Source organism: Actinomyces sp. oral taxon 175 str. F0384 (assembly GCF_000223355.1).
Classification (GTDB): Bacteria; Actinomycetota; Actinomycetes; order Actinomycetales; family Actinomycetaceae; genus Actinomyces; species Actinomyces oris.
The window spans coordinates 1-115343 of record NZ_AFUR01000006.1 but is presented as its reverse complement, the minus strand read 5'-3'; the positions used below and the strand labels follow the sequence as shown (position 1 = coordinate 115343).

Genomic DNA, 115343 nt, shown 5'->3' with positions numbered 1-115343 from the left:
GTACCGCGGCGGCGCGCTGGGCAGTGCGACTTCCGGGGCGCCGGTCGGCCTTCAGAGCACCAGTGCGGCGATCCACCCGGCGATGAGCAGGGGGATGTTGAAGTGCAGGAAGGTCGGGATGACCGAGTCGCGCATGTGGTCGTGCTGCCCGTCGGCGTTGAGCCCGGCCGTGGGCCCCAGCGTGGAGTCCGACGCCGGTGAGCCGGCGTCCCCCAGGGCCCCGGCGGTCCCGATGAGGGAGACCGTGGCGACCGGCGAGAAGCCCAGGGAGACGCACAACGGCACGTAGATCGCGGAGATGATCGGCAGGGTGGAGAAGGACGAGCCGATGCCCATGGTCACGATGAGGCCCACGAGCAGCATGACGAAGGCGGCGGCGGGCTTGGAGCCCGCGAACAAGGAGGTCGCCGACTTCACCAGCGGCTCGATCTGCTTGGTCTCCTTGAGGACCTTGGCGAAGCCCTGCGCCGTGATCATGATGAGCCCGATGAGGGCCATCATCCGCATGCCTCCGGTGAAGACGTCGTCGGCCTCGGCGATGGTGACGACCCGGGTGGCCATGAACAGCAGCAGACCCGTGAGCGCCCCGACCAGGAGCGGGTCGGCCTCGGACTTCGTCCAGGTCAGGAAGGCCTGGACCGCGAAGCAGGCGACGACGGCGACCAACGCGACCCGGATCTTGTGGCGGTCCACCTCGACCGGGCCGGAGACCTCCTCGCCCGAGCCCACGCCGCTGCCGGCGTCGACCTGGTAGACGCGGGGCTTGCGGTAAGTGACGAACACGGCGATGAGCAGCCCCGCGACCATGCCCAGCGCCGGGATCCCCATGGCCTGGGTGGCAGAGACCTGTGAGACGTCCAGACCCGCTTCCTTGATGTTGCGGTAGAGGGTGTTGTAAAGGAAGACCCGCCCGAAGCCCAGGGGCAGGAACATGTAGGTCGTGACCAGCCCGAAGGTGATGGCGCAGGCCACGGCGCGGCGGTCCAGCTGCAGGCGGCTCATGACGATGAGCAGCGGTGGGACCACGAGAGGGATGAAGGCGATGTGAACCGGGATGAGGCTCTCGCTCATGATCGCCATGGTGGTCAGGCCTCCCAGCACCAGCATGGTGGTGGTGCGCACGGCTTTCCGAGAAGCGGACTCGTCGTCGTTCTCGATGCGGCCGATAAGCCAGTTCGCCAGCAGCTGGGGCAGCCCTGAGTGCGCCACCGCCATGGCGAAGGCCCCCAGCAGCGCGTAGGACAGGGCTATCTGGGCGCCGTCGGCCAGCCCATTCTGGAAGGCGACCATGGTGCGGCTGACGCCCAGGCCGGCGCTCAACCCGCCTGCGAGCGCGCCGACGAACAGGGACAGGACCACATGGACGCGCAGCATCGCCAGGATAAGCATGACCAGGACGGCGAGGATGATGGCGTTCATAGGGGGCCTTCCGATGTGGGGCCGAGTGTGCTGGGCTTCGCGAGCGGGCCAGGGTGAACCCGTGCGAATCGAGGCCGATTGTGCCAGGCGAGCGTGACGGGGACGTATCGTGGACCGATGAGCGAGAACCGCAAGAACGTCACTGCCGACTCCGCCCCGGCCCGCAGAGCCCTCGTCACCGGGGCCTCCACCGGTATCGGAGCCGCCACCGTCCGCCTCCTGCGCTCCCACGGGTGGGAGGTCGTCGCCACCGCGCGTCGGGTGGAGCGCCTGGAGGCGCTGGCCGCCGAGACCGGCTGCACGTGGGTGGCCGCCGACCTCCAGGAGCCCGGCGACGTCGAGCGCCTGGCCGGTGAGGTGCTGGCCGGCGGAGCTGTCGACGCCGTCGTCAACAATGCCGGTGGCGCGCTGGGGGTCGACCCGGTCGCCGAGGGCAGCGCCCAGGAGTGGGCCACCATGTATGAGCGCAATGCGCTCGCGGCCCTGCGCGTGAGCCAGGCCTTCCTGCCCGGGCTTCGGGAGCGGGGCGGGGACCTGGTCTTCCTCACCTCCACGGCGGCCCACGACACCTACCCCGGTGGGGGCGGATACGTGGCGGCCAAGCACGCCGAGCGGATCATCGCCAACACGCTGCGCCTGGAGCTGGTGGGGGAACCGGTGCGCGTCATTGAGATCGCCCCCGGCATGGTGGCCACCGAGGAGTTCTCCCTCAACCGTCTCCACGGGGACGCCGAGGCCGCCGCGAAGGTCTATGCCGGTGTCGCCGAGCCGCTCAGCGCCGACGACGTCGCCGCCTGCATCGTCTGGACACTGGAGCTGCCCGCCCACGTCAACATCGACTCCATGGTGGTGCGGCCGCGGGCCCAGGCCTCCAACACCCTGGTGGCCAGGGATCAGTAGGGGAGCGGCGTCGTCGCACATAGGTGGCCCACAGGCTCGACCTGCCCCGGGCACAGCGCGGGTTCCTAACGTCTCTTCCAGCCCCGGCCGGGCCGGGAACCAGACTGAAAGGACACCCATGACCAAGCACGTCTCCTCCGGTGGCGAGGCCACTTCCTCCTCGCGTGACGCGGCCACGGAGAGCCTTCCCATCAGGGAATCCGCCGACGCCACCGATGCCGCTGCGCAGCACCTGCCGCAGGGCGCCGCAGGCGCCCCCGGCAGTGCCGGCAATACGGACGGCCGCACGGACGTCAGCACGGACGTCAAGGACCTCAAGGTGGCTGCGGGTAGCGCTGGCTCAGAGGCGGTGAGGACCGAGGCTCTTGCCAAGGACGTAGCGTCGGACTCCGCCAAGGGCTCTGGTGCGGCTCACTCGGCTGCTGGCAGCAGCACTGCCGACACCCGGCTGGGCGGGGCGTGGGCGTCCCCGGATGCTCAGAACGCCGCGACCATCGGCGTCGTGCCCTCCACGTCCGCGGCGGCCAAGAAGGCCCGGACCAAGGCGCGTGGGCCCTGGTACCGCCGTCGCGCCGTCGTGGGTGCTGCCGGGGTGGCGCTGCTGGCGGGCTCCTTCGGGGCTGGGTGGGGGACCAACGAGCTCCTCAGCTCCCACTCCCAGCACGGTCAGGCCCAGCAGCAGGGGGCCGGCAACGGTCAGGGCATGCCCGGAGGGGGCCAGGGAGGTCCCGGCGGGGGAGGCCCCGGTGGTCAGGGCGGGCCCGGTGGGCAGATACCCGGAGGCGGCCCCGGCGGACAGGGAGGCCAGAACGGCCAGGGCGGTCCGGGAGGAGGCTCCGGTGGAGCCGGCCGGACCACCCCCAACGGGGACGCCTCCAGTGGCTCGGGCTCGAGTGGTGGCCAGCAGTCGGGCTCCGGCTCGGGTGATGGCAAGCAGAAGGGCGGCTCAGGCTCCTCGGGCGTCTTCCAGCAGCAGGACGCCTCTCCGAGCACGCAGGGCTGAGCCCGCCGGCACGGCCGCCGCCCACAGATCACCATTTTCTTCACAGGCGACGCGTATTCGTGTCGCCTTTGAAGTTCTTGTCGGTGTTTGCAGATTCGGTTACGGTCGCTGGCACGCCTCGCAGCGCTCACCCTGATGACACGGAGGAGAGGAACCCGATGACTGACGCACACCCCCGCATGGCGTTGGGCACCATGCACTTCGGAACCCGTCTGTCCGCCACCCAGTCCCGTGAAATCCTCGACGCCTACCTGGAGATGGGCGGCCAGTGGATCGACACCGCGAACTGCTACGCCTTCTGGGGAGCCGAGTCCGGCCTCGGGGGCCAGAGCGAGACCGTCATCGGCCAGTGGCTCGCTGATCGCGGCGTGCGCGACCAGGTGAGGATCAGCACCAAGGTCGGTGCGGAGCCGACCCGCCCCCACGGCTTCCCGGCCGCCGTGGAAGGTCTGGGGAGGGGCACCGTCAACCAGGCCATTCGGGACAGTCTGCAGCGCCTGCAGACGGAGCGCGTCGACATGTGCTGGGCCCATATGGAGGACCGGGAGCAGTCGGTCGCGGATGTCGCAGAGACCTTCGGCGCCCTGGTTGACCAAGGGCTGACCGCACGGATCGGGCTGTCCAACCACCCGGCCTGGTACGCCGCCGCAGCCAACGTGCACGCCCAGCAACGGGGCTCAGCCGGCTTCAGCGCCCTGCAGCTGCGGGAGTCGTACCTCCACCCGAGGCCGGATACCCCGGTTGAGGGCGAGGACCACCCCCACGGGATGATGACCATCGAGAGCAAGGATCTCGCCGAGCGCTGCGGCCTGGACCTGTGGGCCTACACACCTCTGCTGACCGGCGCCTACGAGCACCCAGAACGCCCGCTGCCTGAGGCATACAGGCACCCGGGGACTGACAAGCGGCTGACAGCGCTGGGCACGTGGTCGGAGCGTCTTGCCATGAAGCCGAGCCAGGTCGTCCTGGCCCTTCTCAACGCCCAGCAGCCGACGATCACCCCGATCGTGGGCGTCAGCAGTGTCGCCCAGCTCACTGACGCCATCGAGGCCACGCGCTTCAGCCTCCCTCAGGAGGCCGTCGAGGAGCTCAACGCAGTCGGCTAGAGGTACGGCTAGACCGAGCGGCTCTGAGCCGTCGACCAGCAGGACCACCGCCCACAGATCGACCTTTTCTTCAAAGACGACGCGTATTCGTGTCGCCTTTGAAGTTCTTGTCGGTGTGTGCAGATTCGGTTGCTGGCGCTGGGGTCGGGTCTGGGCTAGGGAAGGTGGTGCCCGCGGCTATTCCACCGCCGGGTGTGGGGAGGATGACGCCGCCAAGCCGCGGCGTGAACTGGCCCCGGCGGCACGCCCCCCACTACACTCCCCGGAGCGAAGGCAGTGACCCGGCCATCACCGGCGAGCCTCCGGAAGAACCGGACCCCGGCGCATCAGCGCCGTCGGCCCTCAGTAGAACCGGACGGGACAGCCCGTCACAGCTGGAAACGAAGCGGTCGTGCACACCGTCCCTCTCGGGGGCGCGCAGCACGGCAAGCGAGGTGGTACCGCGGTGCGGCACCAGCCGGGCACCAGGCCCGGTCGGGAGCCGACGTCGTCCTCGTCAGGCCCCGGGCACCCGCCCGAGGCGGCAGGAACGAGTGAGACGAGAGCACACCGCGATGGCTGAGAAGATGGCTGACAGCACCACCGCCGACGGCAGCGAGCCGACCGGCGCCGCCTTCTACCCCCTGCACCGCCCGGGGGAGCAGATCGACCCCTCGCCCTCCTTCCCCGCCATTGAGGAGGACGTCCTGGCCTACTGGAAGGCCGACGGCACCTTCCAGGCCTCCATCGACAACCGCGGCGAGCCCTGCGACGAGTTCGTCTTCTACGACGGCCCGCCCTTCGCCAACGGCCTGCCCCACTACGGCCACCTGCTGACCGGCTACGTCAAGGACGCCGTCGGGCGCTACCAGACCCAGCGCGGCAAGCGCGTCGAGCGCCGCTTCGGCTGGGACACCCACGGCCTGCCCGCCGAGCTCGAGGCCCAGCGCCTGCTCGGCATCGACGACGTCACCGAGATCACCCGCCCCGGCGGCATCGGCATCGAGAAGTTCAACGAGGAGTGCCGCAGCTCCGTCCTGCGCTACACCAAGGAGTGGGAGGACTACGTCACCCGCCAGGCCCGTTGGGTCGACTTCGACAACGACTACAAGACCCTCGACCCCGACTACATGGAGTCGGTGCTGTGGGCCTTCAAGCAGCTGTGGGACAAGGGACTGGCCTACCAGGGCTACCGCGTCCTGCCCTACTGCTGGCACGACCGCACCCCCTTGAGCAACCACGAGCTCAAGATGGACGACGACGTCTACCAGGACCGCCAGGACAACACGGTCACGGTGGGCCTGCGCCTGGAGGAGCCGCTGCGCCAGGGCGCCGAGCGCCCCGAGCTGGTCCTCATCTGGACCACCACCCCCTGGACACTGCCCTCCAACGTGGCCATCGCCGTGGGGCCCGACGTCGAGTACGTGACCGTCCACGTCGACGAGGACCTCGACTCGCCGGTGGCCGGTCAGGACGTCGTCATCGCGAAGGACCTCCTGGGCTCCTACGCCCGCGAGCTCGGCGAGGACCCGCAGGTGCTGGCCACCTGCACCGGGGCCGACCTGGTGGGGCGGCGCTACCACCCGATCTTCGACTACTTCGACGACGCCGCCCACCGGGCCGAGGGCGCCGCCCCGGGGCCGAATGCCTGGACGATCATCGCCGCCGACTTCGTGACCACCTCCGACGGAACCGGCCTGGTGCACATGGCCTCGGCCTTCGGTGAGGACGACATGATCGCCTGCACCGAGGCCGGCATCGAGACGGTCGTGCCTGTCGACGACGGCGGCTGCCTGACCGAGGAGATCCGCGACTACGCCGGGCTGCAGGTCTTCGAGGCCAACAAGCCCATCGTTGCCGACCTGCGCGACGGCACCGGCCCCCTGGCCCGCCGCGACGAGAGCCGGCGCGCCGTCCTGGTGCGCCAGGCCTCCTACGTGCACTCCTACCCGCACTGCTGGCGCTGCCGCAAGCCGCTCATCTACAAGGCCGTTTCCTCCTGGTTCGTGCGCGTCTCGGCGATCCGCGACCGCATGGCCGAGCTCAACCAGGACATCGACTGGTACCCCGGCCACATCAAGGACGGCATCTTCGGCAAGTGGCTGGCGAACGCGCGCGACTGGTCGATCTCCCGCAACCGTTTCTGGGGCGCGCCCATCCCGGTGTGGGTCAGCGACAACCCCGACTATCCGCGCACCGACGTCTACGGCTCCTACGCCGAGCTGGAGCGCGACTTCGGTGTCAAGGTCACCGACCTGCACCGCCCCTTCATCGACACCCTCGTGCGGCCCAACCCCGATGACCCCACGGGTAAGTCCATGATGCGCCGCATCCCCGACGTCCTGGACTGCTGGTTCGAGTCCGGCTCGATGCCCTTCGCCCAGGTGCACTACCCCTTCGAGAACGTCGAGTGGTTCGAGTCGCACTACCCGGGCGACTTCATCGTGGAGTACATCGGCCAGACCCGCGGCTGGTTCTACACCCTGCACGTACTGGCCACCGCCCTGTTCGACCGGCCCGCCTTCACCTCCTGCGTCTCCCACGGCATCCTCCTGGGTAACGACGGGGCCAAGATGAGCAAGTCGCTGCGCAACTACCCGGACGTCTCCATGGTCTTCGACCGCGACGGGGCCGACGCCATGCGCTGGTTCCTGCTCTCGGCGCCGGTCATGCGCGGAGGCAACCTCGTGGTCACCGACAAGGCCATCCGCGACACCGTGCGCCAGGTGGTGCTGCCGCTGTGGAACACCTGGTACTTCTTCTCCCTCTACGCGGGCCAGGTGGGTCAATCCGGCTACGTCACGAGCGGCGTCGACCTGGACGACGCGAGCCTGTTCGCCAAGCACGGCGGCCTGCACGTCATGGACCGCTACGTCCTGGCCCGCACCAAGGACCTGACCGAGACGGTGGCCGCCCAGATGGACGGCTACGACATCACCGGGGCCTGCGCCACGATCCGCGACTTCCTCGACGTGCTCACCAACTGGTACCTGCGCACCTCGCGCCAGCGCTTCACCGACGGCGAGACGGCCGCCTTCGACACCCTGGCCACCGTGCTGCGGGTGCTCACCGAGGTCATGGCGCCGCTGGCGCCGCTGGTGAGCGAGGAGATCTGGCGGGGCCTGACCGGTGGGCGCTCCGTGCACCTGACCGACTGGCCCGAGCTGCCCGGCCACGTCGCCAATGCCGAGCTCGTGGCGGCCATGGATGAGGCCCGAGCCGCGGTCTCGGCAGCCCTGAGCCTGCGCAAGGCCGAGAAGCTGCGCGTGCGCCAGCCGCTTCGCAGCCTGACCGTCGCCACCGCCGACCCGGCCGGGCTGGCCCCCTTCCGCGAGCTCGTGGCCGAGGAGGTCAACGTCAAGGAGGTACGGGTCCTGGACGCCGAGTCCGCCGGCTACGAGGCCCGAACGGACCTGGCCCTCAACCCGCGGGCCTTCAGCCCCGAGGTCCGCAAGCTCACCTCCAAGCTCTTCGCCGCCGTCAAGGCGGGCCAGTGGGAGCTCACCGAGGACGGGGACGTGCGTTTCGATGACGTCCTGCTCGATGGCGCCCCCGTGGTCCTGGAGGCGGAGGACTCCGCCTTCACCCTGACCACCCGCATCGAGGTCGACGACGACTCCCTGGCCGCCACCATGCTGCCCTCGGGGGCCTTCGTGGTCCTGGAGACTGCCCTCGACGACGCCCTGGAGGCCGAGGGCTGGGCCCGCGACCTGGTGCGTCTGGTCCAGGACGAGCGCAAGGCCGTCGGCCTGCACGTGGGGGACCGGATCCGCCTGGAGCTGCGGGTCCCGCAGGACAAGGACGCCTGGACCGGTGCCCACCTGGACCTCATCAAGCGGGAGGTCGGCTGCGTGGACGCCTCCGTCGTGGCTGACCCGGCTGCCAAGGAGCCCACCGCCACGGTTGAGAAGGTCGCCGAGGCGAGGGAGAGCTGACCTAGCCGCCGAACGGGCCGCGTCGCGGGGCCGGCCAGACCGATGAGCTCGGTCTGGCCGGCCCCACTCCTGCATCCAGGTCCGAGAGACGAGTTGAGGTTCTCCCGCCCCAGCCCAGTGATGTCATCGTGGCGATGAGCTGCCGGGAGGGGCGCTGCGCACGGCGATGCGGAGCCGATCCGACACGCCGGTAGGTTAACTTTCCAATTACCTGAGGTGTGAGGCAGAATAATCCCGTTGCTCGGCCACCAGGACCTGGTTGAGCGACGGTGCTCCTCCTCCCGCGGTTCGCCTCTCCCATCTCCCGGTCAGCATGCCTTCTACCGCCATGATGGCGGTAGGGGAAGCGTTGTGCGCAGTCTTCTCCCTGGAGCAGGCTCGCTGGTGGCCTTGGTTGTGAGAGGTGCGGACGATGAGTATCAAGGGTGCTGCAGAAGCAGTTCTTCCCCCGCCGGCTCAGGGATGGTTGAAGCAGGCGATCTACCACCGCAACTGTCACCTGTCGCCGCCCCAGTACCGTGCGGCCCTCAAACACTGGTACTGGCTCTTCAAGGGGCGCCCCTGCCACCTGGAGGCGCCGCGCACCATGACTGAGAAGATCCACTGGCTCAAGCTCTATGACTCCACACCCCTCAAAGGGCGTCTGGCGGACAAGTTCCTGGTACGCGAGTGGGTCGCCGACACGGTGGGGGAGGAGTACCTCGTACCTCTGCTGGGTGTGTGGGACTCGCCTGATGAGATCGACTTCGCCTCCCTGCCGACCAGCTTCGTCCTCAAGGCCACGCACGGCTCGGGGTGGAACATCCTCGTACCGAACAAGAGCGCTCTTGATGAGGAGTGGGCCCGTGGACGCCTCAGGGAGTGGCTCGGCCTGCGCCAGGCCATGAAGGGCGGCTTCGAGCTGCACTACGAGTACTGCGAGCCGCGCATCGTGTGCGAGCGCTTCCTGCGTGACGGCACAGGGGGCCTGAGGGACTACAAGTTCATGGTGTTCGACGGCGTCGTCCAGTTCGCCTTCACCGTGGACAGGCGTGCGGGGCTCGCGATGCGGGGGACCTACCTGCCGGACTGGACCCGAGCCCCCTTCGAGTACACCTGCGAGGCTGTTCGCGCCCCTGACGTCCCCCCGCCGAGCGGCCTGGAGACCATGCTCCGGCTCGCCAGCAGGCTCGGGAAGGGGTTCGCCTGCGCGCGCGTTGACTTCTACCAGGTGCGGGGACGTGTCTACTTCGGTGAGATCACCTTCACCGACGCCGATGGGTTGTCTGAATTTGCTCCCGCTCGCTACAACCGTATATTCGGTGATCGAATCGTCCTTCCCGAGAAGAAGTCGTTCAAGGGCATCATCCTGTGATGGTTTAATGCTCAGGGAATGGTGTCTGTAGATTTTCTACGAAGATCGTCGTGCTCGGTGAGTGAGACCTCTCAAGTCTCTCGATGTGCGTGAGGGCTTTCTCATTAAGTCCGTCGGTCACTTGCCCTGTTCGGGTTCTCGCGTGTTACTGTCTGTGTCATTAATTCTGGCGCTCCTTCGTGGGGTATCGTGACTGTCGCTTCATGCTGGTGAGTGCTGTGTCCTATCAGTCCTGAATAATGACAGGTGGTATGCGGATGACGCTCGAGGACCTTCTTCATCTAACTCGTCGACGCTTCGGATCTCTCGCGCTGGCGATCGTGATCTGCGTACTTTTGTCAGTAGCGTTCGCTTTCGTGACGCCGAGTTCCTATACGGCGACGGCTCAGGCCTACCTGCACGTGGAGGTGGGCGGAGACCCGGGGCTGAACACGCAGTCCCACTACAACGCCGCACAGCTCGCCGACTTGAAGGCCGACGCCGCCGTTCCGGTCTTCACCTCAGAGGCAGTCGCCCAGCGCGTGATCGAGTCCCTCAAGCTGGATGTCACCCCGGAAGAGCTCGCCTCCTCGGTGTCGGCGACGCGGACGCCTGAGACCGTGTCGGTGCAGGTCTCCGTGGAGGCCTCCACCTCGCGTCAGGCTCAGGTTCTGGCCGATGAGGTCGTCCGCCAGACGGCCGAAGAGGTGACTGAGCTGGAGGGCAGTGACTCTCCGGTGAAGATCTCCCTGCTGTCCTCCGCCGAACTGGTGAGTCCTACTCGGTCCCCCGCCCTGGTCACCTGTGTGGGTGTGGGGCTGCTGGCCGGGCTGGTTCTGGGATACGTGTGGATTCTCGTCCAGGAGCTGCTCGACAAGAGCCTCAAGGGACCCGAGGATGTGCGCAAGGCCCTGTCGGCGCCCGTGCTCGGCGTGCTGCCGAAGGATCCGTCGCCTCTGCGACTGGGGCGTGGTGCGCAGACGGAGGTCGAGGAGCGGCTTCGGGCCGCTCGCACCAACGTGCTCCATGCCCTGTCTCACGGGGCTCGGCAGGTCGTGGTCGTCACCTCTGCTGGTCCGCGGGAGGGGGCCTCGACGACGGCCGCCGGTCTGGCGCGAGTCCTGGCTCTGTCCGGTCATCGGGTCGTCCTGGTCGGGGGAGACCTGCGCTCGCCAAGTGCGGTCGGCGCCCCGGGTGCCCCAGGGCTCGCGGAGGTCCTGGTGGGGACGGCTCGTCTCAGTCAGGTTCTGGTCGAAGGCGAGGTGCCGGGCCTGGAGCTCCTGCCTGCCGGCGACATGCCCGGGAACCCCTCTGAGCTGCTCGGGGGCCGCAACATGAGTGACCTCCTGCATCATCTGGCCGCAGACCGCATCGTGATTATCGATGCGCCTCCGGTGTGCCGCTTCACCGACGCTGTGGTGCTGGCCGAGTATGCCGGTGGCGTCCTCCTCGTGGCGCGAGCCGGGCGCACGTCTGCCGAAGAGCTTCGCGAGGCCGCGCTGGCCGTGGGGCAGGGAGGCGGGCACATGCTCGGCGTGGTGCTCACCAACGTGTCCGATCTCGGGCGCGGTAGTCGGAGTGCCCAGGCTGCCGTCACTCATGCGGAGAGTGCCACCGTCTGACCCTTCCTTCACTGAATGCGGCACGTGTGCAGAGAGCCGAGACGTGACGTCAAGGATGTTTATCCAAATGTTACTTTGCAGTCGCACTGACGTTAGTCGTTGGGGTGTGTGCTCCGGGGTTCCGCTGGAATGAATCTTGACGCTTCAGGCTCTCGGGCCCAGTCGCCTGTGGATTTATACCATTGTGCCGAAGTGGATCTGTTGGTAAACGACGATCGAGGAGTGGCCTCCTCAAAATCTTCCAATCGGTGACTCTCGGTGTTAGATTAATGCTGAGCATTAAATACGGAATCTAATAGTGATGATTCAATGGGTTCCGTATGCCCTTTTCTGTGCCGTTTCCTCCTGTTGAGCAGTAGGAGCCGCGTCCCCAAGTCCGTCCCGCGAAGCAGTGAAACCTGCTCGCCCATATGCAGATTGAAACCCTGATGACATTTGAAATCTGTCGCTCCTGCCAGCGTCAAACGCTTGATCGGAGTTCCTCACTCTCATGCGGTGTGTCCCATGCTCCTCAGCAGACTCAATGGAGCGTGACGACTCATGGCTGAAGCACATCAGGACTCCCATGGCACCGCCGGCCGTGATGAGCGCAGTACCGAGGTTGGTCGCCCTGGCGCACCTCAACCCGCACGATCCCTCGCAGCGCCCGGGGGTGCCACCGCGGGCGCCCCTTCAGCACCGGGCTCAGCGCCCGTGAGACCGTCGGACTGCGGCGCGCAGCGGGGAGGCTTCACCCTGTGCCGGCTCGAGCCGGTCGCCTTGATCGTCATCGACTTCCTGGCCACGTATATGGCGCTGTACTCCGCGGCCTGGGGGACCACGAAATGGGCGACCGCCACGGGGGCGACCGGCGGCCTCCTGGCCGTCGGGGTGCTCGGTATCGTCAACGTGGGCGTCTTCGCCACCTTCAAGATGTACAACAGCCTGTGGCGCTACGCCTCGATGGCGGAGGCGCTGAGGATTCTGTACGCGACCGTCGTCGGCTCGATCTGCGGCGACCTGCTCTTCTCCCTGGCCTTCGATGGTGGGCTGTCGGTGCGTTCCTACGTCATGGCTTGGGCGCTGCTCGTCATCATGACCGCGGGGACTCGCCTCGCCGCCCGGGCGCTGTGGCACAGCCGCGCCCACCGCAGTGCTCGCGCAGGTGAGCCGGGCTCCCGCCCCCGTACCCTCATCGTCGGAGCCGGGCAGACCGGTTCTCTGACCATCAAGCGCATGCACCTGGGGGACGAGGACATGTGCGGAGAACCGGTGGCCCTGGTCGATGACGACATCACCAAGCACGGTCGCCACGTCCACGGCGTCAAGGTCTTCGGTGCGTGTGACGATATCCCCCGCATCGCCCAGGAGTGCCGGGCCGAGCAGATCGTCCTGGCCTGCCCCTCGGCGCTGGCCTCCGAGCGCCAGCGCATCCTGTCCATCTGCCTGACAACGGGCCTGAGGATCCTCACCCTCCCGAACGTACGTGACCTGGCTCAGCAGGATGACGGGCGGATCGCACTGCGGGAGGTCGAGATCTCCGAGCTGCTCTCCCGTGACGAGGTCGCCTTCGACTCCACGGGGATGGGGTACGTGCGCGACCAGGTCGTCCTGGTCACCGGCGGTGGTGGCTCCATCGGCTCTGAGCTGGTCCGTCAGCTCATCGAGGCCCGGCCCAGCCAGATCATCATCTTCGACGTCTATGAGAACACGGCCTACGAGCTGCTCCACGAGATGCAGCCCAAGGCCACCGAGCTGGGGGTGATGCTCTCGGTCGTCATCGGCTCGGTGACCAACGAGCGCATCGTCCGCGACTGCTTCCAGCGGTACCGGCCCAAGGTCGTCTTCCACGCGGCGGCCCACAAGCACGTGCCGCTCATGGAGGACAACGCCCGTGAGGCCGTGGAGAACAACGTGCTGGGCACCTGGGTCGTCTGCCGTCTGGCGGAGGAGCTCGGCTGCAGCCACTGCATCCTGGTCTCCACCGACAAGGCGGTCAACCCCACCAACGTCATGGGGGCCACCAAGCGGCTGTGCGAGCTGGAGATCCAGGCCCTGGCCCAGACCAGCCGCTCCACCGTCTTCGCCGCCGTGCGCTTCGGCAACGTGCTCGGCAGCCACGGCTCGGTCATCCCGCTGTTCAGGCGCCAGCTCAGATCAGGCGGGCCGCTGACCGTCACCCACCCCGACATCACCCGCTACTTCATGACGATCCCCGAAGCGGCCCAGCTGGTCATCACCGCCGGCTCCATGGCCCAGGCCGGAGAGATCTTCATCCTGGAGATGGGCAAGCCCGTGCGGATCTACGACCTGGCCGTCAACCTCATCAAGCTCTCGGGCCTGCGGGTGGGGCGTGACATCGAGGTCGTCTTCACCGGGCTGCGTCCTGGCGAGAAGCTCTACGAGGAGCTGCAGATGCACGATGAGGATCTGCACCCCACGCAGAACCCCTCGATCCTCGTCTCCACGGCACCGCCTCCCACCAGGCTGGAGGTGGAGGACAAGATCGCTCGTCTCATGGCCTGTCTGCCCCAGGGCGGCGAGCAGATCAAGCGGGAGCTTGCTCGCGCGGTGCCCACCTATCACCCACGTTTTGACAACAGTACGAATCCGTCGCCAACAGTGAGGACAGCTGACTGATGCGTGTTGATTTCTCGCCTCCAGACATCACCGACGCCGAGTGCCAGGAAGTGGTGGATGCACTGCGCTCTGGCTGGATCACCACCGGACCGCGCACCAAGACCCTGGAGAAGCAGGTGGCGCAGCGCTGCGGAACCACCCGGGCTGCCTGCCTGAACTCCGCGACCGCCTCGCTGGAGCTGACCCTCCGGGTCCTGGGCATCGGTCCCGGAGATGAGGTCATCGTCCCGGCCTACACCTACACGGCCTCGGCCTCCCCGATCGTTCATGTGGGCGCCACCCCCGTGATCGTCGATGCCGGCCAGGCCGACGGCGGCTACGGGCTGGACCCCGGCGCCCTGGAGGCCGCCATCACCCCGCGGACCAAGGCCGTCATCCCGGTCGACATCGGTGGTCGCATGTGCGAATACCCGGCGCTGCGCGCGGTCGTCGACAGCCACAGCCACCTGTTCACACCGGCGGGGGCAGTCCAGGAGGCGCTGGGACGTGTCGCCCTCGTCGCCGACGGCGCCCACAGCTTCGGCGCCCGGCGCGACGGCACGCCCTCGGGCAGCGCCGCCGACTTCACCACCTTCAGCTTCCACGCCGTGAAGAACCTGACCACCGCGGAGGGCGGCGCCGTCACGTGGAGGCCGGAGCTGGGCCTGGACGAGGAGCTCTACCGCCAGTACATGCTGCTGTCCTTGCACGGGCAGAGCAAGGACGCCCTGTCCAAGACCCGCCTGGGGGCCTGGGAGTACGACGTCGTCAGCCCCGCCTACAAGTGCAACATGACCGACGTGTGCGCCGCGATCGGCCTGGCGCAGATGACCCGCTACGACTCGATGCTCGAGCGTCGGCGCCAGATCATCACCCGCTACGACCAGGCCCTGGCGCCGGCGGGCGTGACATCGCTGCGGCACTACGAGGACGGGAGCGTCTCATCCGGGCACCTCTACCTGGCGAACCTGCCGGGCCTGGGGGAGGAGGCGCGCAACGAGTTCATCGAGCGCATGGCGGGCGCGGACGTGGCCTGCAACGTCCACTACAAGCCGCTGCCCCTGCTGAGCGCCTACCGCGACCTCGGCTTCTCCATTGAGGACTTCCCGCAGGCCTACGCCCTCTACGCCAGTGAGGTGAGTCTGCCTCTGCACACCTCATTGACCGACGAGCAGGTCGACTACGTCATCAGCTGCGCGCTCGAGACGCTCGCGGCGATGGGTCGCTCATGACGATGCCGCCCTGGGAGGAGCTGCCGGCCTCCCTGCGTACCGAGGAGGTCCGCCCCTACTACGAGGCACTGGCCCGGCGCGGAGTCCAGTTGCGACTCAAGCGCCTGCTCGACGTCGTCGGAGCGACGATCCTGATGGTGCTGCTCGGGTGGCTGTTCATCATCCTGGCGGCCCTCATCAAGCTGGACTCGCCCGGACCGGTGTTCTTCCGCCAACGGCGGGTCACCCAGTTCGGGCGCGAGTTCCGGATCGTCAAGTTCCGCACCATGACGCACCGGCCGGCAGATCCCGGTGACCAGATCACCCGGGGCAACGACACCCGGGTCACCAAGGTCGGAGCGGTGCTGCGCCGCTACCGGCTCGATGAGATCAGTCAGCTCATCGACATCCTGCGCGGCACGATGAGCTTCGTGGGGACCAGGCCGGAGGTGCCCGAGTACGTCCAGCAGTACACCCCGCAGATGCGGGCCACCTTGCTGCTGCCCGCCGGAGTCACCTCCACGGCCTCCATCGAGTTCAAGGACGAGGCCGAGATCCTGGCGGCCGCCCCGCCGGGCCAGGACGCCTACCTCACTCAGGTCCTGCCGGCCAAGATGCGCCTCAACCTACGTGACGTCCAGAACTTCAGCATCGGACGAGATCTGTCGATCGCGCTGAGGACCGTCCTGGCGGTGGCCAGGTGAGGCGCGCAACGACGACACCTAAGGAGCAAGCATGACAGCAGGCACTGAGCACGATCGCGAACTGGACTCCGACCTGGTCTCCATCATCATGCCGACGTACAACTGCGGGGCCTTCATCGCCGAGACCATCGCCACCGTCCAGGCCCAGACCCACCCCCGCTGGGAGCTGATCGTCGTCGACGACTGCTCCACCGACGACACCACTGAGGTGGTCGGGGCTCTGGCCAAGGACGACCCGCGGATCCGGTACGTACGGCTGGAGACCAACAGCGGTGCCGCCATGGCCCGTAACCGGGCGATGGAGCTGGCCCAGGGGCGCTACATGGCCTTCCTGGACTCCGACGACCTGTGGCACCCCGACAAGCTCAGGCGCCAGATCGACTTCATGACCTCGCGTGACGTGGCCATGTCCTGCACCGCCTACGCCCAGATCGACGAGCAGGGCGTGCCCACCGGCAGGATCGTGCGCAGCCCGGCCAGGATCAGCTACAACCGCCTGCTCCTGGACTGCCCGGTGGGCAACTCCACCGTCATGTACGACGTGGCGCGCCTGGGCAAGTTCGAGGTTCCCAACATCCGCAAGCGCAACGACGACGCCCTGTGGCTGCGCATGCTCCGCACCGAGCCCTACATCTGGGGGATGCCGGTGGTGCTCATGAGGTACCGGCTCCGCTCGGGATCGGTGTCGGCCAACAAACGGAGCCTGGTCAAGTACCACTGGACGCTCTACCGCGACATCGAGCATCTCAGCGTCCCCCGCTCCGTCTTCCACATCGGCGTGTGGGTCCTCATCAAGACCCTCAAGGTGAAATGAGGACCGGCGTCAGCAGGACGAGCAGTTCCCCGGAGCGGTCCGGGGCCGACGGAGGCAGACAGGCAATGAGCCAGGAACAGTCATCGACCACGCGGGACCTTGGGGGCGGCCCCCTGCGGGTCCTGCAGATCAACTCATCAATCTCCCGGCGCTCCGGAGTCATGAGCGTGCTCATGAACTACCTCAGGCACATGGATCGCTCGCAGGTGGTGTTCGACTTCTTCTGCTACGCCACGCCCGATGAGACCCACCGTGAGGAGATCGAGGCACTGGGCGGGCGCTGCTACGTCATCGATGCCGGGAACCATATCGGACGCATCCGATCATCCCTGGGGCAGGTGCTGGAGCAGCATGCAGGGCAGTACCCCGTGGCGCACCTGCACGACCCCATCCTGTCGCGCTTCCTCTACCCGGTGGCCCATCGCCACGCGGTGCGGTCCTTCGCCGTCCACTCCCATGCGACGGCGTACTCCGACTCCCGGCTGCGGAGCCTGCGCAACTGGCTCGTCTGCCGCAATATCGGGGCCTACTCCGACGCGCGCCTGGCCTGCTCCCGGGCGGCCGGTGACTTCCTGTTCGGCTCAGGCCGCTTCGAGGTGGTTCCCAACGCGATCGACGTGGAGACCTACCGTTTCAATGAGTCGGTCCGTGCCGAGGTGCGCTCCCGGCTGGGGCTGGGGGAGGCACCCGTCGTCGGCCATGTGGGACGGTTCAGTGAGCAGAAGAACCACCGGTTCCTCATCGATGTGTGCACCGAGCTGTTCCGTGCGCGCCCCGAGGCCCGTCTCATGCTCATCGGCGACGGCTCGCTACGGCCGGGCATCGAGGCCGTGGTGGCCGAGCGCGGCCTGAGTGACCGCGTTCTGTTCCTGGGGGACCGCAAGGACGTCCCTGACCTCTACCAGGCCATGGACATGTTCCTTCTGCCCTCCCTCTACGAGGGGCTGCCGATGGTGGGGGTGGAGGCGCAGTGCGCGGGGCTCCCGCTGGTGTGCTCCGACGAGGTGACCGATGAGGTCACGATCGGGGAGGTCTCCTTCCTGCCGCTGGACATGCCGGCGCCTCAGTGGGCGCACCATGTCAGCCAGGCCCTCGACCACGGGCGGGACCCGCGGCGCAGGGCGGAGGCAGAGCGGACCACGCGCAACGCGGGTTTCGACATCACTCACGAAGCCGAGCGGCTCGCGCACCGTTACCGTGCGCTGGCGGAATGGTGATGCCGGAGCATGTGGATTCACTTCGCGCTCTTCGCCGCCCTTCTCCTGCCAGCAGCTCTCCTGGGGCTGCGGGGCAATGCCGGTCGGCGGGGCTCCCGGGTCATTCTGGTCGTGGCCTTCGTGGCCTTCGTGGCCTTCTCCTCCATGCGAGCCGTCAGCGTTGGCAATGACACGGTTGAGTACCACCGGGTCTTCGAGGAGATCAAGGCGACGACCTCCCTCCAGGAGGCCTTCACCGTCAGCCGCTTCGAGTACGGCTATGTCGTACTCAACTACCTGGTCAGCCGCATCACGGGCAGCTTCAACATCCTGCTGCTCATCATCTCGGTGTTCGTCTACGGATCAGCGGTGCTGTTCATCAAGCGCTACGCCGCCAACTACTCCCTGGCGGTCCTCCTCGCCTTCGGCATATCCGCCTTCTACGACTTCACACTCTTTACCCGACAGAGCGTTGCGGTGGCGATCTTCCTGCTGGCCGTCCCCGCGCTCATGGAGCGCAAGCTGTTGCGCTACGCCCTGCTCATCGCGCTCGCCTCCCAGTTCCATCTCAGCGCCCTGCTCCTGCTCGTCATCTACCTCGTCTCCGCCATGCGGCTGAGTACCTTCGGTGACTGGATCAAATGGGGCGCCCTCATCGGGACCAGCATGCTCTCGCTGAGCTGGGTGATGAACTCCCTTGCGGCGTCCTCCGCCTACTACGGTCACTACCTCAACAGCGACTACGCCGACGGCGGGGTGCGCTCGGCCACCGTTCTGCTGATCGTAGTGCGCATCTTCCTCATACTTCTGGCCTCCACCTGCGGATGGGAGGCCGCCGTGGAGGAGGATCCCTCCGGGCGTACCCGCAGTCTCCTGGCGCTGGCCGTTGCCGATATCGCCATGGTGACGGTGTCCCTGGGCTTCAACCTCGTCGATCGTCTCGAGATGTACCTGACCATGCCCTTCGTCGTCGGTCTGGTGAACCTCACCGTGCGGGGCCGCAGGCCCGAGCGCTCCTACATCGGCGCCCTCCTGGTCATCATCGCCCTCGCAGCCTCCACGATCTTCTTCCTGTACCGGCCCGAGTGGTACCACCTGTTCCCCTACCGAACCTTCTTCGAGAAAGGGATCCCGTGATGGAATCTGTCCGTTCCGCGAGTTCGTGGAGAACCGGTGTCGGTGATCTGAATGGCGGCTGCCTGCGGGAGAGACGCGACGCCAGCCCGACGTGGGAGGTGCACTTCGATGCCGGCGAGTTATAAGAACCGCATCGCATTCCTGCTGGGTAACACCCTGGTCTTCGCTCTGGGGGGCCTGGCGATCAAGGCCGTCTCACTGGTCCTCATGCCGTTGTACACGACTGCGCTGACGGCTGGTGAGTACGGGACGGCCGAGCTGCTCAACAGCGCGATCGAGATCGTGCTGCCGCTACTGTCGGCGGGCGTGGTGGAGGCCCTCTACCGGTTCTCCATTGACGATGACGTTCCCAAGGATGAGCTCTTCGCCGACTCCCTGGTGGTCCTGGGTGGAGGTGTCGTGTGCGCTGGGGCGGCGTGCGCCCTGGGGCACGTCTTGTGGAACATGGAGCACGCGGGTTCCTTCTTCGTCCTGTTCTGCTCGGTGTGCGTCTTCAAGGCCACGACTCAGCTCGCCCGTGGGTTGGGGCACGTGCGCCGCTTCGTGGCCTATGGGCTCATCAATGCGCTCGCCATGGTGGTGTCCACCTATCTGCTCCTGGTCCGCGCGCACCTGGGCGTGGAGGGGTACCTGTGGTCCTTCACCATCGGCTACCTGGTGGGTGGTCTTGTCGCCTTCCTGGGGTCGGCCGAGTACCGGCTCCTGGCTCCATTCAGGTTTGATCGCGACCTGCTGCGCCGGATGCTCGTCTACAGCCTGCCGCTCGTGCCCAATCTGCTGTCGTGGTGGCTGGTCAGTGTCTCCGGACGGTACGTGGTCCTGTGGGGCAGCGGAGTCGTGGCCGCGGGGCTCTTCACGGCGGCGAGCAAGATGCCTGCGCTGGTCAACATCGTGGCCTCCGTCTTCCAGCAGGCCTGGCAGTACTCCACCGCCCGCGAGATTAACTCGCCCGACCGCGGCGCCTTCTTCGGCGTCGTGATGAGGGGGTACTCGCTGGCGACTCTCACGGTCGCCGGGCTGGTCATCGCACTGAACCGGCCGATCTCCAGGGTGATGCTCCAGGCCGAGTTCGCCGAAGGGTGGCGCTACGTCCCCCTGCTCATGCTGGTCGCCTCCTTCGGGGTCATCAGCATCTTCTTCGAGAGCTTCTACCAGGCCTTGAAGAACAGCGGCGTTCTCATGGCCTCGACCGCTCTGGGCGCAGGGGTCAACGTGGTCCTCGGCGTGGCTCTCGTGCCGTTCATGGGACCGTGGGGCGCCGGCCTGGCCGGAGCGGTGGCCTACATGCTCGTCCTGGTGGTGCGGGCGCGAGACCTCAGGCGCCGCATCAACCTGCCGATAGACCGCCTTCGTCTCACCTACCAGCTCGCGCTGCTCATCAGTATCACCGCATGTATGTCCTTCGACGGCGGCTCATGGCTGAGCGCGGCAGTCTGGGTCTGCCTGATCCTCCTGGCGACCAGCGACATCACGGTTCTCACCAACAGTGCTCGAGCCGTGGCGGAGTCCCTGAGGCACAGGAGCGGGGGGCTGATGCGCCAGCTCTGACACGGGGTGTCGGCGCAGGATGTGCGCGGTATAACGGCCCTGTGTGAGAAGCGACGATTTACTGCCCTGCTTGTGAAAATGCTTTTGTGTCAACCAGTGCGTTTTGTCTTAACTGCACAGTGTGATGATCCCTGTTGTCTTTTCGTGACGTCTATGGGAGAGCGGGTCCGCCGACACGACGTATTCTTGCCGGGCCGATCTGACTGGTTGAGCTGAAGTATCTTGCTGATGCAAGAAGGGAAGATTATGAAGCGTATTCTGCTTTTGGATACATCTGTTGGATCCCTCAATATGGGGGATGAGATCATTGGGCGATCCATTGAGATGAACTGGCGTGAGCTGTTCTCATCGAACTATGTCATGCGCCTGGCCACTCACACCCCGATGTACACGCCGGCGCAGTATCTGCTGTCCAAGCGTCGACTCAGCATCTTCAAAGGAGCCGACATCAAGCTCCTGTGCGGAACCAACGCCCTCTACACGAATATGCTGCGGCCCTTGCCGACATGGAACATCAACTACCTCAACTGCGGGATGGCCACAGGCACGGTATGTCTCGGGGTGGGCGCGGGGGCCAACTCCTCATCGGTCAACCTCTACACGCGAGCCCTCTACCGCAAGGTGCTGTCCCATGACCTGGTGCACTCGGTGCGTGACGAGCGCACCAAGCATCTCCTGCAGCGGGTGGGTCTGCGGGCCTGGAACACCGGCTGCCCCACCCTGTGGGGACTGACCCCTGAGCACTGCGAGACCATTGCCCGCACCAAGGGCGACGAGGTGGTCTTCACGCTCACCTCCTACCACCCGAACCCGCGCAAGGACCGGGCAATGGTCGACGTGCTGCGCAGGAGCTATTCGCGACTGCACTTCTGGCCCCAGTCCATCGATGACCTGGACTACCTGCAGTCGCTGGGAGCGGCCGACGGCGTCGAGATCGTCACGCCGAGCCTGGCAGGTTTCCGGGAGGTGCTCGACCGGGGTGTCGACTACGTGGGGAACCGCCTGCACGGGGGCATCTTCGCCCTGCAGCGCAAGCGGCGCGCCATCATCGTGGCCATTGACTACCGCGCGCGGGAGATGGCCAAGGACTACTCCTTGCCGCTGGTGGAGCGCGACTCCATCGAGACCGATCTGGCCGACCTGATCGAGTCCTCCTGGCCGACCGCGATCCATGGCCTGGACTTCGACCGCATCGAGAAGTGGAAGGCTCAGTTCGATGTCGGCTAGCCATAAGGGGCGCATGAGACTCCTGCTGGGCAACACCCTGGTCTTCGCGCTGGGGGGCCTGGCGGTCAAGGCGGTCTCCCTGGTCCTTATGCCCCTGTACACAACCGCCCTGACCGCCGGTGAGTACGGGACGGCCGAGCTGCTCAACAGCGCGATCGAGATTGTGCTGCCGCTGCTCTCACTTGGTGTCGTGGAGGCCCTCTACCGGTTCTCCATTGACGACGACGTTCCCAAGGATGAGCTCTTCGCCGGCTCCCTGGTGGTCCTGGGCGGCGGCCTCGTCTGCACCGGGGTGGCGTGCGCCCTGGGCAGCGTCTTGTGGAACATGGAGCACGCGGCAGCGTTCTTCGCCCTGTTCTGCTCGGTGTGCGTCTTCAAGGCCACGACCCAGCTCGCCCGTGGGCTGGGGCACGTGCGCCGCTTCGTGCTCTACGGGCTCATCAATGCGCTCGCCATGGTGGTGTCCACCTACCTGCTCCTGGTCCGCGCGCATACAGGTATCGAGGGCTACCTGTGGTCGTACACCATCGGCTACCTGGTGGGTGGTCTTGTCGCCTTCCTGGGGTCGGCCGAGTACCGGCTCCTGGCCCCATTCAGGGTCGATCGCGACCTGCTGCGCCGGATGCTCGTCTACAGCCTGCCGCTCGTGCCCAACCTGCTGTCGTGGTGGCTGGTCAGTGTCTCCGGCCGGTACGTGGTCCTGTGGGGCAGCGGCCTGGCGGCTGCCGGGCTCTTCACCGCGGCGAGCAAGATGCCCTCACTGATCAACATCGTGGCCTCCGTCTTCCAGCAGGCCTGGCAGTACTCCACCGCCCGCGAGATCGACTCACCCGACCGAGGCGCCTTCTTCGGCTCCGTCCTGCGGGGCTACTCGCTGGCCACTCTGTCGACCGCCGGGCTGGTCATCGCCTTGAACCGGCCGATCTCCAGGGTGATGCTCCAGGCCGAGTTCGCCGAGGGGTGGCGCTACGTCCCCCTGCTCATGCTGGCGGCGACCTTCGGGGTCATGACCATCTTCTTCGGCACCTTCTACCAGGCGCTCATGAACAGTCGCATGCTCATGGTCTCCACCATGATGGGGGCGTTGGTCAACGTGGTCCTCGGCGTGGCTCTCGTGCCGTTCATGGGGCCGTGGGGCGCCGGCCTGGCCGGAGCGGTGGCCTACGCCCTCGTCCTGGTGGTGCGAGCCCGGGACCTCAGGCGCCGCATCAACCTGCCCATGGACCGCTCGCGCCTGACCTACCAGCTCGCGCTGCTCAGCGTCATGGCCGTGTGCACGTCCTTCGACGGCGGCTCATGGCTGAACGGGGCGGTCTGGGGCTGCCTGATCCTCCTGGCGACCAGTGACATGTCAGTGCTGGGTGGCGGCGCTCGAGCGGTGGCCGCAGCGTTCGCCGGCAGGCTTGGGCGGCGCTGAGGAGCCCGCGCCGCCCAAGCCGCTCACCGCCGGCCGATGCCGCGGTAGCTCCAACCGGCCGCCTTCCAGGCCTGCGCATCCAGGCAGTTGCGTCCGTCAATGACGTAGCGGTTACGTGCCAGACCGGCCGCCTGGGCGGGGTCAAGATCCTGGTACTCGCGCCACTCCGTGCCGATGATGACCAGGTCGGTTCCCTCCAGGGCGGACTGCGCTGAGGCGGCGACCTCGTAGGGGCGGTTCGTCCTCTGAGCGAGGATCGGGCCGGCGGCCGGGTCGTGCACGACGACTCGCTCGACCATGCCCGACAGCTCCACGGCGAGATCCAGGGCGGGGGAGTTGCGCATGTCGTCGCTGTCCGGTTTGAAGGCGGCCCCGAGGACCGTCACCGTGGCCGCCGACGTGTGCTCGCCGAGGAGCTCAGCGACTGTGCGGATGACGCCGGCACGCATGGTGTCGTTGACGCGATCGACCTCCGCGAGGAAGGCCAGGGCGTCGCCGACGCCGAGCTCGCCGGCGCGGGCCTGGAAGGCACGGATGTCCTTGGGCAGACAGCCTCCGCCGAAGCCGATACCGGCGCGCAGGAACCGGCGCCCGATACGGTCATCCATGCCGATCGCTTCAGCGAGGGCCGTCACATTGGCCCCCGCGGCGTCGCAGACCTGGGACATGGCGTTGATGAAGGAGATCTTCGTGGCCAGGAAGGCGTTCGCACTGATCTTGACCAGCTCGGCGGTGGCGTAGTCCATGACCAGACGCGGGGTGCCGGCGGCCAGGATCTGCGCGTAGACCGCGTCCATCGTCTCCTGGGCGCGGCCGGCGGCGTCGGGATTCTCCGGCAGGCCGTAGACCATCCGGTCCGGACGCAGCGTGTCCTGAACGGCGAAGCCCTCCCGCAGGAACTCCGGGTTCCACAGCAGCAGCGCCCCGGTCGGTTCGATCAGCTGGGACAGGCGGGCGGCGGTGCCAACGGGAACCGTGGACTTGCCGGCGACCACCTCAGGGCCGCTGGTGCAGTGCCCCAGGTGGGGGAGCATGGCGGTCACGGCTGCGTCGACGTACGTCATGTCCGCCGCCCCCGACTCGGACTGTGGTGTGCCCACGCCGATGAAATGGACCTGGGCTCCCTTAATGGCGGAGAAGTCCTGAGTGAAGGTCAGGCGTCCGGCCTCCACGTTACGGGCCAGAAGCCCTTCAAGCTCGGGCTCGAAGAACGGCGCCCTGCCGTTACTCAGAAGATTTACCTTGTGGGCGTCGACGTCCACGCCCACCACATCATGCCCGAGCTCCGCCATTGACGCAGCGTGAACAGCACCGAGATATCCGCAACCAATCACTGACAAACGCATGGAGGAAGCCTAGGCAGGCATGTGGGGGGTATGTCTACCCCTATACCCATAGGGTTCCCTGGTGAATTCCTCAAATATTTCACCGAGAATTAGGATGTATTCATCGAGTTTTTGTACAACAATCATGGTAGTCGTATTGTCGATGGCGTCCGAATGGGCTTGTGCCCCGAAAAAGATTTAAGAAGAAATCGTTTTTCGGGTGCGGACCTTGCTGTGAGAGATTGCGCTCACGTGATTCCCCTGCCGATCAGTCGTGACTATGCAGTGGCCGGGAGGCTTCGGGCCTCGGCTAGATTAGGGCTGGGAGGGGGTGCTTGAGAGAGCCTCCGCCCAACCCGTCACGTCGAGCAAAGGATGGCACAGTGCCCGTAGACGACGACTCCAAGCAGGTCAGGCCCGGTGCCGCCTTCGGCATCCCCGAGGGGGCCACGGGGGAGGAAGTCGTCGACGCCGTCTTCGGTGAAGCCGGTATCGACCCCGAGCTCCTGCCCTACCTGGAGGCCGCAGGCGCCCCCGACCTGGCCGAGGGCGAGGGGCTGGCCGTCTCCGAGCTTCAGGAGGCCGGTGCTCAGCGACAGGCCGACGCCGAGTCCCAGGACCGCGAGGACCTCGAGGCTCTGCGCGAGCTCGTCGCCGCCAACATGATTCCGGGTGGTGACACTGATCGCCTCGAGGAGCTCCTGGCCGAGGTGGACGCCGACGACTGGGACTCCTGGGAGCCCCAGCTCGCCGACGACTCCGAGGGTGAGCACCTGCGCGATCTGCAAGCCGCTGCCCGCGGCGTCGAGGTCTCCGCCCGCATGCGCCAGGTCGAGGCCGAGATCCTCGCGCGCGCCCCCGAGCACCAGGTTCAGCCCTCCCTGGAGCGAGTCGAGGCCGTCCTCGACCTCCTGGGCAACCCCGAGCGCACCTACCGCACCGTTCACATCACCGGCACCAACGGCAAGACCTCCACCGCCCGTATGACCGAGCGACTGCTGGCCGCCGGCGGCATGCGCACCGGCCGCTTCACCTCCCCGCACCTGGCCACCATCCGCGAGCGCATCAGCCTCGATGGTGAACCGATCAGCGAGGAGGGCTTCATCGCCGCCTGGGAGGACGTGGCCCCATATGTCGCCATGGTCGACGAGCGCTCCCAGGCCGCCGGCGGGCCCCGCCTGTCCTTCTTCGAGGTCCTGGCGGTCATGGCGCTGGCCGCCTTCGCCGACTACCCCGTCGACGTCGCCGTCATCGAGGTGGGCCTGGGCGGGCGGTGGGACGCCACGAACGTCATCGGCTCCGACGTCGCCGTCATCACCCCGATCGGGCGTGACCACGAGCGCTGGCTGGGCTCGTCGATCACCGAGATCGCCCATGAGAAGGCCGGCATCATCAAGGACGGCTCCACCGTCATCGTCGCCCATCAGGTCCCCGAGGCCGCTGCCGAGATCGAGCAGGCCGCGGTCTCTCACCGGGCCGTCGTGCGTCGGGAGCGGGACCCTCAGGAGGATCCCGCCTCGCCGGAGGCCGGCGTCCTGCAGGTCCTCGACCGCCAGCTCGCCGTCGGCGGACAGATGGTCACCTTCGCCACGGCGGCGGCCGTCTACGAGGACGTCTTCGTTCCGTTGCACGGGGAGTATCAAGCCCACAACGCCCTGCTGGCTCTGGCTGCCGCCGAGGCGGTCCATGGCGGGCGCCGGCTGCCGGCGCGCATCGTCGAGGACGGCTTCGCCTCCGTCACCAGCCCGGGCCGTCTGGAGGTGCTGCGCTCCTCGCCCACGGTCCTGGTTGACGCCGGACACAACCCGCACGGCATCGAGGCCCTCACCGGAGCCATCGAGGAGGCCTTCGGCTTCCAGCACCTCGTCGCGGTCCTGGGCGTCATGGCCGATAAGGACGCCGAGGGCATCCTGGCGGGCCTGGAACCGGTGACCGACGCCGTCGTGTGCGTCCCCATCGACTCACCTCGGGCCATGGACGTCGAGGACCTCGGCGAGATCGCCCGGGAGGTCTACGGCGCCGACCGCGTCGTGGTGAGCCAGCAGCTCGGCGAGGGAGTGGAGCGGGCGGTCGCCCTGTCCGAGGGGTATGACGCCCCGCTGACCGCCTCAGGAATCCTCATCGTCGGCTCCGTCGTTCTGGCCGCCGAGGCCCGCGCCCTGTTCGGCCGGCCCTGACAGCAGCGGTCCGCTCCTTCGACGGCGCTTCTTGAGTCTCCGTTCCAACTGCGCAGACATGTGCGTTTGGGCTGGTCGCAGGCCCTGCGGCCGTCTCAGCGCGCGAGGTGGCCAGGTGCGTGAGAGGATGGAAACGCGAGTGGGCGGTGAGCACCTCGTCGACCTGCTCCGGCGCGTCCCACGGATGTTCCCGGGATGCGCAGGGACCCATCGGGGCCGTGCGGGGCCCGATCACAGCCGCATGGTCGTCCTTCACCCTCGGGTGCGTGGCGGTCAGGCCTGGAACCAACACCTGCTAAGACCCGAGAAGGAAGCAGTATGTCCTTAGACGCCGCCTGGGCCCTTGACTGGACCCGTCGAGCCGCCGAGCTGATCGCAGAGAACCGCGCGGAGCTGACCGAGCTGGACCGAGCCATCGGAGACGCCGACCACGGGGACAACCTGGAGCGTGGCATGAAGGCGGTGGTCGCCAAGCTCGATGCCGCTCAGCAGGCCGGAGGTATCCCGGCAAGTCCCGGAGGGGTCCTCAAGCTCGTCGCCACCACGCTCATGGCCACCGTCGGTGGTGCCGGTGGGCCGCTGCTGGGAACAGCCTTCCTCAAGGCCTCCCGCTCCTGTGAGGCCGCTGCCTGGGGGCCTGGGGACTTGGCCCGCGCCCTGGAGGAGGCCACCTCGGGGCTGGAGGCCCGGGGGCACGCCGTCAGTGGGGACAAGACCATGGCCGACGCCTGGCGCCCTGCGGCGGTGGCCGCCAGGGAAGCCGCCGAGATCGGGCAGGACGAGGTCGGTGTCCTCGCCGCAGCCGCTCAGGCCGCATCCAAGGGGGCTCAGGAGACCGAGCCCCTCCAGGCCCGCCGTGGTCGGGCCTCCTTCCTGGGGGAGCGCTCCTGCGGCCACCGCGATCCCGGGGCCCAGTCCTCCGCACTCATTCTCCAGGCCGCCCTCGATGCCGCCCGCGACCGCGCCGCCGACCCGATCCTGGTTGTCGAACAGGCCTGACTCCACCGGCTCCGCCATGGCGGGCAGGCGCCCGAACCCGTTATGGTCCACTCGGTCCCTCGAATGCCAACCCACCAAGGAGCCCCCATGGCAAGCACCTCCCACGCCGGCCGCATCCTCGTCCTCATCAAGCCCGACGCCGTCGAGCGTCGCCTCACCGGTGAGATCCTGCGTCGTATCGAGGCCAAGGGGTACACCCTGACGGCCCTGAAGGTCCTCACTCCCACCGAGCAGATCCTCGCCCAGCACTACGCCGAGCACGTGGACAAGCCCTTCTACCCCGGCGTCGTGGAGTACATGACCTCCGGCAACGTGGTGGCCGCGGTCGCCGAGGGGCAGCGCGTCGTCGAGGGCGTGCGCAGCCTCATGGGCCCCACCGACCCCACCACGGCCGCACCCGGCACCATCCGCGGAGACCTGGGACGCGACTGGGGCACCCCCGCCATCCTCAACCTCGTCCACGGCTCGGACAGCGACGAGTCCGCAGCCCGAGAGATCGCCATCTGGTTCCCCGAGCTGGCCGACTGACCCGCAGCCCCTCCCGCAGGGCGCCTGACGCGCGACACGAGACGACGGTGGTGCGCCTCCTGAGAAGGAAGGCGCACCACCGTCGTCTCATGTGGCCGGCGCGAGCCGATGAGGCCCCGCTCAGGCCTGCTCGGCCCTCCTGAGGACCTCCTTGAGGGGGACTCGGGCACCGGTGCGGGTCACGGCCCTGGTGTAGATCGCCGCCGCCACACGCACCAGCAGCGGCAGGAAGACCAGCGCGAGCCCCAGGGCGATCAGCTGCTCGGTCCACGAGGAGACCCCCAGCACCAGGCGCGCCGGCATCATGAAGGGGGCGAAGGGCGGCACGTAGGACAGGACCCGGAAGGTCATGCTGTTGGTGTCCCCGGTGGCCATCAAGAAGCTCAGGACGTAAGGGACCATCGAGAGCATGACCAGGGGCATGCTCACCGAGCTGACGTCCTCCTGGCGGCTCACGAGAGAGGCAGCGGCCCCGAAGGCGACCGCGAAGATCGCATAGCCCACGATCATCCACACGATCATCGCGACGAGCACACCGTCCAGGTTGAGACTGATGTCCGGCATGACTCCCGTGGCCTTCGCGGCGACGACCCCGGCCACGGCGACGGCCCCCGTGGTCAGGACCGAGGCAATACCGATCCCCAGGATCTTGCCGGCCAGCAGCGAGCTGGGCCGCACGCAGGCCAGAAGGATCTCCACGATCCGGCTCGACTTCTCCTCCACCACCCCCTGGGCGATGAACTGGCCACCGCCCATGATGGCGAACAGCAGCAGGACGTCAATCGTCATGAGGATCGCGTAACGCGAGCCGAACTCTGCCGAATCGCGCTGAGGAGCATGGAGCGCCGTGACCTGCGGCTTGGCGGTACTGAGCTGAGAGGCCACCTGGGCGGGGTCGCCTCCCAAGGACGCGATCTGCTGGCCCAGAGCCGCCTGCTGAAGGTAGGCCGTGACCCCCGAGACGACCGCGTCGTCGGCCGACTTCTCCACCGTGATGGTGGGGGTCGAGCCGGAGACGTCCAGGACCATGTCCACGTGCGGCGTGCCCTCGGGGGCGTCGTCGGCCAGGACGTCCTTGGCCTGGTGAGCCGAGACGTCAACGAGCTTGATCGTCTCCCCGTTGGAGGCGGCAACCTTGTCCAGCCCGGTGGCCTGGGTGAGAGTCACGCCCTTGAGCCCGACTCGATAGGTCTGGTCCTGGCCGGCGGTGTAGAGCTTCACTCCGACGATGCCACCGACGGCGGCAATGAGCAGCACCAGGGTCAGGATGATGGTCGACTTCTTCAGCAGGTGCGCCCGCAGCTCCCGGCCGGTGACCAGGGCGATCTCCTGACGGCGAGTGATGGGGGTGGTCCGGTCGCTCATCAGCGTGCCTCCTTCGTCTCGTTGGCGTCTGCGGTTCCCTCGTCGGAGCTGGTGGTCAGAACCTCTCGGAAGATCTCGGTGAGCCGGTGGCGCACCGGGCCGAGCTCGCGCACCGTCCCCAGGCGCTGGGCAGTGCTCAGCAGCGCCTGCTCATCGGCTCCCGCCGCGGTGATGACCAGGCGGCCGGCATCATCGAGCTCGACCGCTGGGGCGGGCAGGTTCAGGGAGGCCGCCTGCACCGGTGGACTCCCCGCGGTCCGCTCGACGACGGCTCGCCATCGGGGCGTCTCGGTGGCCTGCAGCTCGGGAATCGTGCCGTCAGCCACGAGCCGGCCTGAGCGGATGATGACCACTCGGTCGCACAGGCGCTCGACGACGTCGAGCTGGTGGGAGGAGAAGAGGGTGGGCACGCCTGCGGCCGCCCGCTCCAGGAGGACCTGGCTCATGACGTCCACGGCCACCGGGTCCAGGCCGGAGAAGGGCTCATCAAGAATGAGCAGCTCGGGGTCGCTCACCAGTGCGGCGGCCAGCTGGACGCGCTGCTGGTTGCCCAGCGACAGGCTCTGCACCTCGTCGCCGCGGCGCCCCTCCAGGCCCAGACGCTCGGTCCACCGGTCTGCAGCCGCCTTGGCGGCGGAGGCGGACAGTCCGTGGAGACGGGCCAGGTAGACGAGCTGCTCGGCCACCTTCATCCGGGGGTAGAGGCCGCGCTCCTCAGGCATGTAGCCGATGGTGCGTCGGATGGCGGCGTCCACCGGGGCGCCCATCCAGGTCACGGCGCCGGAGTCGGCGGTGAGCACCCCCATGACGATGCGCATCGTGGTGGACTTGCCCGCCCCGTTCGAACCGACGAAGCCGACGATCTCGCCGCGCTCCAGGGACAGGGAGAGATCATCCAGGGCCTGAAGGCTCCCGAAGCGTTTGGACAGGCCGGACAGTTTGAGCATCGTGGCTCCTTCGGGTTCGGGGGTGGGGCGGGGGCGGTCAAGCAGGCGCACGCTGCATGCCGGCCACTTGATATGGAAAGTCTGCTTGTCCAACGTGGTGATGTCAAGTCCCTTTGTCGTGCCTGCCCCCGTCTCAACCGCCCGCGCTGTTAGGGTGGCACCCGTGCACCTCAAGACGTTGACGATCAAGGGATTCAAGTCCTTCGCCTCGTCAACCACCCTCCGCCTGGAGCCCGGCATCACCGCGGTGGTCGGCCCCAACGGCTCCGGCAAGTCCAATGTCGTCGACGCCCTGACCTGGGTTATGGGGGAGCAGGGCGCCAAGAACCTGCGCGGTGGCTCCATGGCCGACGTCATCTTCGCCGGTGCCGGCTCCCGCCCGGCCCTCGGGCGCGCCGAGGTCTCACTGACCATTGACAACACCGACGGCGCCCTGCCGATCGACTACACCGAGGTCACCATCTCGCGCACCCTGTTCCGCGGTGGCGGGTCGGAGTACCGCATCAACGGCAGCCCCTGCCGCCTCCTCGACGTCCAGGAGCTCCTCAGTGACACGGGCCTGGGACGTCAGATGCACGTCATCGTCGGGCAGGGGCAGCTCGATACGGTCCTGAGTGCCACGCCGGAGGACCGCCGCGGCTTCATCGAGGAGGCCGCCGGCGTCCTCAAGCACCGCAAGCGCAAGGAGCGCGCCCTTCGCAAGCTCGAGTCCATGGCCGCCGACCTCGCCCGCGTCGCCGACCTCACCCAGGAGCTGCGCCGTCAGCTCGGCCCCCTGGCCCGGCAGGCCGCCATCGCCCGGCGCGCCCGGAGCATCCAGGTCGAGGTTCGTGACGCCACTGCCCGGCTCCTGGCCGACGACGTCGTCCAGGCCCAGTCCCTCCTGGAGGCCGGTGACGAGGACAAGGAGGCTTTGGCCCGGCGCCGCAGCGCCGTCGAGGAGGCCGAGCGCGTCGCCAGGGCGCGCCTGAGCGAGCTGGCCGCCATCGAGACCACCTCCGCCCAGCGCCTCGCCCGGGCCGGCAACATCTGGGAGGAGCTCACCGGCGCGGCCCAGTCCCTCGGGGCGCTCGCGGACGTGGCCGGCGAGCGGATCCGGCTCCTGGCCTCCGCCCCGGCCCCGAGCCACGGCACCGATCCCGAGGAGCTCGAGCGGCGGGCCGAGGCCGCGGGCCGGGAGGAGGCCGAGCTCGCCGACACCCTCGAGGCAGCCCGCACCGCACTCAGCGACGCCACCCGGGTGCGTGCGGACGCGGAAACCGCCGAGAAGGCAGCCGACCAGGAGCTCTCAGCAGCTCAGCGTCGCGTCTCAGAGAGACGTGAGACCATCGCCCGAGCCGGCGGGCGCGTCGCCTCGGCCCGCAGCCGCCACGAGGCCAGCCTGGCCGCCCTCGAGCAGGCGCGCAGCGCGTTGCGCGCCGCCGAGGCTCGCGAGGACAGCGCCCGGGCCGCCCTGGCCGAGGCCGGGGGAGAAGCGGAACCGGCGCAGGTGGCCGCCGATGGTGCGCAGGACGCCGTCGTTCCAGCGCAGGTACCTGCCGAGGCCGGCGCGGCTGCCGACGCGGCGGTGCGGGCCGCCGCCGTGCACGACGAGGCCGCACGCCACCTGGCCCAGGCCCGTGAAGCCGTCGCGGCCGCGACCGACGCCCGCCGGGAGGCGGCCTCCGACCGGGCCACCTGGACTGCCAGACGCGACACTCTGGCCATGTCCCTGCGTGGCCAGGACGGCACGGCCGCGCTGCTGCAGGCCGGTATCGACGGTCTCCTCGGACCGCTTGCAGAGCACCTCAGTGTCGAGCGCGGCTGGGAGAACGCCGTCGCCGCCCTCCTGGGAGCGCTCGCCGAGGCCGGCCTGGCCGCAGATGCCGAGGCGGCCCTGGCCGGGCTGGATCATGCCCGAAGCCAGGACCTCGGGGCGGTGCGACTGGTGCTGGCTGATGACCCCTCACTGGGGGCCGCCGACACCGATGATGAGGCGGAGCCGGCTCCCGTTGACGGGGCCCTGGCGGCTCGCGGCCTCGTCGGTACCGCGCAGCCGGGCTGTCTTGAGCAGGTCCTGGACCGGCTGCTCAAGGACTCCTGGGTGGTGGAGGATCTCGAGGCCGCCAGGGCCCTGCGCGCAGAGCTGCCCGACGCCGTCGTGGCCACCCGCGGCGGTGACGTCCTGGCGCCTGGCTGGGTCGGAGGGGCCGGCCGGGGGGCCTCCTCGGTCCTCGAGCTCACCGCGGCCCACGAGGAGGCCGACGCCGAGGCCGCTGCCGCCGCACAGGCCGAGACTGAGGCCGACGCGGCCCTGGAGGAGGCCCGTCTCCAGGAGGACGCTGCTCGCCAGGCGCTCAGCGAGGCGCTGTCCGCCCTGCGTCAGGCCGACGCCGAGGCTGCCCGGGCCGCCGAGGCGATGGCCCGCCTGACCTCCGCCGCCCATGCCGCCGCCGAGGAGACCGGGCGTGCTCGCCGGGTGCTGGAGCGCGCCGAGGCCGAGTCGGTCCAGCGCACCGCCGAGCTGGCGGCCGCCACTGCCGCACTGGCCGAGGTGGAGGGCGGGGGTGAAACCGCAGAGGCTGCCGAGGGCGCCGACGGTACGGGTGTCTCGGGGAAGAGTGGTGCCGACAGCCTCGAGCGCGCCCTGGAAGCTGCCCGACAGGAGCGCGAGGCCGCTGCGGATGCTGCGCGCCAGGCCCGTGCCGCCGAGACCGATGCCAGGCTCGCCCTGCGCACGGCAGAGGAGCGCGAGCGCTCCAGCCGTGGGCGCGCCGACTCGCTGCGGGCGGCCGCACGGCGTGAACGCGACCAGCGCGCTGCTGCCGAGCGGGCCCAGCAGCGCCGCAGCGCCCAACTGGCGGTCGCCACCCACGTTCGGGACCAGGCGCGCGCGGCCGCCGAGGTGGCGCGCACTAGTGTGCAGCAGGCGGCCGATGAGCGCGCGGCCATCGAGACCGAGCGCTCCCAGGCCCTGGCCGCCACCAACGAGGTTCGCGAGGAGATCGACCAGCTGACCAAGGAGCTGGGCAGTCTCACCGATGCCGCCCACCGCGAGGAGGTGGCCCGGGCCGAGCAGCGCATGCGACTGGAGGCTCTGGCGGAGCGCGCCATGAGCGAGCTCGGCCTGGAGCTGGACCCCCTCGTGGAGGAGTACGGACCGCACATGCTCGTCCCCGAGCTCAACGAGGAGGCTGATGCCGCCTCCGACCCCGGCTCCGCCGCGGAGCAGGACGCCGCGCAGGCGTCGGCCGGCGGCTCAGGCCATCTGGGCCGCCCCTACGTGCGTTCCGAGCAGGAGAAGCGCTTGGCCAAGGCCTCGCGCGACCTCGCCCGGCTCGGCAAGGTCAACCCGCTGGCCCTGGAGGAGCACGCGGCTCTGGAGCAGCGTCACCAGTTCCTGGCCGAACAGCTGGCCGACCTCAAGCGCTCGCGCGACGACCTGCTGAGCATCGTCGAGGAGATCGACGCGCGGGTTCAGGAGGTCTTCGCGCAGGCCTACGAGGACACCGCCCGTCAGTTCGCCTCCGTCTTCGACCGGCTCTTCCCCGGCGGGGAGGGGCGGCTGGTGCTCACGGATCCCGATGACATGCTCACCACCGGCATCGAGATCGAGGCGCGCCCCGCCGGCAAGAAGGTCAAGCGACTCTCCCTGCTCTCAGGAGGGGAGCGCTCGCTGGCCGCCGTGGCACTCCTGGTGGCGATCTTCAAGGCACGGCCCTCGCCCTTCTATGTCATGGACGAGGTCGAGGCGGCCCTGGACGACACGAACCTGGGGCGGTTGCTGGAGATTTTCACCGAGCTGCGGCGCTCCAGCCAGCTCATCATCATCACCCACCAGAAACGGACCATGGAGGTGGCCGACGCCCTCTACGGCATCACGATGCGCGACGGGGTCACCAAGGCCGTCTCGCAGAGGCTGGCCCAGCCCGACCGCGGTACGGCTGTGACTCCTGATGTCTGAGTGAAACGTGATGGGAATGTGATAGACTGCTGGCAGCATGACGCTCGTTTTCAGATATGAGCCATTGTTGTGTCAGGAAGTTGTCAGGTTTTGTTGTTGATTGGGCGACAAGTGCGTGCAAAGTCTGGTCAGATCGTAATTCGCAAGGCAGAATCCTAACTATGGGTGTCATGATTCTTCCCCTCGTTGTCGTGCTGGTTGCCGGCCTGCTTGTGCTCGGCATGGTTTGTGCTGAGCGCTTCCCGGTGCGCTCTTGGCCCTCACGCATTCGCAGCGTGGTCCGGAACTCCCAGGAGGTGCGCCTGGCGGAGCAGGACGTCGAGGTCGAGGTCGTGCCCCAGGAGGTCAGCCTGTCCGACCTCATGACGCGTGAGGGGCCGGCGGCCTACGCCGGCACCGAGGGCTTCGGAGGGCTGGTCGGCGTCGTCGGAAAGGCGATGGACGCTGCCGAGAGGACCCGTAGCTCCGCCGGCGCCCGGCGTCGCGCTCAGGCGCACGAGCCGGCAACCGGTGGTCTGTCGCAGTCTCAGAGTTGAGTAGCGGCGGTCGTCTCGTGAAATACTGCGGTCAACGTTTTTTCACGACTATGTGATGCCGCGATGACGCTACTTCTCGATGAAATCCTGGCCGTGGGAGATCGCCGCTCCGATACCCTCTCGCACTTTCTCTCACGGTCCTAGAGCCGCCTCGGTCTCAGGGCGACACAGCTCAATGGGCATTGCCGCTACGACGGTGGCCAGTCCTGCAGCACGTCAACAGGCGTGCTGCAGTTTTCTTCATGCCACAGCTGCGTCGCACGCCATGGCCGTCGTGCCGTCCGTGGGTGAGAGGCGACCCGGGCAGGCCGACCCCGCCACAGGGAGCCCATGATCGGGCATGATGGGCCCATGGAACCGATCCTCATCGTTCTCGGCATCATCCTGGTCATCGTCATCGGAGGAGGGCTGTGGCTCTACGCCGGCCGACGGCGGGGCCAGGTCTCCGACGAGATCAGCGCCCACCAGCCGATGTCCGTGGAGGACCTTCTGCCCTCGGAGGGCGAGGACACCGATGAGGATGCGGAAGGGGCGGGCGCCGCCAAGCCGGCTGCGACGCTGGAGTCCCCCGAGTCCATCCCGGGACGCATGCAGCGCCTGCGCGCCCGCCTGGCCGGTGCCGGCGGCTTCGGCAAGGCGGTCCTGTCCGTCCTGTCCCGAGGCGACCTCACCGAGGAGGACTGGGAGGAGATCGAGGACACCCTGCTCACCTCCGACCTCGGCATCGAGGTGACCACCTCCCTCATGGACGAGCTGCGCACCCAGGCCAAGGTTCTGGGAACCTCCGACCCCGAGGCGGTCCGCACTGTCCTGCGCGCCGAGCTGCTCAAGCTCGTCGACCCCTCCCTGGACCGCTCCCTCAACCTGGAGCGCCCCACCCCGGTCGAAGGGGCCCAGGGCAAGCCCGCGGCAGCCATCCTCATGGTGGGGGTCAACGGCACCGGCAAGACCACCACCTGCGGCAAGCTCGCCCGCGTCCTGGTGGCTCAGGACAAGACTGTCGTCCTGGGAGCGGCCGACACCTTCCGCGCCGCGGCGGCCGAGCAGCTGAGCACCTGGGGCGAGCGCGTGGGCGTTGACGTCGTGCGCTCCGAGAAGGAGGGAGCCGACCCCGCCTCCGTCGCCTACGACGCCGCCCGTGAGGCCGCCGATCAGGAGGCGGACGTCGTCGTCGTCGACACCGCCGGGCGCCTGCAGAACAAGGCCGGCCTCATGGACGAGCTGGGCAAGATCAAGCGCGTCATGGAGAAGATCGCCCCGGTCGGCGAGATCCTCCTGGTGCTGGACGCCACCACCGGCCAGAATGGCATGCGTCAGGCCCAGGTCTTCTCCGAGGCCGTGGGCGTCACCGGCATCGTGCTCACCAAGCTCGACGGCACCGCCAAGGGCGGCATCGTCGTCACTGTCCAGAAGGAGCTGGGCGTGCCCGTCAAGCTCGTGGGCCTGGGGGAGGGCGCCGATGACCTGGCCCCCTTCGACCCGGAGGGCTTCGTCGACGCGCTGCTGGGCTGAGCCTAAGAACCGACGCCCAGGGAACCACGCCGCAATACCGGTGGCCACCCGCGCTCTGAAACGAGGTGGGTGGCCACCGGTGTCAAAGCCGGTCGGAGCGGGGCCTGCTCTCTGTCGCCGCCCTGCGCTACTCGATGATCCACCCCTTCTGGGCGGCGATGTGCACCGCCGCGGCCCGGGTGGGGGCTCCGGTCTTGGCCATGGCCTGGGACAGGTGGTTCCGGGTGGTTCCCTCCGAGAGATGGACCCGCCGAGCGACCTCGGAGACGGTGGCGCCATCGGCCGCCGCCTGAAGAACCTCGGTCTCCCTGGCGGTCAAGGGGGAGTCCCCGAAGATGAGCGAGTCGGCGGCCAGTGCCGGGTCGACGACGCGCAGCCCGGCATGGACCCGGCGCACCGACTCGGCCAGCTCGGTGGCCGGGGCGTCCTTGACGACGAAGCCGTGGGCCCCGGACTGAATGGCGCGCCGCAGGAATCCGGGACGCCCGAAGGTCGTCACGATGAGGACCCTCGTGGCCGGCAACCGCTCCAGGAGACTCGCGGTCGCGCTCAGCCCGTCGGTGCCGGGCATGTCAACGTCCATGAGGACGACGTCGGGCCGGTGCTCGAGCGCGACGGGCAGAACATCGTTCCCGTTCCCGACCTGGGCGACGACCTCGATGTCGGTCTCCAGGGCGAGCAGTGCGGCCAGCGCCCCGCGCACCATGGCCTGGTCATCGGCCAGCATCACTCGGATCATCGCTCAGCTCCGTCTACTCAAGGTTCCTCAGGGCCGACGGCATGAGTGCTCGCCGGAGTTCGGGGTGCCCGACCGGCTCACCGGCTCGCGTCGGGCACCATAGGTGAGGATAGGTGGCGGGCGCGCACCCTCAGGACGGTGCCGCTGCCACTGGAGGGGGCCTCGATGGTGAGGTCGGCGCCGTTGTCCTGACAGCGCTGGCGCAGCCCCTCCAAGCCGTGACCGTCACCGGTGCCGGCCGAGTTCAGCCCGATACCGTCGTCGGCCACCTCAATGGAGTCGGCGGTCAGCGCCACCCTGCAGTGCGAGGCGTGGGCGTGGCGCACGATGTTGGTGACGCCCTCACGCACCACCCAGGCGAAGAGCTCGCGCAGCTCGGGATCGACGATCTCGACGGTCAGCGGGAGGTCGGCGCGGACACCGGCAGAGGTCAGGACGTTCGTGGCGCGAGCCAGCTCGCCGGCCAGGCTCAGCTCACGGTAGCTGTTGACGGTGGCGCGCACGTCGGCCAGGGCTGAGCGCGCCAGGGACTGAACCTCGGTCAGCTCCGCCTTGGCCTGATCGGGGGCGCCATCGACGAGTCTGGTGGCGAGCTCGGTCTTCAAGGCGATGACTGTCAGCGAGTGCCCCAGGATGTCGTGCATGTCCCGGGCCATGCGGTTGCGCTCCTCGTTGATCTCCAGCTCGTGGGTGCGCTGCTCCAGAACGCGGGCCACCCGCCGCTGCTCCATGATGTAGCGCCCGAAGACGCAGGCGCCGCCCGCGCCGAGTAGAGCGATCCAGGCGCCTTCACTTGCGGACCAGGAGGGACTCATCCTGGGAACGAGGAACAGTGTGCCGGCAAGGATCGCGATGGGGCCGATGGACGCCCGCCAGGGCAGGGAGAAGGCCAGGACAACGGCCAGGAAGACCACCAGTTGCAGGCTCTGAGGGCCCACGCCGAGGGCGGCCCCGATCGCTGTGAGCGCGCCGACTACGATGAGCAACGCACTCAGGCGGCCGGGCCAGGTCAGGCCCTGGCGCACCCGTCTTACGCTGAGCGAGCAGGCGGCATACAGACACGCGCAGGAGACGATGGCACTGGCGGCGCCCCACACCCCGCCGCTGGATCCTCGGGTCAGCCCCTCCCTGACGACCGGAACCATGGAGGCGGCCCACGCGATGCCCCAGCCGACTGCTACAACGCGGGTGCGGCGAGCCCGCGCCTCGTCGGGGGACAGGGCGCGGGCTTTCATGACCCTGATGGTACTCACGGTCTCACACCCGGGCGGTGTCGCGGCCCATCTTCCAGGCGGCCCCGCCCAGGAAGACGGCGAGCCAGCTCAGCACGTTGACTACCCACCACCAGGAGAAGCTCTCGGCGCCCATGGGCCACAGCGCCAGGTTGTGCAGCCCGTACATGGGGGTGAAGCTGCCGATGCGATCCATGGTGGAGCCCGGCGTCAACGGGATGAACATGCCGCCGAGAAAGGCGAGCAGGGCCATGAGCGGGCCGACCACCTGCATGGCGTTGTCCGAGGGCAGGAGGTAGCCGACGAACAGTCCGAAGGCGACGAAGACCAGGGAGCCGAGCCAGATGATGAGGGCCGAGGAGATCCAGACCTTCGCCGGCATCTGCGCGTGTCGCACGGGGCCGCAGGCGTAGACGGCGCCGACGGCCAGGGCGCTGATGAGCATCCCCACGATCGCCTTGGCGGTGATGTAGGCGATGGGCTTGAGCGGGGTCAGACGCAGCTGGCGGCTCCATCCTGAGGCCCGCTCGGTGCTCACGGCCGCTCCTGCCCCGGTGGTGGTCATAAGCGCGCCGTACAGGGCCATGCCGATCATCATGTTCGCCACGACATTGCCGTTGCCGTAGGGCATGGCGGAGTAGTCGGTGGTGGTGAACATGAGGAAGAAGGCCACCGGAAGAACGATCGAGAAGATGACGGACCGACGGTTGCGCAAGCGCCGGCGCACCTCGAGCGACAGCAGAGGAAGGCTCAACCCTCCCAGCGGTGGCGCGGTCCGGGAGGACAGATCGAGGCGCTTGACTACTGATGAGGCGGAGGAGGACGAGGAGGACTGAGAAGAGAACATTGCGGTTCCGGTGGAGGTAGTGGGCGGGAGGGTGACGGTGTTGCCGGGGCGGGCGGAACGGCTCATGCTGACGCTCCGGCATTAGGGGTGGAGGCGCTGTCACTGGTCAGGGCCATGAAGGCGTCCTCCAGTCCCCGGCTGGTGATCTCCAGGTCCTGGGCGAGGTGCTCGCTGAGGAGGAGCGCGGCGACGGCATCGCTGTCGGTCGAGCTCAGGGTGAGCGTGCTGCCCAGGATCTCGACGTCGTGGACCTGCCCACGGTTCTGCGCATCGGCCAGGGCGTCGCGCAGCCGCTCGGGAGCGCAGGTCAGGGTGGCCCTCAGGGTGCGACCGCTCACGGAGGCGCGGATCTCCGCGGCGGTGCCGTCGGCGATGATGCGCCCATGACGCATCAGGACGATCCGGTCGGCGAAGGCGTCGGCCTCCTCGAGGTAGTGCGTGGCGAAGACGATGGTGCGCCCGCGCTCGGCATCGGCGTGGATGGCCTCCCAGAAGCTGCGGCGCCCCTCGACGTCCATACCTGTGGTCGGCTCATCGAGGATGAGCAGTGCCGGATCACTCACGAGCGCCATGGCGAAGCGCAGGCGCTGCTGCTGGCCTCCGGAGCACTTCTTGACGATGCGCGAGGCGAAGTCGGTGACGCCGGCGCGGTGCATGGCCTCCTCGGCGTCGATCCGATGGGAGAAGAGACTCGCCGTCAGCTGCACCGTCTCACGCACGGTGATGTCGGGCAGGAGGCCGGCGGTCTGCATGACTGCGGCGACCAGGCCCCGGTCGACCGCCTGTCGCGGGCTCATCCCGAAGACTCTCGCATCGCCGCTGGTGGGGCGGCTCAGTCCCAGGATCATGTCGATCGTCGTCGTCTTGCCCGCACCGTTGGGGCCCAGGAGGGCGACGACCTCGCCGGGACGAATGGTCAGGTCGACACCGTCGACGGCGGTGACGTCACCGAAGGACTTGTGCAGATCGGTCAGTCGGACGGCGTCCACATGGTCCGTCCGGGTAACTTCCGGGACGGTGGCCTCCAGGCCGGTCCGAGGCGTTGCTGTGCTCATGGCTCAAGACTCGTCCCGCGTCGGCAGCGGTCCATGGCCCATCGGTCATCATTTGCTCATGACATATCTCAGGGGTCGTCAAGCCGTGAAATACCACGGGATACCGGGAGAAAACCCTCGTTCGGGCTGGGGGACCGCGCCAGGCAGAGCCGAGGCCCTGAGGCATGACGCAGACGAGGTCGCCGGCCGGGGAGTGTGGGCTCAGTCCCGGTCCGGGCGCGGGGGAGAGGACTGGCCCGTCTTGCCGCTATCCTGGGTCGCAGTCAGCGGAGTCGCCATGGCTCACGGCCGTGGATGTTCCTCCCTCACCCGCTCTGAAGTCTCCCGACCAACGCGCCCGACGGCGCCAGGAAGGACCATCGCGTGTTCGGCAACCTCTCCGATCGCATCACCGCCTCCTTCAACCAGCTGCGCGGCAAGGGTCGTCTCACTGAGGCCGACGTCAACGCCACGGTCACCGAGATCCGCCGCGCCCTCCTGGAGGCTGACGTCGCCCTGCCCGTGGTGCGCGCCTTCACCGCAGCGGTGCGCGAGAAGGCGGTCGACGCCGCCCGCTCTCAGGCCCTCAACCCGGGCCAGCAGGTCGTCAAGATCGTCAACGAGGAGCTCATCGAGGTCCTGGGAGGCCAGACCCGGGAGATCCACTGGGCCGACCGCGGCCCCACGATCATCATGCTCGCCGGTCTCCAGGGTGCCGGTAAGACCACCCTGGCCGGAAAGCTCGGACGCTGGCTGCGCGACCAGGGCAAGCGCGTCCTGCTGGTGGCCTCCGACCTCCAGCGCCCCAACGCCGTGACCCAGCTGAGCGTCGTCGCCGAGCGCGCCGGGGTGCACGTGTGGGCGCCCGAGCCCGGCAACGGCGTGGGCGACCCGGTGGCAGTGGCCCGCTCCGGCGTCGAGCACGCGCGTACCAGCGGTTACGACGTCGTCGTCGTGGACACAGCCGGCCGCCTGGGTGTGGACGCCGAGATGATGGACCAGGCGATCCGCATCCGCGATGCGGTCTCCCCCCACGAGATCCTCTTCGTCCTGGACGCCATGGTCGGTCAGGACGCCGTCAACACCTCGGTCGCCTTCCGCGACGGCGTCGGCTTCACCGGTGTGGTCCTCTCCAAGCTCGACGGCGACGCCCGCGGTGGTGCGGCCCTGTCCGTGCGCGGCGTGACCGGCGCCCCGGTCCTGTTCTCCTCCACCGGTGAGGGCCTGACCGACTTCGAGCGCTTCCACGCCGACCGCATGGCCTCGCGCATCCTGGACATGGGTGACCTGCTCACTCTCATCGAGCAGGCCGAGCGGACCATGGACCGCCAGGAGGCCGAGGACGCCGCCGCCAAGCTCGCCAAGGGAACCTTCACCCTCGACGACTTCCTGGGACAGCTGCGCCAGATCCGCAAGATGGGCTCCATGAAGAAGCTCCTGGGCATGATGCCCGGGATGGGGCAGATGCGTGAGGCTCTGGACAACTTCGATGAGCGCGAGGTCGACCGTATCGAGGCGATCGTGTGCTCCATGACGCCCGCCGAGCGCAAGGACCTGTCGATCCTCAACGGTTCTCGCCGCAGCCGTATCGCCAAGGGCTCGGGGACTACGGTCCAGGCCGTCAACGAGCTCGTGGACCGCTTCGAGCAGGCCAAGAAGATGATGGAGGCCATGGCCTCCGGCGGCATGGGCGGACTCGGTGAGGGCGGTCCTATGCCCGGCATGGGGTCGCTGCCCGGCATGGGCAAGCACTCCAAGGCCCGTCAGGCCCCCAAGGCCAAGCGCGGCAAGGGCGGCAAGAAGGGGCGCAGCGGCAACCCCGCCAAGGCCGCCCGTCAGGCCAAGGAGGCGGCGGCCGCCAAGCAGGCGAAGATCGAGGGCGGACAGGGGGCTGCGCCCGCAGCCGGCTCCTCCTTCGGGCTCGGGGGCGGCCAGGGCGATGCCTCCGGTTACGGGATCATGCCCCAGGCCCAGCAGAGCAAGCAGCCTTCGGGCGACGACGTCGCCGACGCCATGGGCGCCCTGCCCGAGGACCTGCGCCGCCACCTCGGGCTGTAGACACAACGGCCCGCGGCGCCTGGGAGCTGCTTGGCCCTCGCGTACGTACGGCAGGCCTCAAGGCCTGATCCTCCGCAGCTGCCCGCGAGCCCCAGCGTACGAGCTCGTGGTCAGAGCCTCGTCGCCGCCCCGGGCGGCCGTCGTGGGGCTCAGCCGGTAGCGCCTTCGATGACGGTGCCCTGGTGGAATACCGCCTGCCAGGTCGAGCCCCGGCGACGGTAGAGCGTGGATCTGCGGGTGACACGACTCGGCGTACGTAAGGTGTAGAGGACCTGGACGACGTCGTCGGCCAGTATGCGGGACTCAGCCTCCTCGATGCTGTATCCATCGGTGAGGGATTCCGCATGCGTTCCCTCCAAGCGTCCCAGGACGATCTCCTTGACCTCGCTGCGGCTGTAACGCCGTCCCGAGGCACCGACCGCGTTGAAGTCCTCCGCGATCTGCTCATCGAAAGAGCCGGCGTCCCAGATCAGCTCCGGGTGGTGGAAGATCGGTTCTCGTCGGATCAGTTCATGCCATTGTGATGAGCTCTCCATCTCTACCTCTCTGTGCTACGCCGACGGCTTGGAAGTGACTGGGCTCATAACCAGCCGTTGGTCTCGGCGGTGCGGGCCGCCTCGGTGCGGTTGCGGGCGTGGGTCTTGGCGATCGCCGAGGACAGGTAGTTGCGCACCGTGCCCTCGCCCAGGCGCAGCCGCGTGGCGATCTCTCGAGCGTCCGCACCCGTGGCCGCCGCCAGCAGAACCTCCTTCTCCCGCTCAGTGAGAGGGTTCGGCCCGAGCAGCACCGACTCCTGGGCGAGTTCGGGATCGATGACCCGCAGACCCGCATGGACCTTGCGGATCGCCTCGGCCAGCGCCTCGGGCGGGGTGTCCTTGACGATGAAGCCCGCCGCCCCTGCCTCCATGCCCCGTGAGAGGTAGCCCGGGCGGCCGAAGGTCGTCACGATGAGGCACCGGCACGGCAAACCCGAGCCGACGACCTCGGCGGTGGCCGCCAGCCCGTCGCGCCCCGGCATGTCGATATCCACCAGGGCCACATCCACGGCGTGCTCGCGCACCGCCTCCAGGACCTCGTCGCCCCGCCCCACTTGGGCCACGACCTCCAGATCGCTCTCGAGTCCCAGGAGCGTCGCCAGAGCACCGCGCACGAGGGCCTGGTCATCGGCGATGAGCACACGGATCGGGGTCACGGCAGCCTCACCTCCAGTCTGGTTCCGCCGGACGGCTCGTCAGCGGAGTCTGTCTCGACGTCGCCGGATAAGTCCGTGCGACGGGTGAGCGGACTGACGATGGTGAGGGAACCGCCCTCCTGCTCGAAACGGGAGCGCAGGCCCTCCAACCCGTTGCCGGGTTGGTCGCCGGCCAGGCCGACACCATCGTCGCTCACTCGCAGCATCCCCGGTGCCAGGTGCACGGTGACATTGGTGGCGCGCGCGTGCCGGACGATATTCGTGGTCGCCTCACGCAGGGCCCAAGCCATGAGGGCACGCTGACGCTCCGGAATGTCCTGGGCACTACCGGTCACCTCCACACGGATCCGGGCCGCGCTCAAGGCGGTACGCGTGGCCTCCACCTGGCTGGCCAGGTCCGGGGACCGCAGGCGCGTCACCGTGGAACGCACGTCGGCAAGGGCTCCACGGGCCAGGGTGATGACCTCGTCGAGCTCTCGGGAGGCGGCGGCCGGGTCGCGCTCGATGAGCCGGCGGGCGACCTCGGCCTTGAGAGTGAGCACCGTCAAGGAGTGCCCCAGGATGTCATGGACGTCGCGCCCGAGCGCCTCTCGCTGGGAGACAAGGGCGAGCTCGCGCTCGGCGGCTGTTCTGCGCTCCTGAAGCTCCACCGCGATGCGGGCGATGATGATGGGAACCTCGGTGAGCGATATGCCCAGTACCTGCCAGTGCGACTCCGGATGCGTGTTCCATAACAGCGAGGCGGCAACCAGAAGACCCGTCGCCATGACAACGGTGGGGATGCCTCGGCGCAACGTCGTGGAGAACAGGATCAACGAGCAGAAGAAGGGGAAGAAGCAGACCGTCCACCATCCCAGTGCCGGCAGCGTCAGTACGGTGAAGAAGGCCTGGACCGCGAGCTCTCTGAGGAGGATGCGAGTCGAGAGGCCAGTAGGAGGGACTCCGACGCTCGATGCACGGTTGTCCGGCGTCGAGAACGCCCAGACGTAGCCGGCGATGAACCCCAGCACCCCGGTGAGTCCCAGCAGACGCTGCCACCAGGCGAAGGAACCGAGGAGAAGCTGGATGATGGGAAGGGCCAGGAACAGCACCCATACTGTGGCGTCCCAGACGATATGACGGCGATGAAGGCGCCAGGAGCGGGAACGGGACCGCCCTGACCCAGACGATGATGCCGTCAGGTCGGCTGAGTCACGCAGGGGCTGTGGCATGGTCATCTCCGGCCTCACCGGCGCCTGGTCGCCCGACGTCGGGCCCCGATCACCAGCAGCCCGAAGATGAGTGTCCACGCCACCAGGTTAGTCAATGGCATCCACAACGGGTCCTGAACGCCCACCGGCCGATCCGGAACGTAGACCCACCCCTCGCCCAGCGGCCACCGGGCCAGCGCCGTTGCCCCGTACATCGGGGTGAAGCGACTGATCGTCAACAGTGTGTGGTTCAGGGGCATGAAGGCGTTGCCGATGAAGGCGAACAAGGAGACCAAGGAGGTCGCGATACCGATCGATGCCGAGGACGGCAGCCACATCCCGGCAGCCAGCCCCCACAGGACGAAGGGCAGGACCCCGATCAGGCAGATGAGGGGACTGACGGCCCAGGCCCAGCCCTCCATGAGTGAGTCCGTCAGTGCTCCAGCGGTGAGGACCACGGTGACCGGAAGAGCCGCTGTTCCCACCGCGGTTCCGGTCTTGACCACCAGGTAGCCGCGCAGGCCCTGACCGGTGATGGCCATCTGCCGGCCCCAGCCTGCCGACTGCTCGACGGCGGCCGCCGCCGAGGCGCTCGTGGCACCCAGACAGGCGCTGAAGGAGGCCATCGCAAGCATCACTGATGCCGAGACGTTGCCGTGAGCGTGCGGTCCGTAGTCCCCGGCGGAGGCATTCAACCGACCGAAGACGAGGTACATCGCCAGAGGGAAGGCGATCACGAAGAAGAGGTTGGCGGGCTCGCGCAGGCTCCGATAGAGGTCCAGCCAAAGGTAGGTCAGGACAGGGCGCGCGGGTCTGAGCCCTCCCGGATGAGGTGATCGGCCTGCGAGCTCGCCCGCGTCGGGATCGACAGGGGAGTCGGATGCTGAGGAATCAGAGGGTGCTTGGGACGTCGCGATCATGATGCGGCCTCATTGCTGGTGGTGATGGTGGTCAGGGTGAAGGGTGGGGCTCAGGCGTCTACGGGGCTGTCTCATCAGAGGCGTCGGAGGTCAGAGCGGCGAAGACCTCGTTGAGGCTCGCGGCGCCGATACCCAGGTGCTCGGCGGGGGTGGCAGTCAGCAGCCAGCGGGCAACGGCATCGGAGTCCGTCGTACGCAGCTCCACGTGCTCACCGCGGACGACCGCGTGCCCGATGCTGCCGGCCACGGGGCAGTCGGCCAGGTGCTGCCCCAGTGAGTCCTCGGAGATTCCGGGCCAGGTGGCGGTCACCAGGGCGCCATCGCCCAGAGCCCGGATGTCGTCGACGCTGCCGTCGGCGACCAGGCGGCCGTGGGCGATGATGACGATGCGGTCGGCGAAGGAGGCCGCCTCCTCCAGGTAGTGGGTGGCGAACAGGACGGTGCGGCCGCGGCGAGTCTGGGTGCGCATCGTCTTCCAGAAGGCGATCCGGGCGCTGACATCCATGCCGGCGGTGGGCTCGTCCATCACGAGGAGGTCGGGGTCTGGCAGCAGAGCAAGGGCCAGGCGCAGGCGCTGGCGCTCGCCTCCCGAGCAGCGGCTCACTCTGCGGGTGAGGAGCTGGCCAAGATTCGCCTGGTCGACGACATCCTTGAGCTTGGGCGCGTGGCGAGCGCGGGAACGACGGCCGGGGCGCCCCGGCTGCATCGATGCCACGACCCGTAGGGTCTCCCCAACGGTGAAGTCGTCCAGGAGACCGCCGTCCTGGAAGATGACACCAACGCGACCTGCCTGGACCGCCCGGTCGGGGGAGGTTCCTAGAAGCTCGATCGTCCCGGCGTCGGGCCGGGCCAGCCCCAGGACCATGTCGAGGGTGGTGGACTTGCCCGCGCCATTGGGGCCCAGGAAGGCGACCACCTCTCCGGACCGGATGGTCAGGTCGAGGTTGTCGACGGCGACGAGGCTGCCGAATGTCTTGCGCAGGCCACGGGAGTCAATCGCGGGGGCTGGAGCCGTGCGCTCGACCTGAGGACCGGAACCCGGGGAGTGAGTGGTGGCGGCTGCTGTGGTTCGGATCATGGCCCCAGGCTCGCGCCGGCCCACGGCTCCCGGTACTGAGCGCTGTCACCGCTGCTGCATGACACCTGTCATGCGGCAGCAGGCTGTGCGTCATGCCGTCGTGTCCTCAGGACTGCGGTGCGTAGCCGACCAATGTGGAGCCATCGATCGCGACAATGAAATCCTGGCGCCAGACGGGGATGACTGCGCCACGGGATGTGATGGGCAGAGGAGCCAACGGCGTCTTTGATGCCGTGTCGATCATGAACACCGCACCGATCTCACTGCTGGCGGAGCGGCCGCGTATGGTGAGCGTGCGCTTGTCGGAGCTCAGTTTCCAGGAGCTCTGGAACTGCGCACGGGCCGGGGTGTTCCACGTGGCTACGTCGTCGGTCAGTGTCAATGGGTTTCCATTGAGACTGCAGTGCGTGGCATCGGTGCAGGTAAGGTCGATATCGGCCCAGCTCGTGTCGCCCGACTCGTAAGCGGCCCTGAACTGTGACAGTGTGGGTTGTTGGCCATCCTTGATGAGGAGGGACGCAGTGGAGCCGCTGAGGGTGAAGGACTCCGCGGGTGACCCATTCTTGGAGAAGGTGGATGCTGTCGAGCTGTCTTGATCGATGGTGACCCAGCCGTCGCTAGCGGAAAGCAGCTGAACGGGGTGCCCTTGACCGTTCTTTTCCGGTGAGAGGGTCACGAGGGAGCCGTCACTCGTCGAAAGAACTCCGATGCTGGAAGAGTCTTTGGGGAGTTTTCAACGGACACCGCGATCGACTCTGATGATGGTGTTCCATCGGCATGGTGCCAGAGTGGGTGGACTGATGTGAAGTCGTAGGTCTGCTGCCAGCGCTGAGTCGGCTCTCCATTATTCCAGTCCCAACCCGTGCAGGTGCTGTTCGCGTCCGAGTATGAGGAACTGCATGAGACGGCTGTGTTGTCATTGGCGACGAAGCTTAAAGACTGGAAACCCGTTGGGAGTTCAGTCGTCTTTCCTGTTGTGGGGTCAAGAACCTGGCCGTTCAGTAGCAGATTCCCTCCCCACCAGTGTCGGTAGCCGGTGGTGAACGTATATCCTAGCGACGTCGACCAGATCTTCTTGGGCTTATTGCCTTCAATGTGGAATCCTGTCAGATCTGTTTTGTCGTCGTTCTTGTGGTGAATGACAACGATATATTGTCCGCACGAGTACGTGTCCCACGTAAAATCGTTCTTCCATGCCGGGAGACCGGTGTCAAGACTCCACGTCTTCTTCCATGAAGAGCCTTCCGTTCGATGTCCTTCCATCTCGCAGGAGGCAGGCGGAGGTGGTGGTGGAGGGGAGGCGCTCGGCGCAACGTGTGACGTGGAGTCCACGGCCACCCGTCCCGCAATGACGAGTGCCATCACGCAGACGGTTCCAAGGATGACCGCGGGCCAAAGCCCCACAGTGAGGCGGGGTTTGATGGCCTGCGTGTCACCAGTCAGGGGCCGTGGGGTGCGCTGGGGGCGCTTCGGTCCGGTCGTGGCGCTCTCGTGGTCGGCGCCTGAGGGCAGTCCGTCCGTCGAGGGGGTGCTGGGAGGACGGATCGACGTCGGAGCGCTCTGTCCGGAACGGGGTGGTCGGATCGATGAGGTCTTGCCGGGTGGCTGGATGCTGCGACTGCTGAAGGAGGGAGGCCTCATGAACGAAGCATGCCCCGATTTCGTATGTAGTGCCGGGTTTTGACCGGTGCGGCCCGGATGGGCTTGAGTGTGTTGGCATCGCCACCCGGCCGAACCGTGAATTCCGTTCAGCGCTGTTGTCGGCGACAGTTGTGGGCGATCTCGCACCGAGTGGTGGGGCGGTGCCCCGGCTCGGGCTGGCGACCCCCTCGGAGGCTCTGGCAGAATGTCCGGCTGTACTCGGTCGGACGTCGGTCCCTCTCCCGGCCCCGGTCGCGTCTCGGCTCACGCCGGAAACCGTTGCTTGACCCCACCGGGGACCAGCGCGCGCCAAACCATCCAGAACCAGGAGTTCAACCAAGTGGCAGTCAAGATTCGCCTCAAGCGCATGGGCAAGAAGTTCGCCCCCTTCTACCGGGTCGTCGTCCTCGACTCCCGCAAGAAGCGCGATGGCCGTGTCATCGAGGAGATCGGCGTCTACGACCCGATGCAGGAGCCCTCGCTCATCAGCATCGACTCCGAGCGCGTCCAGTACTGGCTCGGCGTGGGCGCTCAGCCCTCCGACGCTGTCTACAAGCTGATCAAGATCACCGGCGACTATCACCAGTTCAAGGGCCTCAAGGGTGTCGAGAGCACCCTCAAGGTCAAGGACGCCGACGCCGCCGCGGTCGCCAAGCAGGCCGCGGTCAAGGCCGCCGCCGACGACGCTGAGAAGCGCAAGGCCGCCGCCGCCAAGGCCAAGGCTGACGAGGAGGCCGCTGCAGCGGCCGAGGCCGCCGAGTCCAAGGCCGAGGAGTCCGCCGAGGACCAGGCCTCCGATGAGGCCGCCGCCGAGGAGGCCTGAGATGCTGGCCGACGCCCTCGAGCACCTCGTACGGGGCATCGTCGACAACCCTGACGACGTCACCGTCACCTCCCGGTCGCTGCGCCGCGGCGACCTGCTGGAGGTGCGGGTCAACCCCGAGGACCTCGGCCGAGTCATCGGCCGCTCGGGCCGTACTGCTCGAGCACTGCGCACAGTGGTCGGAGCGCTGGCGGACTCGCCGGTGCGCGTCGACGTCGTCGACACCGACCGCCGCTGAGCGCAGGGCCCTCAGGTCGCTGCAGTAGGCCGTCTCGGCCTCGGCCGGTCTGATCGATCAACGCCGGTGCCCGGTCCCCGCCCAAGGGGGCCGGGCGTCGTCGTCCTTCGGGGCGGGCGCTCCTGCGCCGCCGGTGGCGACGACCGTGGCCAACAGGAGAATGGTCCGCATCGAGTTGGCCAACCTCACTCCGGCGGTGCGCCACCTCATCCCCGCGGCCGATGGGAACGCAGACCACGGCGCGGTAGGTTGGCCGCAGACATCCAGACCTTCCGGACAAACCGTTCCATGCCCCGATCCCAGGAGAACAGGTGCTGCTCACCCTTGCTGTCGTCGGTCCCGCCCATGCCCTCAAGGGCGAGGTGCGTCTCGAGATCCGTACCGATGACCCCGAGGGCCGTCTCGCACCTGGAACCACCGTCCCCACGGAGCCGGCCCACGCGGGCCCGCTGACGGTCAGCCGTCTGCGTTTCGACGGTTCGCGCTGGTTCGCCGCCTTCGAGCAGGCGCGCGACCGCACGGCTGCCGAGGCCCTGCGAGGAGTGAGGCTCCTGGTCGAGACCGACGACGACCAGGGCGGTGAGGGCCCTGAGGACTCCGAGGAGGCCTGGTACCGCCACGAGCTCGTCGGTCTACGAGCGTTGAGCGTCTCCGGTGAGGAGCTGGGAGAGGTCACCGACTTGGAGCCCGGCGTCGCCCAGGACCGGCTCGTGGTCACCACCCCTGAGGGGGACGATGTGGCCGTGCCCTTCGTTGAGGCTCTCGTACCGGCCATCGATTCCGAGGCCGGCACCGTGACGCTGGCCCCGCCCGGTGGCCTGTTCCCCGGACGCGGCCAGGCGGAGGAGGCCAGGTGAGGATCGACGTCGTCACCATCTTCCCCGACTACCTCAAGGTCCTCGACCTCTCCCTCATCGGGAAGGCGGCCGACCACGGCCCCCTCGACCTGCACGTCCACGATCTGCGCGACCACGCCCACGACCGGCACCGCACCGTTGACGACACGCCCCTGGGCGGTGGGGCTGGCATGGTCATGAAGCCCGACGTGTGGGGCGAGGCTCTCGATGATGTGCTCGCCGTGGACACCCCCGGTGCGCCCCGTCAGGTCCTCATCGTCCCCACCCCCGCCGGGGAGGTCTTCACCCAGCGCACCGCCGAGGACCTGGCCGGAGCCGAACGCCTGGTCTTCGCCTGCGGCCGCTACGAGGGCATCGACGCGCGCGTGCCCGAGCACTACGCCTCTCGCGGCATCGAGGTGCGCGAGCTGAGCATCGGCGACTACGTGCTCAACGGGGGAGAGGTCGCCACTATTGTCATGATCGAGGCCATCGCCCGACTCCTGCCCGGGGTCCTGGGCAATCCCGAGTCCCTGGTCGAGGAGTCCCACGGAGTCGCGGGCCTGCTGGAGTACCCCGTCCACACCCGCCCCACCCGGTGGCGAGGCCTGGAGGTCGACCCCGTCCTGCTCTCCGGCGACCACGGCCGTATCGCTCGAGCCAGACGGGACCAGGCCCTCACCCGCACCGTTGAGCGCCGACCTGACATGATCCGGGCCCTGGACCCCGCCGGCCTGGATCGTGAGGACCGTGCGCTCCTGGCTCGCCTGGGATGGGCAGTCCCGGCCGGGGCGGACCACCCGGTTCCGGTGCGCCTTCGCAACGCCACCGCCGACGACGCCCACGCCCTGGCCGAGCTCGCGGCGCGCACCTTTCCCGATGCCTGCGGCAACGTCATCGACCCCGAGTTCCTCGAGCGCCACATCGCCACGAACCTGGTTCCCGAGCTGTTCGCCACCTGGGCCGACGACGACCGCGTCGACCTCATTCTCGCCGAGCTGCTGGAGCCCCCGTCAGTGCGGGACGGCGGCCTCGAGGGGAGGGCGAGTACGAGCACCGCTCCGGCCCTGGTCGGCTACGCCGCGGTGCTGCGCGAGGAGGCCGACTCCGACGGGGAACAGCCCCACGGGATCGACCCCCGTCCCGCCTGCGTGCGGCCCGCCGGGGGAGAGGTCGTCGGCGAGCTGTCCAAGGTGTACGTCGACGCCGCCATGAGGGGATCCGGGTTGACCCCCGCGCTCATGGACGCCGTGACGCGCCAGGCCGGCGCCCACGGAACAGACCTGCTCTGGCTCGGCACCCACGTCACCAACAAACGCGCCCAGAAGGCCTACAAGCGGGCCGGCTTCCGCCAGGTCGGCACCCGCACCTACAACGTCGGTGGCCAGGACGCCCACGACGTCGTCATGACCCGGCGGACAGGAGAAGGCCTATGAGCAGCGCACCCGACCAGAGCCCTCAGGGCAGGATCCATGATGAGGCGGATGAGGACGTGACCTCGGACAGTCACCTGCGGACCGACCATGACCGCCGGAACAACCACCGTCACAAGGACCGCGCCAGCGAGGACACGGCCGGGGCCAGCGAGGCCGCTGAGCCGGCCTCGCTGGGGGAGCGGATCGTCTTCCGCCTCAAGCAGTGGGGCATCACCCTGTCCTACCTGGTCGTCGCCGTGGCGATCATCGCCCTCATCCGCACCTTCATCATCCAGAGCTTCACCATCCCGTCGGGCTCGATGGAGAACACCCTCAACGAGGGCGACCGCGTCACCGTGACGATGTACGACTCCGACAAGGTCCACCGGGGTGACGTCGTCGTCTTCACGGACCCTGACCACTGGCTGACGACCCAGGAGCCCACTGGCCTGCAGGGCGCCGCGCAGGACTTCCTCGTCGCGATCCGTATCTTCCCCCAGAACGCCGGCCACCACCTCATCAAGAGGGTCATCGGAATGCCCGGTGACCACGTCGTCGCCGACGGGAAGGGCTCCTTGACCGTCAACGGCGTCGAGCTCCATGAGGGCTACCTCAAGCCCGGCCGGTCGGCCTCCGAGGTCGCCTTCGACGTCACCGTCCCCGAGGGCTACATCTGGGTCATGGGCGACAACCGCTCCAACTCCTCGGACTCCCGCTACCACCAGAACGATGTCCATCGCGGCTTCGTGCCCCTGAGTAACGTCGTCGGCGTGGCCAAGAACGTCGTATGGCCCTATTCCCACTGGTCCAGCCTCACCTCCGGGCAGGAGGTCTTCTCCCAGGTTCCCAAGCCGACCTCCACCCCCACGGCGCTCCCCGCCGGACCGGCCGCGCCGGCGAGCACGCTGGCGGGCTCCGGGGACTGACCGCCCCGAATGCGTACCGGGGCGTGAGAAAGGCGTGAACTCAGGCACGTCGAGGCTGACGCTCTCGTCCGTGGACTGAGCCTGTGGCAAACTGAGCGGGCACTTGGGTCCTGCGGCTCCTCTGCCACTGGGGAGGCGGCCGCTGTGAAGGAGCCCGGGAGCGTCCACCTCCGGCGCTGCCCCGCACGGCGCGGCGCCGCCGAACCAGCACTCCTGACCAGTGGCACGGGTGTGGAGAGAAACATGAACCTGATCGACGAGATCAACGCCGCATCACTGCGTGACGACATCCCCTCCTTCCGTCCTGGGGACACCCTCAAGGTCCACGTCAAGGTCGTTGAGGGATCGCGTACCCGCGTCCAGGTCTTCCAGGGCGTCGTCATCGCGCGCCAGGGCGGCGGCGTCTCGGAGACCTTCACCATCCGCAAGGTCTCCTTCGGCGTCGGTGTTGAGCGCACCTTCCCCGTCCACACGCCCTCCATCGAGAAGATCGAGGTCGTCACCCGGGGCCAGGTCCGCCGCGCCAAGCTCTATTACCTGCGCAACCTGCGCGGTAAGGCCGCCAAGATCAAGGAGCGTCGCGAGGACTGAGCGCCTGCACTCTCCAGGCGGCGCCCGGAGCCCACGGGTTCCGGGCGCTCGCCATCTCCCACCGCCGTGCAGCGGTGGACCCATGTCCATCAATTCCGGGGAAGGAGCACGGTGAGTCCGGTGCAGGATGGGGCCGACGACGTCGGGCTGGACCTGAAGCAGGCCGATCCCTCTCAGATCGGCCGGACCTCCAGGTCCGCGATCACACCGGCTTGCAGCTCTCCGTCAGCGGACTCCCCCCAGGAGAGCCGCACGGCTCCTGAGACCGCCGAGGAACCTCCCAGTGCGGCCCCGGTCGACGACAGCAAGCAGTGGGACTACGACCCGTTCATCGACCCCGACGCCGAGCCCGAGCCCGATGACGAGCCCACCGAGCTGCCCCCTTCCATCCCGCCCCGCCGGCAGGTGGCCCCCGCCATCCCCCCGCCGCAGACCAGCCCCCTGTACCAACGGGTCATCAGACTGGTGCTCGTCGTGGTCGTCGTCATCATGGTGCCGGCTCTTCTACGGTCCTACGTCGTCCAGATTTACGAGATCCCCTCGGGCTCCATGGAACGCACCCTGCGTGACGGGGACAAGGTCGCCGTGCCCATGTACGGCTCCGACGACGTCGAGCGGGGTGACGTCATCGTCTTCTCCGATCCCGACGACTGGCTTCACGTCAAGGAACCGACGGGACTGCGCGGCGCCACCCAGAGGCTCATGGTCTCAGTGAACCTTCTGCCGGAGAACACCGGCCATCACCTCGTCAAACGGGTCGTCGGTGTCGGCGGCGACCATGTGGTCGCCGACGGGAAGGGGACACTGAGCGTCAACGGTGTCGCGATCAAGGAACCCTACGTCAAGGACGGTCAGTCCCCGTCCCTGACCTCCTTCGATGTCACCGTCCCCCAGGGCTACGTGTGGGTCATGGGGGACAACCGCTCCAACTCGGCCGACTCCCGCTACCACCGTGACGACGCCCATGGCGGCTTCGTGCCGCTCAAGAACGTCGTCGGGGTGGCCAAGGTGGTCTTCCAGTGGACGCACCTGAGCCGGTGGGGGCTGCTGTGGGGAGGGGAGCGCGCCTTCTCCGGCGTCCCGGCGCAGGAGGCGACGCCGCCGGCACCTTCCTCGTCTCCCGCTGCCCCCACGGGTGACGGGGAGACGGGTTCCGAGGAGGAGGCCCCCTCCTCGGCCCCCGAGGGCAGGGACTCCGATGACGTTGGCACTGGTGGTGAGGGGGCCGGTGTTGATGACGGGCCGCAGACCGGACCCGGCGGGCCGGCTGACAGCCCGGACGTCTCCGCACACTCCTCCGGCCAGGAGCAGGCTGCGGGGAGAACGAGGTGAGTCCTCGAGGACGCACCCGCCCCGACCGGTCCCTGGAGAAGGCCCTGCTGGAGACCTACGACTACGTCGGCGGTCTGGACGAGGTCGGTCGCGGGGCCCTGGCCGGACCGGTCAGTGTCGGGTTGGCGATCGTGGCGCGGCGCACCGACGATGACTTCCCCGAGGGACTCGCCGACTCCAAGCAGCTGACGGCCCGGGCCCGCACCGGCCTGATCGAACCCGTGCGCGGCTGGCTCGTGGACTACGCCGTCGCCCACGCCTCACCGGCAGAGATCGATGAGCACGGCATCATCGGGGCCCTTCGGGTGGCGGGTCTGCGGGCCCTGCAGCAGGTCGCTGATCGCGGTCACGCCCCTGGCGTCATCATCCTCGACGGCGTGGCCGACTGGCTCACCGCCCCCCAACCCGACCTGCTCACCACCCTGGAGAGCACTCATGCCCCAAAGGACAGTCCCGAGCCGGCAGAGGTTCTCTCCACCCCGCCGGTGCGCATGGAGGTCAAGGCCGACGCCCGGTGCGCCGTCGTCGCCGCGGCCAGTGTCCTGGCCAAGGTCGAACGCGACCGCCTCATGGCCGATCTCGATGACCCCGGCTACGGCTGGGCCTCCAACAAGGGCTATGCCTCACCGGCCCACATCCGGGGACTCGCCACCCTGGGGGCCAGTGACCAGCATCGACGCAGCTGGCACCTGCCCGGCCTGGACAAGCGCCACCGCTGACGGCGCCGCCTGACGCGGGTGTGCGGCCCCGGGGGCGAGGTGCGGGCAGGGCCGACTCGCCCCCGCTGCCTGCCGCCTCCAGCGGCTGAGGCCAGGCATGATGGCCCGGTGAGCGCAGAAGACCTCGAGTCCTATGAGAACGAGCTGGAGCTCTCGCTGTACCGGGAGTACCGCGACGTCGCCTCCCTGTTCTCCTACGTGGTGGAGACTGAACGGCGGTTCTACCTGGCCAACGCCGTTGACGTCCAGGTACGCACCAGCGGCGGGGAGGTCTTCTTCGAGCTGACCCTCGAGGACGCCTGGGTGTGGGACATCTACCGGGCCTCCCGGTTCGTCAAGTCCGTCCACGTCGTCACCTTCAAGGACGTCAACGTCGAGGAGCTCACCAAGCTCGAGATGGACATCCCCTCCTCCTAGCGTCCTTCCCACGCCGCGCCACCTCAGAAGGCTCCGTTCGGCTGTCCCTCCCCGCTCGCCGGGGGCCACAGCTCGTCTTCTGACAGCGCCTTCCACAGAGCCGATCGGGCCATGACGCGCACCGGCTGATCCGGCCTCACGCTAGTGGCGGAGGTGATCGGGATGACCGAACAGGTCGTAGCAGCCACAAGGGGACGAACGGTGATCGCAGCCAGGTGCGGCGATCACGCACTCACGCCGCCGTTCCAGGGCCCGGGAGGCGCAGAAGCTGTCCGCGCAGGGGCGTCCCGCCAGAGCACCGGACGGCGTGGAGAGGATCTTGCCGCCACCTACCTGGAGGACATCGGCTGGCAGGTCCTGGAGCGCAACTGGCGTCCGGACCACGGCCTGCGCGGAGAGCTCGACATCATCGCCCTGGAACCCGCCCATGCGCACCGCGAGCCGGGCAGCGAGTCCGTCGCCGACCCAGCTCAGGGGTGGGCAGGAGCAAGGCTCGTCATCGTCGAGGTCAAGACCCGCAGCTCCCTGCGCCAGGGGCCGCCGGCCGCCGCCGTCGACGCCCGCAAGGTCGCCCGACTGCGGGCCCTGGCTGCCGCCTGGGCAAGTACCCACGAGACCCCGCGGCACGCCGGCATGCGCCTGGACGTCGTCTCGATCCTTATGCGCGACGCGCGTCCTGCGCTGCTGCGCCACCACCGGGCGGTGGATGCGTCATGGGGCTAGCTCGTACGCTTGCTGTGACGCTGACCGGGCTGGCCGGACACATCGTTGAGGTCGAGGCTCATGCCGCCCAGGGCCTGCCCGGATTCACCCTCGTGGGCCTGCCCGACGCCGCCGTGCGTGAGTCGCGTGAGCGCGTCCGGGCCGCGTTGAGCACCTGCGGCGTCACCTGGGGCGAGCAGCGCCTGACCGTCAACCTCTCCCCAGCGGATCTGCGCAAGACCGGGACCGGGCTGGACCTGGCGCTCGCCCTGGCCGTCCTGGGGGCCCGAGGGCGGCTCGGACGGAGCACGGCCGGGCTCCTGGGACGGACCGTCTACATCGGCGAGCTCGGGTTGGACGGCTCCGTGCACTCGGTGCGCGGTGTCCTGCCCAGCGTCCAGGCCGCGGTGGCCGCTGGGGTCGAGGAGATCGTCGTCGCCCAGGAGGCCGCCGCCGAGGCCGAGCTCGTCCCCGGCGCCCGCGTCACCGCCGTCAGGCACGTCGGCCAGCTCGTCGAGCGTTATGGAGGGCGCCTGAGCGCGGCCGTGGCCGCCGCGCTGGAGCAGGTCACCGAGGCCGCTGCCGACGACGCCCCCACGACCCCGCCGCAGGATGCCGAGCAGCCGGACCTGGCCGACGTCGTCGGGCAGTCCGAGGCCCGCCAGGCCCTGGAGGTCGCCGCCGCCGGGGGACATCACCTCATCATGGTGGGGCCCCCGGGGACGGGCAAGACCATGCTCGCTGAGAGGCTCCCCTCGATCCTGCCGCCCCTGGAGCAGGCCGATGCTGTGACCGTCACTTCCTTGCACTCCGTGGCCGGCATCTTCGACCCCGCCCGCGGACTCATCACCCGGCCGCCGTTGCGCGCGCCGCACCACACGGCGACCCGGGCCGCCGTCGTCGGGGGAGGCTCCGGCCTGCCCCGCCCCGGGGATGTCTCCCTGGCTCACCGCGGGGTGCTCTTCCTCGATGAGGCCCCCGAGTTCAGCGCCGGCGTCCTGGACTGCCTGCGCCAGCCGCTGGAGTCGGGCGTGGTCACCATCGACCGGGTGGGTGGGCGTGCCAGCTACCCGGCCGCCTTCCAGCTCGTCCTGGCAGCCAACCCCTGCCCCTGCGGCAAGGCCGGCGGTCGGGGCCTGGAGTGCACCTGCACCTCCCTGCAGCGGCGGCGCTACTTCTCACGACTGTCCGGTCCACTGTTGGACCGAGTCGACATCCAGGTCGAGGTCGGTGCCGTCAGCGCCGCCGACCTTGCTTCCACCGGCCATGGAGAGTCCAGCGTCGAGGTGGCGCGGCGCGTCCTGCGTGCCCGCCGGGCCGCGGAGCGCAGGCTGGCCGGCACCCCGTGGCGCCTCAACGCCGAGGTCCCCGGCTCCTACCTCAGAGGACCCGACGGCGGACTCAGCGCTCTACTCAGCCGCCGGCTCATGACCGCCCTCGAACGCGGCGACCTCTCCCTGCGCGGGGTGGACCGGGTCCTCAGACTGGCCTGGACCCTCGCCGACCTCGAGGGGCTCGACACCCTCTCCCTCGCACACATCGGGACCGCCCTGGCCCTGAGAACCTCAGGAGTGCGGCCATGACGCCCATAACACCCATGACACCTATGACACTGCCCTACGACATCGACGATCCGGCGCTGGCACGCGCGACCTGGTCCCGCTTGGCTGAGCCCGACAACGCCACCGCAGCCATGGTGGTGGGCCGGCTCGGGCCGAGTCCCGCCCTGAGGTGGCTTTTGGAGGAGGCCATCGACCCCTCCGGACAGGTGCGCGGCTCCCCGCGGCCACCGGTGCCGCAGCCGCCCCCGGGGATGTCCGGCTCCGCCGATATCAGCGCCTGCTGGGCCCAGGTCGCCGCCCGGTGGGCGCCGCGCCTGGAGGGACTCGATATCCGCCGTGAGCTCGATGTGCTTGACCGCCTGGGTGGCAGCCTCATCCTCCCGGGGGAGCCCTGGTGGCCGCCGGGACTCGACCAGCTTGAGCACCCGCCTTTCTGCCTGTGGGTGCGCGGAGACCCCTCGCTGCTGGTCAACGCCGGGGACCTGAGGGACAAGGGACTTGAGGGAGGCGAGCCCGGGGCCGTTGGAGACGACGACGCCCCACGTGTCGCGGGCGCCGGTCAACCCGTACGTGAGCAGCGGATGCCGGTGGGACCGGCCAGCGGACTGTGTCTGGCACTGGTGGGGGCCCGGGCCTCCACCCGCTACGGGGAGGCGGTCGCCACCTCCCTGGCAGCGGGGGTGACGGCCAAGGGTGGCCTCATCGTCTCCGGGGGAGCCTTCGGCATTGATGCCTGCGCTCACCGCGGGGCACTGGGCGAGGGACCAACGGTGTCAATCTCAGCCGGGGGAGTGGACCGCCTCTACCCGGTGGGAAACACCGGGGTGCTGGAGGCAGTCATCGCCTCCGGGGCCCTGGTGGCGGAGGTGCCGCCGGGCTGTCAGCCGGGCCGCCATCGGTTCGTCTCACGCAACCGCGTCATCGCGGCGATCTCCCAGGCGACGATCGTGGTGGAGGCGGCCTGGCGCTCAGGCGCCCTGTCCACCGCCCACCGCGCCCTCGAGCTGGGCAGGCAGCTGGGAGCCGTTCCCGGTCCCGTGACCTCCATGTCCTCGGTCGGATGCCACCGGCTCCTGCGCAAGGGGGCGGTGTGCATCACCGACACCGATGACGCCCTAGAGCTTCTGACGCCCCTGGGGACTGTTGATGCGGACGCGGCCAAGGAGCAGGACCCCGAGCTGACCGGGGGCGGGCTTCTCGACGGCCTGGACCCTGCCGCCTCCCTCGTTCTGGACGCCATGCCGGCCCGGGCCGCGGCGAGTACCGAGTCCATCGTCCGCTCCGCTGGGCTGTCCCCGAAGGAGACCACCTCGGCACTGGGGATCCTGGAGCTCTCAGGGAAGGTGGAACGCACCGCCTCCGGCTGGAGGCGACGCACCCGGCCCCAGCCACGTGACTGGACCGGGGCTCCTGTCGTGGCTGAGACCGGAGCACAACGACCGAGGCGCCTTGGGGGACCCGCATGATGTCGCGAGCGCACCCAAGGCGCCTCGTTGAGTCGGTGTACGGTCAGGCACGCAGCTGGGAGGCCAACGAGGTGTCGGTCTCCTCCAGGGTCGAGACGACCTGGTTGAGGTTGTTGGAGATGCTGGTCAGGGAATCGATGGTCTTGGTGGCGCTCGTGGTGAACTCCTGATAGCTCGTCTGGAAGGCGCCGGAGGCGGCGTCGGTCACGAAGCCCGAGGAGACCAGGTTGTCCACCTGCATCTTGGCCTGCTGGAGCTGCTGCTGGATGTTGTCGCGGGTGGTGATCAGGGCGTTGGCCTGCGAGCGCATGTCCTCGTAGGAAGCGGAGATGTTGGCCATGGAAGTAGTCCTTTCATGTGGTGTTGCTGTTGAACGTAAGTATTGCGGTCATCAGGATCTGCGGCGATGGGGCTCAACCCCCATCGGCCCGCTCACGATTCAATCTGGAGCGAGTCAAGCATGGTCTCGAGCGGGGTGATCACCTCCGTTAGAATGCCTGGGTCGGGTCCCAGCCAGGTGGCTGCGACGACATCGATGCTGCCGCGGCGCAGCGCGTGGTAGCACACAAACTCGATAGGGGTGCTTTGCTCGTTCAATGGTTCGAGAGTCGGCCCCAGAGAGCGGTAGGCCGTGGTTCCGCCAGGTAGCAGCACCGTGTCCCACACATGGGGACCAGGTGCCTCTTCTGGCGCCGTGATGAGGGTAGGGAGGCTCTCAGACTCCTCTCCCTCAGCGGGGAAGGCGATGAGGTCGACGATGCCGATGATGTCCCCGTCTGCGTTGTTCAGACCCAGCCGGGCAAAGGGCTGAACTGTCCCTTCTGGCTGGTCGGCACGAGGGACCTCGGTCCATTGTGGAGACTCGGGAAGAGAGTATGAGTTCATGAGAACCTCACTGACTCGACGACCGCATCACATACATCCCGAAGTGACCCTGCCAACGCTTGTCCGTCGGCGTCGTCGTGAGTGGTGATGTTTCCAACCATGGTGAACCAGCTGTCAGGAATATCTGGATGGCCGAGGTAGTAGGTCAGTCGTTCCGAGCGCACAGCGGAACCCGGGGTGAGCGTTGACAGATCGAGACCCAGGTCTCCTCTGGCCATAACCAAGGCCGTGTTGATGGAATCGGTGCAATCCTTCGCGACTCGTGTACGCATGATGAGCAGATCTCCGCCCTCTAATGCTTGTGCGCCTGGTGTCGAAGCCGCGATGGCGAGAAGAGTGTCCATTGGATCCTCGCCTTCCTGGTAAGGAAATGGGAGGGCTGCAAGGAAAGTACCGGTGCGGATGCCTGCAACTGCATCGACCTCCATGAGCAGCAAGAATGCCTCAAGGTCGGCCAGCGATATGAGATGGCTCGCCAATGCCTCTGCAATTTTCCCGCGTATGTGATGTAGTGTCTCGCTGTTGCCTGCAGAAATCATTTCCTCTGCTAGTTCGGTAGCCTGAGCGGATAGGTCTCCGCTGAGGTGGACTGTTCTCCATTCTGGGGGAATGATGTAGTTGAAGGGTCTCACGATGTTTCTCGCCTTGGCTGTCTAAGTGTCGTATGTAGTGCGTGGGAGCCTGTTTTTTCGGAGGCGTCAAGCGAGTCTGGTCAGGGGGATCGACTTGGGGGTTTTTCGCCCCGGTATGGGGTGTGGCTGTTTTTTGGGGGAACGATTGGGTTCTGGGGATCTATTTTTGTTCTTGCGGTGGGGGTCTTGAGGATTGTGGGTTTGATGGTTGGGCTTGTTCTTCGGTTTTGTTTTAGGGGTCTTCTTGTTTTTTCCTCCCCCTTTTCCTTTGTTGAAGATTTCTGTGACTCCGCTGGCTAGTGACTTGAATAGTTCGCCGGTTCGATTAAGTTCTCTCTTAATAAACTCTCCTGGTCTCATCTTGCCGTCCGCGACCTTAGAGATGTCCTGGATGCGCTGAATCCATCCCTTCATTTGGGTCAGGGTGACCGGAACTGCTATGCTCACAGCGACTCCAAGTTCCGGATTAATTGCATAGGCGATTTCGGTGACTGCAGGAAGGATGCCCTCAACGAACTCGCTGAATGCGTCAAAGACTGGCTCGATGAGCTCAGCCACTTTGGCCATGACTCTGAGGACCTCTTTGATGGTGTCCCAGAAATCGTCTTTCATGGGGCTGTTCTCGTCGGTCTTATCAAGTTGGGAGATGGCGTTGCTTGCTGCAGAGTCGCGCTCTTCGATCGCTTGCTTCAACTTTTTCTTGGATGCGTTGATGTTCCCCTGGATCTCGCTCTGCTGTCCAAGCAGGTTGGCATAGCTTGATCTCAGGGACTTCATTTCCTCGGGGTTTCGGCTGGAATTATAGGCGTTCTCGATGTTTTTCTTCTGGTTTTCTACCTGCTTAAGCTGACCTGCGTGCCCTTCCGCCTCTTTGAGTGCCTCGAGGGAGATCTTCTGGGCGTTCTCCAGGTGTGGTGCGTAGGTGTTCAATGCTGCTGCTGCTCCTTCGCAGCGCGACTGGGCTTGGCCAATCTGTTCCACCAGATGCTTGGCTTTACTCTGCAGCTTGGCCACGGCTTCGCCGTGAGACTCGTAGGAAATGCTCTGGAGGCTGCTCTGGGCGGTTTTTATGGCCTCAACAGTCTCGGTGTATTGGCGGGCTGCGGCTTGAACTCCCAGCGGATCTCCGGGGATGGGATCCTTTTGTTGTCCGAGTGGGCTCCAGTCAGAGGGACGTGCACTCATCAGTTCTTCTCCTTAAGAGATTGCAGTTGGTCCCGCAGGCGACGGGCTTCTTCATTTCGCTTATCGTCGTTTGCTGACTGTATGGCACTTCCTGTCCCCAGACCTGCGGCCATCCCCATTCCGCTCATGAGGGGGGTGCTTGAAGAGGATGAGGGTTCTGCCTTGTGGCCTGCTGACGTGGATGAGGATGTGGCACTAGTGGAGGGGGAGGGGCTGGGCTGCGGAGGTGTGAGCGAGGGGGGTGTCGATTCTCCTGCCTGAGGTGCTGGGGGTGTCGGCGATATGGGGGAGGCTGACGTGTCGACTTCTGAGGGAAGGTGGTCCTGAGGTAATGGGGGTGCGCTCGAGCCGCTCGTCATGTCCGGGGGTGTTGACGTTGTGAGAGGAGCCTTCGGTGGCTGCTCATCAATGCCTTGGAGGCTAGCCAGCGTGCTCTCCCGGTCGGAGTGTAGTGAGGTGGGGATGTCGTTATTGCTGATTTCGGCAAGGGCTTGGCGCAGGTCGTTGGAGGAGTCGCCTTGGCGAGTGTCGGATCCCAATGTGTCTATGGTAGGGGGAGATGTCTTCCGGTGTGACAGAACGCTGCTGATGGCTGCAAGACTGATCCCGGTCAATGAGCCGATTCTCATGGTCAGAGAGCCGTCGGGTGAGGCTGCAAGGCCGATATCAACCGCGGGGCCGAGCAGCTGGCGCATCTGCTCAACTTCGGGGTGACCTGACTCGTTGAGTGGGGAGGAAAGTGGCGAACCGCTTTGAAAAGAGTCTGTCGGTTCCGTCTGTGCTGAAGCGCTGAAGGAAGGGGTAAGGGGGCCGGAGGTGCCGCGATTGGCGCTCGATTCGGGCGTGGCTCTCGTTCCTGCACTCTCCGTCGAGTTTGTTGGAGTGTCCCCAGCTGAGAGTGGCTGTCGGGGTTCGCCACTGTGCGGTGTGCTGGATTGTGTTGAACTGGTCTGCGGTTGCTGCTGGCTTCCGGTATCGGCCTTCTGTGACGGTTGCTGCTCGTTACTGAGGCCCTTGCCCACGCCGTTGTCCCAGGCGGTGAATGCGTCGCGGACACCCTCCAGGTCTTTGCGGTAGCTTTGGATGGAGCTGGTCAGATCAGCGCGTTTCTTCTTCCATGAGTTCTCGAATTTTTCGAGGCTTGAGGCGAGTTGGTCGTGTCCGACGATCGTGGCGTACTGATTACTGCGATCACTCATTGAGGTGAAGGCGTGCTCGATCTTTCCCAGGGAGAGCAATGCCTCCGAGAAGTCCTTGTCGACGATCTTGATGTCGTGGCAGCTCACGGGTTGTCCTTCCGGAGACGGGATGATTGCTGATAAAGACGGTACGGGTGAAGAACTCGGGAGGCGATGGGGGTCAACCCCCACCGTGGAGCGCTGTCGACGTAGGCCTCACAGGACAGGCTCTGTTCCGGTGACGGTCGAGCGTCGACTCCTCTCACTCCATGAGCGGGACCTGGACTTTGACGGCACGACCGGCACTGACCCAGTAGCCCCGCCCCACCGGCATCTCACCGCGGCGCACCTTCGGTGTCGGGGTGCGCAGGATGAGCTCGCCATCCATGGAGTCGGGTTGGAGGATGAGACCGGTGCGGGCGGAGCGCACCTCCTGGAGCAGGGGCCAGGATGAGTTCCACTGGGAGGTGTCGCCCTCAGCCACAACGAGGTGCCCGTTGCGTTTGGCCTTCTTGACCGCGTCGATGAGGGCCATCTCCAGTGGGGCCTGGAGGAACTCGGGATAGCCCTCGATGAACAGGGCGACGTGAGGATGGCCTGGGTCGGCCTCCACATCCAGGGTCGGTGAGAGCCGTTCGAGTGCCTCGCGGATCCTCTCCTCACCGGAGACGGACAGATCCCACAGTCCCTCCATGGCTGCCAGCGGTGAGCGCCGCGAGGCCAGATGCACCCGGACGATCTGCGGCTCCCACTCGCACAGCGCTGTACTCATCCAGCGGATCGCGTTGGAGGTGCCCGACTGGGGCTGGCCGCCCAGCAGGATCGCGCCGACAGGCTCAAAGCCCATCATGGCCAGCGTGTCCGAGGACATGCCCAGCGCCGGGGCGCCCGCGACTGTTCGTGGCAGCCCCGCCGCGGGCAGCTCTACGGGCAGCTTTCCGATGGCGGCCGGCCGCTGCCGGCCCTGACGGGTGAGGTAGTGCCCCAGGGAGTCCACCAGACGTGACTGGGACAGGATGTTGACGTTGTCCCCCAGGATCGCCAGCTGGAGCTCCTCGTCCTTGCGTCCGACCTGCATGGCCCTTCCCGGAGGACTGGAGGGGGTGAGCACGTCCTTGGGCAGGCTGAAGTACATGTACCCGTCCTCATCGGTCTGCCGTAGGACGATCTTGCGTTGGAAGGAGTTGCTCATCGAGGTGGGCACAGCATTGGGGCGCTCGGCGGTCGCGGCCACGTGAACCCCCACTCCGCGGCCGTCGACGAGGATCCGCTGGAGCAGGTCCAGCAGTGCCACGCCGTCGGAGGTCTTCTCCAGCTCGGCGCGCATGGAGCCCACGCCGTCGAGCAGGAGCAGCAGTCTGGGCTCCTCATTGCGGTGGGCGATGCGCCGGTAGTCGGTGATGGTGCCCGCACGGCTCTGTGAGTAGCGCTCGGAGCGCTCGTCGATGATGCTCACCACGTGGCTCAGTAACCGGCTGACGCGTTCTTCGTCGTCACCGTCGACGACGGCGCCCACGTGCGGCAGTGACTCCAGCATCCGCAGTCCGCCACCCGCGAAGTCCAGGGCGTAGACGTCCACTGGCCCCGATCGGGGCGTGATCCCGGCGGCGATCGCCAGGGTCCGCAGCGCTGTCGACTTCCCTGAGCCCGACGAACCGTAGAAGCAGATGTTGCCGTCATCGTCTGGACGGAAGTACTCCGCGTACTGGTCCTGGCTGTCCGGGTCGTCGACGACGCCCAGGATCAGCTCGGTGTCCCGGCGCTGGGGCAGGTAGTTCAGGTCGTAGGTGGTTGCGAGCTCCTCCAGCCACGGCTTGCGCGGAGCGGTGATACCCGCCTCCTGGGCGGCCCGCTTGACCGTGTCCACGACCCTCTCGATGTCCTGGGGGACGTCATCGGACGCGGTCTCGATATGGGCCACCTGCCAGGGGCGGGGGACCCCGAAGGTCATCTCGTCCACCGAGACACGGGCCACCTGCAGCTTGGCGGAGGTGCGGGCCCCGGGGTAGGCGGACTGGAAGCGGGTCACCCGGCCCGGCCCGGTCTTGGCGGCGGCGCGCCCCGGGAACTCCGGAGGGAAATGGGCGGCGGTCTTCTCTCCCAGGACATCCTGGGAGTCGGACTCGTCTGCCATGCGCAGTGCCACGCGCAGGTTGGTGTTGGCCCGCAGATTGTCCTTGATGACGCCGGCGGGCCGCTGGGTGGCCAGGACCAGGTGCAGCCCCAGGGACCGGCCTCTCTGAGCGACGTCGACGACGCCGTCGACGAACTCTGGAACCTCACCGACCAGGGCGGCGAACTCGTCGACGACGATGACGAGGCTGGGCGGGCAATCGGGATCCCCGGTCTTCTCCAGCGTGACCAGGTCCTTGGCGCCTTTCTCATTGAGCAGGTGCTCTCGGTGGCGCAGCTCGGCTCTCAGACTGGTCAGCGCCCGCCTCACCAGGTAGGGGGATAGGTCCGTCACCAGACCGACGCAGTGCGGCAGCTCGGTGCAGCGGGCGAAGGCCGAGCCCCCTTTGTAGTCCACGAAGAGGAAGGTGATGCGATCCGGGGACAGGGACTGGGCCATCCCCAGCACCCAGGACTGGAGGAACTCCGACTTTCCGGCACCCGTTGTCCCCCCGACCAGGGCGTGAGGCCCGTGGGCGCGCAGGTCCAGTGCCAGGGGTGCCTCCGCTCCCTGCCCCACCAGGGCGCTCAGGCTCAAGGGCTGCTTGAGGGGGACGGCCGCACCTCCTCGGTCGATGATCGAGTGGTTGGCACTCCACCTGGAGATCTGGGCCTCCACGGAGTCCGCCAGCTCCTCGCCGGTCAGGCCGACGAAGGAGATGGCCGCAGGCAGGTCGGACTCGTCGTCGACGGGCACACCGGCATCGATCACTGGAGCCAGGTGGCGACCCAGCGCCCGGGCCTGGGAGTGGCTGAGCGACTCGGGGACGACGTCGGTCGCATTGCGCGAGCGTCGCACGTAGCCGACGACCGTCTTCTCCTCGCCCAGATGAAGGAAGGTGCGGCAGGCGGCGGGAAGGTCGGCGACGTCGCTGGCGAACCACAGGACGTGGACCCCGACATCCGGACCCTGCTCGACGACCCGGATGAGCCGGGAGCGGTTGACCCCAGGGTTGTCGACGATGACGACGACGTCGGGGACGATGGCCTCATCCCCCTCGTCGTCACTGACATCCTCCGACGGTCCACGACGCGCCGGGGTGGTGGCGCCGCGCTGGACGATGAGCTCCTCCAGACGGGCCAGGAGAATAGTGCCGGTAGCGCCGTCGCAGGCCAGCTGCAGGTCACCCAGTGGGGAGTGGGGGGAGGAGGTGTGAGGCGCCCACTCCAACCAGTCCCACCGCTCTCGGCCGGTCGGGTCGGTCAGGCAGACCACCGTGACCTCCGCGGGGGAGTGCAGGCAGATGAGCTGGGCCACGATGGCCCGCCCCACCGCCTCCAGGTCCGGGCCGGTTCCGCACACGCCTAGTGCCCCGTCCTCACGCAGGTTGACGATGATGGGGACGTCGCTGATCGTGGCGTAGCGCTCCCGCAGCTTGTCCAGGGACTGGTGATGGACCGCCAGGCCGTCTCGGTGCGTGTTCGCCTCGATCTCGGTGCGTGGCAGATCCGTCCCCAGCCCCAGACGCAGCTGGAGGAACTCAGGATGTTCCGGGCGCCGTGACCAGAGCATCGGCCCCAGTGCGAGAGCCTGGTCGACCACCTCGTTGACAGCCGGGTACTGGGCCTTGCGCGCCCGGCGCTCCGCGGCGTGCGTGCGGGTCAGGCGCCGGTCTGCGTCCTCCACTCCCTGGATGAACACCTTGATGTCGTGCTTGAGCTCACGCTTGCGCCGGATGCGCTGATCCACCCAGTTGCCGATCATGATGAGCGGGCTGAGGAGGATGAAGATGAGACTGAGCATGTTGCGGGTCATCAGGAGCATGGTCGCCCCCATGAGCAGCGGCATGACCATCGCCAGCAGCGGGAACCGGGCGGCGTTGCGGGAACGCGGCACCTCGGGAAGCTTGATCTTGACCGCGGGCGTGCGCGGGACCACCCGTGGGGAGCGGGTGAAGGCGATGTCGCCGTTGTCGCCTCCCTGACGGATACCGGGGATCGACGAGACGGTTGTCAGCATGGACAGGCGCAGCGTCGTGTCCCCGACGGTGACCAGGTCATCCGGTCCTAGCGACAGGCGCTGAACGCGTTGGTCAGCGACGATGACGCCGTTGGCCGAGTTGAGGTCATGCACCTCGATGCCGTGCCCCACCGTAATCCGCATGTGCCGCTTGGACACGAGCGGGTCGCTGAGCACGATGTCGCAGCGGCCGGAGCGTCCCAGCTCGGTCGAGCCGGGAGGCAGGGGGAAGCTCCGCCCCTTATCGGGCCCGGACACGACCTGGGCGATGGCCACCTGCTGGGCCGGCGAGTGCTCGGAGACGACGGCGCTGACGTTGACCAGGTCGCCTGAGCGCAGCCCCGACTCGTCCAGTGGCGTGTGGCTGGTCAGGGTCATCGGGGCGGTGACGCCCGCCGGGTCGAGCACCCGCAGCGTCACCGCGGCGGGATCAACGGCGCCTGCGGCCTTGACGGGACTGGCGCTGGCCAGTGCCGCAGCGACGTCTCCCACGGTGGCGGTGGCGTCAGCGGTGATGCGCAGGTTCGTGGGGTGGCCGCTGCGCCCGACCACGGATAGCTGGATCTTCATCGCCGCGCCTCAGCTCCGTGTCGCGCCCGGAGTGGAAGGACAGGCGCTGGATGTTCGGTGCCCGCCGGCTGCGTCGTGCTGTCCAGCAGGGGGAGATCCTCGACAGTGACAATCCGTGCGGTCAGGGCGTAGTCGACCAGCGCGGTGCGCCGATAGGAGGCGTGGGCGCGAGGTCCTCCGCGCATGCCCTTGACACCGATGCGGTCGAGCTTGTCGCAGACGTTGTCCAGCTTGCGGCTGAAACGGGTCAGGGTCCAACCCAACCGGGCGGCCGCGTCGGCGTTGCGCGGCAGGTCCACCGGGCCGCTGCCGGTGCGCCTGAGCCAGGGCTCGGCCAGTGCCAGGATCGCCAGGTGCTGACTTGGCGTCAGGGTCACCATACCCACGGTCGACTCACCGGTCTGGGGGCTCATGGGGCGAGGCTGGGCGGTCTCATAGCCGGGAAGGGGCACGGTCAGCAGGATCTCGTAGGTGGTCGACCCTGCGGTGAACACGATGGCCATCTCCGGAAAGACCAAAGGTACCCGGGCCCCGGGCGCGATCCAGGAACGGGAGGTACCGGACTTCTCGGTCAGAGTCGCCCCGATATGAGAGCCGACGTTGGCAACCCACCACAGGCCCGTGTCATGCTCCAGGATGAGGAATGTGCGGTGCAGGAACAGGTTGTTGTCGTCAAGCACGAGATCCCCTTCGCGCCCGATGCTGAAGCGCGTACCGGGCTCGACGCTGTACAGCTCGCCGACGAAGTCCACGAGCAGGGGCTCGGCAGGAGAATTCGTCATGATCCCTCCTTCTTCCTTTGATTCCTCAATGGGTGGTTATTCCTTGAACGGCGGTGTTCGTGAGGTTGCCTGCAGGACCTCGGGCAGGAGCGCCGGCTCACCCCGAGCTGCCCGCCCCGGGTGTGTCGATGCAGGCGACGGAGGCCTCCGACGATGCCCCGCTGGAGTCCCGGGCGATGACCTCAATGCAGGTGCGTGCACTGATCGGGGTGACGGTGGCACTGGTCTGCCTGGTCTCCTGGACCGGGAGCAGCTGGCCCGGGTCGGAGATGCGGTACAGGAAGACCACGTCGCCGCCGCTGGAGTCGTAGGACCAGGTGGCTGCGACGCGCCCCTCCGCCTGGGAGACCTTGAGGTCCGTGACGGCGGGCAGTAGCCCGGCTCCGGGAACGGCCCCGGGCGGTGCGGTGGTGGCTGGATGGGGGGTGGCCTGCTGTGTCCCACCCTCTTCTCGCAGCACAGACCACACTCCGATCACGCTCAGGCAGACGACGACGGCGGCGCCCAGAACAGTGACGGCCACGGCTCGCCCCGACAGATGTTCCCGCTGGCGCCTCCGGTGCACCTCGGCCTCGTCCGAACCCGCAGTGTTGGCGGTGCCATCGGCCGCATCGTCAACGGAATGGGTAGCAGTCCCGCACCGCGGAGATGATGAGGTCGTGGCCGATGAGGCACGTGCCCGCTGTCCCGGCAGGACCGTCGCCTCCAGGGCAGCGTCGGCGTCGTCGTCCCTGCGCCCAGGGTGGGTGCCGGGCATCTCGGGCATGAGTGGTCCTGCGGGCGCCTGAGGCGCTGAGAACCGGAGGCGGGAGCGATTGCGCAGCAGGGTGCCGTTTGTGGACTGGGCCTCGACACGACGGGGCGCGAAGGTTGTGGCGGCGTCGTCGTGCTTATGGGTAATGGGTACGGTGCCGGTCGGCCCATCGGGGTCCACGGTGAGGACCGGTCGCAGCATCGTGGAGTCCTGGTCCCCGGCCCCATCCGGCTGCCCTCCGGGTGTCTCCTCCATGACATCGAGCTGGGTGGTGGCCAGCTGCAGGTCGGTCTGCACTTGTTGCAGCGCGCGAGCCAGGGCGACGGCGCTGGTGTACCGGCCGCTGGGCGACTTGGCCATCGCCGTGACCAGGACCCGTTCGAGCTGCTCGGGCACGTCGCGTCGTCCGATTGGGGGGATCGGTCGGTGGAGCACTCGGTCCAGCATCGAGAGCTGGTCGTTGCGGTCGGCGCCGGAGACGTCAACGTGGGGCGAGCGTCCCGCCAGCAGCGTGTAGATGGTTGCCGCCAGGGCATAGACGTCCGAGGCTGGCGTCAGACTCTCCTGGTCGAGCTGCTGCTCGGGTGAGGCCCACGGTGGGGAGGCCCCACCGAACTCATCCTGTTCGATGCTCAGACCGATAGGAGCGGCGATCCCGAAGTCGCCGAGCACCGGACGTCCGAAGGAGGTGAGGAGGATGTTGGCCGGCTTGATATCGCGGTGGAGGTAACCGACCCGGTGAATGGTCTCCACGGCGCCCGCCACCTGGATTCCGATCTCCAGGGTGCGTGTGAGCGTCAAAGGCTGGGATGCGGCCAGTTTGCCCAGGTGCGGCGGTGGACAGTACTCCATGATGAGGTAGCTGCGTTCCTCCTCCACTGTCCCTGCCCCGTAGACCGACACGATGGAGGGGTGCGACGACAGCCGGGCCATGAGGTCCGCCTCAGTGGTGAACCGGTGGTGGTCGCGCTGGCTGCCTCCTTGCCGCAGGATCTTGACCGCTACGTCGCGGTGCGGAACCTGCTGTTCGTACAGGAAGACATCGGCGAAGCCCCCGGCGCCCAGGAAGCGCTTTGGTCTGGCTCCGGGGATTGGTGGGCCCTGCGGCGGAGCGTTTCGCTCGGAGGACATCACGCCTCACGCTCCACTGTCAGGGTGGTGCCGTCACCGATGTCGATGATGTCGCCGAGGCGTAGGAAGATCTGCTGGTGCTCGGGCACTCGGCGAGGCTCCTCGCCGGCACGCAGCAGGAAGGTGCCGTTGGTGGACCCCAGGTCCTCCACACTCATGTCCCAGCCCTCGACCCGCACCGCGCAGTGCGTCTTCGAGATCGCCTTGCCCGGGCTGGGGACCGCGAGCAGATGAGGACTCTGAGCGGCGGTGGTGCTCGTGCCTTGGGGCACTCGGCCGATGATGACGTCAGCGTCCAGAACCGCCGTGGCACCGGAGGAGACACGCAGAATGCCCAGGACCGGTCGCTGGACCTGGCCGGTCCTGGAGGAGATGGCGCCGCCGCAATCGCGGCACGAGGAGGCATGCACCGGGTTGGGGTGCCCCGTCTCGCAGAAGACGGCCAGCACACTGGGGCCGGTGCCGGAGGGCTCATCGATCCCGGCCGTCCTGGCCTGCCCGCTCAGCGCGTCCCTGGCGGCATGAAGCCCGGCGGCCGAGACCGTGTGCCCGTCGTGCCGCCAGTGCTCACTCGAAGGGGCGGAACCATTCGGGGAGGCCTCGTCCGTACCGCCGCCGTGCGGTGCCTGTCCGTGAGCCGGGAGCGGATCATCCGCTTGTGCTGAGTGCGCCTCGAGAGGATGACCGGAGGCGTCCTCGTTGTGGGGCTGCGCGCGGTGGTCTCCAAGCCCGCCGGCGACCTGGGCCAACGGATCAACGTCCTCGCAGTGGACCGAGCGGATGGCCGCAGCCTCAACCCCCCTCATCATCGTGTGCTCGAAGAGATGACCGAAGTACTCGTCCTCGGCTTGCTGCTCACGTATCTGTGAGTCTGCGGTACCAGCGGCCGCAGGAACGTCGTCGTGACCCAGCACCGTGGCCGGGTCCTCGGAGCCGGTCCCTTGCAGGGAACCCGCGCCGGCCAACAGGTCCAAGGACTCCGGTCCCAGCGTCCGTCCTGGATCGGGGGAGTCCGGGTGACCGATCCCCTTCTGGCCCTGCGTCGCAGGTCGGGGCGATGGTGCCGGTGGGGCGACCGGTTCCGGGACGCCTTCGGCCTGGGCCTGCTGGAGGATCTCCTGGACTGCCGACGGCAGCGGTGTCTCCTCACCCCCGTGAGCGCTGCTCTGAGCTGGTGAGGGCAGTGGGAACTGGTGGGATCCGAACCCGATGTGCAGCTGTGAGGCGCGGACGATCCCCGACCGCAGGGGGAGGAGTTCCTCGAACTGTTCGGGGCCGGCTGCACGTCCAGTGGCTGGGGTGAGCTCGAGGATGCACTGGTTGACCCGGTCATAGCGGGACTCCTCCCACACGATGACCTCGGAGGCGTTGAAGCTGCGCTCGCCGTCTGCGGTGTCCAGGTGGAGGCAGAAGCGCCCCCGGGCGGCCACTCGCAGCTCCTGGCCGTCGATGGCCATCATGAGGAAGTCGGGAAGGGTGAAGACCTCGTTGTCGTGCAGCCGGCTCAGGCTTCGCAGCAGGTCGCCGAGGCAGCGGTGCTCAGTGAGTTCAGCCCACATCGCCTCCATCGCCTGCGCGCTCCCGTCGAGGGCGAGGACGCCGCCTTCCGCGACGGCGACCAGGATGCCGCCGGGTACCCAGCGTGTCAGCATCTTCATGGACAGGACCTCCTGGAGGCGGGGGTGGGGACGGTGGAGTCGGAGTCGGTGGCCCGGGGCAGCGTGGTGTCGTCGACCTGCGTGTCCTCCCAGGGAGGGAAGGCCTCCACGACGTCGACGATGACGACGGTGACGTTGTCTCGGCCGCCGGTGGCCAGGGCCAGGTCGACCAGCGTCTGGGCGGCGTGGCTCGGCTCGGGCACGGACCGGGCTACCATCTCGATGAGGGATTCGGTGACGTGCCCGCTCAACCCGTCCGAGCAGATGATGAAGCGGTCGCCCTCGGTGGCCGGCAGAAGGTACTGGTCGGCGACCACCTGGTCCCCGCCGCCTGCCCCCAGTGCCCGGGTGATGACGTTGCGGTGGCATGCTGACAGTGCCTGGGAACGGTCCAGGTGACCGGAGTCGATGAGCTCTTGGACCTCGGAGTGGTCATGGGTGATCTGGGAGAAGGACTGAGCGGAGAGGTGGTAGGTGCGTGAGTCGCCGATGTTGACCACTCGCAGGCACGGAAGCGCCCCCTGCCGGGAGAGCAGCAGACCCGTGAGCGTCGAGCCGGGGGCGCGTTCCCCGGTTCCCAGGGCGGCTACGCTGCGCGCGGCACGGGTCAGGCGCCTGCTGAACTCGTGGGACGTGACGAAGGCGCGCCCCACGAGGTCCTCGAAGGCTCCGACGGCGTGGGCCGAGGCGGTACCGCCTAAGTGGTGTCCCCCCATGCCATCCGCAACGAGGAAGACTGGAGAGTCGGCCAGCAGCGAGTCCTCGTTGTCAGTACGGGCCTGGCCGACGTCGGTAGCCGAGCCATGGCGCACGATGAGGCGGGCCTCCTGAGGGCGCCAGTCCGCGTGAGCCGTCGGATGCGCTGTGGTGGAGCTGTTCATCTCGGCGTCCCGCTCAGTTCCCCACCGTGAACCGGCGTTGACCGACATGGACGATGTCGCCGACGCTGGCTCTGATGCGCTGTCCCTCATCGGCCGTCGTCAACGCTCCGTCAGGCGTCTCTACCGTGGTGCCGTTGGTGGAGCCCAGGTCCTCAATGAGCACGCCGGTGCCGTCCAGAACGACAGCCACGTGGGTCTTGGAGATGGAGAATCCCGGGTCGTCCACGGCAACGGTGCAGGCGCCCTCCCAGGGAGAGACCGCCTGCGGGTCGCGTCCCAGCAGGACCGTGCCTGCGGCGCCGAGGTCGACCCGTTGCCCGGTGTCCAGCAGGAGCGAGGGCGCGGACTGGGGGGTGGACCTGGCAACGGTGCGATCCATGGGGTCGTCTCCGGCGCAGGAGTCCTGGGCCGCCCAATGATTCTGGGACCCCGCCAGCGCCCCACCGGAGGCCACGGTGGAGTCTGCCTGCTCCTGGCGCGCCGATAGCGGCACCATGACTGGAGCGGAAGGGTCTGAGCCACGAGGTACGGACAGTGGCGAAAGGGGCGCTGATCCCACAGGTGCTGCGGCCGGCTCGCCGTCCTGCGCCATCGGCGATGACTCCAAGTCAGTGGGCCGCCGGCTGGGAGCTACTGGCCCTTCCGGCTTTCCGGATCGCCACGGGACCTCGGTGATGAAGCCCTCGGCCCCCACAGCAGCCACGGAGTCATCTGCGCTGCGGCTCTCGGAGAGGGGTCGGCGTGCCGTGACAGTGACAGTGGACTGAAGGTACTCATCAGCATCGATGCGGTCCTCAAGGTCCTCGGGACGCAGGAACCGGTCATGGTCGTGCTCGCTGCCGGTGCCGCCGTTGGTATCCCCATCGCGCAGCTCCCACCCCGGGGGCTCCTCGCCCTCACCGGTGTCCTTGGCAGTGACGACGACGATGTCACTGATCCGATCGAACCAGGAACGACCGCTGCGGTCCTCGGAGACCAGGTAGATGATGACGGCGCCGATACCCAGGGTGAGGCCGGAGACGGTCGACAGGACCAGCATCTTGACGAGGGCGTTCAGACCGGGCCTTCCCGGGCGGGACCATCGCAGCCAGGAGATGCCCACAACCCGCATCCCGAGGGTCTGTCCACGCTTCCACAGGTCAATGATCTGGAACCAGATGACGGCCACCGCTCCCAGGAACGCGATTGCTGCCGCCACTCCGATCGTCACCGTGGAGGTCAGCTGCACGGCGATTACGGTGGGAATGAGGCACATGACGTTGATGAGGGACACCACCACTGAGTCGACGACCAGAGCCGTGGCACGCATGCCGGTGCTGGCCGGTCTGAGGTCCCGCAGGTGAGCGGGGGAGTCATGGGAGTCTGGTGAGGCCGGGGAGACCTCAGGATCCGCCCCGCGGTTGACTACTGGCTCTGTCATTATCATTCGTCTCCTTCAGAGGAGGGCAGTGAATCCGTGGCAGGCTGACGCGGCGGTCTGCGCAGGCCCGATGGACTCAGCCAGCTCGGCCACAGACGGCGCGAGCCGTCCGGGGATGGCGTCGGAGCGTTACTGAGCCGAGACGGTCCGACGCCCAGGGACCGACCAGCTGGTACGCGGCCGGGACGATGCCTCAAGGAGGTCACCGAGAACCGCGCCACCAGGCGGCGGTACCGGGAGGAGCGAGACGCCAGAGCCCGACTCAGGGCGTCGGTGCTGTTCCAGGCACGTGCCTCCACCGTGTCTGCCATGTCCTGGCCGCTGAACACCGTGGAGTCCACCAGCTGGGCCAGGCCGCCGACGCTGTCTGAGGACGGGGACGGTCGGAAGGTCAGCCCCGGGTTCGGCTCGCCGGAGACGAGGGAATCGAGGTAGAGGGCCTGCTCATTGCGGGTGGTCGCCCGTGGAACCCCGGTATGCAGGTCCGTCGCGTAGTCAATGAGCTCGTTCCATGAGCCGGTGATGCGATCCATCCGACTCGCGGCCCGGCGCCGTCGTCGACGACGCCATGCCTTGGCGGCCACGATGGCGATGAAGGGCGCGGCGATGACCACCAGGACACCGACCACCTTGGCCGCCAGGAGCAGCCATGCCAACCAGGGACTGGGGCGGTCTGAGTCGTCGTCGCGGTCGTCGTTGGTCTGCGGTGTCAGATCGGCCGGGTCCTGGGGCGGCACCGGTGGCTGAAGCACCTGGGGGCGAGGATTCGGCTTGGGTTTGGGAACCTCCGTCTGGGGCTTCTGGTCACGGGGCGGAGTGGGATCGAAGGCCACCCAGCCCACGGAGGAGAAGCTCACCTCCACCCAGGCGTGGGCGTTGGTCCCGGTGATCGCCTGCGTGCCCCCGGAGTAGGTCTCGGGGTAGAACCCCAGGACCACGCGCGCCGGGTAGCCGGCCTGCCTGGCCATGAGCGCCATCGCGACGGCGTACTGCTCGTCGTCGCCGATCATCGGCTTCTTGGGATCCAGGAAGGTGGTCAGACGTGCGGTCGAATGGCTCGGCAGGGAGAGCTTGTCACTGCCATCGGAGAAGAATCCCTGGCTGGAGAAGGTCTGCGCCATCGTCCGGATCTTCTCGGCCGGGGTGGAGGCCTCACCGATGAACTCGCTCAGACGGGTCCCGGCCTGCTCCGGCACGTTGCTCGTCTCAGGCATTGTCAGCGTGGTAAGCGCCTTGTCGCTGAGCTGGGCATCGGTCCAGGTCGGAGTGTCGATGATCGTCGTCGTGTAGCGGTCCCCCGAGGTCAGGCCTTGTGTCGTGATGGCCGACTCCAAGGGCTCGGAGTAGTACAGGGACTCCTGCAGGCTTCTGGCGCGAGCGCTGGTGAAGGCAATCGACTGCATCTGACCGCCTCCGGGCATCCAGTAGCCCGAGTAGTCCTTGATCGTCACCGTCAGGCTCGTGGTGCTGGCACCACCGGGCAACGGCTCATCGGTGACGGTGGAGCCCACCCGCCGGAACCCCTCCGCCGAGGCGTCGGTGCCCACGCGCATGACGGTGCCGTCGTAGGCGTCCAACGTGGCCAGACGTATCCTCTGCCCCTCCTTGAGGCCCTCCACCGTGAAGAGGGTGGAGTCCTTCTGGTTGTCCACCCAGTAGCGGAAGGAGGTCAACGGCGAGGCGTAGGCCGACATATCCAGAGGAGGCCTCACATGATCGCGCAGCACATCTCGGCGGCCTCCGGGCTCAAGGACGGGGGACAGTACCGTGGCGACGGTGATGGCGAGCGTCAGCATTCCTGTGGCGCCCGCGACAAGACGGAGCCGGGTACGACGTCGGGAACCGGGCCTGCCGACGATCCCGTGCCCCGCCGCGATACGACCCCGCTGTTGCAGGTGAGCCATCCACACCATGGCGACCACCAGAGCCACGCCAGCCGCAGGAAGCGCTAGTGGCGCCCGCTGCGAGCCCCACAGGATCCCGATGAGTCCCAGCACTGCCACAGCCAGCAGGGCCCAGCCCCGACGCCTGCCGGCTCGCAGCGTGATCGTCACCGCCACCAGCGAGCACAGCAGTCCACTGAGATAGGGGACGATCCCCGGGCCGACGAAGGACGCCGCAGGAGGAGCGATCGTCAACAGGTCCTTCCACGAGGTCACCGCGCCGATCACCAGCCCCTGAAGGGTCGCCAAGGTCGGCACCCCCCACCGACCCGTTGTCGTGGGAAGTGCCAGCGGACCTCCCGCCAGTAGGTAGGAGATGACCGCGGCCAGAAGGACCTCCAGGGGATTCCATCGCCACCAGGCCCCGGCCAGTGCCACGAGCGTGCCGATGACGATGCCCCCGGCGACGGCGACGTAGCCGCTGAAGGAGCCGAAGACGGCCCCGTGCGTAGCCCCCGCGGCGACCAGTAGCAGGACGACCGCGCCCAGACTCACCCAGTCCAGGTGATGGACCGGTGATCCGCTGCCGGTCGAGGCGGTGGCCCCAGTGCCTGCACCGACGCCGGTGGGCAGGCTCTCAGGACGATTGGTGGGAGTTCGTGACCCATGAGTGCTCAAGAACGGGCCTTTCTCATCGCGGGCGCCAGGTGCTCCAGGTCGGGCAGCGTCACCACGGGCAGTCCTGAGACTCTCTGCGAGGCCAGGCGCTGACGGCCGTTGATCCTCAGCGCCAGGCAGCGGGTGCTGGCCGGTACCTCGGCGTGAGCGCGGTGGAGCGTGGCCGCCGAGGTCCTGGCACCAGTGACCAGGACGGTGACCGACGCCTGAGGTACGGCACTGACCGCCTGTCGGGTCAGGTCCACCAGGTCCCCGGCCCTCTCCACCGGGTCTAGCGTGGTGAAGGTGTCCAGCACTCGCGCCCCGGTGGGCAGGTAGGGGCGGCCGGTCTGGGTGACCAGGCTGATCTCCCGGTTGTCTCGCACGGCAGCCAGCAGCAATGAGGCGCTCGCGGACACTGAGGTCTCGAAGTCCTCCTCCTCGTCCCAGGCGAGGGGATCCAGGTCGTGGATGACCAGGAGATGGGCCCTGCGGGTCTCCTCGAATTGCCGCACCATGAGGCGCCCGGTCCGGGCCGTGGTCTTCCAGTGGACGTTGCGGCGATCATCACCCGGGGTGTACTCGCGCAGGGCGTGGAAGGACACGTCCGAGCTGGACAGATCCTGGGTGACGGCGCCCTCGATGTCGCGGATGAAACCGATCGCCGTCGAGTCCAGGTTGACGGTGCGCGGGTGGATGAACAGCTCGACCGGCTCGGTCCAGTTCTGTGCGCGTCGGACCAGGCCGAGGACGTCCCCGCGGATGCTTCGCACCGGCCCCACCGTGATGACTCCCCGATGCCGGGTGGGCACGGTGAAAATCTCTTGGTGCTCGGCGCCGGGGGAGAGGCGCGGAATATCGAAGACAGCCAGGCCTTGGCCCACCGGCATCTCCACCGTCGCCGGTCGGGTGGCGCGTCCCGAGGGGTGCGACAGGTGCAGGGATCCCAGTGCTGGATCACCGACGACGACTCGGGTCGATACCAGGGAGAGCCGCACCCGGTAGGTGGCTCGTCCCAGCGCCTGAAGCGCCGCCAGCACCAGCAGGGTGGCCAGGGCCAGGGTGATGACCCATGCCTCCAACCAGTGCCGGCTGGCAGCCAGGTACCAGGAGATGACGAGCACCAGCAGGCAGACCCGCCCCAGCGTGGTGACCATCGCGACCGCGCCGCCCAGCCACGAGCCGCAGGCGGACAGTACGGGGCCCACCACAGGAAGAGACCGTAGCCGTGCGGCCGGCGTGGCCATCCGCCTGTGCACGGCCCCTCCTGCTCGCCGCAGTGCTGCCAGAGCCTGTAGGGCCGCCCTGGTCAGCGCCGATAGTGCGGAGCGTGCTGCGCTCGATGCGAGTCCCAGCGCGCTCAGCAATCGTCGAGAACGCCTCGGACCGCTCCTCGGCTGCGTAGAGGAGCCCAGCGGGGCGGAGGACGAGGCCCTCCCGCCTTCCGGGGTCCCGCGGGACTTCTGACCCGGCGAGCGGGGGAGGGCTCCCGGGACGGTCCCCCATGTCGTCTTAGCCATGAGGTCCTACTTCTGAACCGTGGGGACGGGGACGACCTCCAGGGCCTCGGAGATGACGGCGGACGGCGTGGCTCCGGCGAACTCGGCGTCGGGGTCCATGACCAGGCGGTGGGCCCACACGACCTGGGCGAGCATCCGCACGTCATCCGGGAGGACATAGGGCCGCCCCTGAGCAGCCGCCCAGACCCGCACGACCCGAGCCATCGCCAGCGCTCCTCGTGTGGAGACCCCGACACTAGTGCTCTCCGAGGCCCGGGTGGCGGCCGCCAGTGCCGCGATGTACTTCACCACCGAGCGCTCCATGTGGTTCTCCGCGGCCAGGTCCGCCATGGAGGCCACCGCGCTGGAGGCGATGACGGCACTGAGCGACTTCGAGCGGTCCGGGTTGGCACTTCCCTCCAGGACATCCGCCATCGCCTCCTCATCGGGGTACCCGACGGAGGTCTTCATGAGGAAGCGGTCGAGCTGGGCCTCGGGCAGGCGGTAGGTGCCGGCCTGCTCGATGGGGTTCTGGGTGGCGATGACCATGAAGGGACGGCCCGTGGCATGCCTGACCCCGTCGACGGTCACCTGGGACTCCTCCATGACCTCCAGGAGGGCCGACTGGGTCTTGGGACTGGCCCGGTTGATCTCGTCGGCCAGGACGATCGAGGAGAAGACGGGGCCGGCGTGGAACTCCCAGGAGCCGGCCTTCTGATCGAAGATCGTCACGCCCGTGATGTCGCTGGGCAGCAGATCGGGGGTGAACTGGATGCGCGAGTGCGTCCCCTGAACGGTTGCCGCGATGGCCCGGGCCAGGGCGGTCTTGCCGGTGCCGGGGGCGTCCTCGAGCAGGAGGTGGCCCTCGGCGAGCATGGTGGTCAGCGCCAGCCGAATGACCTCGGTCTTGCCCAGCAGGGCCTGCCCCACGTTGTTCACCATCCGGGCGAAGGTGTCGGCGAACCAGGTCGCGTTCTCATTCGTCATTGCCATTGATGGCCCTCGCTCTCCGTGGGGTGTTGACTGCGGTGAAGGGAGCCGGCTCGGTGAGGAACTCCGGCGGCTGATCGATGTGGGGACGCGCTTGGCGTCGAGGCTCGGCGAGTGCGGGTACCGGCTGCTACGTGCATGTGAACCAGGTCCCCTGATCCTGCAAGGTCATCAGGACGCTGTTGTAACCGCGCCAGATGGGCCGGTCCCTGTAGCCACCCGAGCCATCGACCGTGATGGAGGTGCTCACCGCTCGGTTGTCCCAGACTCCGCTGCAGGTCACCACCGAGTTCGGGGGCCAGTCCGAGAGCGTCACCACCTGATAATGGGCGTTCTTGGCGTCTTTGCACGTACCTACATGGCACTCCCCTTCACCCTCGAGGGAGCCCGCGTAGTTCCTGGCGAAGGTACGCGTGGTCACCTCAGTGCAGCTCTCCTGCCCAGTGCGTGATCCCAGCTCAGACGAGGACTGCACGGCTTGGAGACACACGCGCGTCGTGCTTCCCTCTCCGACGCTCCACTGCTGGGAGCCGGAGGCTCCGGCGTCGTCGCTGGTGGACGGCCCGCTCAGCTGGTAGCGGGTGGATCGCCCACCGTCGCCCCCTCCGGACCAGGAGCAGGAGATGGAGGTGGCTCCTCCTGCCGAGCAGTTGATGCTCGGTGAGGCAGGTGGACCGAAGGGGGTGACGCTGCCGGCACTGACCGCCTCCGAGCACGAGGTGCTTCCGGTTTTGGCCCCGCAGACACGCACGTACACGGTTGAGGCGCTGCCATCGCTCAGCCCGTTGCCGCTCAGGTCGCTGACGGACTGCCAGGAGGTGCCGTCGGTGCTCCACTGGGTGGACAGCTCCCCGGCGCTCCAGCCGTTCCCGGCGGAGGCACTGGCGGACAGTGAGATCTGGCGACTGGCGCCGGTCGCATTGACGCCCGTGACGCTGGGGGCCGGCGGGCGTCCCACGACCCAGGTCGAGGTGGACTGCCCCGGTGAGGTATGGGTGGAGGCATTGGCGGAGTCATTGGTGGCCGTCACCGTGAAGGTCACCTGTTCCTGCGAGGTGCTCACCCCCTCCAGAGTGGCTGAGCGGTTGTCGGCTCCGGAGACCGTCTTGGAGGCCCCGGTTGAGGAGGTCACGGTGTAGTACTCGATCGGTCGGCCGTTGGTGTCGGACACCGGCCCCCAGGAGACGGTGACGGTATCGGAGGAGCCGCCGCTGCCCAGATTGGCCGAGGCGGCCTGTACCGAGCCGACCGGTCCGGGCCTGCCGTAGGGGGAGACCGCTAGGGAGGCGGAGGACCACTGCTGGCTCTCACCCTTGGCGTTGACGGCCTTGACCACCGCGGTGTAGGCCGTCCCGTTGCTCAGGCCGGAGAAGGTGACGCTCGTGCCCGACACCGTCTGCTGTTGGCCACCCGGGCTGAGGGCGACGACGTACCCGGTGATGGGCGAGCCCTGGTTGGACGGAGCGGACCAGGACACGCTCACCGAGCCGTCACCGGCGGTGGCCACCGGCTGGGGGACCGTGTCCGGGACGACGTCGATCGAGGTGGTGGCCGATGCCGAGGCATCAGAGTCGCCGACCTCGTTGTGGGCCACCACGTGGAAGGTGTGGTCTTTGCCGTTGGTGCGCCCCTCCATGAGGCAGCTGGTGACCGTGCCGCAGTCCTGGGAGTCGCCTTGCGTCTCGTCGTAGACGGTGAAACCGCTGATCGGCGCGCCGTTCGCCGCCCCTGCGGTCCACGAGACCATGGCCGTTGAGGCGCTGCTGGAGGAGGCCGCCACCGAGGTCGGTGGGCTCGGCCGGCTGCGCACCGTCACCTGGACGGTGCCCTCGACCTCGCGGCCGCCGTCACCGGTCTTGTCCCCGACCCGGTAGGTGATGACTCCCGCCCGGGCATCGGCTGCAGGTGTGATCGTCAGGGTGGAGCCGGAGCCTGTGACCGTAATGCCGTCGGGGGCCGTGGGGGTCCCCACGAGATGGATGGGGGAGTCGGGGAAGGGGTTGACGGCGTAGGAGGAGATATCCACGGTCGTGGACTGACCGGCGTTCGCACTCACCGATGCCGGCGAGAGCATGATGAGGGGCTGGGAGGAGGAGACGATGCTCACCGGCGCCGATCCCGATCCCTGGGCCCCGGAGCCGTCCTTGACATCGATGGTGAGCGACCCGAGTGAGCCCTTCGAGGCTCCCGAGGGCGCTGCCACCGATAGGGTCTTGCCGCTGATCGAGGCCTTGATGCCAGCGGGGACGTCCCGTACCGAGTAGGTCAGATCAGCCGGTTTCTCCCCGTCGGGGTCCGTGGCCCACAGCGACACGTCAACCGTCGCGGTCTCACCGGGGGCCACCTCGATGGCAGTGGGGGCGATGGTGGGTGGGCGGTTGTCCCCGGGGGTCACCGTGATGGGGAGTGTCAACCAGGCGGTCTTGCCGCTGGAGTCGTTGAGGTCCTTGCCGTCGGTCACCTCCACGGTGACCGAGGAGGGGCCGGAGTAGTCGGGACGCGAGGTGAAGGTCACCGTGGTGGAGTCCTTGACCAGGTTGGAGCCGTTCCACCCAGCGGCGGCCGTGACCTTGTTGCCGTCGGTCAGCTGCACGCTGCGGCCCTCGCGGGTCAGCACGTAGTCGCGCAACGCGATGGACAGGGTCTCGCCCGAGCGCACGGTCAAGGGCATCTTGCTCGCGTCGACCTCCGGCTCGGTGACCACCGATCCGGGGACCTCGACCAGGGCGGAGGAGGTCAGCCCGCTGGGATCGGTGACCGTGTAGAGCACGAAGCGGGGCTCGTCGCCCACCGTGATCGTCAGCTCCCCGTCCTGCCCGACGCTCGCCCCCTCGTCCTGAGTGGTGACGGTGGCGGCACTGATATCGCCGTCCGGGTCCTCGTCATTGTCCAGAACCGGGACCCTGACGCTCCGGTTGGATCGGGCCTGCGCCTTGCTGATGTGGTCGTCGCGGGCGATGGGGGCCTGGAGCGGTGCCGCCGCGGAGACCACGAGGGTCACCATGCCGACGACGGGCTCGGAGCGGCCGTCCGTAACGCCGTACTGGATGGTGTAGCTCCCCTCGGTGCTGGGGGTCGTGAGTCTGACCCGTGTGCCGTCGGCCGACGGGGACACTCCCGAGTCCTGGCCGGAAATAAGGGAGGACTCCAGGGACAGCGTGTCCCCGTCCGGGTCGACGTCGTTGACCAGTACCGGGATGGACAGGTCGACTCCCTGCCGTGCGGTGACGACATCGGCCACGGCGACGGGCTTCTGGTTCGTCGCCCCCGCGGGCGCTACACCGACCCTGACCACGGCCGAGGCCGTCTTGCCGAGGCGGTCCTGGACCGTGTAGCTGAAGACGTCGGTGCCTGAGGCATTCGGGGCGGCCGTGTAGATCAGGGATGAGCTCTCCATCTCCACCCCGCCCAGCCGCGGCGAGGACATCAGCCCGCTGAGGCTGACCGAGTCGCCCTCGGAGTCCAGTCCCTCCATGGGGATCGGGATGGTCACCTTCTCCCCGGCTACGGCCCACCCGGTGACGTCCTTGGGGTGCGGGGCCGTATTGCGCTCGTCGTCGCGGGCCACAACGGTCAGGTTGACGCTGGCCGAGGCGACGTTGCCCTCCGAGTCGCGCACGCTGTAGATGATCCGTCCGCTGCCGGGTTGCTCCCCGGCGCGGAAGCGGACAACGTCGTCGGAGACGAAGGGCTCGCCCATGGCTGGGTCGATCTCGTGCTGGAGGTCGGACTGGACACTCATATCCAGCCCCGCGGGGGAGCGGTCGTTGTCCAGGACACTGATGCCGCCCACGTCCCCGGCTCGCACCACGAGCGTGTCATCGGTGAGCTCGGGTGGGGTGGTGCTCGGTGCTGCCGGTACCGGGATGACCTGGAGCGTGCCCTCAGTCGTCCCGGCCGCATTGGCTAGCGTGTAGGTGACCGTGGTGGTCTCGGTCAGCCCGTTGGGAGCCGTGATGCGTAAGAGGTGGTGCTCCAGGAGCGCCACCACCAGGGGACTGCCCTCGGGGGTGCGCACGGACTGCACGGAGAGCACCCCGCCCTGCGGGTCGGAGTCGTTGTCCAGGACCGCCGACAGCGCCTGCCCTCCCGCCGGCAGCGTGATGACGTCGTCCTGCGCCACGGGCAGCGCGGCCTGGTCAACCTCGATGGCATCGACCCGGATCACGCCCTCCGTGGCGGAGGGCCCGTCACTGACGGTGTAGGTCAGGTAGAAGGTGCCCGCCTTGGACGGGTTGAGCGTGACGACCCCGGTGTTGACGTCGGCGGTGGCGCTCAGCCCCTCGGGCGCTTCCCCCACGGAGGCCAGGCGCAGGGTGTCGCCGTTGGCATCGACGTCATTGGCCAGCGGCGAGACCTGGCCGGACTGGCCCACCGGGACGACGACGTGGTCCGCGTTGGTCACCGGGGGCAGGTTCTCGTTGCCGTGCACCTTGACCGTCAGGCGGCCCTCGGTGTCCTCGGTGCCGTCGGAGTAGGTGACGGTCAGGTCCGTGTTGCCCGTCGTCTGCCCCATGTCCTTGACCGTGATGGTGCCGTCGGCCCGGTACGTGACGTCGAATCCCGAGGGGAATGAGACGCTCTTGAGGTAGACGGGATCGCCGTCGGGGTCGAGCCAGTCGTCGGAGACATTGAGAGTAGTGCTCGCTCCGGAGGCGAGGTCGAGCGAGGAGAGACGCTTCTGCTCGGGGCCGGCGTTGACGGAGAAGGGGTGGACGTTGAGGGTGACGTTGGCGCTGGCCTGCGCCTGGCCGTCATCGAGGGCGTAGGCGAAGGACGATGAACCCATGGCGTTGTCATCCACCTTCACCTGCAGGGCGGCGCCGGAGCGCACCTGGCCCACCTGTCCGAAGGACGGCTGCGAGGTCGCGGTGGCCACCAGGACGTCGCCGTCGGGATCAGTGTCGTTGGCGATGACCGGCAGGTAGGCGGTCCGTCCGGGTCGCACGCCGAAGGAGTCGTCCTGGGCCTGGGGAGGGGTGTTCTCCTTGGACCGCTCCTGAGTGGCCTCGTCCCGGGTCTCGGTGGACTCCTCGTCGGAGTACTCCTCGCTCTTCGTCTGGGAGTTAATCTGCTCCCAGTTGTCGACCTGGACCATGTTCTTGTCCGGCAGCCACACGCCGCCGGTGGGGATGTCGTTGAGGACGATGACGTCGCGGTTGGTGCGGAAGACGGCCTTCGAGACGTTGTTAAGCGTGGGGACGGGGATGTCGACATCGTGGTCGGTGCCTGCGCAGTCCCGCAGGAAGGAGCCCTTGACCCCCCAGGCCGCGTAGGCGCAGCCCGAGTGCTGCGCGGGCCGGGAGGGGCTGCCGCCGGTGACGCCGGGGGAGACCGAGGAGACCTTCCCGGACAGGCTCACGCGAAGGAGTCCGGAGGTCGAGGAGACCAGTACCTCGTCGGCCTGCGGGCCGGGAACCTGGAGCTGGAGGTCGTCTCCGGGCAGGGATGACGTCTGGCCCCCTGGGAGCACGAGGGTGCCGCTGCGGCGGTCGAGGACCACGCTCTTGTCTCCCACCGCGCTGACCTGCAGCTCGGCGTCGTCCGCCAGTTTCGGCAGCGAGGTGGTCGAGATGTCGGTTATGGAGCCACGGGGCGTGACCGTCTTGACGGTGCCGGTTCTGATCGATGCGACGTGGGCCGAGCCATCCGTGCCCATGGCCAGAACGGCGCCGGGCATGTCGGAGATGGTGGGAGGAGTTGCCGACTGGCTGAAGGTGGGGGCCTGTGAGGCGCTGGCGACCCAGACCTTGCCCGTGGCCGGATCGGCCACCCCGATGCGGTCCCCGCCCAGCTCCATGGTGGATGAGCCGGCCGAGGTGTTGGGCGGCATGAGGGTGGTACGGGCCACGTCGATCTGCGTGTAGGTGTCCGAGGAGGCATCGGACATGAAGACCTGGGAGCCGGACTGGTCGACGTCGAAGCTCGTCGAGGAGGTTCGCAGCCCCCCGTCGAGCGTCTGTGAGGGGTAGTTGAGGTGGGCGACCATCTTCATCTTCCCGTTGGTCACCCACACTCCGCCGTCATGAAGATCGACATCATGAGTGACCATGCCCGGGTGCAGAACGATGGCGACCAGAGCAGCAGCGGTCAGTACCGCGATGACGCCGACATTGACACGGCGTCTGGACAACCGTTTCACAGTGCTGCGCTCCAGCGAGAGAAAAGGGGAGACGGGGTCAGTCAAGGTCCCGTAAGAACGGGGAAGATTTTAATCTTCGTATTGGAAGGCTGCAAGGTTGGTGCGTTTCCTCGAGGGAGTGGCAAGGTGTGGACATATCCCCGGTATAGGGCCTAAATCTGGTACTGAGAGTGACGGCCGGGGTGTGGGTGTTATGAACTTGTGACTCATTGGCCTTGATTGCCGTATAAATTATTTATTGCAGACCCTTATGCTGGTGTGCTTCGTCATTTGTGTGAGCCAGAGTGAGGGGTTTCCCCCAGGTTGTGCGTTGAATCAAGGTGGCGATTGTCTGTCCGGCGGAGATAGTGCTCTGAGGCGGAGGTGGTTAGTGGCGAGGGCGTCGCCGAGACTCTCGTGCTTGGGCAGAGCCGGGGCGCGTCAGGGCGGCGTCACCGGGCCCTGCGCTGCCGAAGCTTGCGGCGCGTATTCCGCGGATGGCCTGTCTCGGCGCCGTAGTCTTCAGGTGTTCTTGTCGCCAGCGGGGAGGAGGGAGTCCATGTCGAGGACGCGTGCCGAGCTGCTCGCCTCCTACCGCAGCTACCTGGCCCTGCAACGTGACCTGTCCGGGCACACCGTGCGCGCCTATCTCGTCGATATCAACGACCTGCTGAGCTTCCTCGGCGTCGGTGAGGGCGACGCCGAGCCCGTCGATGCCGCCCTGGCCACCCTCGACCTGGCGGACCTGCGGGACTGGCTCGCCGCGATGGCCGCGAGCGGTCACTCGCGCGCCACCCTGGCCCGCCGCTCGGCCTCGGTGAGGACCTTCTCCTCCTGGGCCTTCGAGACGGGACTGCTCACCTCCGACGTCGCCGCGCGCCTGCGTGCCCCCCGCGTCGACAACCGCCTGCCCGGGGTGCTGACGCCCCAGCAGGCCTCGCAGCTGCTCACGACCGCCTCGGACCTCGCCTCGGACGGGCACGTCCTGGCCGTGCGTGACCTGGCCATCATCGAGACGCTATACGCGACCGGAGTGCGGGTCTCCGAGCTCGTCGGCCTGGATGTCGCCGACCTCGACCACTCCCAACGGACCCTGCGAGTCCTGGGCAAGGGCCGTAAGGAACGGACCGTCCCCTACGGGCTGCCCGCCGCCAGGGCGCTGGAGGCATGGCTGCATCGGCGCGGTGAGATCTGCGCCGTCGATGCGGGCGGCGCCCTCTTCCTCGGGGCCCGAGGGCGACGCATCGATCCCCGGGCGGTGCGCGACGTCGTCCACCGCCTGTGCACGGCCGCCCAGGTACCCGACCTGGGCCCGCATGGACTGCGGCACAGCACCGCCACCCACGTCCTGGGCGGGGGAGCGGACCTGCGCAGCGTCCAAGAGCTCCTCGGCCACTCCTCGCTGGCCACCACCCAGCGCTACACCCACGTCTCGGCTGAGCGCCTGCGCAGCGTCTACGAGCAGGCCTTCCCCCGAGCCTGAACGGAGCCCGCGTGGGGCCGCGTTCTCAGTGAAGGGGCTTGAGACGGATGACGGCCGGTTGCAGCAGCCGCAGCGGGTTGATGTACGTCTTGGGGCCGGTGCGCGCCCCCCAGTGCAGGGCGCAGACCCCGTCCGAGCGGTGCCCCGGCAGCAGGGTGCCGATGACCTGCCCCGCAGCCACCGCGTCACCCGTGCTGACGGCCGGTTCGACCGGCTCATAGGTGGTGCGGATCCCGTCGGCGTGGTCGACGGATACTACGGGGCGCCCGGCCACCATGCCGGCGAAGGCGACCGTCCCCGCGGCGGCGCTTCGGATCTGAGTACCCTCAGCGGCCGCAAGATCCACTCCCCGGTGCCCGCGTCCCCACACGACGGCGGGCGGGTCGAAGTCCTCCACCACGGTGGCCGGCGCACCGGTCGGCCACTGATAGCGACCCCGCGGGCGCCGGGGACCCGCAGACCGGTCCGTCAGCGCCAGGCCTGCCGTCCCCGTGCCGTTGATGAGCGGGGACGAGGGGCTCAGGCGTGTCACGAGCGAGGTCGACGAGGTCAACCAGTGGGCGGCCCCGGCCGGCCCTGGTGCACTGTCCGTGAGAACGGGAAGTAACGGATCCTGGACCCACGGAGGCGGAACCGTGGTCACGGCCGTGCCGGTGGCTGGGCCACAGAGGGGGCCCATGCCTTGAGCCGGCGGTGCACCGGGCAGGGCGGCCAGTGAGCCGCAGGCGATCAGGGCCGTTGCCAGCGCGGCGAGACGGCGGGACGAGTGGTGGGAAGGAGAGGGCGGCGTGCGATGCTTCCGGAAGTGGCTGCTTTGCCGGGGCTGCTGTGGCTGCATGCCCTCAGAGTGCGCGCCGAGCGGCCCTCGGCGCCGGGAGCGTCGTCGGCCCTGTGGAAAGCCCCGTGAGGAAGCGGCCTGTGGTGACCGGGACGACTCCGAATACCGCTGATTCGGCCTCGGCGGCTGGTCCAGTCCTGTGGTAGCCTCGCCTCCGCAGCATTCTGCGGATCGCTCCGGCGTCAGCGGGAGACGGGCCCGGAATGCTGACTTCGCGTGCCTGCACCCGAGTATCTCGGGACGTCCCTCCGGGCGACACGGTCGCGGTCCCGGTCATCACGGTTCGCCACGGTGAACGGGTGGCCGTGCGTCGCAGGCACCAGGCCCCATCCGCGCCGGCTCCCAGCCGGTCACCGGCTCCGGTGCGCGTTCGCAAGCGTGCGGAACCACGGGGAAGAACCCAGAAGAAGAACCCTGGGACGCGTCCGGGCGCAGCTCGGCCGTCCCCTGAATGATCGTGCGTCGAGCAACCTCTCGGCACACACGGAAGGACCGTCATGGCCGTCGTTACCATGCGCCAGCTCCTTGACAGCGGTGTCCACTTCGGGCACCAGACTCGTCGCTGGAACCCCAAGATGAAGCGCTTCATCCTCACCGAGCGCAACGGCATCTACATCATCGACCTCCAGCAGTCCATTGAGGGCATCAACACCGCCTACGACTTCGTCAAGGAGATCGTCGCTCGCGGCGGCAACATCCTGTTCGTCGGAACCAAGAAGCAGGCCCAGGCCGCCGTGGCCGAGCAGGCCCAGCGCGTCGGCATGCCCTACGTCAACCAGCGCTGGCTGGGCGGCATGCTCACCAACTTCTCCACCGTGCGCGCCCGCCTGGACCGCATGAAGGAGCTCGAGCAGATCGACTTCGACGACGTGGCCGGCTCCGGCCGCACCAAGAAGGAGCTGCTCATGATGCGCCGCGAGAAGGACAAGCTCCAGCGCACCCTGGGCGGTATCCGCGACATGAGCAAGCTCCCCGCGGCCGTGTGGGTCGTGGACACCAAGAAGGAGCACCTGGCCATCTCCGAGGCCCAGAAGCTCGGGATCCCGGTCATCGCCATCCTGGACACCAACTGCGACCCGGACGAGGCCACCTACGGAATCCCCGGTAACGACGACGCCATCCGCGCCGTCACCCTGCTCACCCGTGTCGTCGCCGACGCCACCGCCGAGGGCCTGCTGGCCCGCTCCGGCGGACGCGCCCGCACCGGTGAGGAGGCCGAGGTCGCCCCCGCCGACGCCGAGCCGCTGCCCGAGTGGGAGGCCCAGCTCCTCGCCGGAGCCGAGGCCGACGCCCCGGCCGCTGAGGCTGCTGAGACCGCCGAGGCCCCCGCCGCCGAGCAGGCCTGAGCTCGGGCTCATCGCCTCAGCTCCTCGCTCACAGCGCGGCGTCCCCGCGCTGTGGGCACCTCTCACTCGTCCTTTTTCACACGTCTATTAGTCACTGACTGACCAGGAGACATTCATGGCGAACTACACCACCGCTGACATCAAGGCGCTGCGCGAGAAGACCGGCGCCGGCATGCTCGACGTCAAGAAGGCCCTCGACGAGGCCAACGGCGACGCCGAGAAGGCCATCGAGATCATTCGCGTCAAGGGCCTCAAGGGCATTGCCAAGCGCGAGGGCCGCGCCGCTTCCGCCGGCCTCATCGCCGCCAAGGTCGTCGACTCCGGCAACGGCCAGGTCGGCGTCCTCGTCGAGATCAACGCCGAGACCGACTTCGTGGCCAAGAACCAGAAGTTCCTCGACTACGCCGAGCAGGTCCTCACCGCCGCCCTGGACTCCGGCGCCACCGACGCCGAGGCCCTGGCCGAGGTCGAGGTCGACGGCTCCACCGTCAAGGAGCTCACCGACGGCATGCAGGCCGTCATCGGCGAGAAGATCGTCGTGCGCCGTGTCGGCCGCCTCGAGGCCGACAAGATCGAGCTCTACCTGCACCGCACCAACCCCGACCTGCCCGCCCAGGTCGGCGTCCTGGTGGGCACCGACGCCAAGGCCGCCGAGGTGGCTCACGACGTCGCCATGCACATCGCCGCCTACTCCCCGGCCTACGCCACCCGTGAGGACGTCCCGGCCGAGGTCGTGGACAAGGAGCGTGCCATCGCCGAGGAGACCACCCGCGCCGAGGGCAAGCCCGAGAAGGCCATCCCCAAGATCGTCGAGGGTCGTCTCAACGGCTTCTTCAAGGAGAACGTCCTGGTCGACCAGGCCTTCGCCAAGGACCCCAAGACCACGGTCGGCAAGGTCGTCGAGGCCACCGGTGGCGAGCTGACCGGCTTCGTGCGCTTCCGCGTCGGCGCCTGATCCGCTCACTGATCGGGGCGGGGGCGCGAGCATCATGCTCGCGCCCCCGCCCCGTTTCTCTCCCCACTCATCGACATCCCTCACCGTCTGTTCCCCGGGGCGCCCTCCTCGAGCACGTCTCATGCGTGGCCCTGGTCCCATGGCACGGCCCCATGGTGTGTCTGACCGCCGGGGTTGACGCTCATCGTGGCCCGGCACCCGCCCGGACGGGGTAGGCTGTGCCAAGCCTGCCCACCGAACCCAGGAGACATAGCGCAATGAGTCAGGAACCGGCTCGTGACGACCGCGTCGCCCACGGCACGCACCCCAGACGTGTTCTACTCAAGCTCTCCGGTGAGGTCTTCGGTGGCGGAGCCATAGGTCTGGACCCCGACGTCGTCTCCGACGCCGCCCGCCAGATCGCCGAGGCCGTGCGCGCCGGAGTCCAGGTCTCCGTCGTCGTCGGAGGCGGGAACTTCTTCCGCGGCGCCGAGCTCTCCTCGCGCGGCATGGACCGCGCCCGCGCCGACTACATGGGCATGCTGGGAACCGTCATGAACGCCCTGGCCCTGCAGGACTTCATTGAGAAGGCCGGGGTGCCCGCCCGTGTCCAGACCGCCATCGCCATGGGACAGGTCGCCGAGTCCTACATCCCCCTGCGTGCCATCCGCCACATGGAGAAGAACCGCGTCGTCGTCTTCGGCGCCGGTGCCGGCCTGCCCTACTTCTCCACGGACACCGTCTCGGCCCAGCGCGCCTTGGAGACTCACTGCGACGAGTTGCTCGTGGGCAAGAACGGGGTTGACGGCGTCTACACCGCCGACCCCCGTAAGAACCCCGATGCCCGGCGCCTGGACCGGCTCACCTACGAGCGCGCCCTGGCCGACGGTCTCCAGGTGGTCGACGCCTCCGCCTTCGCCCTGTGCCGCGACAACGGCCTGACCATGCGCGTCTTCGGCATGGGGGAGCCCGGCAACATCACCCGAGCCCTGTTGGGTGAGAGAATCGGGACACTCGTCAGCTGCGACTGACCCGGCTGCGAGCTCCGACGGGCCGCCGAGGGCCCCTTCGAGTTCCGTGACCGCGTGCGGCGCAGACGGCCGGCACACCCTCCCAACCCGCAGCCATCCCCGCGATGGCCGATCACTACCTGACGAACCCACGACCGCCCAGTAAAGGAAGCACCATGATCGACGACGTCATGCTCGAGGCCGAGGACAAGATGGACAAGGCCCTCCAGGCCGCCAAGAGCGAGCTGGCCACCATCCGCACCGGCCGCGCCAACCCCTCGATGTTCAACGGGATCGTCGTGGACTACTACGGCGCCCCCACCCCGCTCCAGCAGCTCGCCTCCCTGACGATCCCCGAGGCCCGCACGGTCCTGGTCAGCCCCTTCGACCGCTCCGCCATGAAGGACATCGTCACCGCCATCCGCGAGTCCGACCTCGGCGTCAACCCCACCGATGACGGCACCGTCATCCGCGTCACCCTGCCGGCACTGACCGAGGAGCGCCGTAAGGACTACGTCAAGCTCGCCCGTTCCCGCGCCGAGGACTCCCGCGTCCAGGTGCGCGGTATCCGCGGTAAGGCCAAGAAGGAGCTCGAGGCCATCAAGAAGGACGGTGAGGCCGGCGAGGACGACGTCAAGCGCGCCGAGCACGAGCTCGACGGCCTCACCAAGCGCTTCGTTGAGCAGATCGACGCCGCCCTGAGCGCCAAGGAGGCCGAGCTGCTCGAGGTCTGAGCCGCCTCGTCCCGGGAGCGGCCGCGCCACCGCCCGGCCTCCCGCCCTGTCCCGTCAACCCCTGTGAGCCCCGTGTCGCCTCTGCTGAACCCGCGCCCCACGCGCAACCACGACCCCCTGCCCGCCACCGGGCGGGCGGGACGCAACCTGCCCGCCGCCATCGGGGTGGCGGTCGTGCTCATCGCCGTGGTCCTGGGCTCCCTGGCCTTCTACAAGGTCATCTTCGTGGGCGTCGTCGTCCTGGCCGTGTGCGGGGCGCTGTGGGAGCTGGCGGCGGCCTTCGCCCGCAAGCGCATCCGCCTGCCCCTGGCGCCGCTGTGGCTGGGCACCCTGGGAATCTCCGTGTGCGCCTGGGAGGTGGGAGCGGAGGCGGCCTTCGGTGCCTACGTCGCCACCGTCGGCGCCTGCGTCCTGTGGAGCTTCATGGACCAGGCCGAGGCGGAGGTCGGCACCGTCCTGGAGCAGGCCGGCCACGACATCCCCCGCACCGAGGCCCACGACGAGGTCCGCCGCTCGCGCTCCAGCGCCGCGGCCGCCTCGGTCTTCGCCGCCACCTACCTGCCCTTCCTGGCCGGCTTCGCGGTCCTGCTCCTGGTGCAGGAGCACGGAGTGGGAAAAGTCATGATGCTCATCGCCCTGGCGGCCGCCAACGACACCGGCGGGTGGATGGCCGGCATCACCTTCGGCCGTCACCCCCTGGCTCCCTCGGTCTCACCCAAGAAGTCTTGGGAGGGGCTCATGGGCTCCCTCATCGCAGCCGTCGCCACCGGTGCCGGCTGCGTCTGGGCCATCGGCGGCCCCTGGTGGACCGGAGCCGCACTGGGCGCCTGCACCGTGATCGTCTCCACCCTGGGAGACCTGGGGGAGTCCCTGCTCAAGCGCGACCTGGGACTCAAGGACATGGGCACGCTCCTGCCCGGGCACGGCGGAATCATGGACCGGCTCGACTCGATCCTCGTGGCCGCTCCACTTGTCTACGCCTTCACCCTCCTGGTGAAATAGGGACGCATGCCGCACCCACCCCTATCGACCAGCCCGGCCCTCCCCAGCCCCGGGACACGAGGAGCACGAGCGTGAGTCCATCGCGAGCACAGCAGCGCCCTCGGCGCCCGCAGCCCGTCAGCATCACCGGAGGGCCGCATGACGGCCGGGTCCAGGTCATGCCCACCGACCAGCCCCCGGAGGGCGCCACCAGCCCCGACGCCAAACCGCGCCTGTCCTTCGCGGTGCCCGCTGCGCGCGGCAAGGCCCCCCGCCACCTGGCCGACCTCGACCTGTCCGGGCGCAAGGCCGCCTGCAAGGACTCGGGCCTGCCCTCCTTCCGGGCCGACCAGCTCTCACGCCACTACTTCACGCACTTCACCCGCGACAGCGCGGACATGACCGACCTGCCCGCCGCCCAGCGCGAGCAGTTGTGCGCCGAGCTGCTGCCCGAGCTCATCACCCCGGTACGCGCCCTGCGCGCCGACGGCGGGCGCACCATCAAGCACCTGTGGGAGCTGCACGACGGCGTGCGCGTCGAAAGCGTCCTCATGCGCTACAAGGAGCGCACCACCCTGTGTGTCTCCTCCCAGGCCGGCTGCGGCATGGCCTGTCCCTTCTGCGCCACCGGTCAGATGGGCCTGACCCGCAACCTGTCCACCGGGGAGATCGTGGAGCAGGTGCGCCACGCCGCCCAGGCCTCGGCCGCTGGGGAGCTGACTGGGGGACCGGCCCGCCTGTCCAACGTGGTCTTCATGGGCATGGGCGAGCCGATGGTCAACTACAAGAACGTCGTCGGCGCCCTCCACCGGCTCATCGACCCGGCCCCGGAGGGCTTCGGCCTGTCGGCGCGTGGCATCACCGTCTCCACCGTGGGACTCGTCCCCCTCATCCGCCGACTCGCCGGCGAGGGGCTGCCGGTGACCCTGGCCGTCTCCCTGCACGCCCCCGACGACGAGCTGCGCGACGAGCTCATCCCCGTCAACTCCAAGTGGAAGGTCGGCGAGCTGCTCGACGCCGCCCACGACTACTTCCTGGCCACCGGCCGGCGCGTGTCCATCGAGTACGCGCTCATCAAGGACATGAACGACCACGCCTGGCGCGCCCAGCTGCTCGCTGACGAGCTCAACCGCAGGGACACCGGATGGGCCCATGTCAACCCCATCCCGCTCAACCCCACTCCGGGCTCCATCTGGACCTGCTCGGAGGTTGCGGTTCAGGATATGTTCGTCGACACGCTCCGGCGTGCCGGAATTACCACGACAGTGCGAGACACTCGAGGCAGCGACATCGACGGTGCCTGCGGTCAGCTCGCGACCGAGGTACTCAACCAGGAGAGGGTCAAGACGACATGAGCGACATGTTCCCCAAGTCAGCGCTCCTGCGACCGGGCTACCGCCCCGAGCAGGTGGACCGCTACTTCGAGACGGCTCACGAGATCTACGACGCCGGTGAGCTCGACGAGATGGACTCCGAGGGCGTGCGCACCGTCGCCTTCGACGTCGTCCTGCGCGGCTACCAGCCCCAGGCCGTGGACGCCGCCCTCGACCGGCTCGAGGCCGCCTTCCTCCAGCGCCGTCGCGCGGCCTTCGTGGCCAAGAACGGCCGCCAGGCCTGGATGGACCAGGTCACCCAGCTCGCCACCACCCTCTACCCGCGTCTGCTGCGCCCGGCCGGCGAGCGCTTCGCCCCGGCCTCCGGCCAGGGCTACGACAAGACCGACGTCGATGCCCTCATGGACCGTATCGCCGGCTACTTCGATTCCGACACCACCCTGACCTCCAGCGAGGTGCGCGGAGCGGTCTTCCGCCGCGCCCGGGGGAACAAGGCCTACGGTGAGCCCAGCGTCGACCGTTACCTGGCGCGCGTCGTCGAGGTCCTCCTGTCCGTCGAGTGAGTCACGCCCGTCGAGCCCGTCCTGAGGAAACCCGCCACCCCATGACCAGCCACGCAGCAGCGCCCTCCCACAACCCACAGCGACTGGTCCTCCTGGGATCCACCGGGTCGATCGGCACCCAGACGCTCGAGGTCCTCGCCCGCCTGGGGGAGCACGCCCCGCGAGTGGCCGCCCTGGCCGCCGGCGGATCGCGCCTGGAGCTCCTGGCCCGCCAGGCCATCACCTGGGAGGTTCCCGTCCTGGCCGTCACCGGCGGGGGAGAGGACCTCGCCGGTCGCCTGCGTCAGGCCCTGAGAGCCGCAGCCGCCCAGGCCGGCCGCCCCGACCCGGTCACCACCATCCTCACCGGCCCCGACGCCGCCACCACGGCGGTCCAGACCGCCGAGCTCGGGGCAGACGACACGGTCGTCAACGGCATCACCGGCTCGGTGGGACTGCTGCCCACGCTGGCCGCCCTGGCCAGCGGAGCCCGCCTGGCCCTGGCCAACAAGGAGTCCCTCGTCGTCGGGGGCGCCCTGGTCCGCCAGGCGCTGACCCGCCCCGGCCAGATCGTCCCCGTGGACTCCGAGCACTCCGCCATCGCCCAGGCCCTGGCCTGCGGCCGCCACGAGAAGGGACTGACCAGCCCTGTCCTCAGCGGACGCAGCGAGGTCAGGCGGCTGGTCCTGACTGCCTCCGGCGGCCCCTTCCGCGGGCGCAGCCGCGCCGAGCTCACCGGGATCAGTGCCGCCGCCGCCCTCAAGCACCCCACCTGGGACATGGGGCCGGTGGTGACCATCAACTCCTCGACCCTCATCAACAAGGGGCTCGAGCTCATCGAGGCCCACCTCCTGTTCGACGTGGCACCCGAGCGGATCGACGTCGTCGTCCACCCCCAGTCCGTCATCCACTCCATGGTGGAGTTCACCGACGGCGCCACCATCGCCCAGGCCTCCCCGCCCGACATGCGCCTGCCCATCGCCCTGGGCCTGACCTGGCCCGAGCGCCCTGACCTGTCGGGCCTGGTGACTCCCAACGACTGGCGCGAACCGGTCAGCTGGACCTTCGAGCCGCTGGACGGCGCCGCCTTCCCAGCCGTCGACCTGGCCCGCAGCGCCGTGGCGGCCTCGGACACCCACCCGGCCGTCCTCAACGCGGCCAACGAGCAGGCCGTCGCCGCCTTCCTCGCCGGCGGCCTGGAGTGGCTCGACATCGTCGAGATCGATGCGGCCGTCGTCGGCGAGCACGAGGGCCTGACCGGCCCGGGCCTCGACGACGTCCTGGCCGTGGAGACCTGGGCACGCGCCCGCGCCGACGAGCTCATCGCGGCACGAAACGGAGGAACGCACTCGTGAGCACCACCCTGGCCTACATCCTGGGCATCGTCATCCTCGTCATCGGGATCGGTGTCTCAGTGGCCCTTCACGAGCTCGGGCACATGATCCCCGCCAAGAAGTTCGGAGTGAAGGTACCCGAGTACTTCATCGGCTTCGGCCCCAAGATCTGGTCGTTCAAGCGCGGGGAGACCGAGTACGGCGTCAAGGCCATCTGGCTGGGCGGCTACGTCAAGCTCGTCGGCATGCTGCCACCGGCCAGGCCCGGCAGGCCGGACCGCCGACGCAAGGACGGAAGCCTGGGCATGGTGGGCGAGGCGCGCGCCGAGGCCCTGGAGGAGATCCAGCCCGGCGAGGAGCACCGGGCCTTCTACCACCTCAGCGTCCCCAAGAAGCTCGTCGTCATGGCCGGGGGAATCCTCACCAACCTGGTCCTGGGGATCGTTCTGCTGGCCGTGGCCGTCGGCGTGGTCGGCATCCCCGGACGCACGACGACGCTGTCGACCGTGGCGCCCTGCGTGTCGTCGAACATCGACGCGGGCGCCCCCTGCCAGGACTCCGACCCGGTCGGCCCCGCCAGCGCCGCCGGCATACGGGTCGGCGACAGGATCGTCTCCTGGGGCGGGGTGAAGGTCTCCACCTGGGAGGAGCTGCAGGCCCGGATCGCCGCCCAAGGCACCAGCCCCACCGAGGTCGTCATCGAGCGCGACGGAGCCGAGCGCACCGTGCGCGTCACCGCGGTCGAGGCCCAGCGCACCGTTCGCGACGCGCAGGGCGCCCCGGTCAAGGACGCCTCCGGGGCCGTGCGCACCCAGGCCCGCCCCTATGTCGGCATCTCCCCGTCGCTGGGAACCATTCCCCTGAGCCCGGCCAAGATCCCCGGCATCATCGGGCAGGCCATCGGAGGGACGGTCAAGGCCATCGCCACCCTGCCGGTGGGCCTCTATCACGCCGTCCAGGCGGCGCTGGGCGTTGAGCAGCGCAGCGCCGACAGCGGCGTCGTGGGCCTGGTGGGCATGGGACGCATGGCCGGAAACGCCACCAGCGGCGGTGTGGCCGGAGGCGGGGCGGTCCCCCTGTCGATGCGGGTGAGCACCATGCTCATGCTGCTGGGCAGCCTCAACCTGGCGCTGTTCGCCTTCAACCTGGTGCCCCTGCTGCCACTGGACGGCGGGCACGTGCTCGGAGCCTGCTGGGAGGGCATCCGGCGCTCGATCGCCAAGGCGCAGGGCAGGCCCGATCCGGGCCCGGTGGACACGGCCAGGATGCTGCCCGTCGGTCAGGTCGTCTTCGGTCTGCTCATCGTCATGGCCCTGGTCCTGGTGTGGGTGGACATCGCCGCGCCGCTGTGAGGCCCGCAGGGTCTGGCAGGGCGTGAGCAAATCGGTACCGGCGGGAGCGATGCCACACACCTGAGGTGCAGGGCCTGGCAGGGCGGGTGACATACTGGACGGGTGACTGAAGCGATCGCTCTTGGCATCCCTACGATGCGTGCCCAGGCCCCGGTCCTGGCAGCGCGCCGACCCACCCGCAAGATCCAGGTCGGCAGCCTCAACGTCGGTGGAGACGCACCCATCACCGTGCAGTCGATGACCACCACGAAGACCCACGACATCGGCGCCACTCTGCAGCAGATCGCCGAGCTGACGGCCGCGGGCTGCGACATCGTCCGCGTGGCCTGTCCCACCGACAAGGACGCCGAGGCACTGCCGATCATCGCCAAGCAGTCCCGCATCCCCGTCATCGCGGACATCCACTTCAACCCCAAGTACGTCTTCGCCGCCATCGAGGCCGGCTGCGGCGCGGTGCGCGTCAACCCCGGCAACATCCGCAAGTTCGACGACCAGGTCGCCGACATCTGCAAAGCCGCCTCCGACGCCGGCGTCTCCCTGCGCATCGGCGTCAACGCCGGTTCCCTGGACAAGCGCCTGCTCAAGAAGTACGGGAAGGCCACCCCCGAGGCGCTCGTGGAGTCGGCCACCTGGGAGGCCGGGCTCTTCGAGGAGAACGACTTCCACGACTTCAAGATCTCCGTCAAGCACCACGACGTCGTCACCATGGTGCAGGCCTACCGGCTCCTGTCGGAGGCCGGCCAGTGGCCCCTGCACCTGGGCGTGACCGAGGCCGGCCCCGCCTTCCAGGGCACCATCAAGTCCTGCGCCGCCTTCGGCACCCTACTGGCCGAGGGCATCGGCGACACCATCCGGGTCTCCCTGTCCGCTCCTCCGGTCGAGGAGGTCAAGGTGGGCACCAAGCTGCTGGAGTTCATGGGGCTGCGCGAGCGTCAGCTCGAGATCGTCTCCTGCCCCTCCTGCGGCCGGGCCCAGGTGGACGTGTGGACCCTGGCGGAGGAGGTCGAGGCCGGGCTCAAGAAGGTCACCGCTCCGCTGCGCGTGGCCGTCATGGGCTGCGTCGTCAACGGCCCCGGCGAGGCCCGCGAGGCGGATCTGGGCTGCGCCTCGGGCAATGGTAAGGGCCAGATCTTCGTGCGCGGCCAGGTCGTTGAGACCGTCCCGGAGGATCAGGTCGTCGAGACCCTCCTCAAGCACGCCGAGGCCATGGCCGCAGAGATGGCCGAGGAACTCGGGGAGGAGGCCCTGGCCGGCACCAGCCCCATGGTCTCCGCAGCCGGCTGAGGACCGGTGAGGGCCGGGCGCCTCCAGCGCCGGCCCGGGCCTGACGGGTATGAGCTTCCTGCGGCACCGTGACACGAGACGCGCTCAGCGTCACGCCGACCGCCTGACACCGGTTCCCTCCGATCAGGTGTCGGGAGTCATGTCGCTGTGCGCTCTGGAACCGGTCTGCGCCGTGAGCCTGGTCCAGCAGATGCAGCGCTGGACCCGCTGGGGACGCGGAGACGTCGTCGCCCTGGGCGGACTGGCACAGCCCGTCGCCGCCGCCTGGTCTGTCGGCTCCCTCATGCCCTTCGGCCTGGCCGGACGCCCCGAGCACGGTCTGCGGGCGGCCGATGCCGGCGAGATCCGGGCACTGGCCGAGCACTGCCGACCCCGCCTGTCCAGGCACGGCTCGGTCTGCGGGCCGTCCCAGGACGTCGCGGCGATCTGGGGGGCGCTCAGCGAGCAGGGAGTGCGTTCCCGCCAGGAGCGCTGGAAGCAGCCGGTCCTGGTCGCACCGCGCCCGGCCGGGGGGCTGAGCGTCGGGCACCGGCCCCGTCACCCGTCCCTGTCCTGGGTGGGGCAGGCGGTCCGCCGGGCGCAGCCAGGTGAGACGGAGATGGTTCTTCCGGCCTCGGTGGACATGTTCATCGGTGAGCTCGGTTACGACCCCACCACCGATGGTTCCGGATACAGCCGCCACGTTGGCTGGCTCATTGAGCAGGGGCGCAGCTACGTCGTCCTCGACGACGGCGCAGGCCACCCGATCCGGCCCGGATCGCCCCGGGAGGTGGCTTTCAAGGCCGACGTCGGAGCCCTGTGGCGCTCCCCGTCCGGCGGCGTCGCCCAGCTGACCGGAGTGTGGACGCGCCCGGACCTGCGTGGGCGGGGAGTCGGGGCGGCGGCACTGGCCGGGGTGGTGGACGCCGTGCGCCGGGACCATGTCGGCGCCGACGGCGTCGTGAGCCTCTATGTCAACGACTACAACGCCCCCGCCCTGGCGCTCTACCGTTCTCTGGGGTTCGTGCAGGTGGGCCTGTTCGCCACCGTGCTCCTGTGAATGTTCCCGGTGGGACCGCAAGGATGATGCGGTTTTGTTACACGGCGCCTGCAAAGTCATGGTGAACAACATATGGAGCGTCTTGGGCGGCTCGCCTACGATCACCAATCGTGTGCAGTACGGATGACGTCGACTCCGAGAACACGGAGCGTCAGAACAATATCGAGGTATGGAATGACCTCGTATCGCCCAGAGACTTGATTGTCTGTCTCCTGATATCGGTGATATGTGTCGTCGCGGCGGTGCTGTTCTCCGTTTATCTCGGAGGCAAGCCGCTGTTCTGGGGGCTGGGGGCCTCCACTATCGGTTTTATCGCCTGCTGCTTCCTTGTGACTCCTAAACGTGAGGTCACCATTGTCGATGAGCTGAACATCGGGGCGAGTGAAGGGGGAGACCGGTGACTGTGAGCCTTCTCCTCATGATGGCGGCTGCCATCCTGGCTGCCGTGGTTCTCTACACCTTCATCGGTTTCATCCCCGGGACCGATGAGACCGGGGTGCTGGCCCCCGTCACTCTGGCGATCATCCTGGCTGGGGCACCACCGCACGTGGTGCTCGCCTTCTTCATCTCCGCCGTGGTCACGCTCAACCTCATGAATGGGATCCCGACGGCGTTGGTGGGACTGCCCGGCGGAGTCATGTCCGCTCCGCTCATGGATCACGCCATGGTGCTGCGCAACAAGGGCCTGGCCTCAGGCACGATCCGGAAGATGGCGGTGGGGTCGGCTATCGGAACCCTTATCTCCATTCCCCTGAGCTTCCTCCTTGCCGGTCTGCTGCTGCCCATGGCCGAGTGGATCAAGTCCAACTCCGATATCGTCCTGGCTGCCGGAGCCGTGATTCTGGCCCTGCTCGGAAAGAACCGAATTCTCTCCCTGGTATCGATTCTTCCCATGGCACTTCTGTTCCAGGCGCTTCCGGAGCTCTACCGAGGGGTGGGGATTATCCCTGAGAAGGCCAGTGTCAATACCTCCTTCTTCCTCGGGATCACCGTGGGGCCCATGCTCCTGACCCTCCTGGAGCTGCTCAATGCCAAGCGCCGGGAGGCACTGCCGCACGGCAATCGCACTAAGGCCGAGCTGCTGCGATCCGGTTTCGAGCGACAGGCGTTGTGGCCGGGGCGGCTCATCACGAGGTCCGAGGGCTGGTGGAGTGCCGCCATGGCCGCCGTATCCACCCCGTTGTTCATTCTCAGCCCGGTGGGCCTGACCTTCCTGCTGGGCGAGGCCTCCGTGGCCCGCCAGAAGGAGGACCGGGTGCCCCGCGCGCAGCGTGCAGTGACCGTCATGAGCGCCCTGACCCACTCGACCTACCTGGCCGGCGTCATCATTCCGCTGGTGGCGCTCGGGGTCCCGATCTCCGGTGTGTCCGTCGGCCCCGCCGGTCCGCTGTTCAATGCGGGCTCGGTCTACACCAAGCAGCACAACCTGCATCACCTGCTGGACCTGCCCGGATTCATCATCACCGTGACCATCGGGGCTCTTGCCGCGGTTGCGATCACCTACGTCATCGCCGTGCGCTGGTCCTCGCAGATCACCTACTTCGTCATGCGTCGCATTCCGCACGAGGCGGTGCTGGCGCTGTTCGTCGCCTTCGTCCTCCTGCTGGCCTACATCGACGCTGACCAGAAGGCGGGCCTGGCCAATGTCTTCGGGGTCCTGCTTGTGGGAATCGCGTGCGGGTCGCTCAACCGACTGGGGGTCTCCTACGGCGTCCAGTTCATGTCCCTCTACGCGGCTCCCGGCATCGTCAAGGCCCTGGCCGCTCTGGCCTGATCTCCTTCTCGCGGGATGCGGCGGAGGTTGGGGACCGGCCTCCGCCACACGTCTGTTGCGATCGGCCACGCGAGACTTCCGATGCTGAGTCCTGATACCGGCACTTTATGAGTCAGTCAGAGTAAGGGGCAGAGGGGACGATCCCCCTTGACGGAAGCACCTGGTGACGGTTAGGTATCGCTGCGGTGCGCCAGACGGGTCAGGTCGACGCCGAGCAGACGGGCCCGCTCAGCGGTGCTCCCGGTGACGAGAACATCGGTGCGACGCAGCTGAGAGACATCGGTCGCTCCCAGCAAGGTCATGAGCGTGCGCACGTGCTCGCTCCAGGTGCGCAGCTCTTGGCGCAGGGCCTCGGGACCATCCTTGACCAGGGTGCGCAGGATGTGCCCGGAGGCGCCGACGGCGCAGGCGCCCAGGGCCAGAGACCGGACGACGTCGAGCGGGTTGCGCACGCCGCCGGAGGCCAGTACCGGCAGGCTGACCGGCTCCGAGCCGCTCAGCGACTCCAGCAGGCACAGCGCCGTCGACTGGCCCCAGCCGACCAGGTAGGACAGGTCGCGCTGCGGTCGGCGCTCGTTCTCAATGGCGACGAAGTCCGTGCCTCCGGCCCCAGCCACGTCGACGGCCGCGACGCCGGTGCGCGCCAGGGCCTCGATCGTTCGGCGTGAGAGCCCGAAGCCCACCTCCTTGACCACCACCGGGACGGGCACGGCCGCAACGATGCCGGCGATCGCCTCGCTCCAGTTGGTGAAGTCGCGGTCGCCCTCGGGCATGACCAGCTCCTGGGCCGCGTTGAGGTGGATCTGCAGGGCGTTGGCCTCCAGCATCTCCACGGCCTGCAGTGCCTCCTGAGGGCTGACGGTCGGCCCGACATTGGCCAGAACGAAGGCGTCAGGGGCCCGGTGTCGGATGACGTGGAAGCCGTCCGCACGCTCGGGGTCACGCAGGGCCACGTGCTGGGAACCGCAGGCGATCGCGACTCCCGCCTCAGCGGCCGCCTCGGCCAGACCGGCATTGATAGCCGCCGTTGCGTGCGTTCCGCCGGTCATGGCGTTGATGAAGAACGGGACCTCCCAGCGACAGCCCAGGACGGTGGTGCCGATATCGACCTGCTCGGCGCTGACCCCCGGCAGGCTGTGATGGATGAAGGAGACGTCGTCGAAGGCGCCGGCGCGGTCCTGACCGTGCAGACGCATCGCCAGCTCCAGGTGCTCGTCCTTGCGGGAGGCCCGTTGTGAGGTGGTGGGCTCGTGGCTCATGGGGCGACCTTAACGGGGGGAGGCGTTCGAGGAATCAGCGCGTGCCTCAGCGGGGTCGGCTGCGCAGGCAGCGGATGAGTCCTGGCTGTAGACCGACAGGTCCAGGGGGAGTATCCCGGCCGTCTCCCACGCGGCTCGCAGTGCGACCAGGTCCGTGGCCGGCGTGCACAGGGCGATTCCACAGTCTCCACCACCGGCGCCCGAGCTCTTGGCCGCGGCCCCGTGCTCGAGCGCGATCTCGACCAGTCTCGCCAGCTCAGCGGTCTCGATGGTCCGGCCGCTGATTCGGCTGAGTCCGGCCAGAAGAGCCCTGTTGCGCGCGATCTGGCGAATGATCTGGGCAGTGTCGTCATCCTCGATCGCGGTGATGAGGCGAGCCAGGCAGTCCTGGCTGTCACGTAGGAAGACGGCGTAGTCATCGGCCCCGTGGGATCCCGCCTGGACGTCGGCGACCAGGGCCGGGGTGGAGGCAGGGGCTCCGGTCCAACCCGCCTGAAGCCGCAAGGAGGGAGGCGGCAGGCGGCGGACGCTCAGACCTGGCCAGTCCGCCTCCACGAGATCGCTCACGGAGCCGCCGACCCGGGCTCGCTGCCGGGCCCGGCGCAGCCATGAGCGGTCGGGGGAGGTGTAGGCCACCCATCCGGTCATGGCGCTCGCGGCGATGTCTCCTCCTGAGCCGATCGGCTGGACCGTGTCACTGGCCAGCATCGCCAGCTTGTAGACGGTCAGGTCGTCGGCGGCCAGGCCGTAGAAGACGGCGACGGCGCGCACCGTCGCCACCGTCACCGCCGATGATGAGCCCAGCCCCAGCTTGCGCCCGTCGTCCTCCTCCAGCTCGCTGGAGACACTCAGGTCGAAGGAGCGGGGCCGGCCGCCGCCCTGGGTCACCAGCGCCTCAACGACTCGGATCGCCGAGATGATGTAGTCGTCCTCTCCTCCGACTGCCTCGGCCTGGCCGTCCTGCGGGCGGTGACGCCAGGGCCTGGAGCCGGTGTCGTAGAGCCGCGAGCTGATCGTGCCCGCGTACCCGCCGGCGGGGGAGCAGGGCGTGATGCGCACGGTGATGAATCGGTCGACGGCGACCAGGACCGCCCGGTGGCCGGGCTCGACGACGGCGTACTCGCCGGCGATGTAGAGCTTGCCCGGCGCCCTGGCGACCACGTCGCCGCCGCGAGAGGTCAGGGGCATGGGCCCTCCTCGATACGCACCCCGCCGCCGGGACGCCTCACCGAGACGGTGGTGCCGGGCAGACGGTCCCGCAGCGCGGCGGCGACCTCCTCAGCCCGGGCACCCTCAGTGAGCACCTTGACATTGGGACCCGCATCGATCGTCGCCCACACGGGCAGCCCCTCCTCGCGCATGGCGCGGATCGCGTGCAGCGCCGCAACGGTCTGCGGCAGCCAGTAGACGATGCCCGGACGGGCCGCGATCATCGTGGCGTGCATGCCCAGGGCGTTACCCTCGACGATCTCTCCGAGCCGCGCCAGGTCGCCCGCCCGGACCGCCTCCAGCGCCACCTGAAGGTCCCTCCCGCTGGCCTCGACCCAGGCGGGGAAGAGAGGGGAGGACGACATGGTGGCCCGCATGGCACGGGTCGAGCTGATGGGCTTGTAACGCTGCGAGAGCACGACGACGACCATTGCCAGGTCCATCTCGCAGGCGACCGGCTCGGCGTAGGAGGAGGCGTCGTCGTGGCCCGCGTTCCACAGGACCAGCCCACCGAAGACGGAGCGGGTCGCCGAGCCCGACCCGCGCCGGGCCAGTCTGGAGAGCTCCCGGTCATCGAGATCCATGCCGGCGGCCCGGGAGGCTGCCGCCGCAAGCGCCGCAAAGCCCGCCGCCGAGCTCGCCAGGCCGGCCGCCAGCGGGACCGAGGCCCGAGAGGTGACGGTTGCCGGTGTGGCGACGCCTGAGCGGGCGCGCACCAGGTCGAGGAACCGGGTCACTCGCCCCAGCTCCACGGCGCTGGGGGAGACCCCGTTGATCGTCACCGAGTCTGCGGCACCGTCCCCGCCGTCGAAGGAGACCGTCGTCGTCGTCCGGGTGCCGCCGAGGGTGAGGGACAGGCTCGAGGTGGCGGGGATCGCCTGTGCCTCATCGACCTTGCCCCAGTACTTGATGAGCGCGATGTTGGTGTTCGCGCTGGCCGTCGCGGTCGCGATGGCGGACGGGGAGGAGCCGGCAGCGGCTCCAGGGGGTACGGCGGTCACTCGTCCACCTCGCTGATGCGCATCCGATAGCTCCATGTCTCCGGTGCGCCGGCCTGTTCCAGAGCGGCACGCACCCGGCGCGTGGCGGACTCGCCGGTGACCAGGGCGATGACGCAGCCGCCGAGTCCTCCGCCGGTGAGCTTGGCGCCCAGTGCCCCGGCGCTGCGGGCGGCCTCGGTGAGGTCATCGAGGATCGGCAGGCTCAGGCTGAGCTCGGTCAGCACCGCGTGCGCCTCATCCATGGCGACCCCGAGGGCCGGGGCGTCGGCCTGGTCCAGGGCCATGATCGCGTTCTGGGTGAGTGCTCCCAGTCGGTTGATACGCGGGCCGATGTTGTCAGGATCGTTCTCGTAGCGCCGGCGCAGGCCTCCAACGGCCTCTCGGGTGGAGCCGTGGATCCCGGAGTCGGCGATGATGAGGGAGGCGTTCTCAATGCGCTGGCTCAGGGGCCGCATCTGCCCTCCCTGGAACCGGATGGGGCACGGGGAGCAGGTGGCGGCGGCGTCGAGCCCCGACGGCTTGCCGTGAGCGATCTGCTCGGCCATCTGCGTCAGGGCGAACAGCTCGTCCGCGGCGGCCTCGCGCCCGCAGGCGTCCAGAACCGCACGGATGATCGCGCCGGCCGCCGCGGCCGACGAACCGAGCCCGCGCTCATGGGGGAAGTCGCTGACGGTGGTGATCTTAAGGGCCTGGTCCAGGCACCCGGAGAACTCCCGGGCCACCTCGAAGGCTCGCGCCACGCTGGCGAACCGCGGTCCGGCCTGCGTCAGGGGGCCCGAGTAGTCCAGGCTGGTCAGCGTGGAGGGGCCCGAGGTCGGTCTCGCAGTGGCTCGCATCCGCAGGTCCTGCAGCGGTACGGCGACGGCGGGGTGGCCGTAGACCACGGAGTGCTCACCCAGAAGAATGGCCTTCGCCCACGTCTGGCCGTGTCCCTCACGCATGGAGGAGTGCCTGTCCATATGCTTCCTTGCCTGTGGCCCGCGAGCAGGGGGACGTGACGCGGGCCGAATTCAGGGATAAGAGGGTCGACGAGCCCTCCGATGGGATGGAGCGTATCGGGCCCTTCTCGAGGGCCGCAAGTCGTCCTTGACCAGCGTCAAGGCCTCCGGTTCGCCCGGTGCCTCGTCGTTGGTCAGCCGGTCCTGAATCGCGTGATCTCGTACGGTCGGGCGGGCTCCGTTGGGGCCGTGGCGTCAGACCCCGTAGGATCACCCCGTGCTGCACAGACTCTCCACCTCTTTCATCCGTACCCTGCGCGAGGATCCGGCCGACGCCGAGGTCGCCAGCCACCGCCTGCTCGTGCGCGCCTGCTACGTCCGCCGGGCCGCGCCCGGGGTCTACACCTGGCTGCCGCTGGGGCTGCGGACACTGCGCAAGATCGAGGACATCGTGCGCCAGGAGATGGACGCCATGGGCGGCCAGGAGGTCCACTTCCCGGCTCTCCTGCCGGCCGAGCCCTACCAGGCCACCGGGCGCTGGGACGACTACGGCCCCACCCTGTTCAAGCTCCGCGACCGCAAGGATGGGGACTACCTGCTGGCCCCCACCCACGAGGAGATGTTCACCCTCGCGGTCAAGGACCTCTACTCCTCCTACAAGGACCTGCCGGCCGTCATCTACCAGATCCAGACCAAGTACCGTGACGAGGCCCGCCCTCGCGCCGGCATCATCCGCGGCCGCGAGTTCGTCATGAAGGACTCCTACTCCTTCGACATCGACGACGCCGGCCTGGCCGCCGCCTACCAGGCCCACCGCGACACCTACGAGCGGATCTTCACCCGCCTGGGCCTGGACTACGTCATCGTCAACGCCATGGCCGGCGCCATGGGCGGATCCCACTCCGAGGAGTTCCTCCACCCCTGCGAGATCGGTGAGGACACCTTCGTGCGCTCCTCAAGCGGCTACGCGGCCAACGCCGAGGCCGTCACCACCGTTGTCCCCGAGCCCGTGGACGCCTCCGGGATCGGCCCGGCGCGCGTGGTGGACACCCCCGACACCCCCACCATCGACTCCCTGGTCGAGCTGTGCAACCGGGCCTACCCGCGCTCAGACGGGCGGGCCTGGACGGCCGCCGACACCCTCAAGAACGTCGTCGTCACCCTCATCCACCCCGGCGGTGAGCGCGAGCTGCTGGTCGTCGGCGTGCCCGGGGACCGCGACGTCGACATGAAGCGCCTGGAGGCCGCCGTCGCCCCCGCCGAGGTCGAGATGGCCGGCGACACCGACTTCGAGACCCACCCCGAGCTCGTGCGCGGCTACATCGGCCCCACCGCCATCGGCCCGAACTCCCCGCTGCGGCGCGTGGAGAAGCGCGAAGACGGCACCGAGGTCCTCACCGGCTCCGTGCGCTACCTCGTCGACCCTCGGATCGTGGAGGGAACCAGCTGGGTCACCGGCGCCAACACCGACAAGAAGCACGTCCTGGACCTGGTCATGGGCCGCGACTTCACCGCCGACGGCACCATCGAGGCCGCCGAGGTCCGTCAGGGCGACCCCGCCCCCGACGGCTCCGGCCCCCTCCACCTGGCCCGCGGCATCGAGATCGGCCACATCTTCGAGCTCGGACGCAAGTACTCCCAGGCCCTGGGACTGACCGTCCTGGACGAGAATGGCAAGGCCCGCGTGGTCACCATGGGCTCCTACGGCATCGGCGTCAGCCGCGTCATGGCCGCCCTGGCTGAGGCCAACCACGACGACAAGGGACTGACCTGGCCCGTCCAGATCGCCCCCTACCACGTGCAGGTCCTGGCCACCGGCAAGGACCAGGCCGTCTTCGACGTCGCCGAGCAGATCGCCTCATCCCTGGACGCCGACGGCGTCGAGGTCCTCTACGACGACCGCCGCAAGGTCTCCGCCGGTGTGAAGTTCGCCGACGCCGAGCTCCTCGGCCTGCCCTACACGCTGGTCGTCGGCCGGGACCTGGCCAAGGAGGGGACCGTGGAGATCCGCGACCGCCGCACCGGCGAGCGCCGCTCCGTGCCCGCCGACGCCGCAGCGGCCGAGCTCAGCTCCACCGTCCGCGCCGCCCTGGAGGCCGCCCGTCACTGAACGGCACGGCCGCTCAGTCCTCCATCCAGCGCCTGGTACGACGCAGCTCGACTCGTCCGGTGGGACCACCGCTGCCGAGGCAGGACAGGAGCGCTGCCGCGTCATCGGCATCGGCAACCAGGTGAAGCCGGCACGGCCCCACCCGTGTGGACCAGGAATGGAGGAAAGCCTCCATATCGGCTCGTGAGCGGGCCAGGGCCGTCGGAACCGCAAGGTGAACACTGTCATCGTGGTTCCATGCCCCCAGCGCCAGCAGCCTTCCCAGGAGACGCCGCAGCCCGTTCAGAGGCTGCTCGGCCGTACCTCGAGCCAATGTTGCGGTAGCGGCCTCGAGGATGAAACGAGGACGGCGCACCGGGGAGCTCAGGAGCTCGGTGAGGATGTCGGCGAACCGAGCACTCTGACGGGTCCCCACCCCGTCCAGGCCGATCAGCACCCGCGGACGAGATCCGCCGAGCGAATCGGTGGCACTCTCGCGAACCACGAGGTCGGGGCAGGGCCCGCCAGCGGAGTCCCCGTCCGCAGTGAGGTCGTATCGCGGCAGGACAACATCGAGAACGGCGCGAGCCGCTGCACTCCAGAAGGCCGTGGGCGATCCCCGGCGCAGCAGGGCCGGGGCGCTCGTGATATCGACCGCCTCCAGCACGCGGCCACGGCCGCGTTGTGACACCCGGTCCGCCGCGGGTGCTTGAGCGAGCCATCGCCGCGACTCGACCTGACGATCGAGGCCTGCCAGGGTAACGGAGTTGAGGGCATCAATATCCTCCGGGGCGGCGCCGTCACCCAGTTTGTCGAGAAGGCGGCGCTGGACCGGTGGCAGCATGGCATCGAGCCCCGTCTCGACAACAGGAGCGCCACCAGGCTCGCCGGAGGCCGACACCGGGGCGCTCGCGGGATCATCGATCCGCACCAGTGACCACAGGTGCTCGGCCTTGCGACGCAGCCGGTTCAGGTCCGGGTTGGAGCGCAGTCGGGGATGGCTTGGCAGGAGGCAGGTGACGGACCAGTTGTGAGCGACTTTGTCGACCCAGCCAGGGTCCAGACGCATCGTGCGACCGCGCAGCTGCTGCGTTGAGGCCGAGGTCGTTGCCGCCGTGAGATCGATGAGCGTGTTGACGGCAGGGCAGTCCCAGCCCTCTCCGAGAAGCCCCCGGGTGCCCACGACGAGTCGTACCTCCCCGGCAGTGACCAGCTCACTGACGGCCAGGACGAGCCCGGCACTGCCAACTCCCTGCCCGGTGACCGAGAGCATCCAGCCGTCATCGGTGGCGGGGAGTGCGAGACCGGTGCTCCGACGCAGCCGATCCAGCAGCGAGGTGTCACCACTGGCCAGGCTCAGGCGGGAACTGGTCAGCAGCACCGGGTGCAAGGAGCGCAGATCCGCATCACTGAGCAGCGTACTCATGCAGCGCGCCGCGCCTCCCGCAGGGCCGGGGCGTGACGCCGGGCCCAGGACGTCGAGCGCTCGGTGAGGAGCTGAGTGCTCGGCCGCATCGGTGACGACCACTGCCCGCAGCCGTTCACCAATGGAGTCGAGCTCGTGACGCAGGATGTCGACGACGGCCGTGTCCTTGGCCCTGGACGCGGCAGTGATGGTATCCACCGGGGATCGTCCCGCCCGGATACCGGAATCGGTCAGGTACAGCCCGAAACCTCTCAGCAGCTCGCGTGTGGACTCCCAGTCCCGCCGGCGCTCCGGCGCCGCCAGAAGCCGGTCATGAGCGTACCGGCCCAGGAGCCGGAGCTCATCGTCAAGATCAAGCAGGTCGAGCTCGGGCAGGAGCGGAACAACTCGAGTACTCAGAGCCGTGCCCCGGTAGTTGCCTGTTTTGCGCAGCAGCGCTGCTGCGGACGCGGCCAGCAGCGGGTCGGCGTCGAAACCCGCAACGATCCGACGCACCAGCTCGTCCTCCTCAGGAGGCTTCGCTGTCGCGGAGACATGGTGGTCATCCGCTCCAGCGATGCGAGGCAACGGTCCCGACCCGCTCCCGCCACCGGGAGCCGTGGACGATATGGGCGGGGCGACAACCTCAAGCAGGTAGTCGATGCCGTCGGGGCTCAGCAGCAGCTCGCCCACCCGGTGATGGAGCTCCTCTCCGGCGGTGGCCAGGAACGTTGTCTCCTCCGTGGACGGGAGCGTGAACCAGGCCAGTTGACGGCAGGGGGCGAGGTGACCGGCGCGGATGACGGCCGGAACCGGTACCTCAGCGTCGACGTCGCCCAGGAGCGCACGATAACGTCGGGCCAACCGGTCCTCACCCGAGGGCTCAGTGGCCGTCAGACCGATGAGTGTGGGGGACAGGCCCGCTCGTTTCAGACGCCGTACGAGGTAGTGGACGACGATGGCCCAGTGGGCCTTCAGGTGATGGCACTCGTCGAGGACGATGGTGGCGACTCCCGCGGTGACGAGCGCGTCCAGGCGTGCCCGGGCGCCGGGACCCAGAATCGAGTCGATGGCATCGTCGTCGAGCTCATCGACCTGACGGCGGATGGTGGTAGCGCGTGCACGGAGTCCACGGTTGTAGGCCCGGGGATTATCGGCCTCCAGGCGCTTCAGCCACGCCTCGGCGCTCCCGGCGCTTCGTCCGTCGGCCGTGAGTTCAGTGAGCCAGTGCGAGCGGGCTGCGTCGCTCCAGGCAGGGGAGGAGTCGACGACGGCCAGGGACTGATAGGTCAGCACCGTCAGGTCCGCGGCTTCTGCAGCCTGCTCTGGACGTGCGCTCGGCAGGTGGGTGCCGACGGAATCAGTGACCGACGGGGATCCGACGGCGGGAGAGGTGAAGAGCTTTCGCGCTTGATGGATCCACTGGGCCCCGATGACCGTGGTGGGTACGAGGACGAGCGCACGACGGCCGTTGCGCACGGCCAGCTCCAAACCCATGAGGGTCTTACCCGATCCGGGTGGTGCGAGCAGGTGAAGCGTGGATCCGTCGTCGGGATGGAGCCGGTCAAGGAGACTCTGCTGGTAGTCGCGTAACGGCACTCGACGTGTCCACCGGCGCAGCGGGCGTTGCGTGGTGGGGGCGGCTGCGCTCGTCATGTCTCACCTCGGGGCTGCCTCGCCCTGGATATCGGCCAGGCGCTCCTCGGTCTCCTGCTGCTCAACCACGTGCTCGTGGGCGGGGTTGAAGACGTTGTCGATGGGACCCAGGAGGGCGCCACGGGGGTCGCGCTTGCGGTGCCGCCAGTAGATCCAGCCACGGCGCTCCATCCACAAGAAGAGCTGGTCCACGGCCGCCAGGGCGGCGATGGCGGCCACGGCCGTCACAAGAAGATGCATGTCAGGCGGCGTAGCCGGGCAGGGAGGAGAAGTCCGCACCCCAGGCGGTGGCGCGCCGGGCGGCGTCGACCGCGCCGGTGACGGCCGCCTCGCGGGCCGGGCTGGAGGCCTTGGCGGAACCGGCCTCCTGCACCTCCGACGTCACAATGGCGGACCACACCTGACGGGCCCAGAGCACCTGGGTGCTCACATTGGGATCGGTCGACTCACTCGGAGGGGCGTAGGCGCTCATCCGCTTGTCCTCAGAGCCCGCGGCCACCGCGGCGTTGACCACGGAGGTGGCGGCCTTGGCGTCGGCGATCGCCCGAGTGCGCTGGGAGTCGTCACTGCGCGCGGCAAGCTCCTCCATGGCGTAGCGGGCCGCGTCGTAGGAGGTCAGCAGACCGGAGCTGATCTTGGCGCCCTGCGCCACCTCCACCCGCGGCTTGTCCGCCGAGCTCGGCGGCTGGAAGAGATCATGCTGGAGACTCCAGGCCACCGTCAGCGAGGTGAAGAGCCGGGCATCCTGCTCCGAGGCGGCGGCGATCGCCGCGCGGCGGGCCAGCGTCGATCCATCGGCCAGGGCCGTGGCCAGGTCCTGTGCGGAGGCGCCCGCCGAGGCTGACGGCACGGGAGCCACCGTGGGGTAGGCGGAGGGCACCTGAGAGGGCCAGGGCTGCCACACCCCGCCCAGGGTCTCGAGCTGGGCATCGGCCGTCTGCTTGACCCCCTCGGCCAGGGCCGTCGTCGTGGCATCCCCTCCGCCGGCCTGCGCGACCACGCCGGCGGTGGAGGAGATGAGCGCAGCCTGCCTGGCCAGTCCATCACGAGCAGTCTCTGCCGCCGAGGCCGACGGCAGAGACGCCGGGGAGCCCTTCCCCAGGCGCAGCCCGCAACCGCTCAGCGCCGCGGTCACAGCCGTTCCTACCGCGAGCACCACGGCGCGGCGCGTCAAGCCGTGGCCCGCCGCACCGGTGTCGCCACTGCTGCGGGGCCTGGCGCCGACCCGGTCACTGGAGGGCGGCTGAGAGCCGTTCGACTGGGCGGGGAGGGGAGCGCGGCGAGTGTTCACCGGGGAATCCTCCCACAGACGGCAGGTAGCATGATCCCGACCTCGACCACCTCGACCATGTTGACTATGTTGACCGCGTCCGTCCGAGCCCTCGGCTCGGGCAAGTACGGGAGGAAGAACGACCATGGCAGCCCATGAGCCGCGCAAGGATCCGCGCCAGCGCTCTGACGCTCTGGCCCGCAGTCTCACCGATCTGCTCGCTCCGATTGTCAACGACGCCGGGCTCCATCTCGAGAGCGTGGAGACCACTCGGGCGGGCAAGTACTCGGTCGTACGCGTCTTCGTGGATCTGGTCGACGGCCCCGGAGACCTCGATCTCGACGCCCTGGGGCCCGTGACCGCGGCCATCTCCCAGGCCCTCGATGAGGCCGACCCCGTCAAGGGGCAGTACACCCTCGAGGTCTCCACCCCCGGAGCCGAGCGGGAGCTGTCCACCCTGCGTCACTTCCGACGTGCCGTTGGTCATAGTGCCCGGGTGCGCACGGCCGATGACGAGCTCACCGGCGTCGTCACCGCGGCCGATGCGGACGACGAGGCCGACGAGCACAACGGCGGCATGGTCGGGATTGAGGTCGACGGCGTCGAGCACCGCATCGCGCTGGGGGACATCACCGAGGCGCGGATGGTGGTGGCTGGGCTCTAGAGCCGGGCAACAGGCCGAAAATCCATAAGATGCTCCCCGCGGATAGCGACCGGGAATAATGTGTGTCCTGATAACTGATAGGTTGACGGACCGGCCCGGACAGACGTGATGGACCATCCGACCCGTCACGGGCTACCGTCGACGGGAACCCAGTGCACACCCGCTCAGCGGAGCAGAGAGGACCCAAGGACCCATGGACATCAATATGCCGGAGCTGCGAGGCGCTGCCGACGAGCTCGGTATTGACCTGGACAACCTGCTGCCCGCTATCGAGGACGCCATCCTGGGGGCCTACTCCAAGGTTCCCGGGGCCATCCGTGGCGCCCACGTCGAGATCGACCGTCGCACCGGGCACATGAGCGTCCTGGCCCCGGAGGTCGACGAGGAGGACCAGCCCACGGGGGAGTACTTCGACGACACCCCCGACGACTTCGGCCGCATCGCCCAGGCAACGGCCCGCAGCGTCATCGTCCAGCGCATCCAGGACCGCCGCGACTTCGAGGTCCTGGGCGCCTTCAAGGACAAGACCGGCGAGCTGATCTCCGGCACTGTGGAGCAGGGGCGCGACCCCCGTATCGTCTACGTGCGCCTGGATGAGGAGCACGAGGGCATCATGCCTCCCCATGAGCAGGTCCCCGGTGAGCGCTACCGCCACGGAGACCGCGTGCGCGCCTACGTCACCGACGTCTCGCGCGGCACCCGAGGAGCTCAGATCATCCTGTCGCGCACCCACCCCGGTCTCGTCCGCAAGCTCTTCGAGCGCGAGGTTCCCGAGCTCTCCTCGGGCGACGTCGAGATCGTCTCCGTCGCCCGCGAGGCCGGCCACCGCACCAAGATGGCCGTGCGCTCCAAGGTCCGCGGCGTCAACGCCAAGGGGGCCTGCATCGGCCCCATGGGACAGCGGGTGCGCGCAGTCATGACCGAGCTCGGTGGAGAGAAGATCGACATCGTGGACTACTCCGAGGATCCGGCGCGCTTCATCGCCAACGCCCTGTCCCCGGCCCGTGTGGCCGCCGTGGGCGTCATCGACGCCGAGGAACGCACCGCACGCGCCATCGTCCCCGACTTCCAGCTCTCCCTGGCCATCGGCAAGGAGGGGCAGAACGCCCGTCTGGCCGCGCGCCTGACCGGGTGGAAGATCGACATCCACGCCGACGCCGAGTCCGGTGAGATCACGCCCGGCCAGGGCTCCCAGTCCGACGACGTGACAGGTCCCTCAGAGCTGGGCGACTGAACCGCCCTGCGGGGCGATGTAGACTTTCCGGCGGACCTTTGCGGGTCCTGCGCCGGGATTCCCCGGTTGCGGTACCCGCGTCAGCGGTTGCAGAGCAGCGGAAGGACGCCGACGGACGGTGGTCACCATCCCCCACGTGCCCGAGCGCACCTGTATCGGCTGTCGACAAAGGGCCCCGCGGACGCAGCTGCTGCGTCTCGTCCTGACGCCGAGCGGTGAGCTCGACGTCGATGCCCGGGCCGTCAGACCCGGGCGCGGCGCCTGGATCCACCCGGATCCGGCGTGCCTCGACCTCGCTGAGCGACGACGCGCCGCTCCACGCGCTCTGCGCACCGGCGGACCACTGGATGTGGCCCGGGTGCGCGGGTTCCTGGAGCGGAGGATGGTCAACGACGGCGAGGTCCCCGCTGCCCGACCGGGTGAGCGGACCACCGATAGCGAAGGCGGGTAGGAAGCCGATGGGCACCCGATGAGTACCCAGCGATGAGCTGCCTCTAGAAGCACCCACCCCTGTCCGGGGTGGGAAACCGGACAGGAGAAAAGTGGCTAAACCACGCGTTCATGAGCTCGCCAAGGAGCTCGACCCCACTGGCAAGAAGGTCACCTCGAAGGTGATCCTGGCCTGGCTCAAGGACCAGGGAGAGTTCGTCAAGGCGGCCTCCTCAGCCGTTGAGCCCCCCGTCGCTCGCCGGGTTCGCGAGCACTTCGCCGCCCAGGTGCAGGAAGCACCGGCGGACACCCAGGTCGACAAGCCGGCCAAGACCGACTCTCAGGCCCCCAAGCCCTCCAAGAGCGCCCCCAAGCCGGGTGCACAGGGCGCCAAGCCGGGAGCCGCC

Annotated in this window: 90 protein-coding genes and 1 pseudogene; 53 read left to right on the top strand and 38 right to left on the bottom strand. The window is 68.4% G+C overall.

From position 1 onward, the window contains the following. Positions 1-51: 51 nt before the first annotated feature. Complete coding sequence (locus HMPREF9058_RS09190) at positions 52-1419, bottom strand: Na+/H+ antiporter family protein (protein ID WP_009407292.1); 1368 nt, start codon at positions 1417-1419, stop codon at positions 52-54. A 117-nt stretch (positions 1420-1536) separates the two neighbouring features. Here HMPREF9058_RS09190 and HMPREF9058_RS09185 point away from each other — a divergent pair, with 117 nt between their 5' ends. The 15 genes from HMPREF9058_RS09185 to HMPREF9058_RS09115 all read left to right on the top strand — a co-directional run bounded on the left by HMPREF9058_RS09185 (position 1537) and on the right by HMPREF9058_RS09115 (position 23149). Then, positions 1537-2319 (top strand): SDR family NAD(P)-dependent oxidoreductase, encoded by a 783-nt coding sequence (locus HMPREF9058_RS09185; RefSeq protein WP_009407222.1) that lies wholly within the window; start codon positions 1537-1539, stop codon positions 2317-2319. 118 nt (positions 2320-2437) lie between these two features. Beyond that, entirely contained in the window at positions 2438-3322 is an 885-nt protein-coding gene (locus HMPREF9058_RS09180) for a hypothetical protein (protein WP_009407452.1), read from the top strand. Between the two features lie 158 nt (positions 3323-3480). Beyond that, on the top strand, positions 3481-4428 hold the full coding sequence (locus HMPREF9058_RS09175) for an aldo/keto reductase (RefSeq protein ID WP_009747791.1): 948 nt from the start codon (positions 3481-3483) through the stop codon (positions 4426-4428). 554 nt (positions 4429-4982) lie between these two features. Then, complete coding sequence (gene ileS / locus HMPREF9058_RS09170) at positions 4983-8342, top strand: isoleucine--tRNA ligase (protein WP_043538110.1); 3360 nt, start codon at positions 4983-4985, stop codon at positions 8340-8342. Between the two features lie 412 nt (positions 8343-8754). Next, on the top strand, positions 8755-9696 hold the full coding sequence (locus HMPREF9058_RS09165) for an ATP-grasp fold amidoligase family protein (protein ID WP_009747862.1): 942 nt from the start codon (positions 8755-8757) through the stop codon (positions 9694-9696). A gap of 356 nt (positions 9697-10052) precedes the next feature. Next, a complete protein-coding gene (locus tag HMPREF9058_RS09160; RefSeq protein ID WP_254654124.1) occupies positions 10053-11297 on the top strand; it encodes a polysaccharide biosynthesis tyrosine autokinase in 1245 nt (414 codons plus the stop codon). 693 nt (positions 11298-11990) lie between these two features. Continuing rightward, positions 11991-13916 carry a nucleoside-diphosphate sugar epimerase/dehydratase gene (locus HMPREF9058_RS09155; protein ID WP_254654123.1) on the top strand — a complete coding sequence of 642 codons (1926 nt, stop codon included), beginning with the start codon at positions 11991-11993 and terminating at the stop codon, positions 13914-13916. After that, on the top strand, positions 13916-15127 hold the full coding sequence (locus HMPREF9058_RS09150; protein ID WP_009407365.1) for a DegT/DnrJ/EryC1/StrS aminotransferase family protein: 1212 nt from the start codon (positions 13916-13918) through the stop codon (positions 15125-15127). Before HMPREF9058_RS09155 ends, HMPREF9058_RS09150 begins: the two co-directional genes overlap by 1 nt. Next, complete coding sequence (locus HMPREF9058_RS09145) at positions 15124-15810, top strand: sugar transferase (RefSeq protein ID WP_009407208.1); 687 nt, start codon at positions 15124-15126, stop codon at positions 15808-15810. The genes HMPREF9058_RS09150 and HMPREF9058_RS09145 overlap by 4 nt, the downstream gene beginning before the upstream one ends. A 31-nt stretch (positions 15811-15841) precedes the next feature. After that, on the top strand, positions 15842-16624 hold the full coding sequence (locus HMPREF9058_RS09140) for a glycosyltransferase family 2 protein (protein WP_009747816.1): 783 nt from the start codon (positions 15842-15844) through the stop codon (positions 16622-16624). Positions 16625-16689: 65 nt separating this feature from the next. Next, positions 16690-17841, top strand: a complete 1152-nt coding sequence (locus tag HMPREF9058_RS09135) for a glycosyltransferase (protein WP_009747935.1) — start codon at positions 16690-16692, stop codon at positions 17839-17841. A gap of 9 nt (positions 17842-17850) precedes the next feature. Then, the gene (locus HMPREF9058_RS09130) at positions 17851-18957 is read left to right on the top strand and encodes an EpsG family protein (protein WP_009747858.1); all 1107 of its coding nucleotides are present in this window, start codon (positions 17851-17853) and stop codon (positions 18955-18957) included. Positions 18958-19065: 108 nt separating this feature from the next. Beyond that, positions 19066-20505 (top strand): lipopolysaccharide biosynthesis protein, encoded by a 1440-nt coding sequence (locus HMPREF9058_RS09125; RefSeq protein WP_009407118.1) that lies wholly within the window; start codon positions 19066-19068, stop codon positions 20503-20505. Between the two features lie 291 nt (positions 20506-20796). Then, positions 20797-21732 carry a polysaccharide pyruvyl transferase family protein gene (locus HMPREF9058_RS09120; protein WP_254654122.1) on the top strand — a complete coding sequence of 312 codons (936 nt, stop codon included), beginning with the start codon at positions 20797-20799 and terminating at the stop codon, positions 21730-21732. 13 nt (positions 21733-21745) lie between these two features. Beyond that, entirely contained in the window at positions 21746-23149 is a 1404-nt protein-coding gene (locus tag HMPREF9058_RS09115; protein WP_009407015.1) for a lipopolysaccharide biosynthesis protein, read from the top strand. Between the two features lie 23 nt (positions 23150-23172). Here HMPREF9058_RS09115 and HMPREF9058_RS09110 read toward each other — a convergent pair whose 3' ends face one another. After that, complete coding sequence (locus tag HMPREF9058_RS09110; protein ID WP_009407121.1) at positions 23173-24495, bottom strand: UDP-glucose/GDP-mannose dehydrogenase family protein; 1323 nt, start codon at positions 24493-24495, stop codon at positions 23173-23175. A 362-nt stretch (positions 24496-24857) separates the two neighbouring features. Here HMPREF9058_RS09110 and HMPREF9058_RS09105 point away from each other — a divergent pair, with 362 nt between their 5' ends. The 3 genes from HMPREF9058_RS09105 to ndk all read left to right on the top strand — a co-directional run bounded on the left by HMPREF9058_RS09105 (position 24858) and on the right by ndk (position 28178). Next, complete coding sequence (locus HMPREF9058_RS09105; RefSeq protein WP_009747855.1) at positions 24858-26651, top strand: folylpolyglutamate synthase/dihydrofolate synthase family protein; 1794 nt, start codon at positions 24858-24860, stop codon at positions 26649-26651. 318 nt (positions 26652-26969) lie between these two features. After that, positions 26970-27650 carry a dihydroxyacetone kinase subunit DhaL gene (gene dhaL / locus HMPREF9058_RS09100; RefSeq protein ID WP_009747721.1) on the top strand — a complete coding sequence of 227 codons (681 nt, stop codon included), beginning with the start codon at positions 26970-26972 and terminating at the stop codon, positions 27648-27650. 87 nt (positions 27651-27737) lie between these two features. Next, on the top strand, positions 27738-28178 hold the full coding sequence (ndk, locus tag HMPREF9058_RS09095) for a nucleoside-diphosphate kinase (RefSeq protein ID WP_009407322.1): 441 nt from the start codon (positions 27738-27740) through the stop codon (positions 28176-28178). A 120-nt stretch (positions 28179-28298) separates the two neighbouring features. On the opposite strand, the gene HMPREF9058_RS09090 is transcribed toward ndk, so the two are convergent. Then, a complete protein-coding gene (locus tag HMPREF9058_RS09090; protein ID WP_009407212.1) occupies positions 28299-29543 on the bottom strand; it encodes an ABC transporter permease in 1245 nt (414 codons plus the stop codon). Next, a complete protein-coding gene (locus HMPREF9058_RS09085) occupies positions 29543-30490 on the bottom strand; it encodes an ABC transporter ATP-binding protein (protein ID WP_009407153.1) in 948 nt (315 codons plus the stop codon). The genes HMPREF9058_RS09090 and HMPREF9058_RS09085 overlap by 1 nt, the downstream gene beginning before the upstream one ends. Before the next feature lie 163 nt (positions 30491-30653). Here HMPREF9058_RS09085 and smc point away from each other — a divergent pair, with 163 nt between their 5' ends. The 3 genes from smc to ftsY all read left to right on the top strand — a co-directional run bounded on the left by smc (position 30654) and on the right by ftsY (position 36481). Further along, positions 30654-34433, top strand: a complete 3780-nt coding sequence (gene smc / locus HMPREF9058_RS09080; protein WP_009406975.1) for a chromosome segregation protein SMC — start codon at positions 30654-30656, stop codon at positions 34431-34433. Positions 34434-34594: 161 nt separating this feature from the next. Further along, a complete protein-coding gene (locus HMPREF9058_RS09075) occupies positions 34595-34969 on the top strand; it encodes a hypothetical protein (protein ID WP_009747836.1) in 375 nt (124 codons plus the stop codon). 351 nt (positions 34970-35320) lie between these two features. Further along, on the top strand, positions 35321-36481 hold the full coding sequence (ftsY, locus tag HMPREF9058_RS09070; RefSeq protein ID WP_009407234.1) for a signal recognition particle-docking protein FtsY: 1161 nt from the start codon (positions 35321-35323) through the stop codon (positions 36479-36481). 127 nt (positions 36482-36608) lie between these two features. Here ftsY and HMPREF9058_RS09065 read toward each other — a convergent pair whose 3' ends face one another. The 4 genes from HMPREF9058_RS09065 to HMPREF9058_RS09050 form a co-directional block, all read right to left on the bottom strand. Then, a complete protein-coding gene (locus HMPREF9058_RS09065; protein ID WP_009407399.1) occupies positions 36609-37220 on the bottom strand; it encodes a DNA-binding response regulator in 612 nt (203 codons plus the stop codon). A gap of 77 nt (positions 37221-37297) precedes the next feature. Beyond that, a complete protein-coding gene (locus HMPREF9058_RS09060) occupies positions 37298-38455 on the bottom strand; it encodes a sensor histidine kinase (protein WP_043538107.1) in 1158 nt (385 codons plus the stop codon). A gap of 22 nt (positions 38456-38477) precedes the next feature. After that, on the bottom strand, positions 38478-39206 hold the full coding sequence (locus HMPREF9058_RS09055) for an ABC transporter permease (protein ID WP_175284724.1): 729 nt from the start codon (positions 39204-39206) through the stop codon (positions 38478-38480). Positions 39207-39361: 155 nt separating this feature from the next. Continuing rightward, positions 39362-40354 (bottom strand): ABC transporter ATP-binding protein, encoded by a 993-nt coding sequence (locus HMPREF9058_RS09050; protein ID WP_043538105.1) that lies wholly within the window; start codon positions 40352-40354, stop codon positions 39362-39364. A gap of 363 nt (positions 40355-40717) precedes the next feature. Here HMPREF9058_RS09050 and ffh point away from each other — a divergent pair, with 363 nt between their 5' ends. Next, positions 40718-42391 carry a signal recognition particle protein gene (ffh, locus tag HMPREF9058_RS09045; protein ID WP_009747756.1) on the top strand — a complete coding sequence of 558 codons (1674 nt, stop codon included), beginning with the start codon at positions 40718-40720 and terminating at the stop codon, positions 42389-42391. A 149-nt stretch (positions 42392-42540) separates the two neighbouring features. Here ffh and HMPREF9058_RS09040 read toward each other — a convergent pair whose 3' ends face one another. The 7 genes from HMPREF9058_RS09040 to HMPREF9058_RS13470 form a co-directional block, all read right to left on the bottom strand. Next, a complete protein-coding gene (locus HMPREF9058_RS09040) occupies positions 42541-42927 on the bottom strand; it encodes a DUF4440 domain-containing protein (RefSeq protein ID WP_009747890.1) in 387 nt (128 codons plus the stop codon). A 44-nt stretch (positions 42928-42971) separates the two neighbouring features. Next, on the bottom strand, positions 42972-43583 hold the full coding sequence (locus HMPREF9058_RS09035) for a response regulator transcription factor (RefSeq protein WP_009747724.1): 612 nt from the start codon (positions 43581-43583) through the stop codon (positions 42972-42974). Beyond that, positions 43580-44794: a sensor histidine kinase gene (locus HMPREF9058_RS09030; protein WP_254654120.1), complete on the bottom strand. Its 1215-nt coding sequence runs from the start codon at positions 44792-44794 to the stop codon at positions 43580-43582. The genes HMPREF9058_RS09035 and HMPREF9058_RS09030 overlap by 4 nt, the downstream gene beginning before the upstream one ends. 14 nt (positions 44795-44808) lie before the next feature. After that, positions 44809-45693, bottom strand: coding sequence for a hypothetical protein (locus HMPREF9058_RS09025; RefSeq protein WP_009407175.1), 885 nt, complete (start codon positions 45691-45693; stop codon positions 44809-44811). A gap of 58 nt (positions 45694-45751) precedes the next feature. Then, positions 45752-46771, bottom strand: a complete 1020-nt coding sequence (locus tag HMPREF9058_RS09020) for an ABC transporter ATP-binding protein (protein ID WP_043538101.1) — start codon at positions 46769-46771, stop codon at positions 45752-45754. Positions 46772-46877: 106 nt separating this feature from the next. Next, positions 46878-47447, bottom strand: coding sequence for a hypothetical protein (locus HMPREF9058_RS09015; protein WP_009407053.1), 570 nt, complete (start codon positions 47445-47447; stop codon positions 46878-46880). After that, positions 47444-48133, bottom strand: a complete 690-nt coding sequence (locus tag HMPREF9058_RS13470; RefSeq protein ID WP_139019014.1) for a hypothetical protein — start codon at positions 48131-48133, stop codon at positions 47444-47446. The genes HMPREF9058_RS09015 and HMPREF9058_RS13470 overlap by 4 nt, the downstream gene beginning before the upstream one ends. Positions 48134-48752: 619 nt before the next feature. On the opposite strand from HMPREF9058_RS13470, the gene rpsP reads away from it, so the two are divergent. The 12 genes from rpsP (at position 48753) to HMPREF9058_RS08955 (ending at position 59439) form a co-directional block, all read left to right on the top strand. Next, the gene (gene rpsP / locus HMPREF9058_RS09010; RefSeq protein WP_009407308.1) at positions 48753-49235 is read left to right on the top strand and encodes a 30S ribosomal protein S16; all 483 of its coding nucleotides are present in this window, start codon (positions 48753-48755) and stop codon (positions 49233-49235) included. 1 nt (position 49236) lies between these two features. After that, complete coding sequence (locus HMPREF9058_RS09005) at positions 49237-49473, top strand: RNA-binding protein (protein ID WP_003786440.1); 237 nt, start codon at positions 49237-49239, stop codon at positions 49471-49473. Positions 49474-49784: 311 nt separating this feature from the next. Continuing rightward, complete coding sequence (gene rimM / locus HMPREF9058_RS09000; RefSeq protein ID WP_009407259.1) at positions 49785-50330, top strand: ribosome maturation factor RimM; 546 nt, start codon at positions 49785-49787, stop codon at positions 50328-50330. Beyond that, positions 50327-51745: a tRNA (guanosine(37)-N1)-methyltransferase TrmD gene (gene trmD / locus HMPREF9058_RS08995; protein WP_009747760.1), complete on the top strand. Its 1419-nt coding sequence runs from the start codon at positions 50327-50329 to the stop codon at positions 51743-51745. The genes rimM and trmD overlap by 4 nt, the downstream gene beginning before the upstream one ends. Further along, on the top strand, positions 51742-52650 hold the full coding sequence (lepB, locus tag HMPREF9058_RS08990; protein ID WP_009407406.1) for a signal peptidase I: 909 nt from the start codon (positions 51742-51744) through the stop codon (positions 52648-52650). The genes trmD and lepB (HMPREF9058_RS08990) overlap by 4 nt, the downstream gene beginning before the upstream one ends. A gap of 243 nt (positions 52651-52893) precedes the next feature. After that, the gene (rplS, locus tag HMPREF9058_RS08985; protein WP_003786428.1) at positions 52894-53241 is read left to right on the top strand and encodes a 50S ribosomal protein L19; all 348 of its coding nucleotides are present in this window, start codon (positions 52894-52896) and stop codon (positions 53239-53241) included. 111 nt (positions 53242-53352) lie between these two features. Beyond that, entirely contained in the window at positions 53353-54573 is a 1221-nt protein-coding gene (lepB, locus tag HMPREF9058_RS08980; RefSeq protein WP_009407158.1) for a signal peptidase I, read from the top strand. Further along, the gene (locus HMPREF9058_RS08975; protein WP_009407105.1) at positions 54570-55292 is read left to right on the top strand and encodes a ribonuclease HII; all 723 of its coding nucleotides are present in this window, start codon (positions 54570-54572) and stop codon (positions 55290-55292) included. Before lepB (HMPREF9058_RS08980) ends, HMPREF9058_RS08975 begins: the two co-directional genes overlap by 4 nt. Positions 55293-55400: 108 nt before the next feature. Further along, a complete protein-coding gene (locus tag HMPREF9058_RS08970) occupies positions 55401-55709 on the top strand; it encodes a DUF2469 domain-containing protein (protein ID WP_003781502.1) in 309 nt (102 codons plus the stop codon). A gap of 201 nt (positions 55710-55910) precedes the next feature. Then, entirely contained in the window at positions 55911-56432 is a 522-nt protein-coding gene (locus HMPREF9058_RS08965) for a YraN family protein (protein WP_254654119.1), read from the top strand. Continuing rightward, on the top strand, positions 56423-57994 hold the full coding sequence (locus HMPREF9058_RS08960) for a YifB family Mg chelatase-like AAA ATPase (protein WP_009747867.1): 1572 nt from the start codon (positions 56423-56425) through the stop codon (positions 57992-57994). Before HMPREF9058_RS08965 ends, HMPREF9058_RS08960 begins: the two co-directional genes overlap by 10 nt. A 23-nt stretch (positions 57995-58017) precedes the next feature. Beyond that, the gene (locus tag HMPREF9058_RS08955; protein WP_254654147.1) at positions 58018-59439 is read left to right on the top strand and encodes a DNA-processing protein DprA; all 1422 of its coding nucleotides are present in this window, start codon (positions 58018-58020) and stop codon (positions 59437-59439) included. Positions 59440-59482: 43 nt separating this feature from the next. Here the strand turns inward: HMPREF9058_RS08955 and HMPREF9058_RS08950 are convergent, their stop codons facing one another. From HMPREF9058_RS08950 to HMPREF9058_RS08890, 15 genes are all read right to left on the bottom strand, one after another. Next, positions 59483-59779, bottom strand: coding sequence for a WXG100 family type VII secretion target (locus HMPREF9058_RS08950; RefSeq protein ID WP_009747753.1), 297 nt, complete (start codon positions 59777-59779; stop codon positions 59483-59485). A gap of 92 nt (positions 59780-59871) precedes the next feature. Then, positions 59872-60324: a hypothetical protein gene (locus tag HMPREF9058_RS08945; RefSeq protein ID WP_009747789.1), complete on the bottom strand. Its 453-nt coding sequence runs from the start codon at positions 60322-60324 to the stop codon at positions 59872-59874. Continuing rightward, positions 60321-60956, bottom strand: coding sequence for a hypothetical protein (locus tag HMPREF9058_RS13465; protein ID WP_009407299.1), 636 nt, complete (start codon positions 60954-60956; stop codon positions 60321-60323). The genes HMPREF9058_RS08945 and HMPREF9058_RS13465 overlap by 4 nt, the downstream gene beginning before the upstream one ends. A gap of 66 nt (positions 60957-61022) precedes the next feature. Then, entirely contained in the window at positions 61023-62141 is a 1119-nt protein-coding gene (locus HMPREF9058_RS13460; protein WP_009407347.1) for a putative T7SS-secreted protein, read from the bottom strand. Then, positions 62141-63427 (bottom strand): hypothetical protein, encoded by a 1287-nt coding sequence (locus HMPREF9058_RS13455; protein WP_009407064.1) that lies wholly within the window; start codon positions 63425-63427, stop codon positions 62141-62143. The genes HMPREF9058_RS13460 and HMPREF9058_RS13455 overlap by 1 nt, the downstream gene beginning before the upstream one ends. Positions 63428-63581: 154 nt before the next feature. After that, the gene (locus HMPREF9058_RS08935; protein WP_009747863.1) at positions 63582-68021 is read right to left on the bottom strand and encodes an FtsK/SpoIIIE domain-containing protein; all 4440 of its coding nucleotides are present in this window, start codon (positions 68019-68021) and stop codon (positions 63582-63584) included. Next, the gene (locus HMPREF9058_RS08930) at positions 68018-68803 is read right to left on the bottom strand and encodes a hypothetical protein (protein ID WP_009747955.1); all 786 of its coding nucleotides are present in this window, start codon (positions 68801-68803) and stop codon (positions 68018-68020) included. Before HMPREF9058_RS08930 ends, HMPREF9058_RS08935 begins: the two co-directional genes overlap by 4 nt. Before the next feature lie 97 nt (positions 68804-68900). Then, the gene (locus tag HMPREF9058_RS08925) at positions 68901-70688 is read right to left on the bottom strand and encodes a serine/threonine-protein kinase (protein ID WP_083816386.1); all 1788 of its coding nucleotides are present in this window, start codon (positions 70686-70688) and stop codon (positions 68901-68903) included. Beyond that, the gene (locus HMPREF9058_RS08920; RefSeq protein ID WP_009407372.1) at positions 70688-72346 is read right to left on the bottom strand and encodes an FHA domain-containing protein; all 1659 of its coding nucleotides are present in this window, start codon (positions 72344-72346) and stop codon (positions 70688-70690) included. Before HMPREF9058_RS08920 ends, HMPREF9058_RS08925 begins: the two co-directional genes overlap by 1 nt. After that, the gene (locus HMPREF9058_RS08915; protein WP_009747758.1) at positions 72343-73227 is read right to left on the bottom strand and encodes a PP2C family serine/threonine-protein phosphatase; all 885 of its coding nucleotides are present in this window, start codon (positions 73225-73227) and stop codon (positions 72343-72345) included. The genes HMPREF9058_RS08920 and HMPREF9058_RS08915 overlap by 4 nt, the downstream gene beginning before the upstream one ends. 13 nt (positions 73228-73240) lie before the next feature. Next, entirely contained in the window at positions 73241-74647 is a 1407-nt protein-coding gene (locus tag HMPREF9058_RS08910) for an RDD family protein (protein ID WP_009747939.1), read from the bottom strand. Between the two features lie 2 nt (positions 74648-74649). After that, positions 74650-77208, bottom strand: coding sequence for a transglutaminase domain-containing protein (locus tag HMPREF9058_RS08905; protein WP_009407026.1), 2559 nt, complete (start codon positions 77206-77208; stop codon positions 74650-74652). Continuing rightward, positions 77205-78398: a DUF58 domain-containing protein gene (locus HMPREF9058_RS08900; protein ID WP_009407313.1), complete on the bottom strand. Its 1194-nt coding sequence runs from the start codon at positions 78396-78398 to the stop codon at positions 77205-77207. The genes HMPREF9058_RS08905 and HMPREF9058_RS08900 overlap by 4 nt, the downstream gene beginning before the upstream one ends. 315 nt (positions 78399-78713) lie before the next feature. Then, positions 78714-79679 carry a MoxR family ATPase gene (locus HMPREF9058_RS08895; protein ID WP_009407198.1) on the bottom strand — a complete coding sequence of 322 codons (966 nt, stop codon included), beginning with the start codon at positions 79677-79679 and terminating at the stop codon, positions 78714-78716. A gap of 127 nt (positions 79680-79806) precedes the next feature. Then, positions 79807-85809, bottom strand: coding sequence for an Ig-like domain-containing protein (locus HMPREF9058_RS08890; protein WP_050798036.1), 6003 nt, complete (start codon positions 85807-85809; stop codon positions 79807-79809). Between the two features lie 547 nt (positions 85810-86356). Between HMPREF9058_RS08890 and HMPREF9058_RS08885 the strand changes: the two genes are divergently transcribed. Beyond that, entirely contained in the window at positions 86357-87280 is a 924-nt protein-coding gene (locus HMPREF9058_RS08885) for a tyrosine recombinase XerC (protein WP_009747748.1), read from the top strand. Between the two features lie 25 nt (positions 87281-87305). Here the strand turns inward: HMPREF9058_RS08885 and HMPREF9058_RS08880 are convergent, their stop codons facing one another. Further along, entirely contained in the window at positions 87306-87812 is a 507-nt protein-coding gene (locus HMPREF9058_RS08880) for a M23 family metallopeptidase (protein WP_254654118.1), read from the bottom strand. A gap of 803 nt (positions 87813-88615) precedes the next feature. On the opposite strand from HMPREF9058_RS08880, the gene rpsB reads away from it, so the two are divergent. From rpsB to HMPREF9058_RS08815, 13 genes are all read left to right on the top strand, one after another. Beyond that, a complete protein-coding gene (rpsB, locus tag HMPREF9058_RS08875; RefSeq protein ID WP_009747744.1) occupies positions 88616-89464 on the top strand; it encodes a 30S ribosomal protein S2 in 849 nt (282 codons plus the stop codon). Positions 89465-89579: 115 nt separating this feature from the next. Next, positions 89580-90419 (top strand): translation elongation factor Ts, encoded by an 840-nt coding sequence (gene tsf, locus HMPREF9058_RS08870; protein WP_003786404.1) that lies wholly within the window; start codon positions 89580-89582, stop codon positions 90417-90419. A gap of 257 nt (positions 90420-90676) precedes the next feature. Next, a complete protein-coding gene (pyrH, locus tag HMPREF9058_RS08865; RefSeq protein ID WP_009407162.1) occupies positions 90677-91429 on the top strand; it encodes a UMP kinase in 753 nt (250 codons plus the stop codon). A 155-nt stretch (positions 91430-91584) separates the two neighbouring features. Then, positions 91585-92142, top strand: coding sequence for a ribosome recycling factor (gene frr, locus HMPREF9058_RS08860; RefSeq protein WP_003786400.1), 558 nt, complete (start codon positions 91585-91587; stop codon positions 92140-92142). Between the two features lie 72 nt (positions 92143-92214). Then, entirely contained in the window at positions 92215-93144 is a 930-nt protein-coding gene (locus tag HMPREF9058_RS08855) for a phosphatidate cytidylyltransferase (protein WP_009407305.1), read from the top strand. A 71-nt stretch (positions 93145-93215) separates the two neighbouring features. Continuing rightward, on the top strand, positions 93216-94478 hold the full coding sequence (rlmN, locus tag HMPREF9058_RS08850) for a 23S rRNA (adenine(2503)-C(2))-methyltransferase RlmN (RefSeq protein WP_009407170.1): 1263 nt from the start codon (positions 93216-93218) through the stop codon (positions 94476-94478). Then, entirely contained in the window at positions 94475-95020 is a 546-nt protein-coding gene (locus HMPREF9058_RS08845; RefSeq protein WP_003786395.1) for a DivIVA domain-containing protein, read from the top strand. The genes rlmN and HMPREF9058_RS08845 overlap by 4 nt, the downstream gene beginning before the upstream one ends. A gap of 41 nt (positions 95021-95061) precedes the next feature. Continuing rightward, positions 95062-96354, top strand: coding sequence for a 1-deoxy-D-xylulose-5-phosphate reductoisomerase (gene dxr / locus HMPREF9058_RS08840; protein WP_009747845.1), 1293 nt, complete (start codon positions 95062-95064; stop codon positions 96352-96354). Continuing rightward, complete coding sequence (locus HMPREF9058_RS08835) at positions 96351-97685, top strand: RIP metalloprotease (protein WP_009747912.1); 1335 nt, start codon at positions 96351-96353, stop codon at positions 97683-97685. Before dxr ends, HMPREF9058_RS08835 begins: the two co-directional genes overlap by 4 nt. Before the next feature lie 135 nt (positions 97686-97820). Further along, complete coding sequence (gene ispG, locus HMPREF9058_RS08830) at positions 97821-98969, top strand: flavodoxin-dependent (E)-4-hydroxy-3-methylbut-2-enyl-diphosphate synthase (RefSeq protein WP_175284723.1); 1149 nt, start codon at positions 97821-97823, stop codon at positions 98967-98969. Between the two features lie 49 nt (positions 98970-99018). After that, positions 99019-100008 (top strand): GNAT family N-acetyltransferase, encoded by a 990-nt coding sequence (locus HMPREF9058_RS08825; RefSeq protein ID WP_009407353.1) that lies wholly within the window; start codon positions 99019-99021, stop codon positions 100006-100008. A gap of 110 nt (positions 100009-100118) precedes the next feature. Continuing rightward, positions 100119-100409 (top strand): hypothetical protein, encoded by a 291-nt coding sequence (locus tag HMPREF9058_RS08820; RefSeq protein ID WP_009747949.1) that lies wholly within the window; start codon positions 100119-100121, stop codon positions 100407-100409. Further along, positions 100406-101782, top strand: coding sequence for a tripartite tricarboxylate transporter permease (locus HMPREF9058_RS08815; RefSeq protein WP_043538095.1), 1377 nt, complete (start codon positions 100406-100408; stop codon positions 101780-101782). Before HMPREF9058_RS08820 ends, HMPREF9058_RS08815 begins: the two co-directional genes overlap by 4 nt. A gap of 170 nt (positions 101783-101952) precedes the next feature. On the opposite strand, the gene fni is transcribed toward HMPREF9058_RS08815, so the two are convergent. The 4 genes from fni to mvk are packed head-to-tail and all read right to left on the bottom strand — an operon-like array spanning position 101953 to position 106210. Then, a complete protein-coding gene (gene fni / locus HMPREF9058_RS08810) occupies positions 101953-103041 on the bottom strand; it encodes a type 2 isopentenyl-diphosphate Delta-isomerase (RefSeq protein WP_009407114.1) in 1089 nt (362 codons plus the stop codon). 9 nt (positions 103042-103050) lie between these two features. After that, entirely contained in the window at positions 103051-104229 is a 1179-nt protein-coding gene (locus tag HMPREF9058_RS08805) for a phosphomevalonate kinase (protein ID WP_009747932.1), read from the bottom strand. Beyond that, positions 104220-105251 carry a diphosphomevalonate decarboxylase gene (gene mvaD / locus HMPREF9058_RS08800; protein WP_009407251.1) on the bottom strand — a complete coding sequence of 344 codons (1032 nt, stop codon included), beginning with the start codon at positions 105249-105251 and terminating at the stop codon, positions 104220-104222. The genes HMPREF9058_RS08805 and mvaD overlap by 10 nt, the downstream gene beginning before the upstream one ends. Continuing rightward, positions 105248-106210, bottom strand: coding sequence for a mevalonate kinase (gene mvk / locus HMPREF9058_RS08795; RefSeq protein ID WP_009406979.1), 963 nt, complete (start codon positions 106208-106210; stop codon positions 105248-105250). Before mvk ends, mvaD begins: the two co-directional genes overlap by 4 nt. A gap of 256 nt (positions 106211-106466) precedes the next feature. On the opposite strand from mvk, the gene HMPREF9058_RS08790 reads away from it, so the two are divergent. Then, positions 106467-108299 carry a proline--tRNA ligase gene (locus tag HMPREF9058_RS08790; protein ID WP_009407355.1) on the top strand — a complete coding sequence of 611 codons (1833 nt, stop codon included), beginning with the start codon at positions 106467-106469 and terminating at the stop codon, positions 108297-108299. A 13-nt stretch (positions 108300-108312) separates the two neighbouring features. Here HMPREF9058_RS08790 and HMPREF9058_RS08785 read toward each other — a convergent pair whose 3' ends face one another. The 3 genes from HMPREF9058_RS08785 to HMPREF9058_RS08775 are packed head-to-tail and all read right to left on the bottom strand — an operon-like array spanning position 108313 to position 112630. Then, positions 108313-111339, bottom strand: a complete 3027-nt coding sequence (locus HMPREF9058_RS08785) for a DEAD/DEAH box helicase family protein (RefSeq protein ID WP_009407242.1) — start codon at positions 111337-111339, stop codon at positions 108313-108315. A gap of 3 nt (positions 111340-111342) precedes the next feature. Then, on the bottom strand, positions 111343-111579 hold the full coding sequence (locus HMPREF9058_RS08780) for a hypothetical protein (RefSeq protein WP_009747924.1): 237 nt from the start codon (positions 111577-111579) through the stop codon (positions 111343-111345). Position 111580: 1 nt separating this feature from the next. Next, the gene (locus HMPREF9058_RS08775) at positions 111581-112630 is read right to left on the bottom strand and encodes a Tat pathway signal protein (RefSeq protein WP_139019012.1); all 1050 of its coding nucleotides are present in this window, start codon (positions 112628-112630) and stop codon (positions 111581-111583) included. A gap of 124 nt (positions 112631-112754) precedes the next feature. Here HMPREF9058_RS08775 and rimP point away from each other — a divergent pair, with 124 nt between their 5' ends. From rimP to HMPREF9058_RS08755, 4 genes and pseudogenes are all read left to right on the top strand, one after another. Continuing rightward, complete coding sequence (gene rimP, locus HMPREF9058_RS08770) at positions 112755-113273, top strand: ribosome maturation factor RimP (RefSeq protein WP_009747759.1); 519 nt, start codon at positions 112755-112757, stop codon at positions 113271-113273. A 193-nt stretch (positions 113274-113466) separates the two neighbouring features. After that, a complete protein-coding gene (gene nusA / locus HMPREF9058_RS08765) occupies positions 113467-114507 on the top strand; it encodes a transcription termination factor NusA (RefSeq protein ID WP_003786363.1) in 1041 nt (346 codons plus the stop codon). Between the two features lie 118 nt (positions 114508-114625). After that, the gene (locus HMPREF9058_RS08760) at positions 114626-114958 is read left to right on the top strand and encodes a YlxR family protein (RefSeq protein WP_009747762.1); all 333 of its coding nucleotides are present in this window, start codon (positions 114626-114628) and stop codon (positions 114956-114958) included. A 91-nt stretch (positions 114959-115049) separates the two neighbouring features. Beyond that, a pseudogene (locus HMPREF9058_RS08755) lies at positions 115050-115343 on the top strand (translation initiation factor IF-2 N-terminal domain-containing protein); the annotation flags it as partial.

Coding starts and splice junctions, on each gene's coding strand:
- HMPREF9058_RS09190 (WP_009407292.1), bottom strand. CDS start 1,419: ATGAACGCCATCATCCTCGCCGTCCTGGTCATGCTTATCCTGGCGATG.
- HMPREF9058_RS09185 (WP_009407222.1), top strand. CDS start 1,537: ATGAGCGAGAACCGCAAGAACGTCACTGCCGACTCCGCCCCGGCCCGC.
- HMPREF9058_RS09180 (WP_009407452.1), top strand. CDS start 2,438: ATGACCAAGCACGTCTCCTCCGGTGGCGAGGCCACTTCCTCCTCGCGT.
- HMPREF9058_RS09175 (WP_009747791.1), top strand. CDS start 3,481: ATGACTGACGCACACCCCCGCATGGCGTTGGGCACCATGCACTTCGGA.
- ileS (WP_043538110.1), top strand. CDS start 4,983: ATGGCTGAGAAGATGGCTGACAGCACCACCGCCGACGGCAGCGAGCCG.
- HMPREF9058_RS09165 (WP_009747862.1), top strand. CDS start 8,755: ATGAGTATCAAGGGTGCTGCAGAAGCAGTTCTTCCCCCGCCGGCTCAG.
- HMPREF9058_RS09150 (WP_009407365.1), top strand. CDS start 13,916: ATGCGTGTTGATTTCTCGCCTCCAGACATCACCGACGCCGAGTGCCAG.
- HMPREF9058_RS09145 (WP_009407208.1), top strand. CDS start 15,124: ATGACGATGCCGCCCTGGGAGGAGCTGCCGGCCTCCCTGCGTACCGAG.
- HMPREF9058_RS09140 (WP_009747816.1), top strand. CDS start 15,842: ATGACAGCAGGCACTGAGCACGATCGCGAACTGGACTCCGACCTGGTC.
- HMPREF9058_RS09135 (WP_009747935.1), top strand. CDS start 16,690: ATGAGCCAGGAACAGTCATCGACCACGCGGGACCTTGGGGGCGGCCCC.
- HMPREF9058_RS09130 (WP_009747858.1), top strand. CDS start 17,851: ATGTGGATTCACTTCGCGCTCTTCGCCGCCCTTCTCCTGCCAGCAGCT.
- HMPREF9058_RS09125 (WP_009407118.1), top strand. CDS start 19,066: ATGCCGGCGAGTTATAAGAACCGCATCGCATTCCTGCTGGGTAACACC.
- HMPREF9058_RS09120 (WP_254654122.1), top strand. CDS start 20,797: ATGGGGGATGAGATCATTGGGCGATCCATTGAGATGAACTGGCGTGAG.
- HMPREF9058_RS09115 (WP_009407015.1), top strand. CDS start 21,746: ATGAGACTCCTGCTGGGCAACACCCTGGTCTTCGCGCTGGGGGGCCTG.
- HMPREF9058_RS09110 (WP_009407121.1), bottom strand. CDS start 24,495: ATGCGTTTGTCAGTGATTGGTTGCGGATATCTCGGTGCTGTTCACGCT.
- dhaL (WP_009747721.1), top strand. CDS start 26,970: ATGTCCTTAGACGCCGCCTGGGCCCTTGACTGGACCCGTCGAGCCGCC.
- ndk (WP_009407322.1), top strand. CDS start 27,738: ATGGCAAGCACCTCCCACGCCGGCCGCATCCTCGTCCTCATCAAGCCC.
- HMPREF9058_RS09090 (WP_009407212.1), bottom strand. CDS start 29,543: ATGAGCGACCGGACCACCCCCATCACTCGCCGTCAGGAGATCGCCCTG.
- HMPREF9058_RS09085 (WP_009407153.1), bottom strand. CDS start 30,490: ATGCTCAAACTGTCCGGCCTGTCCAAACGCTTCGGGAGCCTTCAGGCC.
- HMPREF9058_RS09075 (WP_009747836.1), top strand. CDS start 34,595: ATGGGTGTCATGATTCTTCCCCTCGTTGTCGTGCTGGTTGCCGGCCTG.
- ftsY (WP_009407234.1), top strand. CDS start 35,321: ATGGAACCGATCCTCATCGTTCTCGGCATCATCCTGGTCATCGTCATC.
- HMPREF9058_RS09065 (WP_009407399.1), bottom strand. CDS start 37,220: ATGATCCGAGTGATGCTGGCCGATGACCAGGCCATGGTGCGCGGGGCG.
- HMPREF9058_RS09060 (WP_043538107.1), bottom strand. CDS start 38,455: ATGAAAGCCCGCGCCCTGTCCCCCGACGAGGCGCGGGCTCGCCGCACC.
- HMPREF9058_RS09050 (WP_043538105.1), bottom strand. CDS start 40,354: ATGAGCACAGCAACGCCTCGGACCGGCCTGGAGGCCACCGTCCCGGAA.
- HMPREF9058_RS09040 (WP_009747890.1), bottom strand. CDS start 42,927: ATGGAGAGCTCATCACAATGGCATGAACTGATCCGACGAGAACCGATC.
- HMPREF9058_RS09030 (WP_254654120.1), bottom strand. CDS start 44,794: ATGCCACAGCCCCTGCGTGACTCAGCCGACCTGACGGCATCATCGTCT.
- HMPREF9058_RS09025 (WP_009407175.1), bottom strand. CDS start 45,693: ATGATCGCGACGTCCCAAGCACCCTCTGATTCCTCAGCATCCGACTCC.
- HMPREF9058_RS09020 (WP_043538101.1), bottom strand. CDS start 46,771: ATGATCCGAACCACAGCAGCCGCCACCACTCACTCCCCGGGTTCCGGT.
- HMPREF9058_RS13470 (WP_139019014.1), bottom strand. CDS start 48,133: ATGGCACTCGTCATTGCGGGACGGGTGGCCGTGGACTCCACGTCACAC.
- HMPREF9058_RS09005 (WP_003786440.1), top strand. CDS start 49,237: ATGCTGGCCGACGCCCTCGAGCACCTCGTACGGGGCATCGTCGACAAC.
- lepB (WP_009407406.1), top strand. CDS start 51,742: ATGAGCAGCGCACCCGACCAGAGCCCTCAGGGCAGGATCCATGATGAG.
- rplS (WP_003786428.1), top strand. CDS start 52,894: ATGAACCTGATCGACGAGATCAACGCCGCATCACTGCGTGACGACATC.
- HMPREF9058_RS08960 (WP_009747867.1), top strand. CDS start 56,423: ATGGGGCTAGCTCGTACGCTTGCTGTGACGCTGACCGGGCTGGCCGGA.
- HMPREF9058_RS08955 (WP_254654147.1), top strand. CDS start 58,018: ATGACACTGCCCTACGACATCGACGATCCGGCGCTGGCACGCGCGACC.
- HMPREF9058_RS08950 (WP_009747753.1), bottom strand. CDS start 59,779: ATGGCCAACATCTCCGCTTCCTACGAGGACATGCGCTCGCAGGCCAAC.
- HMPREF9058_RS08945 (WP_009747789.1), bottom strand. CDS start 60,324: ATGAACTCATACTCTCTTCCCGAGTCTCCACAATGGACCGAGGTCCCT.
- HMPREF9058_RS13460 (WP_009407347.1), bottom strand. CDS start 62,141: ATGAGTGCACGTCCCTCTGACTGGAGCCCACTCGGACAACAAAAGGAT.
- HMPREF9058_RS08935 (WP_009747863.1), bottom strand. CDS start 68,021: ATGAAGATCCAGCTATCCGTGGTCGGGCGCAGCGGCCACCCCACGAAC.
- HMPREF9058_RS08930 (WP_009747955.1), bottom strand. CDS start 68,803: ATGACGAATTCTCCTGCCGAGCCCCTGCTCGTGGACTTCGTCGGCGAG.
- HMPREF9058_RS08925 (WP_083816386.1), bottom strand. CDS start 70,688: ATGTCCTCCGAGCGAAACGCTCCGCCGCAGGGCCCACCAATCCCCGGA.
- HMPREF9058_RS08920 (WP_009407372.1), bottom strand. CDS start 72,346: ATGAAGATGCTGACACGCTGGGTACCCGGCGGCATCCTGGTCGCCGTC.
- HMPREF9058_RS08915 (WP_009747758.1), bottom strand. CDS start 73,227: ATGAACAGCTCCACCACAGCGCATCCGACGGCTCACGCGGACTGGCGC.
- HMPREF9058_RS08910 (WP_009747939.1), bottom strand. CDS start 74,647: ATGACAGAGCCAGTAGTCAACCGCGGGGCGGATCCTGAGGTCTCCCCG.
- HMPREF9058_RS08895 (WP_009407198.1), bottom strand. CDS start 79,679: ATGGCAATGACGAATGAGAACGCGACCTGGTTCGCCGACACCTTCGCC.
- HMPREF9058_RS08885 (WP_009747748.1), top strand. CDS start 86,357: ATGTCGAGGACGCGTGCCGAGCTGCTCGCCTCCTACCGCAGCTACCTG.
- rpsB (WP_009747744.1), top strand. CDS start 88,616: ATGGCCGTCGTTACCATGCGCCAGCTCCTTGACAGCGGTGTCCACTTC.
- tsf (WP_003786404.1), top strand. CDS start 89,580: ATGGCGAACTACACCACCGCTGACATCAAGGCGCTGCGCGAGAAGACC.
- pyrH (WP_009407162.1), top strand. CDS start 90,677: ATGAGTCAGGAACCGGCTCGTGACGACCGCGTCGCCCACGGCACGCAC.
- frr (WP_003786400.1), top strand. CDS start 91,585: ATGATCGACGACGTCATGCTCGAGGCCGAGGACAAGATGGACAAGGCC.
- HMPREF9058_RS08845 (WP_003786395.1), top strand. CDS start 94,475: ATGAGCGACATGTTCCCCAAGTCAGCGCTCCTGCGACCGGGCTACCGC.
- dxr (WP_009747845.1), top strand. CDS start 95,062: ATGACCAGCCACGCAGCAGCGCCCTCCCACAACCCACAGCGACTGGTC.
- ispG (WP_175284723.1), top strand. CDS start 97,821: ATGCGTGCCCAGGCCCCGGTCCTGGCAGCGCGCCGACCCACCCGCAAG.
- HMPREF9058_RS08825 (WP_009407353.1), top strand. CDS start 99,019: ATGAGCTTCCTGCGGCACCGTGACACGAGACGCGCTCAGCGTCACGCC.
- fni (WP_009407114.1), bottom strand. CDS start 103,041: ATGAGCCACGAGCCCACCACCTCACAACGGGCCTCCCGCAAGGACGAG.
- HMPREF9058_RS08805 (WP_009747932.1), bottom strand. CDS start 104,229: ATGCCCCTGACCTCTCGCGGCGGCGACGTGGTCGCCAGGGCGCCGGGC.
- mvk (WP_009406979.1), bottom strand. CDS start 106,210: ATGGACAGGCACTCCTCCATGCGTGAGGGACACGGCCAGACGTGGGCG.
- HMPREF9058_RS08785 (WP_009407242.1), bottom strand. CDS start 111,339: ATGACGAGCGCAGCCGCCCCCACCACGCAACGCCCGCTGCGCCGGTGG.
- HMPREF9058_RS08780 (WP_009747924.1), bottom strand. CDS start 111,579: ATGCATCTTCTTGTGACGGCCGTGGCCGCCATCGCCGCCCTGGCGGCC.
- rimP (WP_009747759.1), top strand. CDS start 112,755: ATGGCAGCCCATGAGCCGCGCAAGGATCCGCGCCAGCGCTCTGACGCT.
- nusA (WP_003786363.1), top strand. CDS start 113,467: ATGGACATCAATATGCCGGAGCTGCGAGGCGCTGCCGACGAGCTCGGT.